The sequence below is a fragment of the Lyngbya sp. CCAP 1446/10 genome, assembly GCF_026130175.1.
Lineage (GTDB): Bacteria > Cyanobacteriota > Cyanobacteriia > Cyanobacteriales > Microcoleaceae > Microcoleus.
This window is the reverse complement of record NZ_JAIGNI010000155.1, coordinates 1-98,209: the sequence shown is the minus strand read 5'-3', so window position 1 is coordinate 98,209 and position 98,209 is coordinate 1. Positions and strand designations below refer to the sequence as shown.

General features: G+C 46.1%; 86 protein-coding genes and 2 pseudogenes. 51 read left to right on the top strand and 37 right to left on the bottom strand.

Annotated elements, in window-relative coordinates; all coding sequences use genetic code 11:
• From K4039_RS28530 to K4039_RS28520, 3 genes and pseudogenes are all read right to left on the bottom strand, one after another.
• Nucleotides 1-291: pseudogene (locus K4039_RS28530) on the bottom strand (ISAzo13 family transposase); the annotation flags it as partial.
• 84 nt (nt 292-375) lie between these two features.
• Nucleotides 376-1,255 (bottom strand): annotated as a pseudogene (locus K4039_RS28525) (IS4 family transposase); the annotation flags it as partial.
• 17 nt (nt 1,256-1,272) lie between these two features.
• The gene (locus tag K4039_RS28520; protein WP_265239878.1) at nt 1,273-1,467 is read right to left on the bottom strand and encodes a transposase; all 195 of its coding nucleotides are present in this window, start codon (nt 1,465-1,467) and stop codon (nt 1,273-1,275) included.
• Nucleotides 1,468-1,835: 368 nt separating this feature from the next.
• Between K4039_RS28520 and K4039_RS28515 the strand changes: the two genes are divergently transcribed.
• From K4039_RS28515 to K4039_RS28485, 7 genes are all read left to right on the top strand, one after another.
• A complete protein-coding gene (locus K4039_RS28515) occupies nt 1,836-2,141 on the top strand; it encodes a type II toxin-antitoxin system RelE/ParE family toxin (protein ID WP_265239877.1) in 306 nt (101 codons plus the stop codon).
• 176 nt (nt 2,142-2,317) lie between these two features.
• On the top strand, nt 2,318-2,623 hold the full coding sequence (locus K4039_RS28510; protein ID WP_265239876.1) for a DUF433 domain-containing protein: 306 nt from the start codon (nt 2,318-2,320) through the stop codon (nt 2,621-2,623).
• A 141-nt stretch (nt 2,624-2,764) separates the two neighbouring features.
• Nucleotides 2,765-2,980 (top strand): hypothetical protein, encoded by a 216-nt coding sequence (locus K4039_RS28505; protein WP_265239875.1) that lies wholly within the window; start codon nt 2,765-2,767, stop codon nt 2,978-2,980.
• Between the two features lie 137 nt (nt 2,981-3,117).
• On the top strand, nt 3,118-3,933 hold the full coding sequence (locus K4039_RS28500; RefSeq protein ID WP_265239874.1) for a PD-(D/E)XK nuclease family protein: 816 nt from the start codon (nt 3,118-3,120) through the stop codon (nt 3,931-3,933).
• A gap of 123 nt (nt 3,934-4,056) precedes the next feature.
• Complete coding sequence (locus tag K4039_RS28495) at nt 4,057-6,624, top strand: DHH family phosphoesterase (RefSeq protein WP_265239873.1); 2,568 nt, start codon at nt 4,057-4,059, stop codon at nt 6,622-6,624.
• A 393-nt stretch (nt 6,625-7,017) separates the two neighbouring features.
• Complete coding sequence (locus K4039_RS28490) at nt 7,018-9,273, top strand: serine/threonine phosphatase (protein ID WP_265239872.1); 2,256 nt, start codon at nt 7,018-7,020, stop codon at nt 9,271-9,273.
• A 545-nt stretch (nt 9,274-9,818) separates the two neighbouring features.
• Complete coding sequence (locus K4039_RS28485; protein ID WP_265239871.1) at nt 9,819-11,060, top strand: FHA domain-containing serine/threonine-protein kinase; 1,242 nt, start codon at nt 9,819-9,821, stop codon at nt 11,058-11,060.
• Nucleotides 11,061-11,220: 160 nt separating this feature from the next.
• Here the strand turns inward: K4039_RS28485 and K4039_RS28480 are convergent, their stop codons facing one another.
• Entirely contained in the window at nt 11,221-11,439 is a 219-nt protein-coding gene (locus K4039_RS28480; protein WP_006631282.1) for a DUF4327 family protein, read from the bottom strand.
• A 221-nt stretch (nt 11,440-11,660) separates the two neighbouring features.
• On the opposite strand from K4039_RS28480, the gene K4039_RS28475 reads away from it, so the two are divergent.
• Nucleotides 11,661-11,849: a hypothetical protein gene (locus K4039_RS28475; RefSeq protein WP_265239869.1), complete on the top strand. Its 189-nt coding sequence runs from the start codon at nt 11,661-11,663 to the stop codon at nt 11,847-11,849.
• Nucleotides 11,850-12,467: 618 nt separating this feature from the next.
• A complete protein-coding gene (locus tag K4039_RS28470) occupies nt 12,468-13,448 on the top strand; it encodes an aspartate carbamoyltransferase catalytic subunit (protein ID WP_265239868.1) in 981 nt (326 codons plus the stop codon).
• A 140-nt stretch (nt 13,449-13,588) separates the two neighbouring features.
• On the opposite strand, the gene K4039_RS28465 is transcribed toward K4039_RS28470, so the two are convergent.
• Nucleotides 13,589-13,954 carry an SH3 domain-containing protein gene (locus tag K4039_RS28465; protein ID WP_265239867.1) on the bottom strand — a complete coding sequence of 122 codons (366 nt, stop codon included), beginning with the start codon at nt 13,952-13,954 and terminating at the stop codon, nt 13,589-13,591.
• 996 nt (nt 13,955-14,950) lie between these two features.
• Between K4039_RS28465 and K4039_RS28460 the strand changes: the two genes are divergently transcribed.
• The 6 genes from K4039_RS28460 (at nt 14,951) to K4039_RS29860 (ending at nt 19,451) form a co-directional block, all read left to right on the top strand.
• Nucleotides 14,951-15,442, top strand: a complete 492-nt coding sequence (locus K4039_RS28460) for a molybdenum cofactor biosynthesis protein MoaE (protein ID WP_265239883.1) — start codon at nt 14,951-14,953, stop codon at nt 15,440-15,442.
• A 91-nt stretch (nt 15,443-15,533) separates the two neighbouring features.
• Entirely contained in the window at nt 15,534-16,193 is a 660-nt protein-coding gene (locus K4039_RS28455) for a sigma-70 family RNA polymerase sigma factor (RefSeq protein ID WP_265239882.1), read from the top strand.
• A gap of 145 nt (nt 16,194-16,338) precedes the next feature.
• Nucleotides 16,339-16,944, top strand: coding sequence for an anti-sigma factor (locus K4039_RS28450; RefSeq protein WP_265239866.1), 606 nt, complete (start codon nt 16,339-16,341; stop codon nt 16,942-16,944).
• Between the two features lie 1,079 nt (nt 16,945-18,023).
• Complete coding sequence (locus K4039_RS28445; RefSeq protein WP_265239865.1) at nt 18,024-18,596, top strand: ATP-binding protein; 573 nt, start codon at nt 18,024-18,026, stop codon at nt 18,594-18,596.
• Between the two features lie 139 nt (nt 18,597-18,735).
• Nucleotides 18,736-19,095, top strand: a complete 360-nt coding sequence (locus tag K4039_RS29865) for a response regulator (RefSeq protein WP_321161673.1) — start codon at nt 18,736-18,738, stop codon at nt 19,093-19,095.
• Nucleotides 19,096-19,217: 122 nt separating this feature from the next.
• Entirely contained in the window at nt 19,218-19,451 is a 234-nt protein-coding gene (locus K4039_RS29860) for a helix-turn-helix domain-containing protein (protein ID WP_321161672.1), read from the top strand.
• Between the two features lie 22 nt (nt 19,452-19,473).
• Here the strand turns inward: K4039_RS29860 and K4039_RS28435 are convergent, their stop codons facing one another.
• The gene (locus tag K4039_RS28435; protein WP_265239864.1) at nt 19,474-19,878 is read right to left on the bottom strand and encodes a gamma-glutamylcyclotransferase; all 405 of its coding nucleotides are present in this window, start codon (nt 19,876-19,878) and stop codon (nt 19,474-19,476) included.
• A 120-nt stretch (nt 19,879-19,998) separates the two neighbouring features.
• Between K4039_RS28435 and K4039_RS28430 the strand changes: the two genes are divergently transcribed.
• Nucleotides 19,999-20,598: a glyoxalase-like domain protein gene (locus K4039_RS28430; protein ID WP_265239863.1), complete on the top strand. Its 600-nt coding sequence runs from the start codon at nt 19,999-20,001 to the stop codon at nt 20,596-20,598.
• A 185-nt stretch (nt 20,599-20,783) separates the two neighbouring features.
• On the opposite strand, the gene K4039_RS28425 is transcribed toward K4039_RS28430, so the two are convergent.
• From K4039_RS28425 to K4039_RS28415, 3 genes are all read right to left on the bottom strand, one after another.
• Nucleotides 20,784-22,055, bottom strand: a complete 1,272-nt coding sequence (locus tag K4039_RS28425) for a bifunctional sterol desaturase/short chain dehydrogenase (RefSeq protein WP_265239862.1) — start codon at nt 22,053-22,055, stop codon at nt 20,784-20,786.
• 192 nt (nt 22,056-22,247) lie between these two features.
• Nucleotides 22,248-22,871 (bottom strand): restriction endonuclease subunit R, encoded by a 624-nt coding sequence (locus tag K4039_RS28420; RefSeq protein WP_265239861.1) that lies wholly within the window; start codon nt 22,869-22,871, stop codon nt 22,248-22,250.
• Between the two features lie 127 nt (nt 22,872-22,998).
• Entirely contained in the window at nt 22,999-23,895 is an 897-nt protein-coding gene (locus K4039_RS28415; protein ID WP_265239860.1) for a polysaccharide deacetylase family protein, read from the bottom strand.
• Nucleotides 23,896-23,997: 102 nt separating this feature from the next.
• Between K4039_RS28415 and K4039_RS28410 the strand changes: the two genes are divergently transcribed.
• A complete protein-coding gene (locus K4039_RS28410) occupies nt 23,998-24,720 on the top strand; it encodes a Uma2 family endonuclease (protein WP_265239859.1) in 723 nt (240 codons plus the stop codon).
• 108 nt (nt 24,721-24,828) lie between these two features.
• Here the strand turns inward: K4039_RS28410 and K4039_RS28405 are convergent, their stop codons facing one another.
• From K4039_RS28405 to K4039_RS28380, 6 genes are all read right to left on the bottom strand, one after another.
• Nucleotides 24,829-26,478 (bottom strand): family 10 glycosylhydrolase, encoded by a 1,650-nt coding sequence (locus K4039_RS28405; RefSeq protein ID WP_375339848.1) that lies wholly within the window; start codon nt 26,476-26,478, stop codon nt 24,829-24,831.
• Nucleotides 26,479-26,920: 442 nt separating this feature from the next.
• The gene (gene psb27 / locus K4039_RS28400) at nt 26,921-27,319 is read right to left on the bottom strand and encodes a photosystem II protein Psb27 (RefSeq protein ID WP_265239857.1); all 399 of its coding nucleotides are present in this window, start codon (nt 27,317-27,319) and stop codon (nt 26,921-26,923) included.
• A 140-nt stretch (nt 27,320-27,459) separates the two neighbouring features.
• Nucleotides 27,460-28,713: a DNA replication/repair protein RecF gene (locus K4039_RS28395; RefSeq protein WP_265239856.1), complete on the bottom strand. Its 1,254-nt coding sequence runs from the start codon at nt 28,711-28,713 to the stop codon at nt 27,460-27,462.
• Nucleotides 28,714-28,960: 247 nt separating this feature from the next.
• Nucleotides 28,961-31,783, bottom strand: a complete 2,823-nt coding sequence (locus tag K4039_RS28390) for a cation-translocating P-type ATPase (RefSeq protein ID WP_265239854.1) — start codon at nt 31,781-31,783, stop codon at nt 28,961-28,963.
• A 201-nt stretch (nt 31,784-31,984) separates the two neighbouring features.
• Entirely contained in the window at nt 31,985-32,125 is a 141-nt protein-coding gene (locus K4039_RS28385; RefSeq protein ID WP_265239853.1) for a hypothetical protein, read from the bottom strand.
• A 64-nt stretch (nt 32,126-32,189) separates the two neighbouring features.
• Nucleotides 32,190-32,483: a hypothetical protein gene (locus K4039_RS28380; protein WP_265239851.1), complete on the bottom strand. Its 294-nt coding sequence runs from the start codon at nt 32,481-32,483 to the stop codon at nt 32,190-32,192.
• A 223-nt stretch (nt 32,484-32,706) separates the two neighbouring features.
• Here K4039_RS28380 and K4039_RS28375 point away from each other — a divergent pair, with 223 nt between their 5' ends.
• The 8 genes from K4039_RS28375 (at nt 32,707) to K4039_RS28340 (ending at nt 41,078) form a co-directional block, all read left to right on the top strand.
• Nucleotides 32,707-33,225 (top strand): phycocyanin subunit beta, encoded by a 519-nt coding sequence (locus K4039_RS28375; protein ID WP_265239850.1) that lies wholly within the window; start codon nt 32,707-32,709, stop codon nt 33,223-33,225.
• A 102-nt stretch (nt 33,226-33,327) separates the two neighbouring features.
• A complete protein-coding gene (gene cpcA / locus K4039_RS28370) occupies nt 33,328-33,816 on the top strand; it encodes a phycocyanin subunit alpha (RefSeq protein ID WP_265239849.1) in 489 nt (162 codons plus the stop codon).
• A gap of 148 nt (nt 33,817-33,964) precedes the next feature.
• Nucleotides 33,965-34,780 carry a phycobilisome linker polypeptide gene (locus K4039_RS28365; protein WP_265239848.1) on the top strand — a complete coding sequence of 272 codons (816 nt, stop codon included), beginning with the start codon at nt 33,965-33,967 and terminating at the stop codon, nt 34,778-34,780.
• Nucleotides 34,781-34,950: 170 nt separating this feature from the next.
• Nucleotides 34,951-35,820: a phycobilisome linker polypeptide gene (locus K4039_RS28360; protein ID WP_265239847.1), complete on the top strand. Its 870-nt coding sequence runs from the start codon at nt 34,951-34,953 to the stop codon at nt 35,818-35,820.
• Between the two features lie 219 nt (nt 35,821-36,039).
• Nucleotides 36,040-36,321, top strand: coding sequence for a phycobilisome linker polypeptide (locus tag K4039_RS28355; protein ID WP_265239846.1), 282 nt, complete (start codon nt 36,040-36,042; stop codon nt 36,319-36,321).
• A gap of 338 nt (nt 36,322-36,659) precedes the next feature.
• Nucleotides 36,660-37,493, top strand: coding sequence for a HEAT repeat domain-containing protein (locus K4039_RS28350; RefSeq protein ID WP_265239845.1), 834 nt, complete (start codon nt 36,660-36,662; stop codon nt 37,491-37,493).
• Between the two features lie 401 nt (nt 37,494-37,894).
• Nucleotides 37,895-40,132: a hypothetical protein gene (locus K4039_RS28345; protein WP_265239844.1), complete on the top strand. Its 2,238-nt coding sequence runs from the start codon at nt 37,895-37,897 to the stop codon at nt 40,130-40,132.
• Between the two features lie 319 nt (nt 40,133-40,451).
• Nucleotides 40,452-41,078 (top strand): HEAT repeat domain-containing protein, encoded by a 627-nt coding sequence (locus K4039_RS28340; RefSeq protein ID WP_265239881.1) that lies wholly within the window; start codon nt 40,452-40,454, stop codon nt 41,076-41,078.
• Here K4039_RS28340 and K4039_RS28335 read toward each other — a convergent pair.
• Nucleotides 41,067-41,360: a DUF2103 domain-containing protein gene (locus K4039_RS28335; protein ID WP_265239843.1), complete on the bottom strand. Its 294-nt coding sequence runs from the start codon at nt 41,358-41,360 to the stop codon at nt 41,067-41,069. The genes K4039_RS28340 and K4039_RS28335 overlap by 12 nt on opposite strands.
• Nucleotides 41,361-41,460: 100 nt before the next feature.
• Nucleotides 41,461-41,931 carry a response regulator gene (locus K4039_RS28330; RefSeq protein ID WP_265239842.1) on the bottom strand — a complete coding sequence of 157 codons (471 nt, stop codon included), beginning with the start codon at nt 41,929-41,931 and terminating at the stop codon, nt 41,461-41,463.
• A gap of 408 nt (nt 41,932-42,339) precedes the next feature.
• Between K4039_RS28330 and K4039_RS28325 the strand changes: the two genes are divergently transcribed.
• Both K4039_RS28325 and K4039_RS28320 read left to right on the top strand, forming a co-directional pair.
• The gene (locus K4039_RS28325; RefSeq protein WP_265239841.1) at nt 42,340-44,037 is read left to right on the top strand and encodes a SulP family inorganic anion transporter; all 1,698 of its coding nucleotides are present in this window, start codon (nt 42,340-42,342) and stop codon (nt 44,035-44,037) included.
• Nucleotides 44,038-44,228: 191 nt separating this feature from the next.
• Entirely contained in the window at nt 44,229-44,552 is a 324-nt protein-coding gene (locus tag K4039_RS28320) for an antibiotic biosynthesis monooxygenase (protein WP_265239840.1), read from the top strand.
• Between the two features lie 3 nt (nt 44,553-44,555).
• Here K4039_RS28320 and cas6 read toward each other — a convergent pair whose 3' ends face one another.
• Together cas6 and K4039_RS28310 are read right to left on the bottom strand one after the other, a co-directional pair.
• Nucleotides 44,556-45,437, bottom strand: coding sequence for a CRISPR-associated endoribonuclease Cas6 (gene cas6, locus K4039_RS28315; protein ID WP_265239839.1), 882 nt, complete (start codon nt 45,435-45,437; stop codon nt 44,556-44,558).
• Between the two features lie 137 nt (nt 45,438-45,574).
• Nucleotides 45,575-46,657: a class I fructose-bisphosphate aldolase gene (locus K4039_RS28310; protein WP_265239838.1), complete on the bottom strand. Its 1,083-nt coding sequence runs from the start codon at nt 46,655-46,657 to the stop codon at nt 45,575-45,577.
• A 224-nt stretch (nt 46,658-46,881) separates the two neighbouring features.
• On the opposite strand from K4039_RS28310, the gene K4039_RS28305 reads away from it, so the two are divergent.
• The 4 genes from K4039_RS28305 (at nt 46,882) to K4039_RS28290 (ending at nt 51,253) form a co-directional block, all read left to right on the top strand.
• Complete coding sequence (locus K4039_RS28305) at nt 46,882-49,500, top strand: M1 family metallopeptidase (protein ID WP_265239837.1); 2,619 nt, start codon at nt 46,882-46,884, stop codon at nt 49,498-49,500.
• Nucleotides 49,501-49,791: 291 nt separating this feature from the next.
• Nucleotides 49,792-50,208: an NUDIX hydrolase gene (locus K4039_RS28300; protein ID WP_265239836.1), complete on the top strand. Its 417-nt coding sequence runs from the start codon at nt 49,792-49,794 to the stop codon at nt 50,206-50,208.
• A gap of 140 nt (nt 50,209-50,348) precedes the next feature.
• Nucleotides 50,349-50,918 carry a hypothetical protein gene (locus K4039_RS28295; RefSeq protein ID WP_265239835.1) on the top strand — a complete coding sequence of 190 codons (570 nt, stop codon included), beginning with the start codon at nt 50,349-50,351 and terminating at the stop codon, nt 50,916-50,918.
• On the top strand, nt 50,906-51,253 hold the full coding sequence (locus K4039_RS28290; protein WP_265239834.1) for a hypothetical protein: 348 nt from the start codon (nt 50,906-50,908) through the stop codon (nt 51,251-51,253). Before K4039_RS28295 ends, K4039_RS28290 begins: the two co-directional genes overlap by 13 nt.
• Nucleotides 51,254-51,258: 5 nt before the next feature.
• Here the strand turns inward: K4039_RS28290 and K4039_RS28285 are convergent, their stop codons facing one another.
• From K4039_RS28285 to K4039_RS28270, 4 genes are all read right to left on the bottom strand, one after another.
• Entirely contained in the window at nt 51,259-51,741 is a 483-nt protein-coding gene (locus K4039_RS28285) for a hypothetical protein (protein WP_265239833.1), read from the bottom strand.
• Nucleotides 51,742-51,792: 51 nt separating this feature from the next.
• Nucleotides 51,793-52,845 (bottom strand): FAD-binding oxidoreductase, encoded by a 1,053-nt coding sequence (locus tag K4039_RS28280; protein ID WP_265239832.1) that lies wholly within the window; start codon nt 52,843-52,845, stop codon nt 51,793-51,795.
• 257 nt (nt 52,846-53,102) lie between these two features.
• Nucleotides 53,103-53,573 (bottom strand): photosystem II protein PsbQ, encoded by a 471-nt coding sequence (psbQ, locus tag K4039_RS28275; protein ID WP_375339847.1) that lies wholly within the window; start codon nt 53,571-53,573, stop codon nt 53,103-53,105.
• A 61-nt stretch (nt 53,574-53,634) separates the two neighbouring features.
• Nucleotides 53,635-54,486, bottom strand: a complete 852-nt coding sequence (locus K4039_RS28270) for an alpha/beta fold hydrolase (RefSeq protein WP_265239830.1) — start codon at nt 54,484-54,486, stop codon at nt 53,635-53,637.
• On the opposite strand from K4039_RS28270, the gene K4039_RS28265 reads away from it, so the two are divergent.
• Nucleotides 54,470-54,733, top strand: a complete 264-nt coding sequence (locus K4039_RS28265) for a hypothetical protein (RefSeq protein ID WP_265239829.1) — start codon at nt 54,470-54,472, stop codon at nt 54,731-54,733. The genes K4039_RS28270 and K4039_RS28265 overlap by 17 nt on opposite strands.
• 132 nt (nt 54,734-54,865) lie before the next feature.
• On the opposite strand, the gene petA is transcribed toward K4039_RS28265, so the two are convergent.
• Nucleotides 54,866-55,855 (bottom strand): cytochrome f, encoded by a 990-nt coding sequence (petA, locus tag K4039_RS28260; protein WP_265239828.1) that lies wholly within the window; start codon nt 55,853-55,855, stop codon nt 54,866-54,868.
• Between the two features lie 215 nt (nt 55,856-56,070).
• The gene (gene petC, locus K4039_RS28255; protein ID WP_265239827.1) at nt 56,071-56,613 is read right to left on the bottom strand and encodes a cytochrome b6-f complex iron-sulfur subunit; all 543 of its coding nucleotides are present in this window, start codon (nt 56,611-56,613) and stop codon (nt 56,071-56,073) included.
• Between the two features lie 206 nt (nt 56,614-56,819).
• Between petC and K4039_RS28250 the strand changes: the two genes are divergently transcribed.
• Nucleotides 56,820-57,137, top strand: coding sequence for a DUF3067 family protein (locus K4039_RS28250; RefSeq protein WP_265239826.1), 318 nt, complete (start codon nt 56,820-56,822; stop codon nt 57,135-57,137).
• 408 nt (nt 57,138-57,545) lie between these two features.
• On the top strand, nt 57,546-57,854 hold the full coding sequence (locus K4039_RS28245; protein WP_106149684.1) for a carbon dioxide-concentrating mechanism protein CcmK: 309 nt from the start codon (nt 57,546-57,548) through the stop codon (nt 57,852-57,854).
• A gap of 113 nt (nt 57,855-57,967) precedes the next feature.
• Here K4039_RS28245 and tatC read toward each other — a convergent pair whose 3' ends face one another.
• The 3 genes from tatC to K4039_RS28230 all read right to left on the bottom strand — a co-directional run bounded on the left by tatC (nt 57,968) and on the right by K4039_RS28230 (nt 62,813).
• Complete coding sequence (gene tatC, locus K4039_RS28240) at nt 57,968-58,711, bottom strand: twin-arginine translocase subunit TatC (protein ID WP_265239880.1); 744 nt, start codon at nt 58,709-58,711, stop codon at nt 57,968-57,970.
• A 789-nt stretch (nt 58,712-59,500) separates the two neighbouring features.
• On the bottom strand, nt 59,501-60,448 hold the full coding sequence (locus tag K4039_RS28235) for an NAD(P)-dependent alcohol dehydrogenase (RefSeq protein WP_265239825.1): 948 nt from the start codon (nt 60,446-60,448) through the stop codon (nt 59,501-59,503).
• A gap of 178 nt (nt 60,449-60,626) precedes the next feature.
• Nucleotides 60,627-62,813 carry an EAL domain-containing protein gene (locus tag K4039_RS28230; protein WP_265239824.1) on the bottom strand — a complete coding sequence of 729 codons (2,187 nt, stop codon included), beginning with the start codon at nt 62,811-62,813 and terminating at the stop codon, nt 60,627-60,629.
• Between the two features lie 233 nt (nt 62,814-63,046).
• Between K4039_RS28230 and K4039_RS28225 the strand changes: the two genes are divergently transcribed.
• From K4039_RS28225 to K4039_RS28180, 10 genes are all read left to right on the top strand, one after another.
• Nucleotides 63,047-63,202 carry a hypothetical protein gene (locus K4039_RS28225; protein WP_265239823.1) on the top strand — a complete coding sequence of 52 codons (156 nt, stop codon included), beginning with the start codon at nt 63,047-63,049 and terminating at the stop codon, nt 63,200-63,202.
• Nucleotides 63,203-63,236: 34 nt separating this feature from the next.
• Nucleotides 63,237-66,263, top strand: coding sequence for a PAS domain S-box protein (locus K4039_RS28220; protein WP_265239822.1), 3,027 nt, complete (start codon nt 63,237-63,239; stop codon nt 66,261-66,263).
• Nucleotides 66,264-66,529: 266 nt separating this feature from the next.
• Nucleotides 66,530-67,288 carry an SDR family NAD(P)-dependent oxidoreductase gene (locus K4039_RS28215; protein WP_265239821.1) on the top strand — a complete coding sequence of 253 codons (759 nt, stop codon included), beginning with the start codon at nt 66,530-66,532 and terminating at the stop codon, nt 67,286-67,288.
• A 181-nt stretch (nt 67,289-67,469) separates the two neighbouring features.
• Complete coding sequence (locus K4039_RS28210) at nt 67,470-68,567, top strand: DJ-1/PfpI/YhbO family deglycase/protease (RefSeq protein ID WP_265239820.1); 1,098 nt, start codon at nt 67,470-67,472, stop codon at nt 68,565-68,567.
• A 170-nt stretch (nt 68,568-68,737) separates the two neighbouring features.
• Nucleotides 68,738-70,138 carry an N-acetylmuramoyl-L-alanine amidase gene (locus K4039_RS28205; protein WP_265239819.1) on the top strand — a complete coding sequence of 467 codons (1,401 nt, stop codon included), beginning with the start codon at nt 68,738-68,740 and terminating at the stop codon, nt 70,136-70,138.
• Nucleotides 70,139-70,474: 336 nt separating this feature from the next.
• Nucleotides 70,475-72,415, top strand: a complete 1,941-nt coding sequence (locus tag K4039_RS28200; RefSeq protein ID WP_321161671.1) for a family 10 glycosylhydrolase — start codon at nt 70,475-70,477, stop codon at nt 72,413-72,415.
• A 29-nt stretch (nt 72,416-72,444) separates the two neighbouring features.
• Nucleotides 72,445-72,591: a hypothetical protein gene (locus K4039_RS28195; RefSeq protein ID WP_265239817.1), complete on the top strand. Its 147-nt coding sequence runs from the start codon at nt 72,445-72,447 to the stop codon at nt 72,589-72,591.
• A 45-nt stretch (nt 72,592-72,636) separates the two neighbouring features.
• A complete protein-coding gene (locus K4039_RS28190) occupies nt 72,637-73,749 on the top strand; it encodes an IS630 family transposase (RefSeq protein WP_265239816.1) in 1,113 nt (370 codons plus the stop codon).
• Nucleotides 73,750-73,841: 92 nt separating this feature from the next.
• Nucleotides 73,842-74,264: a hypothetical protein gene (locus tag K4039_RS28185; protein ID WP_265239815.1), complete on the top strand. Its 423-nt coding sequence runs from the start codon at nt 73,842-73,844 to the stop codon at nt 74,262-74,264.
• Between the two features lie 280 nt (nt 74,265-74,544).
• Nucleotides 74,545-75,249 carry a rhomboid family intramembrane serine protease gene (locus tag K4039_RS28180; protein ID WP_265239814.1) on the top strand — a complete coding sequence of 235 codons (705 nt, stop codon included), beginning with the start codon at nt 74,545-74,547 and terminating at the stop codon, nt 75,247-75,249.
• A gap of 205 nt (nt 75,250-75,454) precedes the next feature.
• On the opposite strand, the gene K4039_RS28175 is transcribed toward K4039_RS28180, so the two are convergent.
• The 3 genes from K4039_RS28175 to K4039_RS28165 all read right to left on the bottom strand — a co-directional run bounded on the left by K4039_RS28175 (nt 75,455) and on the right by K4039_RS28165 (nt 84,375).
• Complete coding sequence (locus tag K4039_RS28175; RefSeq protein ID WP_265239813.1) at nt 75,455-78,517, bottom strand: Ig-like domain-containing protein; 3,063 nt, start codon at nt 78,515-78,517, stop codon at nt 75,455-75,457.
• Between the two features lie 34 nt (nt 78,518-78,551).
• Nucleotides 78,552-81,821, bottom strand: a complete 3,270-nt coding sequence (locus tag K4039_RS28170) for an Ig-like domain-containing protein (RefSeq protein WP_265239811.1) — start codon at nt 81,819-81,821, stop codon at nt 78,552-78,554.
• A 340-nt stretch (nt 81,822-82,161) separates the two neighbouring features.
• Nucleotides 82,162-84,375, bottom strand: coding sequence for a recombinase family protein (locus tag K4039_RS28165; protein ID WP_265239810.1), 2,214 nt, complete (start codon nt 84,373-84,375; stop codon nt 82,162-82,164).
• A 52-nt stretch (nt 84,376-84,427) separates the two neighbouring features.
• On the opposite strand from K4039_RS28165, the gene K4039_RS28160 reads away from it, so the two are divergent.
• A complete protein-coding gene (locus K4039_RS28160) occupies nt 84,428-85,783 on the top strand; it encodes a proton extrusion protein PcxA (RefSeq protein ID WP_265239809.1) in 1,356 nt (451 codons plus the stop codon).
• A gap of 278 nt (nt 85,784-86,061) precedes the next feature.
• Here K4039_RS28160 and rodA read toward each other — a convergent pair whose 3' ends face one another.
• The 3 genes from rodA to K4039_RS28145 all read right to left on the bottom strand — a co-directional run bounded on the left by rodA (nt 86,062) and on the right by K4039_RS28145 (nt 88,589).
• The gene (gene rodA / locus K4039_RS28155) at nt 86,062-87,321 is read right to left on the bottom strand and encodes a rod shape-determining protein RodA (RefSeq protein ID WP_265239808.1); all 1,260 of its coding nucleotides are present in this window, start codon (nt 87,319-87,321) and stop codon (nt 86,062-86,064) included.
• Nucleotides 87,322-87,921: 600 nt separating this feature from the next.
• The gene (locus tag K4039_RS28150; protein WP_265239807.1) at nt 87,922-88,269 is read right to left on the bottom strand and encodes a VOC family protein; all 348 of its coding nucleotides are present in this window, start codon (nt 88,267-88,269) and stop codon (nt 87,922-87,924) included.
• A 191-nt stretch (nt 88,270-88,460) separates the two neighbouring features.
• Nucleotides 88,461-88,589, bottom strand: a complete 129-nt coding sequence (locus K4039_RS28145; RefSeq protein ID WP_265239806.1) for a hypothetical protein — start codon at nt 88,587-88,589, stop codon at nt 88,461-88,463.
• 258 nt (nt 88,590-88,847) lie between these two features.
• Between K4039_RS28145 and K4039_RS28140 the strand changes: the two genes are divergently transcribed.
• Entirely contained in the window at nt 88,848-89,555 is a 708-nt protein-coding gene (locus tag K4039_RS28140) for a polysaccharide deacetylase family protein (protein WP_265239805.1), read from the top strand.
• 312 nt (nt 89,556-89,867) lie between these two features.
• Here K4039_RS28140 and K4039_RS28135 read toward each other — a convergent pair whose 3' ends face one another.
• Nucleotides 89,868-91,073 carry a lipid-A-disaccharide synthase-related protein gene (locus K4039_RS28135; protein WP_265239804.1) on the bottom strand — a complete coding sequence of 402 codons (1,206 nt, stop codon included), beginning with the start codon at nt 91,071-91,073 and terminating at the stop codon, nt 89,868-89,870.
• A 110-nt stretch (nt 91,074-91,183) separates the two neighbouring features.
• On the opposite strand from K4039_RS28135, the gene K4039_RS28130 reads away from it, so the two are divergent.
• The 5 genes from K4039_RS28130 (at nt 91,184) to K4039_RS28110 (ending at nt 95,969) form a co-directional block, all read left to right on the top strand.
• The gene (locus K4039_RS28130; RefSeq protein ID WP_265239803.1) at nt 91,184-92,347 is read left to right on the top strand and encodes a GuaB3 family IMP dehydrogenase-related protein; all 1,164 of its coding nucleotides are present in this window, start codon (nt 91,184-91,186) and stop codon (nt 92,345-92,347) included.
• A gap of 593 nt (nt 92,348-92,940) precedes the next feature.
• A complete protein-coding gene (trxA, locus tag K4039_RS28125) occupies nt 92,941-93,264 on the top strand; it encodes a thioredoxin (protein ID WP_265239802.1) in 324 nt (107 codons plus the stop codon).
• Nucleotides 93,265-93,454: 190 nt separating this feature from the next.
• Nucleotides 93,455-94,516 (top strand): LOG family protein, encoded by a 1,062-nt coding sequence (locus K4039_RS28120; protein WP_265239879.1) that lies wholly within the window; start codon nt 93,455-93,457, stop codon nt 94,514-94,516.
• A 198-nt stretch (nt 94,517-94,714) separates the two neighbouring features.
• Nucleotides 94,715-95,104 (top strand): sulfite exporter TauE/SafE family protein, encoded by a 390-nt coding sequence (locus K4039_RS28115; RefSeq protein WP_265239801.1) that lies wholly within the window; start codon nt 94,715-94,717, stop codon nt 95,102-95,104.
• A gap of 22 nt (nt 95,105-95,126) precedes the next feature.
• Nucleotides 95,127-95,969, top strand: coding sequence for an IS5 family transposase (locus K4039_RS28110; protein WP_265239800.1), 843 nt, complete (start codon nt 95,127-95,129; stop codon nt 95,967-95,969).
• Nucleotides 95,970-95,985: 16 nt separating this feature from the next.
• Here K4039_RS28110 and K4039_RS28105 read toward each other — a convergent pair whose 3' ends face one another.
• Both K4039_RS28105 and K4039_RS28100 read right to left on the bottom strand, forming a co-directional pair.
• On the bottom strand, nt 95,986-97,197 hold the full coding sequence (locus tag K4039_RS28105) for a phage N-6-adenine-methyltransferase (protein ID WP_265239798.1): 1,212 nt from the start codon (nt 97,195-97,197) through the stop codon (nt 95,986-95,988).
• Nucleotides 97,169-97,972 (bottom strand): DNA cytosine methyltransferase, encoded by an 804-nt coding sequence (locus K4039_RS28100; RefSeq protein ID WP_265239797.1) that lies wholly within the window; start codon nt 97,970-97,972, stop codon nt 97,169-97,171. The genes K4039_RS28105 and K4039_RS28100 overlap by 29 nt, the downstream gene beginning before the upstream one ends.
• Nucleotides 97,973-98,209 lie beyond the last annotated feature (237 nt).

Here is a 98,209-nt window from a genome sequence, read left to right as displayed (position 1 = left end):
ACTTTCTGGGTCTGCTAACAATTTAAGATCATTCAATAAGTTGGGTAATTGTGTTTCAACCCGTTTACGCCCACTACGATGGAAACCATCAATAATTGGCTGACCACTTTTCAACTCTTGCATTCCTTTACGGATGGTGCGCCTATTCCATCCCAATTCCCGTTCTGCCAAGGTCTGTCCACCTATTCCCAAACCTTTGACTACGAATGCCATGAATTGTCGTCTGTCTGTCCCCTTGAGTTTTTTCGCTGTTGTGATGTAAAGAGATTTTAGGTACTCAGTCAGTTTCATGATAGATTTTAGAGAAATTAAGATAGGCTACACACTGAAATTATCTTTCGGTTATTATAGGATCATTTATTCTGTGGGACTCTCTAACAAGGGCTTCATACCCTCAGCAGCAAGTCTGTAGCGCTCACACTTACAGCCAGACTTAAAGATTTTATGATAATCTTCCACCCGCCAACGATAAGTATACCAACGCAGAATCTTGAGGGCAGTTTCGATATCTTCTACGACTTCGGTAGTTAGAAGCATCCATTCTAAAGGTGTTTCGCCTTCTGGGCAATTAATTTCAGTTGCATAAACAGCATAAACTTGTAATGAATCACGATTATCAAAGCGATAGGGAACTCGTAGCTGAACTTGAGAGAAGCGCACTGCCAATGAAGCTATCCTTCCCTGACGTTTACCAGTTTCTGGTACTTTGATTTCCTGCTCAAATCTGCTCGGTTGCGATTCCAATTTTTTCCACAGACGTTCGCTATTCTGGTCTAGACTACGGTCATGAGCTGCACGTACTAATACTCCTGTATGTTTCAGTTGACGTGAAGAGTCGAACACTTCAGTAATATCTCCTTCTCGGTCGAAAACATGAATTACTCGGGTGCTATTACTGACTTCATGCTCGACTTCGGTCATCGCTTCTACCCATCGATAAGACTCTTTTTCTTCAAATGGGCGTTGACGAGCAGCTTTTCGCGCTAAAAGCTGTCGTTGTTTTTTGGCTGCTGCGGTTTCATCCTTCGGTGGCTTTTCTTTGTGCTCAAGGGTTCCATAGCTTTTGCCATAACAGTCCCATTACTTGTCCTTGTTCGGGAGTGAGCGCCAAGGCACTATGTAAAATTAATCCGTTGCCACCGTTGCCTGTGGGCCCATATCCTTCCCTTTTGGCTTTGATGCTGCCATAATCGAGAAAGGTGGTATCTCCTACGGATAATACGACTTCATATTCTTCCACGGCTTCACAGGTCATTTGACAGTGAGGTTTAATTATTCTGTCAAATTTTGTTTTGCTGTTGGCAAAAACTCATAAGCTCTTTTTAGCTCGTTTGCATTTGAGAATATTTCTGACAATCCTTTCCCAAACCCTTGGCTTAGGGCTTGGCCGATTGCATAGGCTCTATTGTTTAATCTCTCATCTCCTAATTCACAAGTTGCAAAATTTTTCTCCCACCAGTTCAACATTTTTGCCTGCCTTTACTTGATTTTAACCAGATTATATCACCATCTACCCCTTTTGCCTAGAATGACCTCCTACTCTACCTTTCAGAGATGCCGTGAAAAGTAAGATTGCATGAGGGGTTTTTTATTTGTACCGATCTGAAGTGGGCGCTCGACGTAACCTCGCTGTTTCAGCTCTTTGTGTAAAATTAATAGTCTAAATATTTAGACTATTAAGTGTAATTCTCTTTCCCTTTCCCACATACTAATAACTGGACAGAGGTTGCTAGATAAAAAAACCTCTATGGGGGTTATGTCTACTGCAAAGTATACAAATACCTACTTGAACGGATTTTGGACGTTAAACAACTGTGTAGTCACAAGGAAAGCTAATGAACAGTTATACATTTTCAGATGAATCTGTCCGAGACTTGAATGAGATTTGCGATTATATTAGTCGAAATAATCCTAGGACAGCCAGCAAGCTTTTTGATGTAATTCGTCAAAAATGTAAACTTGTCGCCGAATTTCCCAATATGGGCAAACCCTATGAGAGGTTAGCCTCGAACTTACGCGGATTTAGGGTTAGGGATTATTTAATTTTTTACTACCCCAGAGTGGACGGGATTGATATTGCTCACGTGCTGCGGGGCGATCGAGACTTGGAATTATTGTTTTCAGAGTTAGGGGAAGATTAATTAAGGTTGGATCGATGTGAAAGTGCGATCGCACTTGGGAAAGATAAGTGCGATCGCCCTTAATCATTCTCAAATTTTTACGCAATTATCGATCGAATAGAACCGTCAGGGGCATAAACAGTTACACATTTTTAGAAGAAATCTATATAATCAAGTTAACCGACTTAAAAAAATGTATGACAACAACAACTGTAGTAGACATTGGGACTTTAATTATCCGCGATCGCAACCTTCGAGGCGGGCGTCCCATTATTGCTGAAACTGGTACTTCTGTCCACCGCATCGCCGTTTTGTACAAGCAGGGTAATAGTGCGGAAGAAATTGCTAGACTGACGACTCACTTATCGATCGCACAAGTTTATGCAGCTTTAACGTATTATCATGCTAATCGAGAAGAGATTGATACAGATTTAGCTGAGGAACAAGCAGCTTACGAACAGTTAGCAGAGTTACACTACCAAAACCTCAAGATTAATCCATGAGCATTATTCTACTACTGCTAGACGAAGATGCGATGAATTCCGCTCTGATTGATGCTCTACGCCTGCCGGGTGTTGATGTTATTTCTGTTGCATAAATAGGAATGCTATCTCGCAGCGATGAAGAAATTTTGCATTGGGCCAATGAAAATCATCGAGCAACCTACTAGCTTTAATACTAGGAATTTTTATCGATTGCATACTGCTTTTACAACACAAGCCGAAGAACATATGGGCATAATCTTGGGACAGCAGAATTATTCAGTTGGTGAACAATTGCGTCGCTTGCTAAAAATTATAGCTACTAAATCCGCAGAGGAAATGTACAATCAAGTCGAATTTTTAAGTGCTTGGGGTTAAGGATCAGCGATCAGAATCTCATCCTAAAACTGGCTCCCTAATGTATCTGCATCATCTACCTCCATCTATGGTTAAAAAAATATTAATTTTGCCACAATAGCTATCAACTATATCACACTTAAAATCCCTAAATAAAAATGCTCCGACTATCCCAAACCCAACTCAAAATCCTCGAAGAATGCCCCCGCAAATTCCAGCATAGCTACCTAGAACTACTGGCCACCACCGCCTCCCCAGAGCACAAAGAAAAACTCACATGGGGCAGCCACTTTCACCTATTGATGCAGCAGCGAGAACTCGGACTCCCCATTGAATATATCACCCAACAAGACCCAGAATTAGGACGTTGTGTAGCAGCCTTGATCAACACCGCCCCCGAACTTTTCGCGAATTCCGAAAATAGCGATCGCATTTTCCGCCAAGCCGAACACCCGCGCATCCTAATTTTTCAAGACTACCTATTCACCGTGATCTATGACTTGCTAATAGCAGAACCAAACACAGCCCAAATTATAGACTGGAAAACCTATCCGCGCCCTCAAAAATCAAAATGGATCGCCGAAAGTTGGCAAACCCGCCTCTATTTATATGTTCTAGTAGAAACCAGCGACTATTCCCCCGAACAAGTTTCTATGACATACTGGTTCGTACAATTACAAGGAGAAGAACCGCCGCAAAAACTTACATTTTCTTACAACCAAACAGAACACGATCGCACAAAACAAGATTTAAGCCAAATATTGCAGCATCTAACCGACTGGCGACAGCCTTATTCCGAAGGCGGCGAATTCTTCCCCCAAGTACAAATTAGTTCCAATCTCTGCGATTCCTGTCAATTCGCCACTCGCTGTAACCGCACCCAAGACAGCAAAGCTTCCTCATCAAATCTTCCTGCAGAAACTCCCGTAAATTGGCTGCCAAATCTTGCTATAATCGAGGAAATATCTATTTAACTAAAAATTTTACTATCCAAACTCTTTGGATCGTCGCTGGGTGGGGGCGGGTTTATAGATATTGTCGATTTGAATTAAAGATTGTTGGTGAACCCGCCCCTACAGGAATTTATGAAATAACCTATGACAGAATTACTTCAAAACTGGCAAAATCAACCCTTACCCCAACCCCCAGATTGGCTAATCCAAGCTGTCAGAAATCACGTGCCAGAACTTCCGGGAAACTATGCGGCTGCACTTCTCTGGTATAGAGGAATTCAAAACCCCGAAGAAATACCAGGTTTCTTAAATCCCAAACTTTACCAGCCAGCAAGTCCCTTTGAATTTGGACTAGAAATAAATTTGGCGATGGAACGAATTCAGCAAGCAATAAACAATGCCGAAAAAATCGCTATTTGGGGAGACTTTGATGCTGATGGCATTACCTCAACCTCTGTTTTGTGGGATGGATTGGGAGAGTTTTTTGTTCAAAATGAGCAATTAATTTATTACATTCCTAACCGATTAACTGAATCTCACGGACTTAATATCTCAGGAATAGATGCGTTAGCAAAATCTGGAATTAGCTTAATTATTACTTGTGATACAGGCAGTACAAACATCGCCGAAATCGAATATGCCACTAGCTTAAACATCGATACAATTATCACTGACCACCATACATTACCAGACGATCGCCCGCCAGCGACAGCAATCATCAATCCCCGCTACTTTGATCCCAACCACCAACTGTTTAACTTGTCGGGCGTTGCGGTAGCTTACAAATTAATCGAAGCACTATATCACACATTGCCGGATATTCCGCAGCGCCCGCTTACGGATTTATTGGAGTTAGTGGCGATCGGCTTAATTGCCGATTTAGTCCAACTTACAGGAGACTGTCGCTACTTAGCACAACTCGGCATCGAACAACTGCAAAAACAAATTGCAAATCCCACTCGTCCGGGAGTTGCTAAATTACTCGAACTATGCAAACGAGCGGGCGATCGCCCAACCGACATTTCCTTCGGCCTCGGCCCCCGAATCAACGCCGTCAGCCGCATCCAAGGCGACGCCAGCTTCTGCGTAGAACTCCTCACCAGCCGCGACAAAAAACGCTGCGAAGAACTAGCAAATTTAACCGAAATTGCCAACACCAGACGCAAATCTTTGCAAAAAGATGTGGCTAAAGATGCAGCCCAAAAATTAGCTAAACTCGACATCTCAACCACCAGCGTGATTGTCCTCAGTGACCCACAATGGCCCGTAGGAGTATTAGGATTAGTTGCGGGACAAATCGCCCAAGAATACGGCCGCCCGGTAATTTTATTCTGCACAGAAGGTAGCGAAGAAATCAAAGAAATTCTTCCTGACACTCAGCTTATCGATTCTTTCAACCCCGATTCGCAAAAACTTTCCCAATCTAAAATTCCAAATCCCAAATCTAAAATCGCCCGCGGTTCTGCCCGTTCAGCAAATCAAATCGACCTTTATAAATTAGTCAAAGATCAAGCACATTTATTGGATAGATTCGGCGGTCATCCCTTCGCCGCCGGATTGAGTCTCCCTGTTGAAAATATTCCTTTATTTACCGATGCTGTAAATCAGCAACTGCGACAACAATACAGCATAGATAGTTTAACAGCCGCCCCTGTTCAAGCCGACTTAAAAATTACTGTCGCCGAATTAGGCAAACAGTTATTTCAAGAGTTAAAATTGCTCGAACCCTGTGGAATGGGCAACCCCGCACCTAAATTGCTGATTGAAAACTGCTGGTTTAAGAATATCTACAATAGGAATATTAAAGATTCACAAGGAAAAGAAGTAAAGTATATCAAAACTTCTTTTGAAATTTGGGATGAATCTAGCGATCAAGGATTTTCAGGCATTTGGTGGGGACACTATCGAGACGAAGTTCCCGAAGGGCGGTGCGATGCCACTGTTGAACTCGATTTTAATACTTATACATCGGACTATGAAGTGCGGTTGATATCAGTGCATTCCCGCACGGAAGAGGGCAAAATTAATTCCCCAACTAAAATAGATTGGATCTTAGACTGGCGTAATAGAAATAATGATCAAGAGTTGTTAGCGGTTAGCACAAACTTGGAATCTCAAATTTCAGCGGACAATCTAGCTGACAATTCAGGAATGCTCGATCGCGAAAACTCAATTATCCTTAAAGAATGCCCCGCAAGCTGGGACGAATTGCGCGTCTGGTTTCGGCAAGCACAGCAGAAGCAACAAAAACTGGCGATCGCCTATACATTACCGCCATTCGTAGCCCCGCAGCAAATCTGCCAACAGCTAATCGGCATCGCCAAATACCTCAGCCGCACCAACAAACCCGTCACCAGACAGCAACTCCGCCAAAAACTCGCCATCAGCGACACTTCCCTGCAACTAGGGTTTACCACATTAAAACATCTCGGTTTCAAAGTCAATTATCGCGATCGAGCTTTCCACATCACCAGACAACCCGAAACCAGAGAAATCGGAGATCACATCTCCAAAACCTTATTTTCTAGCCCCTCAACCCAATTCTCAGAGCAAAATTCCCCCATCGCCGCCCGTTATGCAGCGCAATTCCTAGCAGCAGTCTCTGAAGAACAATTCCGCAGGAAATATTTTTGTGAAGTACCCATTTCTACCATTGTGTCGATCGCGCGAGAGACCATTTTTCAAGAAGATTATACAGAAAATCCCTTTTAATTGATATCTGCCACAATGATGAAAAACAGGCAAGATGCCTGTTCCACTCATCAAATAACTTTTTTGTCAGGCGAACACGCGAAATCTTAGATGGAGAAGGCTTTCAAACTTTACTGGATTTAAATTGTATATTTCAATCCTCTATTCTCATTCTCCCATTCTCCATTCTCCCCCTCTCCCTCTCTCCCTCGCAGGGCTAATTCCTGACAGGGACGCAACATCTCAGTTGTAAGAAATATCTTAGTTCTCAATTCATCGATAAAATAAGGTATATGGCAATGGGAGTTATCCGTTGCGAGTCACGCCCAAAACTCATAACCTATAACTCACAGCCCAAAACCCAAAACTGCCGAACCCTCAAACTCGATCGCACATCTCCAATATAAAACCCCTATGCTCCTCTGTCCCCGCTGCCAATTTGAAAATCCCGACCCAAACAAGTTTTGTCAACAATGCGGAAATTCCCTAATTTACAAACCTTGCCACGAATGCGGTACCGAAGTCGCTGTTAGCGCCGCATTATGTCAGAATTGTGGCGTCGCAACAGGTCAAGTGTGGCGGGCAGTAATCTACGGTCGATCGAACTTTCCAGTAGTCCAGCTAGACCAGTCAACCATACCATCAGCCGAGATTACACAAAAAACCGACAATTTTTCAGCAACCGCATCGGCCCAAAACCCTCCCAAACCAATCAAAGACGCCATTAAAACAGAAATCACCGCCGATTCTCAACAGGCCGATGCCGCCGAATGCAGCAGCCCAGAAATTGACATTGTGGTTGGCGTAGGGGCGATCGCACCAGAATCATTTCAAACAGACCAAAAAATCTCTACTACAGCGCCAGAGCGCGAAATAACCCCATCTGACAACAATTTCACAACCGCACCACAGCCTGAAGCAAGGCAGGAACCAACAGACAGCCCCGACGACGCATCTCCCCAATCCCCAGAAATCCCCGTCTCCAATGCCGAATATTTAATTTCTTCCCAGCCAGCAGGAGCTTATTTAGACAGCCAGCAGCGCTACCAACTCCTAGAAACCCTGCCCGCAAGAAAACCCTCAGACACAGTAGCAGTAACAGTATTGGACTGTCAGCCGCTGCAAATGTCACCCCTCAAAGCAATGCTAGCAGCCAAAGGAGCCAGCGTCGCCCAACGAACTTCTCCCTACAGAGCAATCACAGACGGAGAAGATTCGACCAATTCCGCCTTAGCAGAGCTTTGTCAAGGCATAGCTGAACCTTATCTAGCACTCCGGTGGCAATTTTCTCACAACCTGCCAGTCATTCACGATAGCTGGTCAGACAACGAACAGGCAGTGCTGCTGCTAGAAGATTGTTCGCAATGGCCACTGCTGGTAGAACGCTGGAGTCAACCCGAAACTTCCACCCAGCAAATCTTATACTGGCTGCACGAAATGACAGAACTCTGGGCAGCCCTAGAACCCTGGCGCTGCCGGCAAAGCTTGTTGGAACTGACAAATTTGCGAGTCAACCCCGACTCTTCCTTTTCCTTGGCCTCTTTACGACTGGAACGTCTGTATCCAGAACCCGACGGCTCAAACCTGCAACTGGTAGATTTGGGGCAACTGTGGCAGGTGATATTTAACCATTCCGATCGCACTCAGTTTGGCGCATTGCTCGAACTATTGCAACAAATGTATAGAGGCGAGATTAGCACAATAGAAGAATTGCGATCGCGCCTAGAAACCGTTCCCCTCGAACTTCAACCCGCACCTCCACCAACCTTAACCCCCACCCGTTTCCAAAATCACATCCCCGACAACTCGCCCCCCGAAGTTGTTGGCGAAGTCTTAACCCAGCCCATGCCAGTCCAGATTTACTGTTTAGAAGATGCCGGCCTCACCGATGTCGGCCGCACCCGCGACCACAACGAAGACTTCTTCAGCATCTGGACTCAGATTAACAAACTCGAAACCTCCTTCGGTCGAATCTTTCAAACCAAAGGGCTTTACATTCTTTGCGACGGCATGGGCGGACACGACAGCGGAGAAGTAGCCAGCCAACTAGCCGCTGAAACCCTCAGAGACTTCTTTCAAACCAGTTGGCAAAATCAACTCCCCCAGGCCGACACCATCCGCGAAGGAGTCCTACTAGCCAACAAAGCCATCTTTGAAATCAATCAAAAGGACGGCCGTTCCGGCAGCGCCCGCATGGGTACAACCCTAGTCGTAGTCTTAGTTCAAGACACCAAATTCGCCGTGGCCCACGTCGGCGACAGCCGCCTCTACCGACTCCGCAAGGGACAGACACTAGAAAAAATCACCTCAGACCACGAAGTAGGGCAACGCGAAATTAAGCGCGGGGTTGACGCGGAAACTGCTTATTCTCGTCCCGACGCCTATCAACTAACTCAAGCCCTCGGCCCGCGAGACGGTAATTTTCTCAAGCCTGACGTGCAGTTTTTAGACTTGTGCGAAGATACTTTATTGATTTTGGCATCCGACGGTCTGACAGATAATGATTTGTTGGAAACTCACTGGCGGAACACTCTCGAACCTCTGTTCAATCCCCAAGCTAATCTCGACCAGGGAGTTGCTGAGTTGATTGAACTGGCTAACAAACGCAACGGTCACGACAATATCACGGCAATTATCATTCGGGCGCAGGTAGGCCCATTTCGATTTTAAATTTTGGCTGCTGTCAACGGTTCCAAAGCAGCGCCCTGGCCGGCTAGGTTAAAACTGTAATTGTTGGGGGTTCGGGAACAGCAACGGCCTTTTCCGGGCAAGGCTTGACTTTCTGTCCTGTTACCGAGAAAAATGGGTTTAAAGCCTCCTCCTTTGAGGGGGAAATAAAACAAAATTATTCATTGTTTCAATTTTCTTCCTTTTAGCCAGAGGTAACAGTTAACTGTCAACCCTTCGACATATCCATCATCAAAAACTTGTGGCGCTGGCGGTAACAAGCAACCAATGCCAAAAAAACGAGTTTGTGATTGTGAGTCTGACCATCTCTCGATGGGGACTTAAACGCAGCAATGATTCGAGCTCTAATTCCCGTTATCGGTGAGTTTGGCTCGTCAAGGATACGCCGTCCTGAATTCCCGCCTGTAAACTAGAAGCAACCGACTCCCTAGAAAGAAGCAGGAAATAAGTTTCAAATCTGTCCTTGATATCAGTCTTGTCCACGTTATATAAATCTTACCGAGCAGAATTAATCCTATGAATCGAAAATGCTGCTGACTCTTTTAGATCCAGAAAAACAGACCCCCCTGCAACAGTGGAGTTTCGAGAGCGAGTCCATTGTCCGCATCGGCCGCTCTCCTGAAAATCACGTTGTGCTCTTCAATGCTCTTGTGTCGCGGGATCACGTGGAATTGCAAAGACTTAAAAGCGGCACCGACAGTCAGTGGTATTTAGTCAATTCGGGGACAAATGGCACTTTTGTTAACGGTATTCTCATGTCTCAGGGTTGGATAGCCGACGGTGCCCTGATCCAGTTGGCGCGGGGCGGCCCAACTCTGCATTTCCAAGCTGTCACGATTGAACTCGGCGGCAAAATTGAAGCGATCCCTACCTTCAGCCCCGCGATGCCACGGTGTACCCACGCGGGAAATCCGCCGGGGAATTTATTCTGCATCCACTGTGGTGAACCGATTAAAGTCGATCGCACAATCCGCCACTACCAAGTGCTGCGAACTTTGGGCCAAGGCGGTATGGGAACAACGACTTTAGCCTGGGATCGAGAGAAAGCCAAAGCTCAACAACCCGGAAGTTCCCCCGCAGCTTCTTTGGTAGTCCTTAAGGAAATGAATGCTGACATGGCTCAAATAGTCAAAGCTCAAGAACTGTTTGAACGTGAAGCTAAGACCCTCAAAGCGCTGCACCATCCGGGTATTCCTCAGTTTTTTGACTTTTTTGTCGAAGGGGGGAAAAAATATTTGGTAATGGAAATGCTTCACGGCGAGGATTTAGAAAAACGCATCTACAACCGCGGCCCTGTTGCTCCCAAACAGGCGATCGAGTGGATGATCCAAACCTGTGAAATTTTGGACTACATTCACTCTCAAAAACCCCCGATCGTCCACCGGGATATTAAACCTGCTAATTTGCTAGTGAGGCACCGCGACAATGGCATTACAGTGCTGGATTTTGGCGCCGTTAAAGAAATCGGTACTCCTCCGGGCACTCGCATCGGCGTGGAAGGCTACACCGCACCAGAACAAGACCGGGGACAGCCTCTCCCTCAGTCGGATTTATATGCGATCGGGCCTACTTTGATTTTTTTGCTGACGGCGGAAAGCCCTCAAAAGTTTTACGGAAAAATCCCTAGAGGTTACGGGTTTAAGCTCGAAAATATTCCGACGATCGCCCCGAAGTTGCGGGAGGTCATTTTGCGAACCACAGCAGCTAAGCCTGGCGATCGTTTTCAAACTGCTCAACAATTAGCTAGAGCTTTAGCAGCTTGCCTCTAAAAGAAGTCATTAGTCATTGGTCATTAGTCATTAGTTAGGAGTCCTGCCGTCAACCGAACGACCGGCTTTCGGGCAAGCTGTTATCTGTCAACCGAACGACGGAGCTCACGGCAAGCTGTCAACCGTCAACTGTCAACCGTCAACTGTCAACTGTCAACTGTTATTCCTCGTCCCAAGCTTCTACAGCTATCAACTCGCTAACGGGGTCTTGCATAGAAAAATCAAACTCTAGGAGTTGCTGTTTCCAGTAAGGCCATTCGTCCCCATAAAGCAGAGCGATTTTCCAAATACTGTCTGTCGGCTTGATAATGTCAGACGTGACGAGAGAATGCACCTGACGCTGGAACTTAACCATCGGCTGTATAACCTGCTGGCTCATAATACCTCTTAAATTGTTTAAATCTTGTGTAATTACCACTTCCCAGCGCACACTTTTTACCGCAGTTTCGCCAAGAACCGTCTAGCCAAGATACGTGTAGATTTTTGTCGGGAAGCTACATATTCAACTTGTATCTTAACACAGTTCGTTTTGAAAAGGGCCTATAAGCAAGACTGAAGAGTCAAGATTGACTTCAAAGAATTAATCATCAGAAAAATGTCGTGCTATATGCTGTCGATCGGCAGTGGGAGGTTTGCCGCTTCGATTATTTCCACATCATAGCAGATGCAACGGCTGCGATCGGCTTATTTTTGACAAGGCTGAGTTGGCGACAAACTGCAATTACTGGTCTTTCGCTACAGCCTAATTTCCGCTTTCGGGCGAGTAAACCCCACCTGTTGCCACTTTGACGCTAGCTGGTCTGTGAGAGTGGCGTTTGAGCTAGATAAACTCATTATAGCTGCTCTACAAAACTTGGTTAAACTTGATCTTTGTTTCACCATTCAACTAGAACTAATTCCCGAAGGTCTGCTTCCTGTCTCAACCAGCAGGAGTCGGCTCCTACTTGTCCACAGGCGTAGATTCGAGTGGAGCAACACCCTATGCGTTGCCCGCTTATAACTATTGCTTTTGAAGCTTTTAGCTATTGTTCAACCATTATTTTCAACCAATTTAACGAATCGTGGTATTCCGTTCGACCTTTTTGCAGGCTGGTCAGTTTTGAATTGACTGCGGTTTACTTTTTGAAAATATTTTAAGCCTTGGTTCTCGGCATTATGTTTAAGCTAGCAGATAATTACCAACCTGTCAATACCCTCGTTATCGATAGCTATGAGTAATTTTAGTCAAGTATTGGGCGATGTAGTCAAACTCTAGTGACTGCAAAGGTGGTCAAAAATTGTTGGATACTGTTGATCGGAATCCCCGCGACTGTCGATCGAACATTCTAGCTGGCCCACGCAGGCGCGCGCAAATTCCAAACCCATCGTCCTGATGCACTAAATCTCAAATCTCAAATCTAAAATTGTATGACTTGGACAAGGCGACACATTCTCACTCTAGCTGATTTTACCTCCGACGAATACGACACGGTGCTGCAAACTGCCGCCAGTTTTCGGGAAGTGCTCGGCCGCCGCACCAAGAAAGTGCCGGCTTTGCAGGGTCAAGTAGTCGCGAATTTGTTTTTTGAACCTTCTACCCGGACTCGCAACAGTTTTGAGTTGGCGGCGAAGCGACTGTCGGCCGATACCCTGAATTTTACACCGGGAAGTTCTTCTCTGACCAAGGGGGAGACTATTCTGGATACCGCTAAGACTTATCTGGCGATGGGAACGGATTTGATGGTAATCCGGCACGAACAAGCTGGAGTTCCCAGTACAATTGCTTCGGAAATGGATAGATTGGGTTCGAGAGTCAGCGTTCTGAATGCTGGAGACGGTCAGCACGAACACCCGTCGCAAGGTTTGCTAGACTTATTTACTATTTGTTCTTTGTTAGATGCCGAACGTCCACGCCTAGAACTTTTAGCGGGCAAAAAAATTGCTGTGGTGGGGGATATTTTGCATTCGCGGGTGGCGAGGTCGAATATTTGGAGTCTCACGGCTTCCGGGGCTGAGGTTCATTTGGCCGGGCCGCCGACTTTGCTGCCGCTGTTGTTTGCTGAGTGTGGCGATGGTAGGGAAGGTAAGTTATTTTTGCACTGGCAGCTTGAACCTGCTTTGGCTGATGCTGATTTTGTGATGACTTTGCGGCTACAAAAGGAACGGATGAGCCAGCATTTGCTGCCGAGTTTACGAGAGTATCATGCTTTGTATGGGGTGACGCGCGATCGGCTGAAACTCTGCAAACCGGATGTGAAGGTTTTGCACCCAGGCCCGGTCAACCGCGGCGTGGAAATTAGCTCAGATTTGATGGACGATCCCCAATTTAGCTTGATTTCTCAGCAAGTTACCAGCGGCGTGGCGGTGCGGATGGCTTTACTGTATCTGATCGGCGGCGGTAAAGTTTAGCTTGTGGGCTGTTAGTGATTAATTTCGGAGCTTTGATGATTCTCAGGAGCGATCGCCTCTTTAAAATATAATCGTTACCCGGGCCGAGCGGGTAACGATTAAAATTCTTTCTAGAAAATGTAAATTACTCTAGTTAAGAATTAGTTGATCCAGGCAGTAGAAACCCAGCCGCCGCCTTTTAGTTGGGCCCAGCCGCGTCTGTAACGACCTGTCAATCCTACGTTATCTCCATTGTATAACTTGCCGATGACACGAGCGCAGCCATTGGGGCGGTGGCGGATATTCAGACGGCCGCCATTGGTGGCAACTTCGCCGTAGCTGTTATGGCCGTGATGACCGCCGCCGCAGCGCTTGTAGTGGCAACTTGCCTGCGCTTCGCCACTGACACTCAGAACAGACAGGGCTACTGCCAGACCTGCAACGCCTATTACGGCAGATTTAGGAATTTTAAATTCCAGTTGGAGCTCGGACTCGGGAGATTCATAAGCAACAAAAGAGTGGCTCAATGCTAGTGCTTCCATAGTTTCCTCGTGATTATGATTAACGTTTTTTGGTGCAGACTCAGTTGATACTCCCCATGCCTAAAGGCGAAGGGATTCTTGAGGAATCCGAATCTGGATTTTCAAAGGCGCTATCAAATCGCCCCTACCCACTCAGTTTAGATTTCTCCAAACATTGTGTATACGTTGTTGTTTTTTTGACGCTTTCAGACCATCGCTAGCCAACAGATATGGTACGCTCTACAACCTGCCATTATTTGCCTTTTAACTATTCCGAATCTTCTTGCGTCGGATATGTCAGTTGCCGGAATTTTTCCGTACTAGGATGTTTCAACACGTAGATGGTTTCTCCTACTTGCTTTGGTGACTTTAACACAACTATTTCGATTATTGTGTAAAGAAATATTCAAGGCGTTGAAACCGCAGCCTACTTTTCCCCGTGTCGGTAGCCCCGGGTTTGCGTCTTGTTCTTTGGTCAGAACAGGCACAAGAGGTTGTTACCGTTTTCCTTTTGCCGAGTATCGGCCAATTCGGCTGAACTCTGCACAGATACATGATGTCATCTAAGTAGCTTTCTGGATCAAAAAATAAATAAAGTTTACATTCTCTGCTGAAAATTTGGATTACACCGATCGCGATCAGGGTAGAATTCAACTTAACGGTTTCATTCAAAAGGGAGCGCAGTCATTGCTTGGGGTTTGAGATTGCTTGCAGCGAGTTGGGCATGATACTACTGATTTTGGTGTGCTTACTGATTGAGTTGCTACAGCCCGATCGACTATTCGATCGCACAAGTCTCCTACTTAGTCATCTTCCAGCACTGTCTTAATTTTGTTCATGGGAGACATATCTTACCTGATCGCAGTGTTACAACGGTTCGGGGCAATCGACATCTCGCTAAAGATTGACTTTGATGTATCCCTGATCAGGATGCAAGATCGATCGCTCGCGACTTGATTTGTGTCAAGATCGATCGAGTACGACCGCACCATTTCTTTCGCAATGAACTATAGCGCTGCACTTTCGATCGGCACAATTCCTGAACGCAATACTCAAGACAGTTTTGCCATTACCTTAGCCCCTTTGTCTGTGGAGGAAATCTACACTTTGGCAGATGACGCGGCCAACGGAGCCGTGGTAATGATGAGCGGTACTGTCCGCAACCAAACTGACGGTCAAGCTGTAGTTTCCCTAGAATATCAAGCCTACGAACCGATGGCCGTGCGAGTATTCCAGCAAATCGCTACAGAAATCCGCCGCCAGTGGGTCGATATCAATCGGGTCGTGATTCACCACCGCGTCGGACACTTGCAGGTGGGGGAAATTAGCGTAGTGGTGGCTGTGGGCTGTCCCCACCGGGGCGAAGCCTTTGCAGCTTGCCAGTACGCAATAGATACGCTCAAACACAATGTACCGATTTGGAAAAAGGAACATTGGGCCGACGGTTCAAGCAGTTGGGTTAGTATTGGAGCGTGCGAAGTTGTTGGGCATTAGTCAGAAGCCGATCGCAGTTTCCGAGTCCAGGAACCAATCGCGATCGGGCTGCGTCAAACACAATGGAATGTTCGATGAGCCAATTCCACCCATGAGCGAATTTATTTCCCTGTCCTGGTCTGCGGTTGTGGCGACCGTTCAAAGAGTGCAATTGCCAGCCGAAAAACTCTCTAATTATGACTTGGTGTTGCGGTGTCAGGAAGGAAATAGACCTGAAAGCGCTGCTTTTTCAGAACTGTTAAAGCGGTATCAGTCGCACGTAGACAGGGTTCTATATCACTTGGCCCCTGACTGGCAAGACCGAGCAGACTTGGCTCAGGAAGTCTGGATTCGAGTCTATCGGAATATTAACCGCTTGCAAGAGCCTGTTAAATTTCGGGGCTGGTTGAGCCGCATCGCGACTAATTTGTTTTACGATGAGTTGCGGAAGCGCAAGCGAGTTCGCACTCCGTTGTCGCTGGACGTACCCCGTGCTCTGGAAGATGGGGAGATTGATTGGGAAATTGCGGCCGACAGTCCGGGGCCTGATGAAGATTTGACGACTAGGGAATTTTACGACGAGTTGCGATCGGCGATCGCCGATTTGCCGGAAGTTTTCCGCACGACTATTGTTTTGAGAGAAATTGAAGGTTTAGCCTATGAGGAAATAGCGGAAATAACCGGAGTTTCTCTGGGAACGGTCAAGTCGAGAATTGCTAGAGCTCGTCAAAGATTGCAGTTGCAATTGCAAAAATATCTCGACGGTCATTAGCAAGAGTGATTTCCGAGGTGTGGTCGCGGAAGATTTGATGAAATTTGCTGTGACATCAAAAATTCTATTTTACAATATAAATAAGCAGTAAATCATCCTAATAACGAGCGCGTGCTTCCCCCAATTTGAGCAAGTGGTGTGAAATATGAATGATAAATTTGAATCGGATAAAAATCAGAATCAGCAAGGTATCGGGGATTCACTTGCCCAAAGTCAAGCTAACAACAATTATCCCCAGGGGAATGTGACTACTATGATGCGCGATCGCTTTGAATTGCTGAGTGCCTACATCGACGGCGAAGTTACGGCGGCGGAACGTCGGCAAGTTGAGGAATGGCTGACAAATGACCCCACTACGAAGCGTTTGTACTCGCGACTGATGATGATGCAGCAGGGCTTTCAGTCAATGCCGGTGTCTGCTGCGGAACAATCTGCACAGGAGTTGGCGGCGAAGGTTTTGCAGCGGGTGGAACGCAAGACGAAACGGACTTGGGTTTTGGGTGGAGGTGCGATCGCAGCTTTGTTGATTGCGGCGGTGTCTGGTGTCGCTGGCGGCCGCCAATTGTTTGCTCCTCAGTTTGCTGCATCGCCTGTTCCTGCTGAATCTGATGGTTTGATTGTGGCTTTGAATGAGCCTGTGATGGAGATTGTTAATCCCAATGATTTGATGCTTGGGGTGAATGCACCGGTGATGGATATTCCGAAAGTTGGTGTAGCAAGCCCTCACAAGTCATTGCCAAAGGCGCAGTAGCATTTATTTCTGTTTTGAGCAGTAACCGAAAATCAGAATACCGGGCTGTTATAGAACCCATTTGAGATCTATTCCAGACTGATTACCAGAACTAGGTTTCAGCAGAATTCTAGATTTAGGCTAGAATGGTTCCCCTGTAAGGATTTTACAAAAGATGTCAAATGGGTTCTATAAGAGCCCATCCCACAAAAAGTTTTTTCTCTGGTGGGATGGGTTCTTATAGCCCGTCCGAAAATTTGATTAAAAAGACTTTTGCAAAAACTCTAATTTGACATACTCCCCGCCGTAGAACGGACGGGGATTTGGTTCATCGCAACTTGCGACCATTGTCGTCTTACTGTCGCTCCCCGTCCGTTTAAAGTCTCCCCATGCCCTTCAGGGCGACTACAATCAAAGAATTTGATTGTTGAAGTTATTAGAACACAAGTTTTGGGAAAGCCGTCGTAGAACGACGGGGCTTTAAACCCAATTTTTTGGTAATAAAATCAGTATTTCCTCCTTACCAGGAAGAGCCTGGTAACGCAGATCTGGAGGAAGAGCCTCTTTTCCCCTCGGCACTTCTGGGAGAGGAATTTGGATCAGAGGTGTTTAAGTTATTAAATTTTCATTCCTTAATTCTTGCTAGTCCCTCCTCAGAGGCTTTGAGGCTGGTCATTATATAATTTACTTATTTATTTGTCAATGTCAGTTTTCGATCAGTTTAGCGATCGCAAACTAAGTTTGTCAAAACGTGAGCAACCAAGACAAAATGATAAGGACAACAACGGGATCATCTCTCTGGAGTGTAAAAAGCTTTTTCACAGAGGGCAAGTGTCCCGCACAGCACAGGCTATAGCTCCGAGGGCTATCTCATTGTTTGTAGGAGCCTTGTGGCAAGAGTGGTTGCCCTGGATAGGAGAGGGTCGGCACGGGGCACGATCTTACAAAATCATGATTTTCCTGAGAATGAAATAGCCCTGCTATAGATCCCAGATGGGTTTTATATCTCTAGCGAGATCTGGCGATCGCACGGAGTGTGAAATAATGCCACTCCCTTTTTAGGTAAAAAAGTACACATTAAAATGACAAAGGATAGCACAATGAAAAATAACTTTGATGAAATCCCATCAGGCGGAATAGGTATAAAAGTCATTGGCAAAATTGCCGATGAGCTAAGCTATACCCGCACTTTTGACAGCCGAAACTGTCTGTTAATTGTGAAAAAATATCAGCCCAAACCCAGCACGGAAACTTATTTTTTTAAGCAGCAAATAGATGTTTTAAAAAGCTTGAATTTTCTGCAAAAGCAACGAGATAGCCAATCAGATCAGCCACTTAAAAAAATCAGCTTAAAAGTAAATTCTGATATCAAGGCTGTGGCTCAAGTCTTAGAGTGGGTCGATGCAGTTTTTGAGAATCTACCTATTCCCGAAACAGTTTTTTGCGAATTTAAGCTCGTCAGCATCGAAGGGTTCACAAATGCTGTTCGCCATGCTCATAAAGATCTGCCATTGGCAACTCCAATTGATCTGGAAATAACAATTTTTCCATCACACCTAGAAATAAAAATTTGGGATTATGGTAAACCCTTTGATTTGAAATCTAAGTTGCAAGAAGACTTGGCAGAAACAAGTCCATTTGCTTGGGACGAGCTGGAATTTACGCTTCACTAAAACATGGCTTTACCACGGGTGGTAACAAACCGATTTTTTCAAGAGAATCCTTCGCTATAATTGCCGATTGTTTGAAAAATCCGGTTTCTTTGGTCTATATGTAAGGTCTGAATTGACACTAGGAAAAAATAGTTTTGCCATGACTACTAATACTGCTGCTAAAAATCTAGTTGTGGATGACCCACCACCGATCCGCAATCTAGTTCATCGCTTTTTAAACCAGAGATATCAAGTAGATTCGGCAGCAGATGGCGACACAGCTTTAGCCGTATTTGAGGAATTCAAGCCGATGGTAGTAATTCTCGATTGGAATTTGCCTGATACTACTGGCTATCACCTTTGTCGGGAAATGCAGCGCCGTACTAATGTTTTTGTGATTATGCTCAGCCGCCGTACAGATGAAGCTGATAGACTTAAATTTCTGTCCGCAGGTGCTGATGATTATATCTGCAAACCATTTGGTCTGGCGCAATTGGCATTCGGATCGAAGTTGTGTTGAGACGCATAAGGTGTGTGACTCCATCACGGATTGTATTCGCTCGATTTGCGATCGATCCAGCGAGTCGGGAAGTAACATTGAACGACAAAATTATCAAGTTAACAGCGTTGTAATTTAATATTTTGTATTTTTTTGCAAATCATTCTGGTCAATCTTGGAGTCGCCAACAGCTAATCGAAAAAATCTGGGGTTGGAACTGCAACGACACAGGAGAAGAGAAAATTGTTAGCGTACATATCGGTCAGATTCGCAAGAAAATGATTGAAGTTGATGCTACAGGATCGCAGTTTATTAAAACTATTCGGGGTTTCGGTTACAGGTTCGATTCGCCCTCGCGCACGACAATGGCACTTTAGTAAGCTCATGGGCATTAACGACTTATTTTGTGAAAAACCGATTTTCCCACGTCCCATCGGGCAGCCAGATGCCTCCGAGAGAACGAACGCGATCGGGTAACATAAAGTATGTCCAAGCCGTGCCTAAGGGTTTGAGTTGTCGATCGCAAATTTCCACTTCTTCCCGCTGATATTCGTTTTGTGCAGGTTCCCGCAGCGGATCGTAGTCTTCCAGTCGGTCTAAATCGTCCAAAATAGCGGAATTTGCAAAACAGAGGAGAAAACCGCAGACGATGCCCTCTCCGGCCACCATCGCAGGATAGCCGATCGGCAGTGCAAAAAGTTGGCCACGGGCGATCGCAGGCAAAGCATCCACAACCTTTCCCTCGCAGTAGCGCCGGTAGTTGCACTCCCTCGGTTTGAGAGTGCCGTAGACAAAGACTTTCATCGAGTAGGGCCTAACCGCTAGTTTTTGCTAACATAGATGGCTAAGCTAATAGTTTAAGTCTCGCGGGCGATCGCGACCGCAATCTTGATAAATTTCGTTGTTTACCCTTCCTTATAATTCATGACTCTAGCAGTTAGTTTTATGGCTTTTGGACTTCGGCCTTTGTACTTGAGCTCTTTTTTGCCCGACTTGCCCCTGGACGGCTTGTTTTCGACTCAAGGAATTATGGTGATGCTGCTGGCCGCCTATGCGGGGGCGATGTGGATGTTTCTCACCAGTGCTCCGAAGGTACACACGGTGATGGTATCGGATCTCGCACAGGCGAGGGAGTTCTACGAAGGTATGCTAAGCCTTCCCGTAGCAGAAGTACCGCTGCACTACTATTACAATTACGAGCAAACCTTGGGGACAACTGGTATCGACCCCCTGTATTTGTCGCCGAATGTGGGCAGGGGAACGAGCTCTCAAACGATGGGGAGTCCTGAGGGTTTGTGGTATCAGTTGATGAAAAATACCCAACTGCACATTATTAGTGGTGCGAGTGTCGGGGAAAAAAATCGCGAACGTCATGTTTGTTTCGATCGCGATTGTTTGGATCAGCTATTGATGAGGGTACAAACTCGCGGTATTAGTTATAAAATTCGCCGAGAAAAGCCGCTTAATTTTTTGGTCAAGGATTATGACGGCCGCGTGATTGAAATGGCTGAGGTTAGTAATTAGTTTGATTCGGCGGTTGAGACTCAGTTGAGACTCGGCGGTTGAAACCGCGACTATACAAACGATGTCCGCCTCCGCGGACTGAATAAAAAAACGTAATTTTAACCGTCTGTATTCAACCCGCGGAGGCGGGTTTTGTCTGTGTCGCCGCGGTTTCCAACCGCCCGGTATTCTGGATTTCTAGTTTCTCAATTAATCTTGGCTTCAACGCTGGATTTTTCCGAGGCTACTTTAACCTCTGAAATCGCCTTGCGACTAAAGATTTGGAAATACAAAGAAACAAAGAATTCTTTAACTGGAAAAACGATCAAAGTTAAAGGATTAATTGTCACAATGATATTGCGGACATCCGCTTTAGCTTGTTTGACAATTTGCTGCGCTACCCAATCTGGCGACATAATGCCGATCGGGTTTAAATTACTTTTGAACGGCCCTAAAATCAGTTTGCGAACGATACAGGGCGCATCCAGCCGTCGCAGGGTGACTAAATCTCCCAGAGCACGTTTGCTGAGTTCGTACAGGGGACTGACAGCGGGAATCACTTCTGCTTCGGAAGTATTGATCCAGACTTCTTTACAAGCGATGTTTTCGTTAGTTCGGACTGTTAAGAAAAAGAGTTCCATCAGTCGCCACGCCGAAAAAGTGTTAATTTCGTATGAATTTGCGATCGCCTCTCCGGTTCTTTCTCCCTGTACGTTGATCCCGTGATTGATGACGAGAATATCGATTTTTTCTAACAATTGAGCTAAATCTGCCTCTTGGCCAGCGTGCCAAATTACAGTTTTTACAGGCAAAATCTCGCCGCCTACATTCAAAGTAATTTTCTCATTTCCAGAGGAGAGGGCGATAACTTTTGCACCAGCTTTGTGCAGGTGTTTGAGAAGCAAACGCCCTAAAGTTCCCGATGCACCGGTGACGGCTACAGTTTTGCCTTTAAGAGAAAGTGCTGTTCCCATAAGTTTATCTATTAAGGTGAAAGTACCGCAATAGTAAGCATTTTGATTGTCAAAGTGATGCCGCCAATGATAAGGTTTATTAACGAACCAGTTGCCGGGGATAGTCTGGAATTCTCCCGGTTGGTGGGTGATGTCGGTTAATTCGTCTGCACCTTTAATGCCACACGCGCGGGCGATCGCGCTCAACAAAAAGCCTAAAGTATAAATACAACCGGCTGCTGCGCCCCAGTGATATGCCGGCAGCCAAAAATACGCTAAAACCCACAGCAACAAGCCTAAAACCAACATCGCCGCAGCTTCTGGCACATCGTGACGCCAGTGTGCTTGCTTGTAAATTGTCTCGCTGACAGCGGTCAAATTCGGGCGGAAAACGCGGTGATGCCAATTGTGCAGCTTTTGCAAAGGCGGCACATAATGAGACGCGACGTGATAAAAGTCTCGGATGATTTCTGCCCAGCAGACAGAAGCTATTCCCACAGCGCCGACTATCCAGTAATTTACCATACTCACAGAAGTTACAAATTTAAGATATTATATCATGTTATGTCATAAAAAAGGTTTGTAGTGAGGACTTTAGTCCTCTGATTGATGCGGACTAAAGTCCTCACTACAAACCTTCTTGATTGTGGTGGTTTTCTTGGAATATGATATGAAATATTGTCATTTTTTAATAATAAATGAAAATGATTTTTCTTGCTAGTCGGGTAATTGACTCAGCCGTTTTAAAATCTGCAAAACGCGGTACAACTCATTGCCAGGATTGGAAATAACAAATTCAGCAGAGCGGGCATACTGGGGAGTTTCCCCTCTGACTAACTTGACAAAACTAAAGTTAGCACCTGTGGAAATCATGCCAAAAGTAGGAGTTTCGGGATCGGGATCTGCGAGCATATATGTCAGGAGTTGGGCAAGTGCTTCGTCAGTTGAAAACGAAAGTTGTTTGGATTCAATTACTGTCACCCACAAGTTTGCTTTCATAATTAGGATATCTATCCTGCCTTCGATGATTCTGCCTTCGTCTTCTTCTTGAATCGCGATCGATTTTTCGGCTTTGACTTGAAAAGGAGACTCATACAGACCGGCAATAAACAAAATGGGGCTGATGATTGTTAGCTTGACTGCATTTTCCAATACAGGCGGGGTGTCTACCAAGTTGAAGTATATGTCTTGAACGCGATCGAGCAATTCTTTCTCGAAATCAGTTACTTCCGGCAAGTTTTCTTGCCATTCTGGGAAGAAATCAGCTTGACGAACTCGCTGCAATCCGAAGTTATCGATTAAATAGCGGAGGTTGATGTCTCTTGCTTGTAGTTTTTGCATTATGATTATTAATAAGGGCTTTTATGGCTATTAATAAGTTTAGCATAATTTTGATTTTTAACCGCAGATGAACGCAGATGAAATGCAGATGAAATGCAGATAAAGGAGATTTGGCTGAGATGTCTGTTTATGGGAATTTTTGTTCGCCATTTTGCTGTTTTTGGGCTGCTTGCATTTGCAGCAATTGCGGCACGGTGACAAAACGGTATCCCTGCTGTTTGAGTTTGGGAATAATTGCCGACACGGCCTCGATTGTTTGCTGGCGATCGCCCCCGCCGTCGTGCAACAATACGATCGCCCCCGATGTCGCTTGAGACAGCACACTGCGGGTTATAGCAGCCGCCGGAGGTTGCAAATAGTCTTTAGGGTCGATCGACCACATGACAACTACATAATTTTTCTTTTTGGCATAATCTGCAAAACCGTTACTTAAACGGCCGCCTGGAGGACGAAATAACAAACTTTTTGCCCCACTCGATCGATAAATGTGCACCCCAGTATTATCTATTTCATCCGATGCTGTTTTCTCAGTAACATTATGATAAAAGTGATGCCATGTATGATTGCCGATCGCATTTCCCGCTTTTACTACTCGCTTCGCAATTTCAGGATTTTCTCGCAAATTTGCACCCAAACAAAAAAATGTAGCTACCACATTATGTTTCTGCAAAACTGCTAATATTTTCAAAGTTTCCGCAGTTGGCCCATCGTCAAATGTCAGCGCGATAACTTTTGAGTTGCTGATACTTGCTTTATAAACAATCTGGCTGCGAAATTGCGTCGGCGGTGCGAATATTAAAGGTTTATCGGCGGGTTTCGGAGTCGGAGTGGTGGCGGGAGAAGGCTGTATTTGGGGTTTTGGCGGTTTCAGGAGGTTGGGCGGGAAATTGTCTAAAGGGGGGATTTGGGCGAGGGAATTGGAATTACCAGTTTGTCGATTTTCTGAAAATAGCAAAATTAGGGCGATCATTACGATCAATATAATACTTTGAATCGCTAATTTTTTAGTAAATTTGGTATTCATTAACTGTAATATTTTCTGTTAACGATATAACGATAGCTTACAACTTTGCCCGAAAATTAGATAAAATCCAAGATAGCAACGCATAACAACAGGAGAAAAGCCATGATTGCTCCGGCAAATCTCAGCCGCATCACGATTCCCCCTCTGGAAAATGGCGATTTGCTCAGCCGTGCAGAATTCGAGCGGCGCTATACAGCCATGCCCGCACTCAAAAAAGCAGAATTGATTGAAGGAATTGTTTATATGGCTTCACCCTTACGCTTTGAACCCCACGCCGAGCCCCATGCTCGTCTCATTACTTGTCTTGGCTTCTATGTTGCTTTTACCGCGCATACTCGGATCGGCGATAATCCTACCGTGCGTCTCGATTTAGATAACGAGCCTCAACCCGATGCTGTACTGCTAATTGATTCCCGACATGGGGGTCAAACTTTTCTTAGCGATGATGGCTATATTGAAGGTGCACCCGAATTTGTTGCCGAAATTTCTGCAAGTACCGCGACGATCGATCTGCGGGACAAAAAACGAGTTTACCGCCGCAATGGAGTCAAAGAATATCTCGTTTGGCAAGTCATGAATCGCCGGATCGATTGGTTTTCCTTGCAGGAAGAAGAATATATATCTCTGCTCCCCGATGCTGAAGGAATTATCCGCAGCCGAGTTTTTCCGGGGTTGTGGCTGGCAGTCTCAGCACTTATAGAGGGTGATATGCCAAGTGCGTTAGCGAAGCCCTCGAAGAGGATCGCCACTCTTCAAGCCGGATTAAACAGTGACGCACATCAAGAATTTGTCCAACAGTTAGCCAGCTTTCCAAATCCCGCTTAAATATCCCCTCAATCTCTTAGTCTGCGGAGGCAGACTTCGTTTGTATAGTCGCGGTTTCAACCGCCGAGCGAGCAATCGGGTAATCAACTCAGATTTGATATCATCCCCCTAAAAGCGACAAGTCTGCCGTGCCCTTTCATCCTCCGGTTCTTGCCAACCCCAAGAAAAATGACTCACCGCATTAATTTGCGGCGTTGCCGAACGAATTGCCTGCATTTGAATCTCCAAAGACGGCCGATTTTTCACCGATTTTCCCCAATCTCCGGCAATGGCAGGAATAATTTTTGCTCCCGGAGGCGCTAAACTCACTACCCGCTCCACCTGTGGCACAATACAGCTTACATCCCCGCAATTTCCGTAAGACATCGCGTGGAATTCTACAGCAGCCGGAAAGCTGTCCCAGGGCTGCAATCTCGAATCATATCCCCCTTGATTTATCTTTTTATTTGCATCAGGAAAAAATACCGCTCCTACAGGAATTCCCAAGCTTTGAGCTGGCCGAGTTGCTACCCCAAAAAAATCTAAAATTCCTTGAACTGCGTGAGCAACGCTCAGTTGCCAGAGGTCTTTTTGCAGAATGCCGGTGTCGGGAAGCGGCGGTTTTGGTGTCGGTTTTGGTGCAGGAGTTGCAGCGTTTGGCGATTTTGTGGCGGGAGTTTGTGAAGCTACTTTTGATGCGGCATTCTGTGTTCGAGAAGCGGGAGTTGCTACTGGAACGGATTGCGGAATTCGCCCCTGCCAAAGAGGTTCTCGCTCATTCGGATACTGTTTGACTACTGCTTGAACGTCATTAGTATTGATAAATCCTTTAGTCAAATATCGCTGAATTAAATCTCGCCCTTGCTGATTGTTAGCCCGCTGTAAAAGCATTTGCTGCGATGCTGGGCCGTAAATCCACAAGTCTTGAACTTTGGTAGCAACTGAAGCCGGCCCGAAGCCCCGTAGATAGCGAATGTAGTCGAATAACATTCCTTGTGGCTTGCGCTTGACTATTTGATTTACTAATAAAGTATAGTCTTGCTTCGCTTGCGGACTGTAGGGGTCGATAAAGGCTTGATTGCCCGGAACTTCTCCGAAGTCATCGTTAATTGTTGCGTCTTTAATTATTGTTAAACTTGTCTGGTTTTTGCCGTTTAATGCGAGGTTTTGCTGTCTGTCGGGACGCTGAGAATAGGTATAGCCAAAGTTCATGGTAAACAACCAGGTGTATACTTTTAAACCTCGCTGTTTGCCTTTGGCGATCGCCTTTTCCAACAAATCATATTTCTCGTAGCCACGATTTCTGACAACAGAAGGCCAAACAGTCGGATTATCTGCTGCTGGGAGTAGCACTTGGCCATCGTAAAACACTTCGACGTAGACTTGATTGTAGCCTTTATTGACAATTTTGTCTAATACGCGATCGATTTCTCCGGGCCTGACATCGCAGGGATACAAACGCAGCCAAACTGCTTGGGTTTGGGGCCAAGTTTTTTGGCGGCATTCTGCTATTTCCCGCGCGTGTTTGTTCAAAACGGCAAAATATGCCTGCTGGGATTCTGATTTTCCTGACAGCGCGGCGCGGCGCAAGTCTTCTTTTTGATTTACGTCTTCTTTGGATAATTGGCAATAGGCTGATGTTTCGGCAAAGGCTGCTTGATTTTCGATAAAGGGCCACACAAGCTGGCTGATTAAGCTACTTGTTAAAACAGCAGTTACCGCACTTAAACAGCGTCGCTGGGGTTGAAAGTTCGCGATGCGAGTTGGTGCAATTTTCATGGGATAATTAAATTTGGGTTTTCTAGTTTCAATTGGCTGGCGATCGCTGAATTGGCGATCGCCCAGACGCACATCTACAAATTTTCTACTTTTTTTCGGTTGACCTAGTTATGGCACAAGTCGATCGCACAATGCAAATTATGTCTGGCGGCAATTTAGATTCTGTGCGATAAAATAACGATAAGACTCGGCGGTTGAAACCGCTGCTATACAAACGATGTCCGCCTTCGCCGACTAAACAGTAAAAAAGTAAAAAAGCCTAATGTCGTATCATATCCAGTTCAATTTTTCAGTATTTTCTCACTAAATGCAGTAAAAAAAGCGCCTGGGTAAAGTGGGCGCTAAAAGCAGTTGATATTTCCAGTAAAAATTGCTAACACTCAAATGTTAAGGATGCAAAGATAAATTTTTATAATTTATCTTTTATCCCTAAATGTTGAGATTAAGATCCTCTGGTGAGAGCAGATTCTACCTGCTGAAATTCAATTTCAAGACGCTTTTTCAACTTTTCAGGAACGGGACGATTGGGATAGGAACTATAATGTCCTGCTAAAGAGTTTAAGGCCGTCCGCATTGTCGTGAAAGATGTCAGCTTGGTAAGAGCGGGATCGCGGCGGTATGCTGCGAAAAAATCATTGATACTGGTGCGAGCAGCGGCTTGAGCGGCTGCTTTTTCCGGCGCGCCATCTGGCAAAGTGAGCGCTGTTCTCAAGCTGTTGACTAATGCTAATGTGTCTGTGCTATAGTCTCCACTCAGAGTAGCGGGAACATTCGTACAGCCCGCTACGCCGATGACAACAACTAATACGAGGGCTAACAGACGGGAAATGTAATGCTTCATAAGGCTTAGAAAAATGGAAGTGAAAGCGACAATCAAAATTAACCTTTATCCTATCTCGAATTCAGCTAATAATGTCAAATTTTTATTATTTCTGCATCAATACCATGAAACAGAAACTTTGTCAATCTAAAATTTAAAATCTAAACTTGATTGATTTGTCCTGAAGCGACGGAGAGAATTTGGGTTTGCCGCAGCCACTGACTGTCAAAAGCCCCTAGGTGAGTGGTAGTAATTAGAGTTTGAAATCGCTCTTGAATTGTTTCTAAAAGTTGATTTTGGCGGCTTAGATCGAGTTCTGCAAGTACGTCGTCGAGCAATAGTAAAGGTGCTTCGCCGACGACTTCTTCAATAAGCTGCAATTCGGCTAATTTTAATGCTAATACGAGAGTTCGCTGTTGGCCTTGGGAGGCGTATTGACGCGCTGGCGTGTTGTTAATTGTAAATGTAATGTCGTCGCGGTGCGGGCCTACTAAGGTGGTTCCTTGAAAATGTTCTGCGATCGCCCTTTGTTGAATTTTATCTAAAAATGCTTGCCGTACTCCTTCAAGATTGTCTTTACCGATCAATTCCGAACTGACTTCTATATTAGCATCGTATTTGACATCTAAAACTTCTGTAGAACCGCTAATTGAACCGTGCCAATTGCGAGCTAGCGGCATTAAACGCTCCAAAATTCGATCGCGCCTGCGGATCACGCGAGCCCCCGCTGTCGCCAACTGCGCATCCCACAAGGCTAATTCTGAACTGGGAATCGGGGATTGGGGATTGGGCATTGGGCATTGGGCATTGGGCATTGGGAATTCTGCGATATTTTGGTCTTCGGGAGTTTCAGATCCGATAAATCGCATTTTGTCAAAGCTTTGGGAAAATTCGGCTTTCTTGACTTCTCTAGAACGTTTTAACAGAGCGTTTCGCTGGCGCAAAATTTGGTTGTATTGCTGCAAAATGTGAGCGTAAATCGGTTCTAATTGGATGACTAGCCGATCGATCCAATTGCGCCTTCCTTCGGGCCCGCCACGCACTAAGTCCAAATCCAAACAGGAAAATTGTACTACATTGATGACGCTCAAAAAGTCTAAATGGCGGCGCAGGGGTTCGCCGTTGAGTTTCAGGCTGCGGCGCGCTCCCGATCGCAAAGTTAAAGATAGGTCGATCGCTCCGGTTTGACGTTCGAGTGTAGCATCAATTTGGGCGATCGGCTTTGATTCCAGTATTAAATCGCGATCGCGCGATACTCTGTGGCTTTTTAATGTCGAAAGCAACTCTACTGCTTCTAACAAGTTAGATTTTCCTTGAGCGTTATTTCCTACTAAAATGGTTTTGGGAGCGTCAAACGCTACTTTTTGATCGTAGTAGTTCCGAAACTGCCGTAGGTGCAGTGTTTTCAAATACATAATATTGCGAAGAAGGAAGAAGGAAGAGGGAAGAAGAAAGAGGGAAGAAGGGTGCGAATTGCGTACCTTATCGGTTTGTAAATGATAATTGGTAATCAGATGTTTGATCGTTCGGACTTTAGTCTTCTGAAAAATGCGGACTAAAGTCCGAACGATCGCACCAACAAACCTTTTGTAATTAGGACTTTAGTCCTCTGAGGAATGCGGACTAAAGTCCTCACTACAAACCAAATATCGGCTGAGAACACTATTTGCGAGCTTTGTACAAGCGCACGAACAGTTTTTCCATTTCGATCCAGACAAACATCAGGGCGCTGAAACCGAAGCAAACCAGTAACTCAAAGGGCGACAAATAGTGAGTGCCGAAAAATGCTCTCAACGGCGGAACGTAAATCAGCATTAATTGCAAAGCAGTAGTCACAATCACGGCTCCCCAAACAAAAATATTAGTGCGGGGGTCTAACTCGATCGTTAGCTGGGTGTTAGAGCGAATGGCGATCGCATGACCCATTTGCGCTAAACACAGTGTTGTAAACACCATTGTTTTCCAAGCCTCTGGATTCCCGTGTCCCGGAGCGTGAGTATATCCGTAAGCCCAGGACATCATCGTGATCGTCAAAATTGCAAAAATAATCCCGATCCGAATGATGTAAGAACCCAAACCCCGCGCAAAAATACTTTCTCGCGGACTGAAAGGAGGCTTTTTCATCACGTTTGGTTCCCCCGGTTCCACGGCCAAGGCCAAAGCGGGAACGCCGTCAGTTACTAAGTTCATCCACAAAATTTGTAGCGGCGTTAGCGGCACTCCTCCCAAACCAATTAAAGGTGCGGCCGCAATTGTCAAAACTTCGCCGATGTTGCTACCCAAAATGTACTTAATAAAGCGCCTAATGTTGGTATAAACTACTCGCCCTTCTTCGGCGGCGGCGACAATTGTTGCGAAGTTGTCGTCTAGCAGCACCATATCGCTAGCTTCTTTGCTGACATCGGTGCCGGTAATTCCCATTGCGATGCCGATATCGGCTTGTTTCAGGGCGGGCGCGTCGTTAACTCCGTCGCCTGTCATCGCGACAAATTTGCCCCAACTTTGCAAAGCTTGGACAATTCGCAATTTGTGTTCCGGGGACACGCGGGCGTAAACGCTAACGTGCTCGACTTGTTGTTTGAGTTCTTCTTGGCTGAGTTTTTCTAATTCTTGACCGGTGAGAACTCGATCGCCCTCTTTAGCAATACCTAAATTGTGGGCGATCGCTTTTGCCGTCAACTGGTGGTCTCCTGTAATCATCACTACCCGAATCCCTGCATCGCGGCACTTCACCACGGCTTCCCGCACTTCCGGGCGCGGCGCGTCCAGCATACTGACGAGTCCTAGCCAAATCATGTCTTGTTCGCTGGTTTCCTCAGAACCTTCGGAGGGCAGGTTTTCCCAGATTTTGTACCCAAATCCGAGGACTCGCAAACCTGCGCTTGCCATGTTGTTGTTTTCGACGAGGATGCGATCGCGCATTTCCTGGTTTAAAGGTTGTATTCGATCGCCAACTATAATGCTTTGGCAGCGCTCCAAAGTCAACTCTGGAGAACCTTTGGTAAACATCAAATATTTCTGCTGCTGTCCGTTTTCGCAGGGAAATCCCGAATGTGGAGATCGGCCGGGGACTTCGCAAATCACGCTCATCCGCTTGCGTTCGGAAGAAAAAGGAAATTCCGCCGTGCGTTGCAGCAATTGACACTGTTTTTCCTTATAAATGCCTGCTTTTCCCGCTAAAGACAGCAGAGCTCCCTCTGTGGGGTCGCCCAAAATCTTCCATTCTTGCTGTTCGTGCTGCAATACTGCGTCGTTGCAAACCGCACAGGCAATTAATAAAGATTCGAGTTCTGGATATTCTTCTAAATTATTAATTGGGGCGGAGGTATGGCGATCGGTGAAATCTCCGATCGGGGCATAGCCGTCCCCTCCGATGGCGACAGTGCAGTCGCCCGTAGACACTAGCTGAACTACCATTTTATTTTGGGTCAGAGTGCCTGTTTTGTCGGAACAAATTGTTGTCACCGAACCCAACGTTTCTACGGCTGGCAGTTTGCGAATCAGGGCGTTGCGCTTCACCATCCGCCTAGTTCCGAGTGCCAAAGTGACTGTCACGACTGCTGCGAGTCCTTCGGGAACCACAGCAACTGCCATGCTGAGAGAAACTTCTAACAAATCTTCAAATCTGCTGGTATCTAACCCGATGCCGCCGTTGTTGAAGGTAATCATGCCGCCGATGACGACAACTACGACTAAGCCGAGGGCACCGGAGACTAGAACGTTTCCCAACTGGCTCATCCGCTGTTGCAGGGGAGTCGGTTCGGTTTCTACTGACTGAAGCATGGCGGCAATTTTGCCAATTTCAGTTTGCATTCCGGTGTTGGTGACGATCGCCTTGGCGCGTCCCTGAACCACTTCTGTGGCCTGAAAAATTAGGTTTAGCCGATCGCCCAAGGAAGCATCTTCGGGAAGTTCTAGATGAGCTTGCTTTGTAGCTGCGATCGCTTCTCCCGTCAAAGCAGATTCTCTGACTTGTAGGTTGTTCGATTCGATCAAGCGTCCGTCTGCTGCGATTTTTACCCCAGCCTCCAACAGCATCACGTCTCCGGGTACGAGTTCTTTGGCTGCTATTTCTGAAGTTTTGCCGTCTCGCAGGACTCTGACTAGGGGCGAAGCGAGGTTTTTGAGGGCTGCGAGGGCTTTTTCGGCACTTTGTTCTTGGAAATAGCCGAGAATGCCGTTGAGTATGACGATCGCAAAAATGGCGATCGCATCTTTGGGAAAAGTATTCGACTTGATGTCTAAGAATCCAGAAATCACGGCGACAAACATCAGCATTATCAACATGATGTTGGTGAACTGATCGACAAATATCGACCAAGCACTGCGGCCTCCTGTTTCTTCTAGTTCGTTGGGGCCGTATTGCTGCAAGCGTTCTGACACCTGTTGGCTGCTCAAGCCAGTATCTTTGTTGCTGTTTAGCTGCTGGAGGGTTTTGTCAATTCCTACGGTGTGCCAAGAAGAGGGAGAATTTAAAGAAGACATAAATTACGATCGAGCATGGGGCATAAAGGTGGTTGCGGCCGGACAGTTACAGCCGATCGATACTGCATAGGTATTGGTTCGAGATAAGAAGCAGGAAGCTAGACACTTCTCTATCTCTGGTCTATCTCTGGCTCTCTCGATCTGTTGGTAGATTTACCGCTGATATCACTCATCCACCTTAACTAAAAATTAGCAATTCTTTCAGCTTTTACCCAAGCGCCAACCGCTGAGTTTTGTCGTTAAATGCCGATCTGGACGGCAAAAGCTGTGGCTGTGGCGATCGACAATGGCAATCTCTGGGATTTTAACCACCCAATTCTGAGTGCATCTTGGATTGGGCATTTTTTTGGCTTTTTTCCCTATTCCCCGCCTTATTTTCGCAAAACTTTAATTTTCTTAACTTGTCTTAATAATAGGCTTTTTTGGGGCAAAGCGCACAATGGCGATCGGGATGCGGGACAATTTTGTGCTGCTCCACGGTAAAAACCAGGGGGATTAAACCAAACTCAGGGTTTCGGGCGACAACCCCGCATCTATCGTAGGGAGTAGATTGACCCGCGATCGCTTGCCCCCCATTTACCTTTTCAGAGAGATAAGCTCCTGTAATAATTTGTAATAAACAAACGCGGGCGAGCATTGTATAAAGGTTATCAGAGGGTTGAAACGACAGGCGAAAGTTAACAAAAACACTGATTAACAAGGTTTGTCGCATCTCATAAAAGGTGTAAAATTTTCTAAGGTTTCTTAAACGTCCGTTGCAATGTCACAATAGTGCAGGTAGCGGAAAGGGAGAAATCGATCGGAGCAGCAGATTAGCTGGCATCAAATTTCAACCCTTACAGGCACTCGTAGCCTGAACAAATTTAACTTAACGGTTTTATACCGCAACCAAACTCAATTAACTCAAGTAGGAGAGTTCTTTCATGTTTGACGCATTTACAAAAGTGGTTTCCCAATCTGACGCTCGCGGCGAATTCCTCGCCCAGGGCCAACTAGATGCTCTCAGCAGCATGGTTTCAGACGCTAACAAGCGGATTGACGCAGTAAACCGCATCACCGGTAACGCATCCAGCATCGTAGCCAATGCAGCTCGCACCCTGTTCGCCGAACAGCCTCAACTGATCGCTCCTGGTGGCAATGCGTACACCAACCGCCGCATGGCAGCTTGCTTGCGCGATATGGAAATCATCTTGCGCTACGTGACCTATGCAACTTTTGCAGGCGACGCCAGCGTTTTGGATGACCGCTGTTTGAACGGTCTGCGTGAAACCTACCAAGCTCTGGGAGTTCCAGGTGGTTCGGTTGCAGCCGGCGTGCAAAAAATGAAGGAAGCAGCGATCGCACTTGCTAACGACCCCAACGGCATTACCCGTGGTGATTGCAGCTCGCTGATGTCCGAAATCGGCAGCTACTTCGACCGCGCAGCTAATGCAGTCGGCTAAAAATAGCCAAGCGAACATTTCTTGTAAAGAAGCGAGCATCGCATTTTTGCAAACAATCATTTTTGTACAAAAACAACACAACATTAGGGAGAAACCAGAACAATGAAAACCCCTTTGACTGAAGCAGTAACAGCAGCCGATTCTCAAGGCCGTTTCCTGAGCAGCACTGAACTGCAAGTCGCATTCGGACGTTTCCGCCAAGCAGCAGCAGGTTTGGAAGCAGCCAAGGCTTTGACCGCCAAGTCTCAGCAGTTGATTGACGGTGCAGCTCAAGCTGTGTACAACAAATTTCCGTACACCCAACAAATGCAAGGCCCGAACTACGCTTCTACCCCAACCGGTAAAGCCAAGTGCTCTCGCGACATCGGCTACTACCTCCGCATGGTCACCTACTGCTTAGTTGCAGGCGGTACAGGCCCAATGGACGAGTACCTGATTGCAGGTGTTGACGAAATCAACCGGACATTTGAATTGTCTCCTAGCTGGTACGTTGAAGCTCTCAAGTACATCAAAGGCAACCACGGTCTGAGTGGCGATGCTGCAACTGAAGCGAATTCCTACCTCGACTACGCAATCAACGCTCTGAGCTAGATTTGCGTGATGCCCGGAAATGTAAGCTGCTGCTAGCTTGAGTGTTAGCGGTTGTATACAATTCCGGGCATCTGCGATCTTAGCCGAGTTTTCCAAATACTTTTTTAAGCAGTTGTTAGTTTTTAAAGCAAAAAAGGGAGAAGCAAAGATGGCGGGATTAGGTGCAGCAGAACGGTTGGGAATAAAAGCATTTGAAGAAGCCGGACAAGTAGAACTGCGCCCCCACTGGACGCAAGACGATGCGAAAGCAGTAATTCGCGCTGCTTACAGCCAAGTTTTCGGCAACGAGTATTTAATGTCGAGCGAACGACTCACCAGTGCCGAATCTTTACTGGTGCAAGGACAGATTTCAGTTAAAGATTTTGTGCGAGCAATTGCACATTCCGAAACTTATCGGAAAAAGTTTTTTTACCCCAACTCGCAAACGCGGTTAATCGAGCTTAATTACAAACATTTGTTAGGCCGCGCTCCTTACGACGAGTCGGAAATTGCCTTCCACGTTGATTTGTACAATGCAGAAGGTTACGAAGCTGAAATCAATTCTTACATTGACTCAGTAGAGTATCAAGAGAATTTTGGCGAGAGTGTAGTGCCTTACTATCGGGGTTTCGCGACTCAAAGAGGTCAAAAAACCGTCGGTTTTAACCGGATGTTTCAATTGTACCGGGGTTATGCCAACAGCGATCGCGCCCAAAACCAAAAGCAAGGGCGACTAACCTGGGAAGTTGCCAGAAATACGGCTTCGCCCATCTCCACCCCCTCCACCGGAAAAGCCCTTGGTGGCACTTCCGGCGGCACTCGCGACCAACTCTACCGAGTCACCGCAATGCAAGGTTCGGCTAAGTTTTCGCCCCAAGTACGACGCACTACTACCGAATATCTCGTGCCTTACGAGCAACTTTCGAGCCGCTTGCAGCAAATCAACAAACGTGGCGGCAAAGTGGTAAGTATTACCACAGCTTAAAGTTTGTAAAGACGTTTTTTTTGAAGCGTCTTTAACAAATTAGGACTAATTAATGTGTATGAGTAAGGTGCGCACTGTGCACTCTACTTTCAGACGTATTTGCCTTAGTCCTAAAAATTTCCAGTGCAACCAAGCTTTAAATTTTTGTTATTAATTTAGGAGAAAATTTGGTGGCGATTACGACAGCAGCATCCAGACTGGGAACATCCGCATTGAGCGATGCGCCGAAGGTAGAATTACGTCCGAACTACACCAAAGACGACGTTGAAACTGTGATTCGTGCAGTTTACCGTCAGGTGCTGGGCAACGACTATTTGATGAAATCCGAGCGCCTGATAAGTGCTGAATCTCTCCTGCGAGACGGCAGTTTAACGGTGCGAGAATTTGTGCGTGCAGTGGCAAAATCGGAACTGTACAAAACCAAGTTTTTCTACAGCAGCTTCCAAACTCGGGCGATCGAACTAAACTACAAACACTTGCTCGGTCGGGCTATTTACGACGAATCTGAAGTAGTTCATCACTTAGATTTGTACCAAAACGAAGGATACGATGCTGATATTGATTCCTACATCGATTCAGTAGAATATCAAGAAAGCTTTGGAGATAATATCGTACCTTACTACCGGGCTTTTGAATTTCAGCGGGGACAAAGATCCGTTGGCTTTACCCGGATGTTCCGCTTGTATCGGGGCTACGCAAATAGCGATACATCTCAAATAGAAGGCAATAACTCTCGCTTAGCAGCCGAAGTTGGCACCAACACGGCTACGGCTGTAGTCGGCCCCTCCGGTGGTAACGAAGGTTGGGCATATCGCCCTTCGGCACAAAACGTAACTCCCAGCAGCGGTTTCGGCGGCGCGGCAGCTTACGGCAAGGAAGGACGACTGTTGCGCGTGGAAGTTTCGGGGATTCGCACAGGTGGCTATCCTAGCGTGCGTCGCAGCAGCAAGGCTTTCATCGTACCTGTTGAGGATTGGCTGCCGCAAATGCAGAAAATTCATCGTTTGGGCGGAAAAATCGCCAGCATTACTCAAATTTAGTTGTTAGTCATCAGTCATTAGCAATTAGTCATTAGTCATAGGTCATTAGTCATTAGTAAAATTGCTAGAGATTAATGGCCCTTGGCTAATTACGCTTTCCGTAAGGTGCGTAGTGCGCACCCTACATAATTAGGTTCGGTGTAAATACTGAACTAAAGACTAATTACTACTGACTAAGGACTACTGACTACTAACCAATTACCAATTACCAAGAAGCTTATGTTTGGTCAGATTGTAGCTGGAAAAAGTGGCAATACAGCTTCCGCCGGTCGCTGTTTTCGTTATGAAGTGGCGGGCTTGCGCAAAAGCGATGATACAGAAAATATCGATTATTCGATTCGATCGAGCGGGAGTACATTTATCACCGTACCGTACAATCGGATGAATCAAGAAATGCAGCGGATTACTCGCATGGGCGGTACAATTGTCAGCATTCAGCCGTTAAGTGCGATCGCAGAATCGTCTCATGAATCATCCCATGAATCATCGGGTGATAACTAATAGTTGAAAGTTTCCCCAACCCGCGCAGGCGGGTTTTGTCTGTGTAGAAGCGATTTCAATCGCCGAGTTTCCCCAACCCGCGCAGGCGGGTTTTGTCTGTGTAGAAACGATTTCAATCGCCGAGTTTCTGTGTAGAAGCGATTTCAATCGCCGAGTTTCCCCAACCCGCGCAGGCGGGTTTTGTCTGTGTAGAAACGATTTCAATCGCCGAGTTCCTTTTAGGACTTTTAGGACGGGCTAGAGCCCATCCCACAACTTTTAGGACTAGAAGCCCATCCCATAACTTTTAGGACGGGCTAGAAGCCCATCCCACAACTTTTAACTAATAACTAATAACTATGAATTATGACGAATCCGACTCACCGCCGGCGGGTGTAGCTGAGGGCGAGTCTTTAACAATTGAACAGGCGATCGCAAATTTGCACTCCCCAGACTACAGTCTCCGGTATTACGCTGCTTGGTGGGTGGGCCGATTTCGAGTCAAAGAACCGGCGGCGATCGCAGCTTTGATTGCAGCATTACAAGAAGAATCAGAACAAACAAAAATAGGCGATTATTCCCTATTACGAAATGCGGCGCGGGCGCTGGGTAAATTGGGCGACAAACAAGCCTTACCGGCGCTGACTCACTGTTTGGAATGCGCGGATTATTACGTGCGGGAAGCGGCGGCTCAAGCTCTAGAAATGCTGGGCGATCGCGATTCTATTCCACCGCTGATGAAACTCTTAGATGGGGGCGTAGCTGTGGCGCTACGAGTGGCTGGCAAATCGCACCTTGTGCAGCCTTACGACTCGGTAATTGAAGCTTTGGGTACGCTGCAAGCGACAGAGGCTATACCGCTAATTGCACCTTTTTTAGAGCATTCTGTGGAGCGGGTGCAGTACGCTGCAGCGCGGGCGATGTATCAGTTGACTGGCGATCGCATTTACGGCGATCGATTGATAAGGGCTTTGAATGGGGATAATTTGCAGTTGCGGCGATCGGCTTTGATGGACTTGGGGGCGATCGGCTATTTGCCGTCTGCGCCAGCTATTGCTGAAACTTTAGCAGAAAATAGCATGAAATTGATCGCCCTGAAAGGAGTTTTGGAGCATCATCTAAATCAACAAGAATCTCTATCTTTGTCCGATGAAGCTATCCAAGTTATGAATTTAATGGATAGTTTACTTTGACAAAAATTAGTTCGCAACTGCCATAGGATTGCTTTAGCGATTCTCAATTGTCTGCCATATATTCCAATACGGTTCACTTAACACTATTTATGCCCCGGAGATCCCCCTAAATCCCCCTTAAGAAGGGGGACTTTGAGAGGTTTCTTGTCCCCCCCTTTTTAAGGGGGGTTAGGGGGGATCTTTCTTAAGTAAACCGTATTGCGGTATATTCAGGACACAGCACATTAAGAAAACAGCAGTGCTGTGTCCCTACCGCATATCTGTATTTCAGCCAATTGAGAACTATTTTATCGGTTTTAGCCTGGTGAATCGGCGACGGATGGTTTGATGGAATGAGGGATGAGGCTTTAAGTATTAATTTTCATGAGTTTTGAGTAAAAATATTGAGGGTAGTAGCTGTTATGAAGCATCAAGATTTTTGTGAAGAATTTGCATTTCTCCTAGTTAAGTATAAAGCAACTCATAAAGCAAAGCAATATGGGGGAGTCCCTCTTTCTAGTATATGTTGTACGTTGAGAGGACTTCTGAATATGCGTACTGAAGGAGTGAACCTGACTTCAGAGGAACATCTTTTTCTAAAAGAATGGGGATGGATAATGGATCTTTCTCCCTCCAATCCTCTGTATGAAATTCTTAAGCAAGTTGACTCAGGTAAGAAACTGAGTAAAGAAGAAACGAGGGCTTTGAAAAAAGAGCAACAAAAAGCAAAAATAATTTTGGAAAGAGAGGAACAAGAAGCAAAAATAATTTTGGAAAGAGAGGAACAAGAAGCAAAAATAATTTTGGAAAGAGAGGAACAAGGAAAAATAATTTTGGAAAGAGAGGAACAAGGAAAAATAAAAAAAGAGATACACTTGGCTGAACTAGCGACAAAATACCGAATTAGTCGCTCGTATTCATCTATCTCTCATCGTCTGTATGACCTCCTTTGCAAAATGGACAGAGGAGATGGACTGAGTTGGTCAGAGCAGGAATGGATGAAATTCTATCGGTTTTATGAACCGATAGATATCTATCGGCAAATGGAGGAGTTTACTCAACTGAAATTCAGTTACAAAGCTACTACTTGTGAGGATTCATTCCCCTCTAGCAATCTCTATAAAATTCTGAAGAGACTTGACAATAACCAGCCAATTAGCCCTAAAAATTGTCAATGGTTGAAAGAAGAAAACCTGTTAGAAACACTTGCTATTGTCGAGAAACGAGATACCTTACAACAAACAGTATTTGCTCAGCTAAAGAATAAGTATCAAGCCACGGCTCACCAGGATTTATCTGCCTCTAGTCCACTCTATAAAATCCTGAAAAACCTGGATGCAGATATACAGTTGAGCGAGTCAGAATTTAACTGGCTAGAAGAGCATCAACTTAGCGAAACGCTTAGCATTGTTTTGGAGATAGAACAGAAACGACACTTTGCCGAACTGAAGGTTAAGTATAAAGCTATTACTTATGAGGATTCATCCCTCTCTAGTCATCTGTATAAAGTTCTCAAAAAAATTGATTTAGAAAGTCAGCTAGGTGAGCCCGATATTAACTTTCTTAAAAAGCGTAAACTGACCGAGACAATTACTCTGGCGCTTGACAAATATGCTGCTAGTCTCAAGTCTAAGATTCAATCGGGAGAGCCGTTGAGTGAGGCTGATTTTGATTGGGTGAAACAAAATAAACGTCAGGATGTAATTACTCTGGCGCTTGACAAATATGCTGCTAGTCTCAAGTCTAAGATTCAATCGGGAGAGCCGTTGAGTGAGGCTGATTTTGATTGGGTGAAACAAAATAAACGTCAGGATGTAATTACTTTTGCCATTGAAAACTATGTTGCTAGTCTCAAGTCCAAAATTCGATCGGGAGAGTCGTTGAGTGAGGCTGATTTTGATTGGGTGAAACAAAATAAACGTCAGGATGTAATTACTTTTACCCAAGAGAAGGACTTTGCGGCTCTCAAGGTCAAGTATCGGATTATAGATCGTAATTTTCCCTTCGATCCGTTTTACGCAATTATGGTAAAATTGGAGAGAGAAGAGCGTCTAGATCCTGTGTTAGTTGTTCAGTTAATACAACAGAAACTTTTAGCTAGTCATGGAATGATTGCTATGGCCTACCACAGGCTTGAAGCGCGTTTTTACGAGCAGGAATATGAGCGCACTGGAGATAAATGGAACTTGCCCAACGCCAGCAGTCATTGGCGCAAGGCCGGTGAACCGAGAAGTGCATTGAAGGTGACAGAAAATCTGGACTTCGACCAAATTAAAGAAAATAAGCTCAAGTCAGCTTTGTTAACAACTAGGGGCGGTGCTTTCCGAGATATTCCTAAACTAAGTGATGCTGAAAAGTGCGCGCTAAAAGCTATTGAGTACCAGCCTCAGAGTCATCATCCTTACACTTTGATGGGAGCTATTTGTTATGAGCGGGGTCAATATTCACAGGGCGATGATTGGTTTAACAAGGCAATTAAACGCGGTGCTGAATCAGAAGATATAGATTCCGAACTGAAGCGGGTTGTCAAAAATGCTAAGGATGAGAAGCGTCGGGAAGTTGTGGAATATCTGCTGACAAAAAATCCGCAGCGCTATGCTTGGGCTAAGGCTTATAGGAAGCGCCAAGGCGGTGAGGATGCACGGCGCAAGAATTCCTAGCGCAGGTATGGAGTCGAGTTTTTTTGCGGATTCGACTCTTTAACCAAGATTGTCCTATTTCACGTATGGTAAGCTTCAATACGGTTCATTTCAGACAGTCCGATCGCCAAAACGATGTGAAAAACAGACACTGCGATTGCTTCGCTCAGACGCTCGCAATGACAAAAAAACATTAACCCAAGCGTATTGGGGTAAGCTTTCCCAGTTAATCGCCGCGCCTCACCGACGCTGCAAAAAGTTCGTTAGCGAAGCCCTCGAAGAGGATCGCGCGATCGACCCAACCTACAATGACAATGATCACGGTACAGCTTACAAATCAATGGCATTAGAACTAATTCGCGCAGTCGAACAAGCAGATTCTTCCGAAGGCTTGTTAAACGCAGTCAAAGCACTGGCGGCGACTCCTTCCAAAGAAGCAATTCCTACCTTAATTACAGTCCTCGGCTACAACAACCCAGGCGCTGCTGTGGCCGCCGTTGACGGACTGATTCAACTCGGAGAACCCGCCGTGCTGCCGCTGCTAGAACAGCTTGACGGCTACAATTACGGGGCGAGAGCTTGGGCTGTTCGGGCTTTGGCGGGAATTGGCGACCCCAGAGGTTTAGAGATTTTGCTGGATGCTGCGGCGAATGACTTTGCTTTGAGCGTGCGGCGGGCGGCGGCTAGGGGTTTGGGGACGATTTGCTGGGAACTTATGCCCGCAGAACAAATTGCAGATGCTCAAATTCGCGCAGTAAAAACCCTGCTGCAAGCGTCCCAAGACCCGGAATGGGTGGTTCGCTACGCAGCAGCGGGGGCTTTGCAAGCTTTGGCGGTTGCTGCGACTGTTCAACCGGATTGGTTAACCGAAGTTTTGGCCCAACTTGAGGAAATAGCCCAAAGCGATGAAACTTTAGCAGTTAGAGCTCGCGCAGTGCTTGCTAAGGAAAAATTGTCACCTGGCTAGGGTTTGGGCGATCATCTCTTCCAATTCCCCTTGACTGAGAGTGGTTAATATAAAGACTTCTTGTACGGTTTTGCCCTGTCTGGCAATGATTTTAAATCCCCCGCGGATGGGTACTGACACTCTTAATGTCATGCGGGGGATGTGTCCTTTAACTTTGTTAATGACGCCTGGGGTAACGGTGTGAATGCCCATTTTGAGGGTGAGGCGTTCTAAAATTGGTATCAAACCCGGAAGGTGGGTGGAGTGATTCCAAACTAGGCGGCCTTTGGGTTGTGGGTTCATTACTTTTTAACCAAATTCAACATACCCAGTCTAAGCCACCCTCTGGCCGAACCAATTTGAAATTCCCTCAAGTTATGTATCAATAACCTTGCTGTACGTGTCATTGAGAGCAAAGCGACGCAATCTCAAACCGAGGTTTTTGATTCCGGGCGCGCAAGCTGAGATTTTCTTTACCAGAATTGTCCTGTACTTTTTGATGTTTTGGGTTGGTAAATGTCGGTTTTTCTAGTTGAGTTGCGATCGCCCGGAACATTTCTTTGGCGCTGCAAGGTTTCTGGAGGTAGCCATCGGCTTTGAGTTGCTGGGCTTTTTCCATTTCCGAACCTGTCATAAAAATAAACGGAATGCTGGCGGTTGCCTGGTACGATCGCAAAATCGCAAAAACTTCCAAACCGTTGAGTTCCGGCATCATCACATCCGACAAGATTAAATCGGGAATTTGGGCGGTCGCTAACTGGATACCGACTTGTCCGTTTTCCGCGCCTATAGCTTCAAAACCGTGCAATTGCAGGAGTTCTATAACGGTTGCTCGGATAAAGTTATTATCTTCAATTACTAATATTTTTGGCATTTATTTTAGTTGCTTCTCTACTTTATTTGTCTTTATACCTGATAATTTTGGCAGGTAAACTTTGTAAACTCAATAGGGTTATTGCAAAGAACCGCTGTTTTCGGGCCGCTTTTTATGGAAAGTGCGATCGCAGACACCGACAAGAATAGTATTAATCGACAGTCAGTGTTGATCACAAACCTCAACAATCTGACGCTTTTTAGTACAGTGTCGCATCTCATAAAAGAGTAGTTATATACACCAATCAAAATCTGCCAATCATGGCTTCGGTTCATACACTTTATCTGTCTAGAGCTTGCTGTACGATCGCCTAAGCGTTAAGCTATCTGCAAGACTTTGAAGATACATAGATCTTCCAATGGCATTTAGGCCCAGTTACTTCAAAGCTGAGTACAAAATTAATTGAATATGCGGACACTACTTTTAAATACTCTCGATAACGTTCAAAGTTTCCGCTTGGGTTACTTGTTCCGTAACTGGCGTGGCGATTTGACAGGTGGACTAACAGCGGCAGTCGTAGCACTGCCCTTGGCGCTGGCTTTTGCAGTGGCGAGTGGAGTGGAACCGCAAGCCGGACTCTACACCGCAATTGTGGCGGGGATTGTAGCGGCAATCTTTGGTGGTTCACCCGTTCAGATTACCGGCCCTACTGGGGCAATGGCAGTCGTTCTAGTGGGAATTGTCGCCAAGTACGGCCTCGAAAAGGTTTGGATTGCTGGGGTAATGGCCGGGATTATCCAGGTGGCCTTGGGGATTGCCAAACTCGGACGGCTGGTGAAGTTTATTCCCTATCCGGTGACGGCGGGCTTTACTAATGGCATCGCCGTCATTATTTTTTGCGGTCAACTTAATAATTTCTTTGGCTTGCAATTGACACGCAGCGAACATTTTTTACCGGGATTGTGGGAAAGTGTGACCCATATACAGGGTGTAAATTCGGCGTCGGTGGGGTTGGCAATGGTTGTAATTACCACACAACTGCTTTGGCCTCGGATTAATACTACGATACCGGGTTCTATGGTGGGGTTAGTCCTAGCGACTGCTATAGCGTCGTTTTTTCACCTCCACGTCCCCACCATCGGCTCGATACCCCAATCGTTACCGGTGCCGCAAGGTATTCCCCACTGGACTGATTTTGGTCTGCTGCGAGAGTTAATTAATCCTGCCTTGGCACTGGCTGCATTGGGGAGTATTGAGTCGTTGCTGTCGGCGGTGGTGGCTGATGGTATGACTGTCAGCGAGAAACACAATAGTGACAGGGAACTCATCGGTCAAGGGTTGGCGAATATCATAGTGCCGTTTTTTGGGGGAATTCCGGCGACGGGGGCGATCGCTCGTACTGCTGTCAATGTCCGTGCTGGTGGCCAAACTCGACTTTCTGGCGTGATTCACGGCCTTGCTTTAGCGATTATTGTCTTGACTTTAGCTCCCCTCGCGGCACAAATTCCCCTAGCGGCCTTGGCTGGCATTCTGATGGTGGTTAGCCTGCGGATGATTGAGTGGGAAGCGATCGGCTTGCTGATGCGTGCCACATACTCCGACTTTGGTGTGATGATTCTTACCTGGCTAGTCACCATCTGCTTTGACTTAGTTCTAGCCGTAGAAGTCGGATTAATTTCAGCGGGTGCTTTGTTCATCAAGCGGATGAGCGAGTTGAGCCTGGCCAAAATTCCCGAAACCGAAGTTTTTCCTCCCGGTGTTCCCCTGGAGTTAAGCAAACAAATTGCTGTTTATCGGGTAGATGGGCCTGTATTTTTTGGTGCCGCCGAACGGTTTGTAACCTTCCTGCGGGATGAACCAGAAGTGAAGTTTCTGATTTTGCGGCTGCGGTTTGTACCGAATATGGACACCACTGGGTTAGTCGCCCTCGAAGACATCTACCAGGATCTGAAACGCCACGATTGCCGCTTAATTCTCACGGGTTTGCAGCCGGAAGTTCAACAACTCCTAGAGCGATCGGGAATCTTGGAAAAAATTGGGTTGTCAAATTGTTTTGAAACGACGACGGAAGCAATTTTTTCCATCACTCCTGCGATCGAAAAATTCGCTCAACCTGTAGCTATAACGTCTGAACAAAAAGAGTTGGTGGCCCCAAAAGAAGATTGATCAAGTTTATTTAATAGAGATTCCAGCCGCCTGACTCAAAAAGTTTCTATTTGAGTCGGGCGGCTACTTACAATAATGCCTCATAAATCCGCCGCTTGGGTTAAGCGAGACTAAAAACTGTGCAGTTCACAAAATTACGGCGATCGGGTAAAATATAACTTGGTGTATAGCGATTTCTTCAGGAACAGGATATGTCAGAATTTTTAGACTTTCTCAGACATCAGTTTGCCTACGTTGCTATTGGCGAATTTAAACCAGGAAAATTCAAAGAAGCAGAAGAACTTTTTGAAAAAGCCGTTGCAACTTATGCCACAGGTTTTAAGGGCGCATACCTGCTGCAATTGCCCAATACAGACAAAGGTATTGCCATCATTTTTTGGGAAAGCGTAGAAGAGATGGCCGCCAATCAAAGCGAAGCTTATCAAGAAATATTGAAGCATATGACACCTTTGTTCGCAAAAATTCCCGACACAGATGTTTATGAAATCGTCAGTGAAATTAAGCCGAAAAGTTAATGATTAACAATTCTGCAACCTGCGCGTCATTCCCATTCCCATCGGTGTCTTTCGCCCGACTCCGCTGTAAAGGGCAAAATCTGCTAAAGCATTAATTTGCTTGATAGCAACCGGATCAAGATCTCCCATAATTCGGTAAGTAATATCGCCGACGCAGCCAATAAATTTACTGCGGGAATCCGTACTAACTTCTGTGCGGATATCGAAGAAACTAGGGAAAATAGCTTCTATAAAAGTAGGTTCGATCGCCCTATTGCTGTACTTGTTCCAACGATTTGCCAAACTGCCAAAAATACTCTCTCTAGTTGGCATCGCACTATCGTAAACGCCTTGCCGAAAATTAGTAGGAGTGAAAAAACTAAACGCAATTTGGCGCTCAGTGTCGGAAGCGCGATCGAACAATTCGGCGTAACTGCAAAAATTCACCCAAGGCTGGTTTGATTGCGGTTCGCTCAAAATATTGGTAATGTACAAATCTGTAGGGCCCAGATGCCAAGGGCGGTCAAAATTCAGTTGTTGCCAAAGTTCAGTTAGGCGATCGAACAAACCGTCATCCAGCAGAGAAATTCGCCACCAAATCGCTGTATTTTCACGAATTGCTTGCTTTTGTTCCCACTGTATTGCCGGAAAAATTGGGCGCGTCGCCGCAGGCAAAACTCTCTTTTGTGTCAGCGCAGTGCTGCTTTTTGCCACCTCTTTTCTGCTTACTTGGAAAAAGCTTAAAGTGAAAGCTTTTTCATTCGATTGGTCATGCAGGTACGCGCTCAAATCGCTGTCTACAGCACTCACAAGGTTGAGAAATAAGGCATGAAGATGCCGTCCCGTTAAAAATTGGGATGGGATTGGTGCAACGGGTAGCAGGTTTAAAACGAGGGTGTGGGGCATTTTTAAATTATATATTTTGTCTGTATATCTGTTAGGTTACTATTAATATTACAGTTAATTTGCAGTCAGGTAAGGTGCGCAATGCGCACCCTACGGATTTGTGCGCATTGCGCACCCTACGTTTAGGTTGTGAATTTTTAGGCGATCGCAATTTCGGACGACAAATAAACGTCTTGAATGGCGTGGAACAATTTTACACCTTCTTCAAAGGGACGCTGAAAAGTTTTGCGGCCGGAAATTAAGCCGCAGCCGCCAGCGCGTTTGTTGATTACTGCGGTGCGAATGGCTTCGGCAAAATCGTTTTTTCCCGAAGCACCGCCGGAGTTGATTAAACCCATTCTTCCCGCATAACAGTTGAGCACTTGATAGCGTGTTAGATCGATCGGGTGATCCGTTGTCAATTCCGAATACACCAGGCTGTCGGTTTTGCCGTAACTCTCGCCGCTGGCTTGAGCGACTGCTGCGTAGCCGTTGTTGCATTCGGGCAATTTTTGCTTAATAATGTCAGCTTGAATTGTCACCCCCAAGTGATTTGCTTGACCTGTTAAATCCGCTGCTAAGTGATAATCTTTGTCTTGCTTGAAGATATCGTTGCGGAGATAGCACCACAGAATTGTTGCCATTCCGTATTCGTGAGCGTGGGCAAAAGCTTGACTAACTTCTTGGATTTGCCGCGTCGATTCCGGCGAACCAAAATAAATTGTGGCTCCGACTGCAACGGCTCCCAAATTCCAAGCTTGTTCGACTGATGCAAACATTATTTGGTCGTATTGATTGGGATAAGTCAGCAATTCGTTGTGATTGAGCTTGACAATGAAAGGGATTTTGTGCGCGTATTTGCGAGATACGCTTCCCAAAACTCCCAGGGTTGTCGCAACGGCGTTGCATCCTGCGGAGATTGCTAGTCTGATGATGTTTTCGCTGTCAAAATAGATGGGATTTGGTGCAAAAGAAGCGCCCGCCGAGTGCTCGATTCCTTGGTCTACTGGTAGGATCGATAAATAGCCAGTATTTGCCAAGCGTCCGCTAGAATAAAGTTGCTGGAGCGATCGCAAAACTTGAGGAGAGCGATCGGTTTGGGCGAAAATGCGATCGACCCAATCCGGGCCTGGCAGGTGCAACAAATCTTTAGAAACTTTTGCTTGATGGGTGAGCAAGTCTTCGGCTTCGTCGCCCAGCAAAGATGCGATCGCACTGGGAACTGATACTCTAGCTGTCATGCAGATTTCCCCCTGAATTTCAATTGCAGGCTGATGATTGCAGACATTAGCCTTGCTGATATTGTAGCAAACAATTCATATTTTCGATCCAGGCAATTATCAACCAAGTTTTTAATAAGATTAGAGACAACAGCAGCGGGACGCGCTACTCTAGAATAAGCTGGCAGTTCCGCAGCAGCGAAAACACCAGCGATCGCCGATCGACACACAACTCCGCCATCACAATGTCACACACTTACTTTGATTCTGAAAACAGCCACAAATCCTTCGAGATGCCCGGTGCCAGACCCCACTACAACCCCGATCGCCCCGGACAAGTAGAGCATATTTTCCTCGATTTAGTGCTAGATATTCCCAAACAAAGCTTTCGCGGTACTTGCAGCATCCGCATCAATCCAGTCCGCAGCGGTATTGACAAATTAACCTTAGATGCTGTTAACCTGGACATTAAATCAGTAAAAGTCGGCGAAACTAAGCAAGATTTCGACAGCGACGGCGAAGTGCTGCAAATTCAACTGCACGAACCAACAACAGCTTACGAACCAATTACAATCGCGATCGCATACTCGGTCGAAAAACCCCAGCGCGGCCTCTATTTTGTCGGCCCAGACAAACACTATCCAGACAAACCAACACAAGTTTGGACTCAAGGCGAAGACGAAGATTCTCGCTTCTGGTTTCCCTGCTTCGACTATCCCGGACAACTCGCTACTTCGGAAATTCGAGTGCAAGTTCCGAGACAACTATTTGCTATTTCTAACGGCGAATTAGTTAGCACAAAAAATGACGGCGACGATAAAATTTATCACTGGTCGCAAACTCAGGTGCACCCAACTTATTTAATGACCTTAGCCGTCGGAGATTTTGCCGAAATCAAAGACGAATGGAACGGCAAACCAGTTAATTATTACGTTGAAAAAGGCCGCGAAGCCGACGGTAAGCGCAGCATGGGCAAAACGCCCCAAATGATTGAATTTTTCTCTGAAGCATTTGGATATCCTTACCCTTTTCCTAAATATGCTCAAGTCTGCGTCGATGATTTCATCTTCGGCGGCATGGAAAATACTTCGACAACTTTGCTAACAGATAGATGCTTGTTAGACGAACGCGCCAGCCTCGACAATCGCGCTACAGAAAGCTTGGTAGCCCATGAATTGGCTCACCAATGGTTCGGTGATTTAGTAGTAATTAAACACTGGTCTCATGCTTGGATCAAGGAAGGTATGGCTTCCTATTGTGAGGTGCTGTGGACTAACAAAGAATACGGCAAAGAAGATGCGGCTTATTATATGTTAGGTGAAGCCCGCAATTATTTAGCTGAAGACAGTTCTCGCTACCGCCGCCCAATTGTCACTCACGTTTACCGCGAAGCGATCGAATTGTACGATCGCCATTTGTACGAAAAAGGCGCTTGCGTGTATCACATGATTCACGCCGAGTTAGGCGACGAACTATTTTACAAAGCAATTCACACTTTTGTGCGGGATAACGCTCACAAAACTGTAGAAACGATCGATTTGCTAAGGGCGATCGAAAAGGCTACTGGTCGCAATTTAATGTTTTTATTCGATCAGTACGTTTATCGCGGCGGTCATCCAGATTACAAAATTGCTTATTCCTGGGATGGCGACAACAAATTAGCCAAAGTGACTGTCACACAAACTCAGATAAAAGATAGCAAAAAGGACAACGGTAATAGCAAAGATGTCTTTGACCTAAAAATTCCCATCGGCTTCGGTTATAAGCCGGAAAAAGATGCAGACGAGCGAAGTGCTGCTAATATAAAAACTTTCACGGTTCGAGTGCACGAACGCGAGCAAAGTTTTTATTTTCCGCTAGAAGAGAAGCCCGCATTTATCAGTTTTGATGTGGGCAATAAATACTTAAAAACCGTTGTTTTAGAGTATGGAGTTGCCGAATTAAAAGCTCAGTTGCAGTTCGATCCTGACCCGGTTTCCCGGATTTACGCAGCCAAAGCTTTGGCGAAGAAGGGAGGACTGGAAGCTGTGAAAGCGCTGTCAGAAGTTCTCAAAAAAGATCGGTTTTGGGCTGTGCGGGCTGAAGTGGCTACTCAGTTAGTTGAAATTAAACTCGACCAAGCTTTTGATGGTTTAGCAAGTGGTTTGAAAGATAAAGATGCTAGGGTTCGCCGCGCTGTGGTGAATGCGCTGGGCCAAATCAAGACTCACGAAACTTATAAGGCGCTGAGGTCGATCGTCGAAAAAGGCGACGACAGCTATTATGTAGAAGCGGCCGCAGCTAGTGCTATGGGTTCGATCGCAGGGGCGAATCCCGACGAAAAACCGACGGACGAACAGGTACTCAAAGAGTTAAAATTGGTTTTGAAAGAGCGTCAGGGCTGGAATGAGGTTGTGCGATCGGGTGCTATTGCCGGTTTGGCACAAATGAAAACTTCTGAAGATGCGCTGAATCTAATTTTGAAATATACAGCTATCGGTACTCCGCAAGCTTTGCGCTTGGCTGCAATTCGCTCTTTGGGGACAATTTCAACAGGTCAAACTAAGCTTAATTTAGAACGGATTTTGCACCGATTGGCAGAATTATCTAAAGAGACGTTTTTCTTGACTCAAGTATCTGTAGTGGTGGCTTTAGGACAGATGGAAACTCGCAAAGCCATTCGGATTTTGCGTTCTTTAGCTGACCAAACTCCCGACGGCCGCGTCCGTATGATGGCTGATGAAGCTGTGCAAAGAGTGCAGAAAAATGCTGGTTCTGATGCAGCGGTGAAGCAGTTGCGGGAGGAGTTAGACCAGGTGAAGAAGGAGAATCAAGATTTGAGGAGTCGGATGGAAAATCTGGAGGCTAAGGCGAAGAAAGATTAGAGGGAAAACCGCATACCGGCGCAGATAGAGGCATATTTGGGCGATCGGCTTTTATCTGCTTGTCGGTAGAGGATGGCGCGCGGTTATTATTATAATAATATTATTGTTCCGTGGGAGTGCAGGGAAATTTCCTATTTTCGACAGACAGGAAAAGCCAAATATGTTTATTATCCACTTTATTGCTGTCTCAACTTGGGAAGTGTCTAAAATTAGGATGCTTTTTTTATTTTTTAGTTGTAAACCCTTCATGAGGTTACAGCAGCTTTTGCAGCCAGAAATATTGCAGAAATCATGAGTATAAAAATCGCTTTACTGGTTGATCAATCGGGGGTAATTCCCTATCGCATTCAAGACGGAGAAATTGAAGTAATGCTGATTACTTCTTCGGCTAGCAAGCGCTGGGTGATTCCCAAAGGATTAATTGAACCTGACATGACTCCCCAAGATTCGGCCGCCAAGGAAGCTTGGGAAGAAGCAGGCTTGTTGGGTAAAGTGTTCCCGGATTTGCTGGGTACTTACGAGTATCAAAAGTCCGGCTACACTTGTCAGGTAGAAGTATTTTTAATGCAAGTGCAAGCAGTTCTAGAAATTTGGCCGGAAGCTAGCAAGAGAAAGCGGCAGTGGGTAAGTATTCCTAAAGCAATTAAGCGGGTTAATGAACCGGAACTCAAACTCATTTTGGGGGATTTGCCGCATCGGTTCTGGTGAAGAGTCATGGGTAAGGGCAGGTTTACCAATACTTTGGTTTTCAACCATAAATTCGGGTGAACTCGCTAAAAGAACAACATGACTGAAGACTATATGCTGTAAAATTCTGGAGATGCGATCGCCCGGAGCCATCTCCTCAGATGACCAACCTTAACCCGATTAAAATTCTCTCCCTGAATGACCTGCGCGATAACAAGCCAGAACGTCCAGGCTGGTCACTCACCTTCGGAGCCATCTGTGCAGATGCAGCCGCCGTTTGCCTCGACCATGCAGGACACTCTATCCCTGTGACGCTGAAAATCGAGGGGATTCAACCCTGTGAAATCCAAATTCAATGGGATGCGATCGATGATACTATCCGTCGGTTCAACGCCGATCGGGAAGTGGCCACTGAATATGGAGCCTACGGTATCGCGGCGCTCATCATGCCTCACCTCACTGGACTCACCATCATCGAACGTTCTGTCAAAGGTAAAGGCTTAGGTTTTGACTTTTGGCTTGGTTCGCTCGAAGATCCAGGCACGCTATTTCAGCGCAAAGCCCGCTTAGAAGTATCTGGGATTCGTAAAGGTTCTGACAGCATTATTCAAGCCAGAGTTAACATAAAATTAGAACAAATCCGCCCTTCAGATAACGTAGCTCCTGGCTATGTATCTGTAATTGAGTTCGGTACTCCCAAAGCACGGATCGTCAAAAAATGCAGACCGTAGAAGCCCTTCACCACGAAGCAATGGAACTGGTCGATCGAGCCGTTCTCGCCCGTCAGTGCGGTGATATCGACCAAGTGACTGCACTCACCAGAGCCGCCTTTGCGAAAGAACGGGCGGCAGCGGATTTAGTAGCAAACGAATGGGATTTTGAGCCTACTCGTTCTATACTGCATCGGAGCGCCGCCGTACTTGCCATTGAGTGTGCCCAACTCCGGGAAGCAGAACGGCTGATTGGACGCGCCCTCGCAGGCAACCCTCCCACAGACATTGCTGATGAACTGCGTGACCTGCTTATAGAAGAAATTTACTCGCAGCGCCCAGCGATTGGAGCTTAATTTATTTAGGCGTTAGCTGAGAGGAAAGGAATGCTTTCGGCTAAGTTATCCTTAACTTCAATGCCCTGTTTTCTAGCCCAAAACTGGCTTAAAAAGTGAATTTGCCGCAAGCCGACAATTAAATTTAAACCTGGTACAAACATCCACCAAACAGTTAGTGGTTCTTTGATTCCTTCTTGGCTGTACAATTCGTTAACTGTGTTGTAAAGTTTGAACTGCACGATGTAAATCCAAGCAATCCCCACGAAGGAAAACCAACCAAACCATCCGGGAACGTCGGGATCGAATATCCGCAAACCTTGGGGGACGGCTACTCCTAAAACAAAGGGCAATAAACAAAGTGTCCCCGACCAACCCTTGCCGTTATAGCGACGCAATTCTTCTTGAATAATCCATTTGTACCAGCCGTAATATAGTAGCAAGCTGACTCCCGACAGCAAAATTACTCGCCACAAGGAGCGGGGTTTACCTAAAGGTTTGTCGGACATTTTTAGATGTAAGATATGAATGGCTTTATTTATTGTATTAACATTTGTTAATTATTGCAAAATCATCTCTCGGATCGATCGCGCGGTTGCAGGGGCCAGCAGCACACCGTTGCGGTAGTGGCCGCTAGCGACGAGAACGTGGCTGTTACCCAGAAGCGTCTCGATAATTGGGGCGGGCCGCCCTTCCGGGCGAGGGCGCAATCCTGACCATTGCTTGATGATTTCAGCTTCGGCTAAGGCGGGACAAAGTGCGATCGCCCTTGCCATCACTTCATCCAACATATCAGTATTCGCCTGAACTTCCCCGCCATTTTCCGAAAACTCCACCGTCGCTCCCACCCAATATTCCTGATTGGCTAAAGGTACAATGTGAACGTCATCGCAGGTAATTACTGGCGCAAAATCGGGGTTTCCTAGAAGATTTTTTGACCGCAAATGCAGCGCTTGTCCCAACACCGGGCGAATGTCCACCAATTGATTTAACGATGCAGTAACAGCCCCAGAACCCAAACCAGCCGACACAATTAGGCGATCGAACTCGCCACTAGCAGCAATCGCCCACCCTTCAACTTCCACCCCAAACTCAAAAATCACCCCATTTTGTGCAGCAGCATCCACCAAAGCCAAAGTTAGCGCGATCGGATCGACTTGTCGGTCTTGAGGCGAATAAATTGCAGCAATAATCTGATCATTTAAATAAAGATGAGGGCAAAACTCGCGCACTCGTTCCACATCCCAAAGTTCCAATTTCCAACCTTGAGATTCGCGAGTTGCGATCAACTTTTCCCACTTACTTAAATCCTCTCCCTCCGAACACAGCATCAAAATTCCCTGTTTATTAAACGGAATTTTCCGCCCCGTAACTGCTTCCAATTCAGGAATCAAAGTTTCGTAGCGCTGAAGGCTGGTTTCCCGCAATTTCCAACTTCTGCCCTTAGTTTTGTGACTGATAACTCCCATCAACACGCCGAGGGCTGCACCTGTAGAACCCTGTGCCGGCTGCTGTTTGTCGAACACTGTGACTTTTAGTTCGGGGGATTTACTTAGTTCAAAGGCGATCGAAGCCCCGACAATACCGCAACCAATAATTGCAACGCGAATCATTCAATTTTAGATTTTAGATTTTAGATTTTATAGAAGAAGAAGACCGGGCGGTTGAAACCGCGTCTCTACAAACAAAACCCGCCGACGCGGGTTTAAGAACGGGCAGTAAAAATTAAGTTTTACGTTGTTTTCTTCAGTCCGCGGAGGCGGACTTCGTTTTTGTAGGCGCGGTTTCAACCGCCGTCTTATCTTCAGTTGGCGTCCGGCGGACATCGTTTGTATAGACGTAGTTTCAACCGCCCTCTTATCTAAAGTGATTAGGCTTTAGGAATTAGCTGCAAGAAACTATCGAAATGATTCACAGCTTTTTGATAACTAGCCGTGATTTTGGCATAGTCAGCCACTTTAGCAGCGTTGTCAATCTCCACCAAATCAGCAAACAAACTCTTGGTCAAATCAACAGCTTCTTGTTGAGCTTTGGGTAACAAAGTGCCTGACACGGTTTTCATGGTGCCGCGCAAGTCGCCTAGAGGCCCGTGAATGTAAGTTTTGGCATCAATCCAATTTCTGTTTTGAATTAGGGTTCCTAGGTTGTCCATGCGCGATCGGAATTCTGTCAGTGTAGGAGCATAGCGCTGAATTTGCTGGATCTGGGCTGCTGTGTAAGTCGTGGGAACTTTTGCTTCGACACTACTGCAACTAACCAGAAATGCCATCATAAACGCCATCATCAAGGCAAAAAATGAACGGGGACGAGTCATATCGATTTTTGATTTTTGATTTTTGATTTCTCGTTGCGGGCGGGTACGGGTACACCGCCCCTACGCACCGAGAGTTAGGTACAAAATATTATTTTACCTCCTGACGGCGCAGAAAAGTTATCATAGCATCGCCAACTTTTTCTGACCAATGTTCTTGAGGATAATGCGAGACTTCTTCTAGGGTGACTAACTCGGCATTTTTCATGGAACTGACTAATTTTTTAGCTGGTTCAACACTCAGCCAAGGATCGGTTAAACCCCACACAAATAAGGTTGGTTGTGTCCATCCTTGTAAGCCGGATTCAATTTCTGCCATTGATTTTGGCAATTGAATGTTACGGACTGTATTCATTAGCGATCGCCCCGCATCCGAACTCTTCAAAAACGGGCGGCGGTAAACATCTAAATCTTTGTCTAATACTCTGATGCGACTGCCGCCTTCGAGGGTTCTGTCCACCAAAAGTGGGTCTTGGGTGATCATATCGCCAATAAAAGGCAGCCCCAACTGCTGCATTTTCCAAGGCAATTTGATATCTGCTGAAATTGGTGTATTTATGACCACTAAACGATCTATTTTATCGGGATTTCGTAAAGCGTATTGAATGCCGACAGATGCTAAAAATCCTTGGACAACTAGGGAAAATTTGTCTAATTTTAGTGTTTCAATAAAGCCACTGAGGGCATCAACAAAGGCATCGGGAGTGTAAGCAAAGTCGCGTTTGTCTGGTTTTGTCGATCGCCCGTAGCCCACCCAATCCGGCGCGATCGATCGAAATCCCTGGGCTGCCAAATCCGGCATCAGAGCAGTCCAGGTAAAGCTTTGGGAAGGCAAACCATGCAGCAGCAACACTGGTGGTTTATCACTTTCGTTAACCGGATTTGTTTCCCGATAAAACCATTCCAGCGCGCCTACTTGAATTGTTTTGTCATCAATTGGCATTATTTTACTTGTTATAGTAGATGTTGAAGGAAGAAGGAAGAGGGAAGAAGGAAGAAGGAAGAGGGAAGAAGGAAGAAGGAAGAGGGAAGAAGGAAGAGGGAAGAAGGAAGAGGGAAGAAGGAAGAGGGAAGAAGGAAGAAGGAAGAGGGAAGAAGGAAGAAGGAAGAAGGAAGAGGGAAGAAGGAAGAAGGAAGAGGGAAGAAGGAAAAGAGAAGAGGGAAAAGAGAAGAGAGAAGAAAAAATTTAGTAGAGAAGAAGGCTTTAGTTATTATCGCGCGTTTGTGATATTTATCTAAAGAATAAGGCGGGGAATACCCGCCTTACTTACCTAATAGTTGGGTACGCATATATCGGCTTACCCAACTCATGAAAGTCCTGCTTAGAAATTCATTTCAGCAGCTTGAACTTTTTCGACCTGTTTCTTCTTAAGAACCAGCATAATTTGAGCCAGCATGGTTATAGCCACGAAAGCCATCAATCCTTTAACTCGACCTGCACTTTGTAGCACAATTTCTACATCTTTTTGACCGAAACCGCCCACATTAGGATTGTTCGTCAAAAGTTCGCCGGCAGCAACTGTTTGTCCTTCAGTAACAATCAGTTCTGGGCCTGCGGGAATTGTATCAACAACCGCTGCACCTTCTGCTGGTTGAATTGTCACTTCATAACCGCCATCTTCCGGTTGAGCAATCTTAGAAATGCTGCCAGCTACCGAAGCATTATAAACAGCATTGTTGCTCTTAGCGCCTGTAGGATAAAGCTGACCGCGACCACGGTTGCCGCCGACATAAATTAGATATTTGCCGTAGTGAACTGACTTGTCAGTTTCAGGATTTGGCGACAAAACTGGGAATACCAATTCTTTGTATTGTTCACCAGGCAGCGGGCCCACTAAAACAATATTTTGTTGGGTTTCGCTGTAAGGTTGGAAGTAAAGATCGCCGACTTTTTCCTTCATTTCTTCGGGAATTCTGTCAGCGGGAGCAATCTTAAAACCTTCGGGTAACATCACAACGGCGCCTACATTCAAGCCGCCTTTGCTACCGTCGCCGGTAATTTGCTGCACGCTTTGATCGTAGGGAACTTTGACAATAGCTTCAAAAACTGTGTCAGGTAAAACAGATTGTGGAACTTCAATTTCAGTCGGTTTTGCACCGAGGTGGCAGTTGGCGCAAACAATGCGGCCTGTGGCTTCGCGGGGAGTAGCGGGTGCTGTTTCCTGGGCCCAGAAAGGGTAAGCAAATGCTGCTTGGGGAAGTGCGATATCGCTGGTGAGGAAAAATGCGGCGGTGACGATCGCAATTAAGGCAGTTTTGGCGATCGTCTCGGCACTGCGGCGAAATATCGCAGATAAATTAGTTTGTGGCATTAGAGTATTCAATCTCAAAGGTCAGACAATTTAGTGATTGATCAGAAGTGCGAGCTTTTAAGCTCGCGAACAGGAGTCATTAGTAATTGGTCATTAGTCATTTGTCGTTAGCTGATGTTATTAATCCGCAGTCTTAATTCCATAGTTATTAGTTGTTAAATACTGACTAATAACTAATAAGTTTTTACTGCTAACTAATGACTAATGACTCACAACTAAGACCACCAAGGTGCTTCGCCGCTGCGGAAATCTGTTTCTGTCCAAGTGGTAAAAGCAATCTTGTCATCTGCGACAGTGGCGTGGGCCAGGGCCAGAGACAAAGGTGCGGGGCCACGTACCACTTTGCCCTCACTGTTGTATTGAGAACCGTGGCAAGGACAGATAAACTTGTTTTCGCTAGCATTCCAAGGCACGACGCAACCCAAGTGAGTGCAGACTGCATTGATGCCGTAGTCGGCGAGAGATAAGTCTTCTTTCACCACAAGATAGGTGGGGTCGCCTTTGAGGCCTTGGGCTAAGGTGCGATCGCCCGCGGGGTGCGAAGTCAAATATTCGCTAACGATGATGTCGTTGCCCAAAGCATCTTTAGCAGTGACACCGCCACCGGCTGCCCCACTCGACGGAGGAACAAAATACTGGACAACGGGATAGAGTGCGCCCAGTGCCACACCTGTGACTGTACCGAACGTCAGCAAATTCATAAATTGGCGACGCCCCATATCGGGAACATCGGGATTTCCAGCAGAAGATTGAGCCATGACCTGCCTTTACGGTTTTAAGTTACGTTTGTTTGTTAGGGAATTTGTACGTGCAGATAACTGGCGTAGTCGCAGCCCATCTGCTCGCACCAACTTTAGGCAGCGAAAATTCCTTTTAAGAATGAGCCTTCCAGCCTTTATTAGAGTATTATTACATTTTTTGAACTTTGTCTTTTATTGTTTAAGAGATTCACTCAGGAGCAACCATGACGGGCAAGGATTTACACCAGCTACTCCTAGAAAAATGGGGAAAATCTTACGATATCAGATTGCGGCGGACGCGGGGCAAGATTTTTGTGCAGGTGATGTGGAAATATCTCGAACAGGTGTCTTTTCCGATGACGGAGGCTGATTATTTTGATCATTTGGACGCGGTGGCCAATTACCTCAACGGCTGGGGCAGCACGGAACAGGTGAGAGAATACATTGTCACTACTCGCGATCGCCCGCGTTTGGGCAAAGCTGTCAGCGTTCCCCTGGATTTGGGCGAAAGAGCCTCAGAGTGGTTGCTTGACGAGTTTTAAGTCAGGAGTCAGGAGTCAGTAGTCAGTAGTCAGGAGTCAGGAGTCAGTAGTCAGGAGTGGTCGATCGCCCCAGCGCGGCTTGTAAAGTTTTGTGTCTGGGCGGGGCTGGATTTTTTAAGTTGAAAGTCCCAAAAATCGTGAGGCGAACTTGTCAGCCGACTTGCTGGCGCTGACAAACTAAGCTGTCGCGCAGCTAGTTTTCGCAGTTTTTTTGATGAAAACTCTTGTATGGCGGGCTTTCCGATGCGAAGAATGCTGTGAAATATAAATGTCGCAACAGCTTATGGGGTTCTTGTAATTTTGGGCGATCGAATTTCTAGCTTACCAAAATCAACCGAACCAATTTCTGTCAACAATTTCACCTACAATGAGTCTCAGATATCTTGTGAAATTTAGGAGAATGTTGTAATGGGTGTTGCAGTTGGAATGGTTGAAGTCTTAGGATTTCCCGCTGCCGTAGAAGTTGCAGACTCAATGGTGAAAGCAGCCCGAGTTACTTTAGTTCGCTATGAAAAGATAACCCGTGCCTACTGGACAATTATAGTTAGAGGAGATATCTCTGAAGTGCAAGCAGCCGTTGCTGCTGGAATTGAATCAGTTAAAAAGGTCGATGGCGGAAAGTTGCTATCGTATCACATAATTGCTCGTCCCCACGAGAATCTAGATTACATTTTGCCGATCGGCTACACACCTGAAGTCGAACAGTTCCGAATGTAGACAAAGTTTTGGTAAAACTTTGGTGTGGAGTTTTAACTTTTAGTAAATTATAGAGGCGCGGGCGATCGCACCTCTATATTTTTTGGCAGCGAGGCGATCGATCTTTCTAATTCTCACCGCCCCAAAAGCTTCACCAAACCAACGCCACCAAAGTAAAGAGCGAGCACCGCACCCCCTAAAAGACTTTGCGTTAAAGGGTCAGTAGAAGGCGTTAAAACCGCACCCAAAACAGCCGCTCCCAAGACTACATAACGCCAGCCCGATAGCATTTGCTTAGAAGAAACTATGCCCAAAACACCGAGCAATACTTGAACGATTGGGATTTGAAAAGCTAAGCCTGTGCTGAACATTAACAACAGCACAAATTTAAAGTATTTGTCGATCGACCATAATTGCTCTACAACATCCGCCCCGTAGGTAACAAAGAAGTTCAGCGCCGCCGGAATCAGAGCGATGTAAGCAAATACCAGCCCGCCCAAAAAGAGGAAACTCGAACCAAAAAACACTGGGCCCAGCAACCCGCGTTCTTTGCGAGTCAAACCTGGTAGCACAAATAGCGCTATTTGGTAAAAAATAAACGGACTTGCAATTAGCAAACCGCAGTATCCCGCTACTTCAATCGAAACAAAGAAATACTCGCCCGGAGCTAGTTGCAAAAACTTGACTGGCCCGGCGGGTACTTCTAACAATTGTACGATCGGTTTAACTGTTAAAAAGCAACCAACTACACCGATGGCTACGGCAATTAGTGAGTAGAAAAGTCGTTGCCGCAATTCTTCTAAATGGTCGAATAAAGACATTTCAACTTCGTCGGGAAGTTCGTCTAGAAATTCGTTTTCGAGGTTGCGGGAACCCATGAAACTGTCTGCGATTGATGCAATGCTATTTTCCGGGATAACTTTTTCGTCTTCTAAGTTATCGTCGGCGATTGGTGCAATGCTATTTTCCGGGCTAACTTTTTCGTCTTCTAAGTTTTCGTCTTCTAAGTTGCTGACATCTACAGAATCATCGGCGATTGGTGCAATGCTATTTTCCGGGCTAACTTCTTCACCTTCTAAGTTGCTGACATCTACAGAATCATCGGCGATTGGTCTAATGCTATTTTCCGGGCTAACTTCTTCACCTTCTAAGTTGCTGACATCTACAGAATCATCGGCGATTGGTGTAATGCTATTTTCCGGGCTAACTTGTTCATCTTCTAAGTTGCTGACATCTACAGAATCATCGGCGATTGGTGCAATGCTATTTTCCGGGCTAACTTCTTCACCTTCTAAGTTGCTGACATCTACAGAATCATCGGCGATTGGTGCAATGCTATTTTCCGGGCTAACTTCTTCACCTTCTAAGTTGCTGACACCTACAGAATCATCGGCGATTGGTGCAATGCTATTTTCCGGGATAACTTCTTCGAGGTTGTTGTCGGAATCTTGTTCGGATGTCTCCAAGTCTGAGGGCACAGTCATAGGTATTTTGGATTTTATTTAAGTTTTACGTTTATTAGTCTTGGATGCAGGTAGAATCAAAAATCGGTTTCTGGGTTAATCCCGATCGCCCTTTTAACTTTAACGCCAACCGCGCATTTTTTGCTGAACTCTTGCCACGTAATACATATAATGCCTCAGTCGTGTCGGTCAAACATAGTTTTTTTAACTGTCAATGGCGATCGCAATTTTGCCAACAGCGCGGCCGGTTTCGCTATAAACATGGGCGGCGGCTACCTCTGATAAGCTGTAAGTGCGATCGACAATCGGCTCAATTTGCTCAGATTCGATTAATTCCCGCAAAAATCCCAAGTCATCCGGGTTGGGATTGGCTAGAATGAATTTAGCTTTTTTACCCGATAAAAACCAGCTCGTCAACATCGGTGCGAGGTTGTCTAAACTCGGTAAAGTCGAGATATAAACTCCCTCCGATTGCAGCACTTTTTCACATTCAGCAAATGTTTTTGTCCCCACAGCATCCAAGATTATATCATATTTTTGTGGCTGTTGAGTAAAGTCAATCTCTGCATAATCCAAAACAAAATCTGCTCCCAAACCCTTGACAAAATCTCTATTTTTGGCGCTGCAAACTCCCGTCACTTCCGCGTTCATTGCTTTCGCCACTTGCACCGCAAACATCCCGACTCCGCCGGAAGCGCCGTTAATCAATACTTTTTTCCCCGCTTGAATTTCACCCAAATCTCTCAACGCTTGCAAAGCAGTTAAACCTGCGATCGGCACTGCTGCTGCTTCTTCATGGGTGATGTTTTTAGGCTTAAAGGCGGCACTCGATTCTGCCACGACAGCGCATTCGGCGCAAGCACCGCCAGCGATCGGATTTAAGAATGTATAAACTTCGTCTCCGGGTTGAAATTTAGTAACTTCCGAGCCGACTTCCACGACAACTCCCGATATATCTGAACCAACAATTCGAGGAAAGTTAAATCCTGTAAGTAGTTGCAGGTGTCCTTGCCGGATTTTCCAGTCTACGGGATTGACGCTGCTAGCGCGAACTCTGACTAGCAATTCGTTGGATTTGGCGATCGGCTTGGACAATTCTCGGTATTGCAATTCCTCGGCGGAACCGTAGCGATCGTATGCAACTGCTTTCATGGCAAATTTTCCGGTTTATTTCCAATAGAACACTCAATCCTTTACAATTACAGCACATTCGATCTAAATGTGACACAGTAAATTGAGGAAGCCTTGTAGCAGCGGGCGATCGACTCTTGGAGGCCGACCGACTGGACGCAGGCGTGAGGCAATGGGTTCGCTGGCTGAGTGCGATCGACTAGCGATTAAAGTTAATAGGGACGGGGCGGGCGATTCCATAACCCTGAGCATAATCTACTCCAATCTCCCGCAATTTCTCTAAGATAGTCTCGTTTTCGACAAACTCAGCTATAGTTTCCAGATTCATCGCATGGGCAATATCATTAAAGCCTTCAACGAGCGCTTGAGAAATCAAATTATGGCTAATATTCTTGACAAAAGTACCATCAATTTTTAGATAATCAACTGGTAAATTGATCAGATACGCAAAGGAACTCAACCCGCTGCCAAAATCATCTAAAGCAAAGCGACAACCAATTTTTTTGAGTTCGCTCATGAAATTTCTGGCTTGCTCAAAGTTCGCGATCGCTGCGGTTTCCGTGATTTCAAAACAAATACTCTGAGGAGGAACTTGGTAGCGAGGAAATTGTTCTATCAAAAATCTCATAAATTGATTGTTACTAATGCTAGCGCCTGAAATATTAATCGTATATAAGCCATTAGTAAGAACTTGTTGCCCAGATAAATTATGATAATTTGAGAAAAAAGTTTCGATTACCCAACAATCGATCTCAGTTATCAATCCATAACGCTCGGCGGCGGGAATAAACTCATTGGGAGCGACTATTTCTCCATTTTTGTCTAGCATTCTTAGCAAAATTTCATAATGCTCTACTGATTGGTTAGAAGTAATAGAGACAATCTTTTGGTAATAGAGACAAAAACGATTCGTTTCCAACGCTCGACTGATTTGGGAAACCGCCAGTCTCTCACCACGTTGTCTAATTAGTTCGCTATCATCTAGGCTATAAACATGAACACAGTTGCGGCCTCTGGCTTTGGCCGCATAACAAGCTGCATCAGCCGCTCCCAGAACCTCCATCAAATCTTGGCTGGTTTGGTCAATGGCAACAACTCCAATGCTGACTCCGATAATAAAGGTTTTGCCATTCCAAATAAACCGAAACTGATGCACTAGGTCTTTGAGTTGTTCCGCAATCTTAGCTGCTTGAGAGAGGGGACATTGAGTAAGCAAAAGACCAAATTCATCACCTCCCAAGCGAGCCAGCGCGTCATTAGCGCGAACTCCCTTTTGTAAAAGTGTAGTGATTTGGCGCAGTAGCTCATCGCCAGCAATATGACCTGCGGTATCGTTAACGACTTTGAACTGGTCTAAATCTAAATAACAGAGAGCGTGCTGCTGATTGCTATCTTGAACAGAGGCGATCGCCTCAATTAGTTGCTGCTCAAATCCTCGACGGTTGATTAAACCCGTCAGAGCATCGTGAGTGGCTTCCCAAGAGATTTGACTAGCAAGATTGCGCGATTCGGTAACATCATGAAAGACGATGACTGCCCCGATAATTTGACCTTCGCGGTCTCGAATCGGTGCTGCTGAGTCCTCAACGGCATACTCCGTCCCATCGCGGGCAACGAGAATGGTATGGTTAGCTAAGCCCACAATTCGATTCTCCAACAGAGCCTTGCTAATCGGATTCTCTACTGGCTTTCGCGTTACTTCATTGACAATTACAAAGACTGTAGACAGGGGGAGTCCCTTAGCCTCATGAGCCTTCCAGCCTGTCAGTTGCTCAGCGATAGGATTGAAATATCGCACATTACCTTGAGCATCAGTAGTAATAACTGCATCGCCAATCGATTGGAGCGTCACTTGAGCTAGTTCTTTTTCGGCAAAGAGGGACTCTTCGAGACGTTCGCGTTCTTCAATTTCTCTCAAGAGAAGTAAATTCTGCTTTTGGAGGCTTTGTTGCAACCGTCGGATGGTTAGGTGAGTTTCGACACGAGCTAATACTTCTTCGACTTGAAACGGCTTAGCAATATAATCTACCCCACCAACAGCAAACCCCTGAACCTTATTGAAAGTTTCATTGAGAACACTCAAAAAAATTATCGGAATGCCTGCGGTTTTATCGTCAGATTTTAATTGTTTACAAACTTCATAGCCATCCAAATCAGGCAATTTAATGTCGAGTAAAATTAGTTCCGTCCATCGCGATTGGGCGGCTCGGATAGCCATTGCGCCTGTTGTGGCACTGCGAACTTTATAACCATGTGCGTTCAAAGTACGACTGAGAAGACGCAGGTTCTCAGGCAGATCGTCAACAATTAAAATATTGCCTCGGTAGTTGGTACCTGGATCGCTAACCCTATCCCTAGTTCTATCGACAATCCTACTGATTTCCATACTTTCTTGCCAGAGGATTATAAGCCTATGAATAAGAGTATACTTGAATTATTAGGCGATCATCAACTCACTTTACGCATAAAGAATTCGTGCATCGCAGATATCTAGGGCTGGCACGGTGCACAGTCACTACAAAATCTGACTTGTTCAGGTAGGGACACTCCCCCCGTAGTTGCCCTTCTTCGCTTCGCGTAACATCAGAAGAACAGTGTTTTAACCCAAGCAGCCGATTTATGAACAAGCACATTTCTCAAAGGGCAAATCTACTCGTCATTGCGATCGGATGTCTCGTGCTGCTGGGTTGGCAATTTGACATTTCCCTACTCAAAAGTGGTTTTCCCGGTAGGAATTCGACGATCAAGCGGGCAATGGCAGAACTAAATCGCTAAGCACTTCAGCACTCATGAATTATTCAGGTTAGGTATGATTACACAAATTTTTGAAAGTGGAGGATTCATTCCTCATGGTCACTGCTATCTCTGGCAAACAAACTTAGTAGGATTACATATTTTATCCGATGGTTTAATCGCTTTAGCTTACTACTCCATCCCAATCATGCTAATCTACTTTGTGCGACAGCGCCAAGATACTCCATTTCTGAAAGTAGTTTTTCTGTTTAGCGCCTTCATAATTGCCTGTGGTACAACTCATATCATGGAAATTTGGACGCTTTGGTATCCTACTTATTGGCTTTCGGGAGGAATTAAAGCTATTACTGCTCTGATTTCTATATATACTGCATCTGAGCTACTGTTTTTAATTCCATCTGCCTTAGCTTTACCTACTCCAGCTCAACTTATTGTGGCCAATCAAGCCTTAGAGAATGAGATCGACGAGCGCAAGCGGGCTGAAAAGGAACGCCAACAAATTGAGGTGGCTTTACGAAACAGTGAAGAGCAGTTTCGCAAGGCGTTTGAAAATGCGTCAATTGGAATGGCGCTCGTTTCACTTGATGGGCAATGGGTTAAAGTCAATCCTGCCTTATGTCAGATTCTTGGCTACTCCTCAGAAGAGTTGTTAGCGTTAACTTTCCAAGACATTACCCATCCCGACGATTTAGACCTGGATCTTAGTTATGTACATCAGCTATTAGCAGGAACAATTTCAAATTACCAAATAGAAAAACGGTATTTCCATAAACAAGGAAATATAGTTTGGAGTCTTCTTGATGTGTCGCTAGTACAAGATGGACAGGGAAATCCACTGCATTTTATTTCTCAGATCCAAGAAATTACCGCTCGAAAAGAATCTCAAAAGACGCTAGAGCTTCAGAGTGTTATTATGCATAACATGGCAGGTGGAGTGTGTTTAGTCAAAGCATCAGATCTGACGATCGTCTACACCAATCCCAAGTTTGATGAGATGTTTGGCTATGCAGAGGGTGAACTCGCCGGTCAATCTGTTGGTATAATAAATTACCTCGATGCAGAGATTACACCCAACAAAAGCCTTGAAGATGTTGTCACTCAAATTGAGCAGCAAGGAGAAGCAAAATATGAAGTCTACAATAAGAAAAAAGATGGAAGACTTTTTTGGTGCAGGGTTCATGCGTCTAGGTTTGAGCATCCTGAATATGGAACCGTATTGGTTGCAGTTCAGGAGGATGTGACAGAGCTCAAACAAGCTGAGCAAGCCTTGCAAGCTACCACAAATCGCCTCAACTTTCTCCTGAACTACAGCCCCGTCGTTATTTTTAGCTGTAAACCTGATGGCGATTATCGAGCAACGTTCATCAGCGAAAATGTCAAAGATGTATTGGGCTATGAAAGCATTGCGTTTTTAGCAGATTCTAAATTTTGGGTGGATAACTTACACCCAGATGATGGAGAACGAGTGCTTAATGGCTTAGCCAATCCATTCGTCAATGATTTTTATTTCCATGAATACCGTATGCGTCACTCAGATGGGGTTTATCGCTGGATGCTCAATCACCTCAGACTAATTCGAGATCCTGCAGGTAGACCAGTGGAAATGTTGGGATATTTAATTGACATTAGCGATCGCAAACAAGCCGAGTTGGAACTTCAGCAAGCTAAAGAAGCAGCAGAAACAGCCAACCGAGCCAAAAGTATGTTCCTGTCCAATATGAGCCACGAACTCCGTACTCCTCTCAATGCTATTTTGGGATTTACGCAATTGATGAGTTACGATCCTGTTCTGACTCCCGAACTCCAACAAGATCTGGCGATCGTCAATCGTAGCGGCGAACATTTATTGGAATTGATTAACGACATTTTAGATTTATCCAAAATTGAGAGCGGACAGATGACACTCTATCTTTCTGACTTTGAGCTAAAAAATTGGCTGAATTCTATTGAAGAAATGTTCCAAATTAAAGCCCAATCGAAACGATTGAAACTAATTGTCGAGCGAGAACCCAATCTTCCCCAATTTGTACATAGCGATGAGAAAAAACTGTATCAAGTCTTAGTCAATCTGCTCGGTAATGCGATTAAGTTTACTAATCAAGGAAGCGTTACCTTACGAGTGAGATCAGAACAAATCGACCAAACGTCCTGTCGCCTATGTTTTGAAATTGAGGATACTGGAGTGGGAATTGATCCAACAGAAGTTGACAGCTTATTTAAGGCGTTCGTGCAAGCTGAAGCTGGGAATAAATTGAATCAAGGTACTGGTCTAGGTCTAGCTATCAGCCAAAGATTTGTCCAACTCATGGGTAGTCAGATTCGGGTTCAAAGCACATTGAATCAGGGCAGCATTTTTTACTTTGAAGTTGGGGTAAAGTTACCTCAAGCAGTCTGCGTTGCCTCAGAATTGCCTAAACAAAGAGTGATTGGTATAGCTCCAGGACAACCAACTTACCGCATCCTTGTGGTTGAAGATGTAGAGGAAAATCGCCGCTTATTGGTCAAACTCCTTACCTCAGTAGGTTTTGAGGTGCGCCAAGCAACACAGGGAGTTGAAGCACTCGGAATGTGGGAAAGTTGGTTCCCAAACCTGATTTGGATGGATCTACGAATGCCGATCGTGGATGGCTACACAGCTACTAAACGCATTAGAGAACACCCTCATGGAAAAGAGACTGTCATTATTGCTTTAACTGCCAGTGCTTTTGAAGAAGAGCGAGAGAAAGCTCTTATGGCTGGTTGTGACGACTTTATGAGCAAGCCATTTCAGGAAGGGCTCGTCTTTGACAAACTCGCTCAACACTTGGGAGTAGAGTACATCTACACAGTTGTAGGAAAAGATTCCCAAAAACTATTTGTTGATTATTTATCTCCAGAAGATTTAGCCGTGATGTCCTCTGAGTGGTTAGAACAAATGTATCAAGCTGCCTACGAGGTTGATTTTGAAGTCATGAACGAGCTAATCAAACAAATTCCCGCATCTAAACCAACCCTTTCCAGTGCGCTAATTGATTGTGTCAATAACTTTCAGTATGACCAAGTTATGGAGTTAATTCGACCTCTGCTCCCGAATCCCGTTTAGTTATCGAGTTTAAGGACAAAGAAGCTATAGTGCTTTCAGCAGTGGGTATATTTCCAATAGAAATCAACAGGGGAAAGGATTTGGGAGTTTTTGGAGATGTCTATTGCAGATATCCATCAGCATGAGGAAATTACATACACACACATTAGATGGAATGTGCTGTATCATATAGCAATTCTCTTTCGTTTGTGAACGGGATTTATTTTTTTTATTAACCGCAGAGGGCGCAGAGGGCGCAGAGAAAGAGAAAAGATAGAGATGGAAAAATGATTGATTTAACTGGAAAGGTAATTTTAGTAACGGGCGGCTCGAAAGGCATTGGTGCAGCGACGGTTCGGACTCTGGTTAATGCTGGGGCCGAGGTGATTTTGCATTACTGTCGCAGTCAGCAAGCGGCGGAATCGGTAGCAGCAAGTGTCGCGGGCGATAAATGTTATTTATTAGCTGCTGATTTGATGTTACCAAAGGCGGCTTATAGTTTGTGGCAAGATGCTTTAAAATGGCGCGGTCATATTGATATTATAGTTAACAATGCTGGGATTATGCAGTCAGCGGAGATAGAGGACGATTTTGATGTTTGGTCGTCAGCTTGGCAGCAAACTCTACAAGTTAATTTAGTTGCTGTTGCAGACTTGTGCCGCGAAGCAATTCTGCATTTTAAGACTCGCAAAGGTGGTACAATTATTAATATAGCAAGTCGCGCTGCTTTTCGTGGCGATGACCCGAATTACCTGCACTACGCCGCCTCAAAAGGTGCGATTGTTGCTTTAACTCGCAGCATTGCTAGAGGATTTGCGGCTGAGAATATTTTGGCTTTTACTGTTGCACCGGGATTTGTCAGTACGGAAATGGCAGATAAGTTTATTCGGGAGTTTGGCGAAGCACAGATTGTGCGCGATATCCCGATCGGCAAAATCGCCCCTCCTCAAGATGTCGCCAACGTTATCGCCTTTCTAGCATCAGGTTTGGCAACCCACGCTACCGGAACAACGATCGACATTAACGGAGCATCTTACGTGCATTGATGCTATCCGTGATACTGCACAAAACATCTAATTGTAGGGTGCGCAATGCGCACCTTACGACTACCTCCAAAGACTCATGAACACACATTTTGCCACCAACCAATTTATAACCTTAGCCAGACGCGAAAACAGCAACAAATAAATTAAATTATATAAAATACTACCTTAAGGAAAACTGATTATGACAGCAGATAACGTAACCAAAAGCAAACGAGTTGCTATCCTGATCGAAAATGGAGTTGAAGATTCGGAATTTCTAGTTCCTTACAACGCCTTAAAACAAGCAGGATTTGATGTAGTTGTCCTCGGTTCGCGGACAAACGAAAAATATGCCGGTAAAAATGGTAAAGTTGCCCAGCAAGCTGACGGAACTACCGCCGAATCATTAGCAGAAGAATTCGATGCAGTGATAATTCCCGGCGGCATGGCTCCCGATACAATGCGGACAAATCCGAATACAGTGCGGTTTGTCAAAGAAGCGATTGAACAAGGAAAAATAGTCGCTGCTGTGTGTCACGGCCCGCAACTTTTGATTGAAGCTGACGCGCTCAAAGGCAAAAAAGCGACGGGTTTCTTGGCAATTAAAACAGACATGATAAATGCCGGAGCTAACTACATTAACGAACCTTTAGTAGTTGACGGCAACTTGATTACTTCCCGCCAACCCGGAGATTTAGCAATATTTACTACAGCAATTATGGCGCGCCTCGGTTACGGTGGCAAAGCAGTTGGTTTACCCGAAGAAACGGACATCAGTGCAGAATGGTGGAAACTAGCTAATGGTTGGGGAGGCTCCACACAAAGCGACATTGTTAAAGGTTTGAATACCGCCCTCGCAGGGGAACGCTATGCTTGCGAAGCCTTTCAACATTATGCGGAAAAAACCGGAGATAGCGATTTGCGATCGCTCCTGACGGAAATGATCCAAAATAAACAGAAACACATCCTCGCTCTCGAAAACCGCCTCAACGATTTCGGCGAAAAACCCTCAATTCCCGCCCAAATTGCTGACAAATACGCTAAATTAAAATCCTCCATGCAAGGAACAGATGAAACTTTCTTGCTGCGCAGCACTCTCGGCGATTTGCAAACAGGTGTTGTCGATATCAACCACCTGCGGGCGAAGTTCACAGATCCGGTATCAACTGCCATTTTTACAGAGATAGAAGCGGATTTGTCCAAGTGCGAGCAAGCCGTTGCTAAACTCTTCCGTGCCCGTGCAGTATCTCAAGAAATTAAAGCGCCAAAACCTTCAACTAGCCCCGCTGTCAAGATGTAATCTGCACGCGGATTAACCAGTTTGTAGTTGTGTCTAGGGGTTAAAACCCTCACCCTGAACACAACTACAAATTTGTTGTGCAATGATAAAATACACGCCTTTGCGGTAAAATTAAACCCAAGACTAAAAAGCTGACACTGAAGTAACTGTAAGGTGGAGAGTTTTATTAAATGGGTTCTATTTTTGTTTCAGCGGGACACGGCGGGTTTGAAGGCAGCTTGCGGGATCTGGGGGCGATCGCACTTGGCACCACCGAAGCCCAGGAAATGATCCTAACTCGCGACTTATTAGTAGCGGAATTAAAGCAGCGAGGTCTAGCAACTTTCTCCGTACCCGATACTCTGAGTTTGCTAGAAACTATCGCTTGGATAAACAATCGCAGCCTCGCGGGAGATGTAGCGGTAGAAATTCACGGCGACTCTTTTTCTAGTCCCCAAGTTCGCGGCGCCACCGCGTTTTATATTGGCAGCAACCCCACGCGAAAAGCAGATGCGGATTTAATTTTAAACGGCTATTTACGCAGGTGCCGAGAAATACCAAGCCGCGGCGCAAAAGCAGATACTGAAGCTGGTGTTGGTAGCCTCGGATTTTGTCGGCGCATCAACATTCCTTCGCTACTTATTGAACTCGGTTTTTTGACCAGTCCCGATGACTTGCGAATTATTCAAACTCGTCGCCGCGATGTCGCCCTCGGACTCGCTGACGGACTCGAAGCTTGGTTAAAAAATACGAATTTGAAACCCTTGCCAACACCAACTCCCGCACCGACTCCCGCACCGACTCCCGCACCGACTCCCGCACCAAAACCTGTAGTTTATCCCTTAATTAATATCCAAATCAACGGTGGGCCGCACGAAGATAAAGGCATTTTGGTGAACGGAAATGCTTTTGTCCCTTCCGAAGTTCTAGACATTCTCAACATCAAACCAGAGGCAGTCGATCGCCGGGTCACGTACAATGGAGTAGTCTTCGTGCGGGCGATCGACTTGCGCGATCGGGATATCTCCGTAGCATGGGATCAGTCTACAACATCAGTAGTGCTGCGATCGCGCCGCGATATCCTCTCAGGCGTAGGAAAAATCATGGATCGCGGTCTAACTACCGCCCAACAAATGACAACATTTCTCACCAAAAATAACAGCAAAGCCCTAGCAGACTTTCCGAATTTACCTCAAATTTACGTGCAAGAAGCAGCCGCCGAAGGAGTCAGCCACGACGTAGCTTTTTGCCAAATGTGTTTAGAAACAAACTATCTCAAATTTGGCATTGCAGTCAAAGCAGAACAATTTAACTTTGCCGACATGGGAGTCATCAGCCCCACAAATTCCGGCCTCTCATTTCCCGACGCCCGGACAGGAATTAGAGCGCAAATTCAGCACCTAAAAGCTTACGGCAGCATCGAACCTATCGACCAACCTTTAGTTAAAGAAAACGTGCGTTTTCGCTTTGTCAAGCGCGGTGTCGCCCCCACCGTCAATGAACTTGCAGGTCGCTGGAATTCTGACCCCTTATACGGACAAAAAATTATCAATATCATCCGGCTTTTGTACGAAAATGCAGGTTTGTTATAAATTTATCTGCATTTAAATCAAAGACTATCTTAGGGTGCATCAGAGCTTAATGTAGCTATCGCAGACTCAAAAAAATTACCTGCTCCGCACCCTACGATTAGTTAGCTGTTCTGCATTTTTATTTAACTACTTGGGCTGGTTATTATTCCCACTCATAATATTTTTTTGATTTGCCGTTACAAGCAATAGCTTGGCAACGATAAAACACAAGCTTTCTTCCTTCTTCCTTCTTCCTTCTTCCTTCTTCTTATCACTATGGTTTCCAGCAACATCCAATTTTCAGACACTCAAAATCATTGGGCAAAAATATTCATTGACGGCCTAGTAGAACGGGCCGTGATCAGCGGTTTTCCCGATCGCACTTTTCGCCCCAACAGCAACCTCACCCGCGCCGAATTTGCCGCCATTGTCAGCAAAGCTTTTCCCGTACCCGACAAACGGCCCTACATTCCCTTTATCGACGTTCCCGCCACTCACTGGGCCGCCGCCGCCATTCAAACAGCATATAAAAGAGGGTTTATCTCCGGCTATCCCGACAACCTGTTTAAGCCCGAAAACAGGATTACCAGAGCCGAGGCATTAGTTGCCTTAGTTAGCGGCATATTTGGGTCAAACGCTCAACCAACAACCAATCTGGTTCTCTCAAACATCTACCAAGACAGTACAGAAATTCCCAATTATGCCAAAAAGGCGATCGTCATAGCCACCCAATCCGAAATAGTCGTCAACTCCCCCAATTTAAACCTATTAAATCCCGCCGGAAATGCAACCAGAGGCGATGTCGCAGCCTGGGTTTATCAAGCATTAGTACATCTCAAAAAAGCGCCAGCAATATACAATCAATATATTATAGTTCTTAGCAAAGTTCCCAGACCCCAAGTTTACGTCAACCACCAGCGAGAATTTCGCGGAGTTTGGATCACATCAGTGTGGAACATTGACTGGCCCTTGAGCAACAAACTCTCAACAGAACAGCAAAAAGCCGAACTGCTAAAAATTCTTGACAGGCTGCAAGAAATGAATTTCAATGCAATTATTCTCCAAATTAGAGCAGCAGGCGATGCCCTTTACGCCTCACAATTAGAACCTTGGAGTGCGTGGCTAACAGGAACTCAAGGAAAGCCACCAGAACCTTATTATGACCCTTTAACATTTGCCATTGCAGAAAGCCACAAACGCAACATCGAAGTTCACGCTTGGTTAAATCCCTACCGCGCCAAAGTTTCTTATACCCAAACCCCTCCCAACGTCAGCCCGCACATCTCTGTTACCAATCCCGAATGCGTTTATCCGTGGGGAGACGACTTGTGGATGGATCCAGGAATTGATTTAGTTGTAGACAAGACTTACAACGTCATTTTAGACGTAGTAAAACGATACGATATAGACGGCGTTCACTTTGACGATTATTTCTATCCTTATCCGATTGCCGGCAAAGAATTTCCCGACAGCAAGATTTACAATAGTTACGTCTCCAGAGGCGGAAAAATGAATTTAGGAGATTGGCGTCGGGAAAATGTTAACAAGCTAGTTAAAAGACTAGGAGAAGGAATTCGAGCAGCCAAACCAAACGTTAAATTCGGCATCAGTCCCTTCGGCATATATCGCCCTGGCCAGCCGCCGCAAAGTCGCGGTTTAGATGCCTACGAAACACTTTACGCCGATGCCAAAAAATGGTTAGTATCAGGTTGGGTAGATTATCTAAATCCGCAACTTTACTGGCGCATCGACCAAACAGCTCAAAGCTATCCAGTTTTGCTGAAATGGTGGCTAGAAAACAACCCACAAAACCGACATATTTACGTGGGAAATAACTTAGGAAAACTTGACGGTCAGAAGTGGAATGTAGAGGAAATCAACAATCAAATTGAGATTACGCGCAACTCCAAACAAAACTTAGCTTTAGGCAATGTTTTCTTCAGCATGAAAGCATTTAGCGACAATCGTCAAAAAATATACGATAATTTCAAATCCAATACATATACGCAACCCGCACTCGTTCCCGTAATGCCTTGGCAAAATGGAACGCGGCCAGCCCCTCCCGCATCAGTCGTAGTCCAAAAAATTGGCAACAGCAATATTTTGCAGTGGAAAAATCCCGCCGATAAAAACATTCGTTCCTGGACGCTTTATCAAAAGAATGGCGATAGCTGGAAGCTCATCAAAATCCTCAATGCAGACACAGTAGAAGTCGCGGTAGGAACTGGGATTTACGCTTTGTGTGCGGTGAGTATCATGGCTGTAGAAAGTGTAGGAGTTTTCATAGAAATAGGCTAATAAAATATAAATGTAAGGTAAACAAGAATATGCAAAACCTGAGACTTCCCGAACAAAGACGAAAAATTTACATTGAAATTGCCCTACGCAGATGCCGTCCTGGTAGTGGCAGTACCTTAGAGTTTCTCAGCAAAAGAACTTGGAACCGTCCGGTGACTAAGCTGTTCAGCATCTAAAACGCATATTGTATAGTATACTATGATGATATTTATAAAAAGTCAATGCCTACTAAAAACTTCCTCAGTTCCGAGACAAAGGAAACTCTTCAACAAGCATTAAAAGAGCATGAACATCCAGACATTCGGCAAAGAGCCTTAATTTTTTTGTTACTAAATAACGGAAATACACAAGCTCAAACTGCTGAATTAATTGGATGTTCTCTAAGAAAAGTCGCTTACTGGAGCATTCATGGCGACCCTGCTAATTTAGATAGTTTTAAAGATGAGAGAATGAAGGGTAACTACCGGAAAGCTACAGAAGAATACATTAATTTACTTTTAAAGACCATTGAACTAGAGCCTGAGCAATGTGGCTATGAATTCGGGAGATGGACGACAGCCAGACTGGCAATATATCTAGGAGAAAAGACAGGAATCGAGTTGAGTAGTACCCAAGTAAGGAGGATTTTAAAATCAAAAAAGTATGTCTACCTCTGGGCTAAATATAGCTTAGAGGATAAGCAAGATACCGTAGAGAGGAGTTTATTTAAAGATAAATTAGCTGAGTACCTAAGAATAGCAAAAGAATCTCCAGCTCTTCTACAGGTATGGTTTTGGGATGAGAGTGGATTTAGTTTGAGAGTAATTAGAAGAAAAAATTGGTGTAGAAAAGGGAGTCGAAGCAAGAAAAGAGGAGACCGAAGAAAGGGTCGTATTAATGTCATGGGTGGAGTGAGGTATTCAGACAAGAAAAGATGGGTAGATTTTATTCCATCTGGAAATTCTGCTAATTTTTATGCAGTGCTGAAAAATTTTTATGGAGATTTAAGAGCCGAGTGGATATTGCAAGGAAATTTAGCGGAAGATTTTCAAGATAAAGGCTGTAAGTTTGTCATTATTTTGGACAATGCTAGTTTTCATAAAAAAGCAGAAATTTTGCAGAAAATAGCAGCAGAGATGCCTAATCTAATCATAGAGTTTTTGCCCAAGTATAGCCCGGACTACAACTTAGTTGAGTTGGTATGGCATTCGGCTAAGGAATATGTTGCTAATAGATTATTTGACTCCGTTGAAAAACTAGAGTCACTGTTAAATCAATTGTTAAATGAAGGAGAACTAATTATGAAATGGAACCGAAAAGTAAAAAACAAAGGTAACTTAGTTAATGCAGTTTAGATGTTTGACAGCTTAACATTAAAGCTATTATCAAACAAACTCCATTCGTAGTAGTAGGAGGAATTGCAACCAGACTTTATATGCCAGAACGCATGACTGATAAACTTGAGATTTTAGTATTGACTGATGATGCTGAAAATTTATATCAAGAATTAGTGGCTACTGGAAGCATAAAAGTTGGAGAACTCAGCATAGGTGGTAGTAGTTGGCAACTACCAGATGGTAGTATTCTGGATGTTCTTGAATCACAACAACCTTGGGTTAGAGAAGCGATCGCAAATCCCAACATTGCCCCCGATAATTTACCAATTATCGGATTACATTATTTGATATTAATGAAATTACAAGCCAGTCGTGGTATAGATATTGGCGACTTGACACGGATGTTAGGAGGGGCTGATGAAACTGCCTTAGAATTAGTAAGAAAAACAGTAAAAACTTACGTTCCTGATGCGGTAGAAGACTTAGAAAGTTTAATTGTACTAGGAAAATTAGAAAGGGGAGAATTACGTTAATTGTTTAGACTTTACATTGCACTCATTCCCAAAAATCTTAAAACTATCTGCGTTTATCTGCGCTTATCTGCTTTTCATCTGCGGTTGACATATCAATCAAAGATTCCTGCAATAAGTCTAAACACTTTCTCTTCGCCAAGATGAATCCAACCGCAGCCAAACCCCTTTTCCTTCTAACTACTGTCAACTGTCAACTGACTTCTTCCTCTAGACAGGAGACACATTGGGTATAAATGCGCTATCCTATTCCCCATATTTTGATGTTGAGGAAAAAAAAGCCGTGGTTCCCTTACGCGATGAAAATCCCACCAGTATCACTCCCTACGTTACCTTCGGGCTGATTGCTGCCAACGTATTAGTATTTTTGTACGAACTCACTTTAGCCGATCGCCAATTAACGCAATTTTTCTACTCATGGGCGGTAGTTCCTTGCCAGTTAAGCAATATGTGCCGGGTATCTCTGCCAGTTTCGCCATTTCCCGAATGGACGACGCTAATTAGCTCGCAATTCCTGCACGCAGGCTTTCTGCACATTGCCGGAAATATGTTATTTTTGTGGATTTTTGGCAACAACGTAGAAGACCGTTTAGGGCACGTTAAATTTATAATATTTTACCTTACCTGCGGCGTTTTAGCATCACTAACTCAGTGGTATTTTTCCTCAGCATCGGCTATTCCTTCCTTGGGTGCTAGCGGCGCGATCGCAGGCGTGATGGGAGCATACATTCTCAGATATCCCCAAGCCAAAGTTTTGACATTGCTGCCCTTGGGAATCTTTATTACTACCGTCAGAATCCCCGCTTTCTTCTTTCTAGCATTTTGGTTTGCACAGCAAGCATTGAGCGGCCTGGCTTCGTTAAATGCGCCGGCAAGTGTCGGCATGGAATCCGGGGGAGTTGCTTACTGGGCCCACGCCGGTGGCTTTGTTTTCGGTGCTATTCTCGGCCCTTTATTGGGGCTTTTTTCTGAGGATAATCAAATTTAGATATAGTTGAAACCGCGTCTATACAAACGAGGACGTACGGTTGAAACCGCGTCTACACAAACAAAGTCCGCCGACGCGGACTGAAGAAAATAACGTAATTTCAACTGTTATGGTCTTCAACCCGCTATACAAGCGGGTTTTGTTTGTCTAGGTGCGGTTTCAACCGCCCCGTCTTCTGCGTTTTTCTGTGGTTTCCTATCTATTCCTAGATAAACGTGAAGTCAAATCCCGAAAGAGATGTCACCCCAGTTACACCATTTAACTTCGCCAAAATGCGAGAATCGTTGCCGGCGAGGTTATTGCCATTGCCATCATAAATGATGTATGTATTGCCACCGGAATCGTAGGCAAACAAGAAGGCACTTCCTCCCAGAATATTTGCAGAAACAGTTGTCTGCACATTCAGTAGAACTTGGGTGCCACTACTCAGATTCGGGAATCCGGGGGCAAAATTAAACTGATCGGCGATCGGCACACCGAGACCAGTAAAATCAGTAATCACATCGTATCCGCCAGCGGCGATCGCAGCATCGATCGCCGCCGAAGAAGCCGCATCAAACACCGGCCCACCCTCAGCAGGGCTGGTATAGCGGAATTGATTGCTGCCTCCGCCACCCGTCATGGTATCTGCACCGAAGCCACCTACGAGCACGTCGTTATCCAAACCGCCGTTGATCGTATCGTTGCCACCTTGGCCATCAACAGTATCTGCCCCTGCAAAACCGTTCAAATTATCTGGCAAAGAGCCACCAACCAAACTGTTAGGCCCGCTATCAGCCGGCAAGATGGAAACGGCGATCGTACCTACGCCCGGAAGTGTCCCGAATCCGTCGCTGACGCTGTAGGTGAAAGTAGTTGTACCCGCTACGTTGCCGGGGATGAACTGCACCTGAGTGCCCAGATTCACAGCTATGCCCAGTTTCGGCGTACCGACATTGATAATGCTGAGCGGCCCTTTTTGTGGGCTGGAGTCGTTGGCGAGCACATCGATGAAAGTGGGCAGCAAATTATTCGTACTCGTAAATACGATGCCGTCATCGCCAAGTACCGGCGGCAGCGTCGTCGGAAGGGTTGAGGACGCATCGAAAGAGTTGATGTTAATCGCCACTGAGGCTGCCGCCGTGCCACCTTGGTCGTCCGCTACGCTGTAGCTGAACGAACCGGCTTGCCCGATTACATCTGTTTTAGGTTGGAACTTCAAACCTAGCAATTCCAGAACTGTCAATTTTTGGTTCAGGGCGATCGGAGTTGTACCGACAACTACTTGACCAAAAGTCGGATTGGGAATTCCGATGACTCCGATCGATAGGGGCTGGCCCTCTGGATCTGTGGGCTGCGAAATGCTGAGAGACAGAGGCGAATTCTGCAAAGCAGTCAGCGTCTTGCCAGTTTCTAGGATCGGGAGTTCGTTAGGAGTCGGAGTGGTAAAACTCGGTGGCACTGGCCCCCCGCCGAAAGGTGGAGGAGTTGGAGTTGTCGCCGTTGGAGTCGGGACGATAGAAGGACTGGGACTCGGCAATGTCCCCGTAGTCGGAGTCGGACTCGTAATCAGTGTCGGCAATGTCCCCGGCGACGGAGTTGGACTCGGACTTGTCCCCGGTGATGGTGATGGAGTCGGACTCGGACTTGTCCCCGGAGTCGGAGTCGTCGCCGGAGTCGGAGTCGTCGCCGGAGTTGGAGTCGTCGCCGGAGTTGGAGTCGTCGCCGGAGTCGGAGTCGTCGCCGGAGTCGGAGTCGTCGCCGGAGTCGGACTAGGAGTTGGAGAAGCAGTTGTCCCCGTCGGTACCGGTGTGGTAACAGGTTTTGTCCCCGTTGCGGGTGTCGGAGAAGCACTTGTCCCCGTCGGTGTCGGAGAAGCACTTGTCCCCGTTGGTGTCGGAGAAGCACTTGTCCCCGTCGGTGTCGGAGAAGGATTTGTCCCCGTCGGTGTCGGAGAAGGATTTGTCCCCGTTGTTGGAGAAGGACTTGTCCCCTGAATTGTGAAGGGATTGTCTTCTACGCGCGGTATTTGAGCCGTAGTGAACCTCGATTCATCGAGCGAGTTCGATCGCACATCAACCAACACCGCCAAAAATTCGCCAGTTTGCTTGTCCTGAATAATCGTGTTGCTAGAATTCGATCCTTGACCCTGGAAGATGTTTAACTGTGTAAAGTTCAGACCTCCAGCTAGACCGATCGCATCTCCTGCCTTAAAATCTCTGATTAAATCAGCATCACCGATCTCGCGGCCGCCAGTAGTCAGAAACCCGTTACTAGAAACCGACGTACCAACCCTACCGAGAACAAAGATATCCGAACCATCGCCTCCTGTCAGAGTATCAGACCCGCGATCGCCCGAAAGAATATCATCCCCAGCATCTCCAGACAGAGAATCATTGTCATCTCCCCCAAATAGCAGGTCATCACCCTCGCCACCGTCACCAGTATCGTTACCAACACCGCCGCTGATGACATCCCCGCCGTCGCCGCCCAAAAGAATATCATTGCCCGCAGCGCCGATCAGGCAGTCATTACCCGTGTCGCCAGAAACAGTATCATTGCCCTTGTCGCCAAAAATCAGGTCGTCCTCGCCACCTCCACGCAGACAGTCATTCCCTTTACCGCCGTACAGCGTATCGTTGCCTTCAGCACCCAAAACAACATCGTTGCCCTGATCGCCAAAAGCTATATCGTCCCCCAGTTCGCCAGAAACTAAATCATCGCCTTTGCCGCCGCGCGCCGTGTCATTGCCACGGCCACCCTCGACAATATCTTTATCAGCGCCACCATTGAGATAATCGTTACCGTCTTCGCCCCTGATGATATCGTCCCCGTCCCGACCCAGAATCGTGTCGTCCCCGTCGCGCCCGGAAATAGTGTCATTGAACAAGCTGCCGATTAAATAGTTATTCCCGTCATTGGCGACAACTACGCCATCGACAAACAGCGGCTGTGGGGGAGGCGTGGGTACAGTCGGAACTGGTCTAACCACGGGTACGATCGTAATCCCTGGGCCCGTCCCCGTCATCGTCGGAGAAGTCCCCGTCATCGTTGGAGAAGTCCCCGTCATTGTCGGAGAAGTCCCCGTCATTGTCGGAGAAGTCCCCGTCATCGTCGGAGAAGTCCCCGTCATTGTCGGAGAAGTCCCCGTCATCGTCGGAGAAGTCCCCGTCATCGTCGGAGAAGTCCCCGTCATCGTCGGAGAAGTCCCCGTCATCGTCGGAGAAGTCCCCGGCGACGGCGTAGGAGTGGTCTCCGGTATAATAATTCTTGGTACTGCACTGGGCATTTTTCGGACTCCTTGCGACGCTACTCAAAAACGACTAGATAAACTTAAAGTCAGAGGCAGTAATGACGGTGCTCAGAGCTCCCGGCACTGTAGGAATAGAATTCAACACTGCCAAATCGAAAGCTGGGAGACTGTCGTCTGCCACATTCGGGTCAAAGCCGAGAACATACTGGTTAAAAGTATTGTTCAGATACACGAAGAAAGCTCCTGTTTTGCTCGAACCGTTTTGATTCTTCAACACTGCATTGACTGCTTGAGCGTTGTCAAATTTAGATTCAAACAAAATCACTTCTTGCTTGCTGATGTTGTCGCCACCGCTGCCGATATTCCTGACGATAAAACTGGTGAAATCGTTAGTAGTTCCCGAGTTGGTTAAACCTCCAAAATTTGATGACCTGAACAAGAATCTGTCGGTGCCGGTACCATTGGCGTTAAAGTCAGCAATGATATCCACACCTTCACTCGGAGTTTCGTAGTAGAAGAAATCATTACCAGCATCGCCTGTCAGCAAGTCAGAACCGTTCCCGCCGCCCAAAATGTCATTGCCCGCACCGCCGGAAAGCGAGTCATTGTCATCGCCACCCAATACCAAGTCGTTGCCGAAGGCGCCGCTGAGACAGTCGCTGCCGGCGCCGCCGTCTACAGTATCGTCTCCCGCTTCGCCGAACAGAGAGTCGCTGCCACCCTCACCTAATATGTAGTCGTTGCCGGTACCTCCGAGTGCTGTGTCGCTGCCTTCTCCCCCTAAAATCGTGTCTTCGCTGTCGCCGCCGGAGATGAAATCGTTATTGATACCGCCGTCGAGCAAGTCTCTGCCGATGCTGCCGTCGAGGATGTCGTCGCCTGCACCGCCCTCGATCGAGTCGTCGCCAATTCCACCCAATAAGGTATCGCTGCCAATACCTCCAAGTATCGAGTCGTCGCCCGCTTCTCCCAAGATCGAGTCATTGCCTGCACCGCCGTCAATGGTGTCGTTGTTGTCACCGCCCAAGATGGTGTCGTTGTCATTGCCGCCGAACATCAAATCGTTGCCCAGTCCGCCGATTAGCAAATCTATGCCGTCTTCGCCGTCGATCGTATCGTTGCCCAGTCCGCCGTCGAGGTTGTCGTTGCCGATCGAACCCAGCAGCGAGTCGTTACCTGCTTCACCGAATAGGAAGTCGTCGCCACCCCTGCCGTCGAGGATGTCGTCCCCCGCACCGCCTGAGATGGTATCGTTGCCGGCCCCGCCAATGATGTAGTCGCTGAGGTTGCTGCCTGCAAAGGTGCTTGCCGGGAGTGCGGTGCGATCGACAATATTATCTACCACCGTAATACTGAAGGATGCCGGCCCGATCTTGGAAGACCCATCGGAGGCTGTAAACGTAAAACTATCGCTGCCACCAGCAGCCAGCAAGTTGTATTTGACAATATTGTTGTTGATATCGTCTTGGGTAAATTTGTCGCCGACAGTGAGAAAAGTGGCGCCCCTTTGCACAAAACCTCTAGTAGCATCGGGAGCTTTGGTAATCGTGTAAACAATTTCCAAAGGCGAGTTGTCAGGATCTGTCACCAACAAATCGGCAGCGGTTATTGTCTGGGTAGGAGCAGCTTTGGCAACCACCACACCCTCGTTAATTACTAGCTGGGGCGGGTTGCTGACGTTGATAGTTACTAGGCCTTGAGCAGTGCCGCCGTTGCCGTCTGAGATGGAGTAGCTGAAGCTGTCAGCACCCGAAAAGCCTGGATTCGGGGTGTATTTGAATAAGCCACCGCCCAATGGAGTCAAGCTCCCCTTGGCTACTGGAGTAAAAGTCGTGACAGTCAGAGGGTTCTTGTCCCCATCGGTGTCGTTGAACAGAACGTTGAGACTTAGTTCTTGACCCGAAACCGTGGTGAAGTTGTCGTTAACTGCTATTGGAAGCTGATTGGGAGTGGCGATTGGAATCGGACTCGGACTAGGCGTCGGACTTCCTGTCGGAGTCGGACTTCCTGTCGGAGTCGGACTTGCCGTCGGCGTCGGGAACATCGGCTTCGGACTCGGTGTTGGAGTGTCTGTGGGAGTCGGAGTGTCTGTAGGAGTCGGTGTGGGAGTCGGACTTAGTGTCGGTGTCGGTGTGGGAGTCGGAGTCGGCGTCGGGCTCGGACTCGGCGTGGGCAGGGGCAGCGGGGTAGCGCTGCCAGGAACTGTGGGGGCAATTACAAAGGAGTTGCGTCCCAGGGTTCTGCTGTCAACTCCGGGCAATACTGCTAAAAAGTCGCCGCTGACTCCGTTGCGAATAATTGTGCTGCCGGCTTTGTTGTCGGTGCTTTGGAAGATTACCAAATCTTCAAACTTGAGGTCGCCGCTGAGTCCGATCGAATCTTCGCCTTGGCGAAAGTCTGTAAAAATGTCAGCATCGGCGATATCCGGGCCGCCTGTGGTCACAAATGCCGGGTTAGTGCCGTTGCTGCTGCCGCTGGGGGAACTGAAGCCACCGATGACAAAGACATCTCTGCCTTCGCCTCCGGCCACAATGTCTTTGCCTTCGTCGCCCCACAGCACGTCGTTGCCAGCACCGCCGTCGATGATGTCATCTCCAGCACCTCCAAACACAATGTCGTCACCGTCGCCAGCAAAAATTGTGTCCGCGCCGGCATCTCCGTAGAGCCAGTCGCCTCCTTCGTTGCCAAATAGCAAGTCTTCGCCGTCGCCACCGAAGAGCGAGTCGTTACCTTGGTCGCCCCACACGATGTCGTCGCCTTTGTCGCCCAAAAAGCTATCGTCGCCCGACCCGCCGCGCAAGCTGTCCCCGCCTTTGCCGCCGTAGGCCGTGTCTTTGCCTTCGCCTCCGATTACCGTGTCGTTGCCGTCATTGCCATACAGGAGGTCGGGGTTATTTCCCCCATCGAGGGAGTCGTTGCCTTTACCTCCGTACATGGTATCGAGTCCTGAACCGCCGTCGAGTACGTCGTTGCCGGGCCCGCCGAACAGCACGTCGTCATCCTCGTTGCCAAATACTAAATCGTCGCCGTCTAAGCCTAGGACGGTATCGTTGCCTTGCAGCCCGGAAATCACGTCGGGGCCGGGACTGCCTCCTAAGGAGTCGTTGGCTTCTGTGCCCCGGATCACGCCTCCGATCATTGAGGGTGTGGTACCGCCTCCGCCCAAGGTGTCGTCTATGCCACCAAATGTGTCGTCCCCGGAGGGAGGGGGAGTCGGTGCCGGTGTCGGTGTCGGCGTTGGTGTTGGTGTCGGTGTCGGCGTTGGCTCTGGAGTTGGCGTTGGTGCTGGTTCTGGAGTTGGAGTTGGCTCAATTATGATACGTGGTACTGCACTGGGCATTATTTTGGCTCCTTTAAACGACGGTTCCGATTAACTTTAAGAACTGATTAATCTCAGTTTTTTGCCTCAAATCTGACTTATTATTGATTAATAATCTCGCTCATTTCTAGCATAATAAATCAAAATTGCCAGGGCTATAGATTTTTTTGAACTCAGGAATTTTTTGTGCTAAAAATAGTAATGTTTGCAAGTTTTGATGTGGGTTTTGGGTAAACTATAATATCGCCGGATTTGGCTGGAACCTAAAAGTCTGAATTGAAGTCAGCCTCAATGAGCTATCCAAGGGTTGAAAAAATGAAAATCTTTGCATTCATAATTTTCTTGCCTCCTGCCAAATTCCTTAGCCTGACTGCTGACAAGAAACAGAGCTGTTAATTAGAGGCAGAAGTGGCCCTGTTTGCTCTTGTCCGTTGACGGCTAGTTCGCTGTGACAAAGGTAAAGCATGGAACAGCGACTTAACAAATCTACCAGAATTCGCCGCAGTCGCTGTTGGTCGGCGACGGTTTCGTCTTCGGTTTCCCAGGGACGCCCCAGTTGCGATCGCACAAATAAGGGAGCACCAAACAATGTCGCCGCACCGCCACTCAGCCACAGCGGCGAGCCGGCATCCAGCCAAAAGTGCCATTTGTGGGCGCGGCGGCTGCTGCGGTACTGGAAGATGTTGGCGAGGGTGACGGCTTGGGCTTCTGGGCCTTCTGAACGGACTGGAAACGGGTTGGCGGTGACGGTTCCTTGGCGCAACAACTGGATGAACCGGGCGATCGTTTCTGAGTCGCCCCCGTTTGTTGGTTCTAAACGCTGCATTCGCCCGTGTATTTCCCAGTAGTGGGCGGCGGTTTCCATTAACTCTCGCAGGGCTGCTAGCCGATCGAACGGCAGGTATCTGTCGTTGACCAGAAATTTCTGGATCGCTCGATCGAGTAGGGCAATTGGACTAGGCAACAGCCGCTCCTGTTGTTGCGATCGCTGTTGTTCAATCCACTCGACAATTTGCTCGTAGGCCCCAGCGGCTCGATGTCCCAGTCTGTCCCACCGAGGAAAGGCTGTAATTGCCAGCAATTGAGGTCGATCGAGATCTGGACAAAAACAGTGATCCGCAATTAAACCTGCTCTCACCGGGTCGATCGATTTGAGATTTGGGATTTGGGATTTTAAATTAAACGTGGGGTTGGAATCTTCCGTATCAGGCAATTCTCGGTGTTTCTGGCTGCCTAAAATTACTAGCATTTCGGCTACTGCGTCTCGATCGACTAAACGGCCTAGTCCAGGATAAACTAACGCTAGCAGAGTCAGCAAAGCTCGAATCTCTGGCGTAGTCGATAGGGGACGCTGATCGTTGAGCGATTCGGCGGCGATACCATCTCGCGCCAGAATTTCGGTTAAAGTGTAACGGGCGATCGCATCCATCCCAGGGGCAACTACGGCGATTTCCTGCGCTTCCACGGCTTTTGACTTCACCGCATCCACAATAATTTCGGCGGTTTCTCGTAGTAATTGAGCGCGGGAAGTTGTTTCGAGCGATCGAACTGATCCGGGCAAACTCAAGCCTAAAGGATAAAAACCATCAGAATTCACTGCCAAATTTACCGCCAAATCTCCAATCTCTGAGGCTAAACCGGCTTTTGCGTTCAAAGTTTCCACCACCAAACAGCGGCTTTCCAGTTGGGCGAGGTATTCCGTGTCAGCGCCCAAACCTAAACGCACTCCTCCATCCCGATTGTAGGAAAAAGCCCCCACTGCACCAGAATCGAGCATTCGATCAAACAAATGGCGACTGATAGCCGGATAATCGTCAACATCATCTGCGATCACAGCTTGATATCGAGAGGCTAATTGCTGCTGGTAAGTGGCATTTGGCAACAAATCCCGCCAGTAGAGTTCGCAAATAATTCCGTAAGTCAGCAGCCCGCGCATCAAGCACCATTCCCGCCACCTTTCGAGCAAATCTCCCATGCTAGTCCATAGGCTATTCGAGCCACCATCCCCTGCAAATCCCTGTTCGAGAATGCTCTTAATCTCTTCTCTCGGCGTACCGCTGACAGCAGCAAGTTGTAATAAGTCTAGAGTTCGACGCACCATTCGGTTTGGACTTACCCCTGTTTGTTGCAAAATCCCTTCGTCTAATTCGCGACGCCAGAGTCTGGCGGCAAGTTCCAATTCTGTTTCAGGTTGGAGACGCAGCGGAAATTGAGCCCTCAAATTCAGTGACTGAACTAGCAGCGGCCAAAATAGCAATACTTCCTGCTCAAAAAAGCCGAAGGGTGTTGTGGAGTGAAAGGCATATTTTCCTTGGGTGGCTACGGCGATGCGATCGGCCAATTCCAGTCGGTTGTCCCCGTTAGCTGCTAAGACTAAAATTGCTGGGGCTGTTTGTCCCGCCCGCCGCCGCCCGGAACGCCATTGGTCTGAAACTGTTGCGGGCAAAGGCTTGACGGTTTTGCTCCACAGGCAGAACTGCTCGACTAAGCGAGCGGTTTTGCCACTGCGGGCGGCTCCGACAATCCAAATTGAATTTTCTGCCGGTGTTCCCAATTCATGTAAATTTGTTACCATACCGTGAATACTTTAATGACTAATGTCTGCTGCCAACTAACGAGCTTTAGCTATGAATACTTCTTTGTGGAACAGGTTTGTAAAATATCTGTACAGCGCCAACCAATGGTATCGAGAAACGCCTGAAAGGGCTCTAGAACAGGCTTATGATGCTGCGCTAGCAATTAAGGCGATCGAAGATGAGCATTTTGGTGGCCAAGGCATCTCCGAGCGATCGGGCGATTACGGACAAAGCACCCTGTCTTACTTTAAATCCGAACTGCAAAAATACCTCAAGGTCATCGAAACTAGGATGGTTGAGTTTAATGCTAGCCGTTCTTTTTTGGAATTGCCCGATCGCGTGGGAGCAAAACCGCAGGCGGGACACAGCGCGGATTATCACCCGCACAGATTAGGTTTAGACATTAAAGATCGATCGTCCCTGGTATTGGAGAAGCTAGAGTTTATTGATGGAATCATCGACAAATATATTAATAATAGTAGATCGACTGCGATCGTTCCGGTTGTCAGTTCGGTAAATATGCAGGTTAAATCTACAAGCAGTTCTCAACCTCGCACAAATAAGGGTTCAGCTAATTCTGATCAAACTACTGGCGAGGTTGACACTAGCTTTGAAGAGGTAAATTTATTACCCCGATCACTTTTGGGAACTTTGAATCGAATTACTAAAGAATTAGACCCGGAAGCAGAAAAAGACGTAGTTAAAAACTTCCGAAATTCCAAAGTAAAAACAGTCATTTCTCTGAGATTTATTTTACTTTTGATTTTAGTTCCGCTGTTAACAAATCAAATCACCAAAAACTTTGTAGTCGGCCCCGTAGTTGACCATTTCAGAGTCAAGCAAAATGCTCCATTATTCATAAATATCGATCTGGAAGAAGAAGCATTAGAAAAACTAGAGCAATTTGAGCAACACCTCAAATTTAAAACGTTGATTGGCATGGCACCGTCACTTTCTCCAGAAGAAACGGAAAAGAAGATTGCTGAGAAAGCAATTGAGCTTGCGGAGGAATATCGGACTGAAAGTGGTGGGGCTATTAAAAATATCTTTGCCGATTTGATTTCCTTCATGGCTTTTGCCGCCATTATCATCACCAACAAGAGAGAGATTGAGATTTTAAAGTCTTTTATGGACGACGTGGTTTACGGACTTAGCGACAGTGCTAAGGCTTTCATAATTATTTTGTTTACCGATGTGTTTGTCGGATTCCACTCACCGCACGGTTGGGAAATAATTCTCGAAGGTTTATCGAGGCATTTGGGACTACCAGAAAATAGGCAGTTTATATTTCTGTTCATCGCGACGTTTCCAGTTATCTTGGATACAGTATTTAAGTATTGGATATTTCGCTATTTAAACCGGAGTTCGCCTTCTGCGGTTGCAACTTACAAGAATATGAACGAGTAATCTGCTCATATAGCAGTTGACAGTTGACAGCTTGTCCTGAGCCAGTCGAAGGGTTGCATAACGGGAATCAAACCATTGATGCTTGACGGATATCGGCTCTATTCATGAAGTTATTTATGTCCTGACCGATGTGGCGGTTGTTAGATCTAATTCTGTCAAATAACGGTTATTAAGTTGGTAGTGACGACGAAAATAAAAAAATATGAGGACGAAAGTCCTCACTACAAACCTATTAGGGTTATTTGACAGAATTAGATATGGCTCGAATTGCCAATTAGCTAATTCCAACGCTTCTTGCGCTGTCGCTGGTTGGCTACTGACTCCACCAGTCCCAGTGCGAGAAAGTTACTCAGCAGCGACGCATTTCCGTAACTCAGGAAAGGTAGCGGAATTCCTGTCACTGGGGCTAAGCCGATGTTCATCCCAATATTGACGAATACTTGAAAAATTAACATTGACAGTACGCCGATCGCCAGCAATGAACCAAAATTGTCGTTTGCGGTTTGTGCGATCATCACCAAGCGGAAACAAATTATCCAAAACACCACCAGCACCGAAATGCAGCCAATAAAGCCCAATTCTTCGCCGATCGCTGAAAAGATAAAGTCCGTATGCTGTTCGGGAATAAAGTTAAGCTGAGTTTGGGTTCCGTGATTCAATCCCCGGCCGTGGAGTTCTCCGGCCCCGATCGCAATCCGAGATTGAATCAAGTGATATCCGCTGCCTAAAGGGTCTTTCTCAGGGTTTAAAAAGCCCGTCAGGCGCATTTTTTGATAATCCTTCAACACGCCCCAAAAAAGGTGTCCGACGTGTCCCGACACCACATTCACCAGCACAGCAGCGAAAGTCCCCAACCAGGGCCAAGGTAGGCTTCGCCAAGCGATAATCCCCGCAACAACTACCCAAGCGATCCAAATCGGTGTAGACAAGTTGTTCAGGAGAACCGAGATTAGAGGAGAGAACAGCAATATCAGCCAGCCGGGATTGACATTACCCCAGTAAAACATCCCCATTGTGATCGCGCCAAACACTAGCGAAGTACCTAAATTTGGTTCGGCAAAGATCAATCCCCAGGGTACGGCCATAATCGCCAGCATCCTCAACATATCCCGCACCGTGGGGACAGTCTTGTCGTGGAGGAGAGCTGCTAAGGTGATAATCATCCCTACTTTGGCAAATTCTGATGGTTGCAGATAGAAGCCACCAATATTGATCCATCGCTGGGCGCCGAGCCCTGTAGTACCGATAAACCGCACTGCAATCAGCGACAAATTAATTAATATGTAAATCGGCCATTTCCACTGGAGCAGTATTTCGTAGCGACAGCGGGAAATGATGATGGCGAATAACAAACCGACTCCGCCAGTTACCCAGTGCCGCCACCAGTCGATCAGCCCTTGGTTGATTTCGACGCTGCGAATCATGATTCCGCCGAAGATGGTGAGGCCGATGCAAGCGGCAAACAGCCAAGGGTCTGCTTCTTCCCAGGGTTTGAAGATAGATGTCCAGCGGTTTTTGACTTGTATTCTTTGGAACATGAGGATTTTAGATTTTTGATTTTAGATTTTAGATTATCGAGCCGATTTTCGGAAGTTGTGGATATATTTCGGATTCTGAGCCTGCACCTTACTGTGGAAGAGTTGGTGTCAGTATGTCATTTTATTCTGCCATTGGTACGGAGGTTCCGGGCCGTCTGCCACGGGATCGCAGTGCGTGCAGGTATCATTAGCTTACGCACTCCTGCACCAAGAAACCGGGTTTTTCAGTCTGATTTAGGGTTGACATCTGGTGTATTGGGGGCGAAAAGCCGCTTCCTGTCCGCAATTTATACCATTTTGACAAAAGATTGCTAAATAATAGTTGTGTTTGTTTATCAAACCATTGTGATCGGGTGCGTCGCTGTTAAATTGTCGATAGGTAGCTAGGGCTGGTTAGTGGCGACACACCCTACAACTACTGCTGCATTAATGAGTACACACATTGGCTGGATTGAATATTTTTAAAATACCTCGCACGATCGACAAAATTTGATACTCCTGGACGTACAGGTAGTCAAAAATCCTTAGTTAAGGTCACAAATTCTGCTCAAAAACCCAGTTTTTCTGACTTTAATGCGTCCAGGACTCGATTAATCAACCTCAAGCGGGTTCGTAAAGGTATTCAAAACCGTTACCGTCGGGGTCTCTGCCGTAAAAAGACGCTGTACCGTCGCGGTGTTCGTGAATTTGGGTGACGGAAACACCTTCGGATTTAAGCTGTTGGTAGGCGGATTCCATTTCCGTGCGATCGTCAAATACGAACCCAAAATGCGGCCCTGCTTGGTCATAACTCGGACTCAACAGCGCCAATCCGTCCTCTCCTGCTTTCAAATAAGCCCAGTCTGGATCTTTCCAGACTAACTCCATACCCAAATTTCGGTAGAATTCAGCAGATTTTTCTATGTCTTGCACGCAGACGGCTACGTGTCCCAATCGTTTTAGTTTCATGTCTAAATTTTTTATGGTTGTACTTGAGTTTATTGTATCTTTTTTTTGATTTTTTTCTCGATTAATTAGGTATTTTTTCGGGATTTTTTGTGCGAGCTAACTGTACCTTTTCTACTTACTTGCTGTTTATTGGGCTGAATAGTTGAATGGTGCGATCGAAATTTTCTTGGGTTGGGTTCGGTGTTACCAAGTTATTGTTCTGTCTGGGCTAGTTGATAGCAAGCTTCGGCTCGATCTAATTTGTCGTTGGCTCGATCGAGTATTTCTAGTGCTGCATGGTGCTGTACGGCTCGGTCTAATTCTCTCCGTTCTCGGTACACTTCTGGCTGTAGATGTGAGTGCTTTGGCTTTGATGCTCCGGGCTACCTCTGCTTGATGCCAGTTTCTCCCAAAAATGCTCCAGACTACCCCTGCTCCAAACCCATACAGAATAAGTCATTTTTCAATTTTTTAATCTCAAATCTCAAACTTATACGCTCGCGAAGCCGAAGTATCTCAAATAATTTCATGCCATCCCTCGCAATTTGTGGTAATCTTTCTGCAATCCACTTTAATGCTCGATCGAGCCTTGTCCAGCTATGCGAATAGGTAAAAATTTACAAAAGTTTCTGCTGTTCACAATAGCATTAGTCTTTGCAGCATCGCTGCTGATTAAAGTTACTAAATTTAACAATTATTTCGGTTTCAACCGCGCCGATACGGACATAAAAGTTATTGCCCTTACCTACGATGACGGCCCTTTTCCTCCCTATACAAATCAGCTTTTAGATATTTTCGATCGCTATCAAATTAAAGCAACTTTTTTTGAAGTCGGTCGCAATATTGAGAAACATCCAGAAATCGTGCCAATGATTGTGGCGAGGGGAAATGAGTTGGGAAATCATTCCTACTCTCACAAAGATATGATGTTTAAACCACAGCAGCATTTGCTTTCTGAGATTGAAAAAACTGACAAACTTTTGCAGGAAAATGGGGTGAAGCAGGACAGTATTAATTTTCGGCCACCTTGGGGACGGAGATTTATAGGTTTGTCTTATATGGTTTCCCAAATGCACAAAAAATTGATTATGTGGGATGTGGATTCCCAAGATTATGAGAAAACACACTCGGTACAGGATATCGCAAATCAGGTGATTAACAATGTGCGATCGGGTTCGATTGTGGTGATGCACGACGGTGGGGGCGATCGCTCGAAAACTGTTGCAGCAACGGAGATCATTGTCAAGACTTTGCAGTCAAAAGGTTACGAATTTAAAACTGTTTCTGAGTTGTTGAAAAATCAATAAAGTTCTGAGGACTCACATCCTGTTCAGTAAAATACGCTCTATAGTTTGTAGTGAGGAATGCGAGTCCGCTCTTGTTTTTGTAGCTGATACTATAGATATCTTGCAAAAGTCCTTTTAATCAAATTTTGGAACTGGCTCTCCGGCCCGTTTTTACCTATTTTTGCAATAAATTTTATGTTCCACTAATAACCGCTAAAAAAGGTTCGTAGTGAGGAATGCGAGTCCGCTGAAAAAGAAGGACTTCAGTCCTCACTACGAACCTTTTTTTATGACTAAAGTTCTGACTGTGAACCTTTTTTATAAACGGTTTTTTTAGAGATAGTTTGCCACGTAATTAGCAATTTTATGGCTGCCTCCTGCTGGGCCCATTCTTTCTAAACCATTTTTGACGCAATTTGCTAAATATTTATCATCTTGCAAAGTGCGATCGACGGCTTTAGCAGCTTCTTTGAGAATATCAGGATTTGCTGGTTCTGTGCCAATCACCTGCACGGAATCGCCTAACAGCCGATTTTGAGCCTCCGCAAACCGATAGGTAAATGACGGGCCGTTACCGGGTATTGTAATTACAGGTTTTCCTAAGCCTACAGCTTGTTCGATCGCACTTCCTGTCATCCCAATTACTAAATTAGACTGCTGCAAAATGTCGGCGAAAGCATCAGAGTAGCAAATTACTTCAACTGTTGCTGCTTTTTCGCTACCCTGCTGTTTGATTTCTTGATAAATTAACTTGCCTTCTCGGTGCAACCATCCCGATTTTGCCGCAATATCATCTAATTCCAGCATCAAACTCGGAACTAAAGCAGCCCGAAACTGCACTGGTAAAGTAGAGTTGGCAGCAATTTCTTTGACCAGTTTTAGCAGCAAAATGAGGTTGTCGTTGGCTTCCGGGAGGCGTGAACCGGGTAGAAGCGCGATCGTCCGAACTCCAGCCTTTAACTCTAAATTTTTGCCCGTAGCATTGAGGTTGTCCATGACAGGATTGCCGACAAATATGGCTTTCTCGAAACCCTGTTGGTTTAAGTCCGCAGCAGTCAAAGCGTCTCTAGTGAAAATAGCTAGACATTGCTCGGAGGAAAGCAAATAATTCAATAGGAAACCTAAATCGGCTAGCCCTTCGTAATAAGTAGAATGAGCTGACATAAAAATTATATAGGGCCGGCCTGTGGCATGGGCGAACCCCGCCGCGATAATATCCCCAGTTGTTACCACCAAATCGCAGTGCTGCGAATGCGTCAAAGCAGCCCGCAATTGCTGGAAAGTTAAACGAACTAGGCCCGCCCTCACATCTTTGAGGAAAAACAGGGGATTCATGTAAAAAACTCCCCCAGATGGCATGGGACTGGTGGGCCCGATAATTGGTATGGTCGATCGACTGTAAGCAGCGCCGTCACCTACAATCGGCATAGCTGAAACATCAATATCTGGCGCCGATGCTCTCAAAGCATGGACAATTTGACAGTTAATCGCGTCTTCTCCGTGGCCGTTGCTGAGGAAAAGTATCTCTTTGGATTTCATAAAATCAGAATTAGTGCCGAACTTTTTTTAACACACTCGCGCGATCGCTACCCTCAAGCAGGCTACGATTTTGTTAATCTAATTGAAATACATTGTGGAAGTGAAACAGCGTGAATATTGAAATTGGGCGGGGCAAAAGCGCCCGCAGAGCTTACGGCATAGATGAAATCGCGCTCGTACCGGGACTGCGTACCCTAGATCCGAGTTTGGCAGATACCAAGTGGCAGATTGGTGGGATCGATCGAGAAATTCCGATCATCGCCAGCGCTATGGATGGAGTCGTCGATGTGCGGATGGCCATTTTGCTGTCGGAATTGGGAGCAATGGGCGTGCTCAACTTAGAAGGAGTTCAAACCCGCTATGCCGACCCCAAACCCATTTTAGAGCGCATCGCTTCTGTTGGGAACCACGAATTTGTGTCCCTGATGCAGCAACTCTATGCCGAACCGATCAAGCCAGAATTAATCGAGCTGAGAATTAAAGAAATTAAAGCCGGAGGAGGGATTGCCGCTGTCAGCGGTACACCAGCCGGCGCGAGTAAATACGGATTAACAGTTGCTAAATCGGGAGCCGATATATTTTTTGTACAAGCAACTGTAGTCTCGACAGCTTTTCTTTCCCCTGAATCCATCACGTCTTTAGACTTGACCCAATTCTGTCGAGAGATGCCAATACCAGTAATTTTGGGCAACTGCGTCACCTACGAAGTCGCCATGAATTTAATGAAAACTGGCGCCGCAGGCATTCTCGTGGGCATCGGGCCAGGGGCTGCTTGCACGTCTAGGGGCGTATTGGGTGTCGGCGTTCCCCAAGCGACAGCGGTAGCAGACTGCGCCGCCGCGCGGGACGACTATTATCGCGAAACTGGCAAATATGTGTCGGTGATTGCTGACGGCGGTTTAATTACCGGCGGCGATATCTGCAAGTGTATTGCCTGCGGTGCCGATGGAGTGATGATTGGTTCACCGTTTGCTAGGGCTGCTGAAGCTCCAGGCCGGGGCTTCCACTGGGGGATGGCGACTCCGAGCCCGGTTTTGCCACGAGGCACTCGGATTCGTGTGGGGACTACTGGTACTGTGGAGCAAATTTTGCGGGGGCCGGCTCTTCTAGATGACGGCACGCACAACTTGCTTGGAGCTCTCAAAACTAGCATGGGCACTCTGGGCGCTAAGGATATTAAGGAGATGCAGCAAGTGGAAGTGGTGATTGCTCCTTCTCTGTTGACTGAGGGTAAAGTCTATCAAAAAGCTCAGCAGTTAGGCATGGGCAAGTAGATTTACCGATCGAATACCAGGATACCTTGACAAAATTTGTGCGATCGTCTCGAAATTTACAGAATTTTGTGGAATTATCGAGAAGGAGATGTCAGAATAGAAGAAGCGGAGACACAAGTTTCCGTTCACTCCTCACACCACACTCCGCCCGGACTACTGTTCGGGCGGTTCCTTTTTTACCGGAAATTTTAGCTCTTGCTTACTAGGTACAGGGCTGAGGCTGTTTGATCCGGAGAGTGGCAGAGGGGAGAATTTTTATGCTGCCGAATGCCTTCTTCCCTGTTTTTACCCGAAAAAGTTGGTTTAAAGCCGGAACCCCTAAAGGCGAGAAATTAAAATCAGACTATTCATTACTCCAATCCTCGGACTTCTTTTGTCAAGTGCTGTCAACCCAACGACTGCGCGATCGAACAAGCTGTCAACTGTCAACTGAACCGCTGAAGCCGTTATAGCCATCTTTCCTCTTCCATCTTCCCTCTTCCTTCTTCCTTCGGAACCCTTCAGAAGCCTGCTCTGAAAATCGTTGACGCAAATGGTTACACTTTTTGCTAAACTTGTTAACCAAGAAATAGTATTTACAAGGATGGCTAGGGATGTCAGCAGCCGCGCAAGTAACCGACTCTACCTTTAAGCAGGAAGTGCTCGATAGCGAAGTTCCAGTTCTAGTGGATTTTTGGGCTCCCTGGTGTGGGCCCTGTCGGATGGTGGCGCCCGTCGTAGAGGAAATCGCCCAGCAATATGAAGGGCAGGTGAAGGTAGTAAAAGTTAATACCGACGAAAATCCTAACGTCGCCAGCCAATACGGTATCCGCAGCATTCCGACGCTGATGATATTTAAGGGAGGTCAGCGGGTTGATATGGTGGTTGGAGCAGTTCCGAAAACTACTCTGGCCAACACTCTGGAAAAGTACATTTAACTGAACTGCGAGCAGTTTCGCGCTGTTTTTTTTGGCAGCGAAAGCTAACTTCCTTCAAAACTGGGGCAAAGCTACTAGAAAAGTTATTAGCTGCTAGCAGCGCAATTTGCTGGTGGCTATTGGCTGATAAATGTGGCTTGCCCCCTTAATTTTGATGATCCGACAAATTGTTACCGTTACGGAAAAATTCATGCTTCCTTCTGGTCAAGGTTTTGAGTCCCTCCAAGCTGATGCGATCGACTTAATCGATCGCCTGCCAATGTTAAAGCACTCTGAGTGGATCGAACGATCGCTCTCGACTGTAGTGCAAATGGCAGGAGAGGAACTCGATCGCCTTGACTGGAAAATTATCTCGTCGTCTCTGCGAGATATGGAAAAGGCTTTTCAGATGTTTTATCCTTACCGCCACGTTCGCAAAATTGTAATTTTTGGTTCGGCGAGAGTGTCGCCGACATCAGCGGAATATTTGATGGCCCGAGACTTTGGGCGGGCGATTACCCAGCAGGGATTTATGGTGATTACTGGCGGCGGGGGCGGAATCATGCAAGCGGGGAACGAGGGGGCGACTGCTGAACGTTCTTTTGGGCTGAACATTCAGTTACCTTTCGAGCAGGGTTCTAATCCTTTCATTGCGGGCGATCGCAAATTGCTCAATTTTAAATATTTTTTCACTCGCAAGTTATTTTTTCTCCGGGAAAGCGATGCTTTGGCTCTGTTTCCGGGCGGTTTCGGCACTCTGGATGAGGCTTTTGAGTGTCTGACTTTGATTCAAACTGGCAAGTTCGGGCCTGCTCCTGTGGTATTGATCGATCGACCGGGAGGCGATTATTGGCACGATTGGAATACTTTTGTGCAAAAACAATTGCGGGGCAGGGGTTTGATTTCTGCTGACGATCGCAGTCTATACACGATTACAGACGATGTAAATGTCGCTTGTGAGGCGATCGCGAGTTTTTACCTGGTTTATCACTCCTGTCGCTACGTGGATGGAAAACTGGTACTTCGATTGAAGTCTCAACTTTCTGATGAGAATGTCGATCGGCTAAATGCTGATTTTAGCGATATTGTTGTCACCGGAAAAATCGCAAAAAGTCCAGCTTTGCCTCCAGAAATAGGAGATCCAACTTTCGAGCTGCCGCGCCTGACTTTACATTTCAACCAACGGAATTTTGGGCGGCTTTATCAGCTAATTGCTGCTATTAATCAGATGGGTTCAGCTTCGCCAACGGCGGCGCATCCAGAACAAAAGTAGCCAGTTGTCAGTTGTCAGTTGTCAGTTGATAGTTGATAGTTGATATGGGTGAGATTGGAAAGAAGTTTGACAACCTGTCTTTTGACAAAAGCGATCGACTGAGATAAATATTTGTATAAAGTCAAGAAAAAAGCGGGCAATAGCCAAAGCAAATATTGTTAATATCTCGATCGCCTTATTTGGGGAAAAACCAGCAAAATGCTAGACCTGCTGCTAATTAGCACTTTGGGATTTCTCGGCAGTTTCGGGCACTGCGCCGGGATGTGCGGCCCGCTGACAGTGGCGTTTTCTCTCTCCAATTCCCGCAACGAAAAATTAGCGACTTTCCGCTTTCATTTGCTGCTGAATTTAGGGAGAATTGCTGCTTACGCTGTGGTTGGTGCCGCCATTGGCGGACTGGGTTCGGTGTTAATTGCTGGCGGACAAATGGCTGGTACGGGTAGCGAATTGCGGCGGGCGATCGCACTTCTGACAGGTACAATGCTGATTTGGTTCGGAGTAGTCCAAATCAAACCGGGTTTGCTGCCGCGATTGCCGCTGCTACACCCAATAGACCTCCTGCGAAAGTCTGATATAATTGTCAAATAAATAGAAGTTCAACGCATCAAAAATGAGTTACGAAAAAGTGAGGAAGTTAGAGCCTACAGAGTTCAAACGTTTGTGTGGTGTCACTCTAGGAACCTTTGAGCAAATGGTAAAATTAGTGACAGCCGAGAAAGTCCTAGCAAAAAAGAGCGGCCGACCTAGTAAACTAAGTATTGAAGATCAAGTATTAATGACCTTAGAATACTGGCGAGAGTATCGCACTCATTTTCATATAGGGGTAACCTGGGGATTGGATGAAACAAATGTACTGAGAAATATCAGGAAGGTTGAAAATATATTAATTAAGTCAGGATTATTTAATGTGGGGGGCAAGAAAAAGCTCAAAGAGCTAGATTCATCAGAATTAGTAGTGGTGGACGTGACAGAACATGAAATAGAAAGACCCCAAAAAAAACAGAAAAGATACTATAGTGGTAAACAAAAGTGTCACACTTTGAAATCACAAGTCTTGATAAATCAAAAAACGAAAGAGATTATCTGTATAGCAGTCAGGAAAGGAAAAGTACACGACTTTAGAATCTGGAAAGAAAGTCAGATAGACCTAACAAAAGAGACAGAGATATTGGCGGACAAGGGATATCAGGGGATTGAAAAGATTCATACTAACAGCCGAACACCCATCAAAAAGACCCAGAAAAAGTCTTTAACTAAAGAGCAAAAACAATTTAATAAAAAATTAGCAAAAGAAAGAATTGTGGTCGAGCATGTTCACAGAAAATTAAAGATATTCAGGCTCCTCTCGTCGAGATATAGAAATCGAAGAAAGAGATTTGGCTTAAGGATTAATTTAATTGCAGGAATTTACAATTATGACCTGTATTTATCATTACAACAGGCGAGCATTTGATATTTTCGCAGGAGGTCTAATGAGATAGCGTAACTTCAGGGATAAAGATTGTGCCGCGTTCTTGGAACACCTCTTGAAACTTGGCAGGTTCGGCTCCCCAATACACCAAAACGTGGGATTGTCGGGCTGGTAGTTTGGGTTGATAATCGGTATCCAGAAATTTGATTCTGCCCTTCCAAAAGCAGATGGCTTGGGTGCTTAACAAAGGTGAGAGCCATAAGGTATCGGTAGCAGCGGGGACTAGAGCGATCGCCTCTGTGACTCTGCCACTATCGAATTCTGCTTGTAGTTTGGCTATCCACTTACCAGGGCAACTGTAGGGTGGATTCATGAATACTTTGCCCGCCCATTCGCGCGTTAACCCATTGTTGGCTTCTGTGTAATGAGCCTTGGCAGGTACGTGCTTGTGGTTGTCAGCACAGGGGTCTAAGTCGATCCATCCTAAAGTTTGAAGCACCAACTCCACAATCTCGGGCGGCGTGTACCAGCAATCCGTATTTTTCTTGGCACTTTTCCCCTTTGATTCTGCGGTTGCGTCTTGGGTAAGTGCGAACTCTTCTAATTGATGAGGCTCAGAGATTGGGTATACACCAGGGGTAGTTTGATACTTAGCAGATGGAGCTTGGTGTATACTCTCGATTGGTAAAGGGATTGAGGGATTATTGTTAGCTTCATTGTCAGAGTGTGAGTGTACACCAGCAAGAGTTAATAGGGTTTGGTGTATACTCTCAATTGGTGAAGGAATTGGATAGTTGCTATCAACCGTACTTTGATAATCAGCGCACATACCGGGGACAGCAGCAGGCTCTAAGTCAAGCACTGATAAGCTGGCGATGAACTCAAAGCGAATCACCCATACTTCGAGATAGCTGTTGCCTTTGAAGTATTGCTGAATGAATTCTTGGACTGACGAACACATTCCCCCTTCTGCTGCTAAATCTCCATCGGGCATCGCAGAGAGTTGTTCTTTGTAAGGAGCGCAGAGCAACCGACACCAGCCGATTTGTTTGCCTCCGTAGCGAACATCTTTATCCAAAGCTTTGACCAGTTTATTTTGGTTGAAAGCGTTGATAAATTTCTTGGCGTGAGTGTCTTTCCAAGTGCGGCGCGTTACGGTTTTGTTGGGAAGATACTGCAAGGTTTTGCCAAAGCTAATAGCCAATCCCGATAATGCAGGTACGGGGCGATCGCTAGTTGAGCTAATCGATAATACGGAAGCATCGGGCAAGTTGTTGTACTCGTTTGAGAGCGATGTAAGCTTGTCCGGGCATAACGGTTTTAGCGAATTTGTATCGGGCTTTGATTCGACCTTTGGTTCTACTTTTGGCTCCAAAGTCGTCAAGAGTGATGGGTTGGCGAGGCATTCCGTCCAATGAATCGGGAATCCGAAGAGCAATTCCATCCCCCTGGCTGATAAATAATGGGATGGGGAAATTATGCCGAGCTTCCTGAGCGATTGTTCGCACTTGGTCAGCCCCGCAGGTTTGGAATTGGTGCTCGTATCGCTGCTGTGCAAAGTCCTGAAGGAAAGCAACGATGAATACTCGGTTTCTTTGGTGCTGAGCTCCGACTTCCTTTGCCGATACGAGGAGCGGGTTTTCGCAACAATATCCTGCCATTGTGAGAGAGGCAAATACTTCTCTACCTCCTCGGACGAGCAAACCTTCTGGATTCTCGACAATAACAAAAGTGGGTCTGCATTCAAGGATAATTCTGAGCATTTCCCACCACAAACTCGATTCTGGGTGAGCCAATCCTGCTCTGTTGCCAGCATTGCTTGTTCCGGTACATGGGAACCCTCCCCAGATGCAGTCATATTGTCCTCTTGTAGTGTGGAAAGTTCGGATGTCGTCGTGGATTGGGATGTGGGGATAGTGTTGTGCGAGTACATATTGAGACTCCCGGTCTATTTCTACAAACTGTTCGACTTTGAAACAATTTAGGGCGGTTGCAGCTAACTCAAAACCACCGATGCCGCTGAATAATGAAAGCGATCGCATCATTGTTCTTACTCCATTGATACTAAGCAACCAACGATCAATCTCGAATCAAGGAAACCATCGATACAGAAAAATTAGCTCGATTCAAGCTCATCTAAATTCTTCGCTATTACTCAATACGGTTTACTTAAGGCTTGGGAGGATTTAAAATTACAAAAACAGGAGGATTCATTTTTATGCCAGTACCTCTGTGTTTAACTTTTTTAGATTTAAATTTTGAAACGGGTTTTTTGATAACTC

Excerpts from the sequence above, each read along its gene's own strand:
- K4039_RS28520 (WP_265239878.1), bottom strand. The coding sequence starts at position 1,467 with ATGTTGAACTGGTGGGAGAAAAATTTTGCAACTTGTGAATTAGGAGAT.
- K4039_RS28515 (WP_265239877.1), top strand. The coding sequence starts at position 1,836 with ATGAACAGTTATACATTTTCAGATGAATCTGTCCGAGACTTGAATGAG.
- K4039_RS28510 (WP_265239876.1), top strand. The coding sequence starts at position 2,318 with ATGACAACAACAACTGTAGTAGACATTGGGACTTTAATTATCCGCGAT.
- K4039_RS28505 (WP_265239875.1), top strand. The coding sequence starts at position 2,765 with ATGAAAATCATCGAGCAACCTACTAGCTTTAATACTAGGAATTTTTAT.
- K4039_RS28500 (WP_265239874.1), top strand. The coding sequence starts at position 3,118 with ATGCTCCGACTATCCCAAACCCAACTCAAAATCCTCGAAGAATGCCCC.
- K4039_RS28495 (WP_265239873.1), top strand. The coding sequence starts at position 4,057 with ATGACAGAATTACTTCAAAACTGGCAAAATCAACCCTTACCCCAACCC.
- K4039_RS28490 (WP_265239872.1), top strand. The coding sequence starts at position 7,018 with ATGCTCCTCTGTCCCCGCTGCCAATTTGAAAATCCCGACCCAAACAAG.
- K4039_RS28485 (WP_265239871.1), top strand. The coding sequence starts at position 9,819 with ATGCTGCTGACTCTTTTAGATCCAGAAAAACAGACCCCCCTGCAACAG.
- K4039_RS28480 (WP_006631282.1), bottom strand. The coding sequence starts at position 11,439 with ATGAGCCAGCAGGTTATACAGCCGATGGTTAAGTTCCAGCGTCAGGTG.
- K4039_RS28470 (WP_265239868.1), top strand. The coding sequence starts at position 12,468 with ATGACTTGGACAAGGCGACACATTCTCACTCTAGCTGATTTTACCTCC.
- K4039_RS28460 (WP_265239883.1), top strand. The coding sequence starts at position 14,951 with ATGAACTATAGCGCTGCACTTTCGATCGGCACAATTCCTGAACGCAAT.
- K4039_RS28455 (WP_265239882.1), top strand. The coding sequence starts at position 15,534 with ATGAGCGAATTTATTTCCCTGTCCTGGTCTGCGGTTGTGGCGACCGTT.
- K4039_RS28450 (WP_265239866.1), top strand. The coding sequence starts at position 16,339 with ATGAATGATAAATTTGAATCGGATAAAAATCAGAATCAGCAAGGTATC.
- K4039_RS28445 (WP_265239865.1), top strand. The coding sequence starts at position 18,024 with ATGAAAAATAACTTTGATGAAATCCCATCAGGCGGAATAGGTATAAAA.
- K4039_RS29865 (WP_321161673.1), top strand. The coding sequence starts at position 18,736 with ATGACTACTAATACTGCTGCTAAAAATCTAGTTGTGGATGACCCACCA.
- K4039_RS28435 (WP_265239864.1), bottom strand. The coding sequence starts at position 19,878 with ATGAAAGTCTTTGTCTACGGCACTCTCAAACCGAGGGAGTGCAACTAC.
- K4039_RS28430 (WP_265239863.1), top strand. The coding sequence starts at position 19,999 with ATGACTCTAGCAGTTAGTTTTATGGCTTTTGGACTTCGGCCTTTGTAC.
- K4039_RS28425 (WP_265239862.1), bottom strand. The coding sequence starts at position 22,055 with ATGGTAAATTACTGGATAGTCGGCGCTGTGGGAATAGCTTCTGTCTGC.
- K4039_RS28420 (WP_265239861.1), bottom strand. The coding sequence starts at position 22,871 with ATGCAAAAACTACAAGCAAGAGACATCAACCTCCGCTATTTAATCGAT.
- K4039_RS28415 (WP_265239860.1), bottom strand. The coding sequence starts at position 23,895 with ATGAATACCAAATTTACTAAAAAATTAGCGATTCAAAGTATTATATTG.
- K4039_RS28410 (WP_265239859.1), top strand. The coding sequence starts at position 23,998 with ATGATTGCTCCGGCAAATCTCAGCCGCATCACGATTCCCCCTCTGGAA.
- K4039_RS28405 (WP_375339848.1), bottom strand. The coding sequence starts at position 26,478 with ATGAAAATTGCACCAACTCGCATCGCGAACTTTCAACCCCAGCGACGC.
- psb27 (WP_265239857.1), bottom strand. The coding sequence starts at position 27,319 with ATGAAGCATTACATTTCCCGTCTGTTAGCCCTCGTATTAGTTGTTGTC.
- K4039_RS28395 (WP_265239856.1), bottom strand. The coding sequence starts at position 28,713 with ATGTATTTGAAAACACTGCACCTACGGCAGTTTCGGAACTACTACGAT.
- K4039_RS28390 (WP_265239854.1), bottom strand. The coding sequence starts at position 31,783 with ATGTCTTCTTTAAATTCTCCCTCTTCTTGGCACACCGTAGGAATTGAC.
- K4039_RS28385 (WP_265239853.1), bottom strand. The coding sequence starts at position 32,125 with ATGCCCAATCCAAGATGCACTCAGAATTGGGTGGTTAAAATCCCAGAG.
- K4039_RS28375 (WP_265239850.1), top strand. The coding sequence starts at position 32,707 with ATGTTTGACGCATTTACAAAAGTGGTTTCCCAATCTGACGCTCGCGGC.
- cpcA (WP_265239849.1), top strand. The coding sequence starts at position 33,328 with ATGAAAACCCCTTTGACTGAAGCAGTAACAGCAGCCGATTCTCAAGGC.
- K4039_RS28365 (WP_265239848.1), top strand. The coding sequence starts at position 33,965 with ATGGCGGGATTAGGTGCAGCAGAACGGTTGGGAATAAAAGCATTTGAA.
- K4039_RS28355 (WP_265239846.1), top strand. The coding sequence starts at position 36,040 with ATGTTTGGTCAGATTGTAGCTGGAAAAAGTGGCAATACAGCTTCCGCC.
- K4039_RS28350 (WP_265239845.1), top strand. The coding sequence starts at position 36,660 with ATGAATTATGACGAATCCGACTCACCGCCGGCGGGTGTAGCTGAGGGC.
- K4039_RS28345 (WP_265239844.1), top strand. The coding sequence starts at position 37,895 with ATGAAGCATCAAGATTTTTGTGAAGAATTTGCATTTCTCCTAGTTAAG.
- K4039_RS28340 (WP_265239881.1), top strand. The coding sequence starts at position 40,452 with ATGGCATTAGAACTAATTCGCGCAGTCGAACAAGCAGATTCTTCCGAA.
- K4039_RS28335 (WP_265239843.1), bottom strand. The coding sequence starts at position 41,360 with ATGAACCCACAACCCAAAGGCCGCCTAGTTTGGAATCACTCCACCCAC.
- K4039_RS28330 (WP_265239842.1), bottom strand. The coding sequence starts at position 41,931 with ATGCCAAAAATATTAGTAATTGAAGATAATAACTTTATCCGAGCAACC.
- K4039_RS28325 (WP_265239841.1), top strand. The coding sequence starts at position 42,340 with ATGCGGACACTACTTTTAAATACTCTCGATAACGTTCAAAGTTTCCGC.
- K4039_RS28320 (WP_265239840.1), top strand. The coding sequence starts at position 44,229 with ATGTCAGAATTTTTAGACTTTCTCAGACATCAGTTTGCCTACGTTGCT.
- cas6 (WP_265239839.1), bottom strand. The coding sequence starts at position 45,437 with ATGCCCCACACCCTCGTTTTAAACCTGCTACCCGTTGCACCAATCCCA.
- K4039_RS28310 (WP_265239838.1), bottom strand. The coding sequence starts at position 46,657 with ATGACAGCTAGAGTATCAGTTCCCAGTGCGATCGCATCTTTGCTGGGC.
- K4039_RS28305 (WP_265239837.1), top strand. The coding sequence starts at position 46,882 with ATGTCACACACTTACTTTGATTCTGAAAACAGCCACAAATCCTTCGAG.
- K4039_RS28300 (WP_265239836.1), top strand. The coding sequence starts at position 49,792 with ATGAGTATAAAAATCGCTTTACTGGTTGATCAATCGGGGGTAATTCCC.
- K4039_RS28295 (WP_265239835.1), top strand. The coding sequence starts at position 50,349 with ATGACCAACCTTAACCCGATTAAAATTCTCTCCCTGAATGACCTGCGC.
- K4039_RS28290 (WP_265239834.1), top strand. The coding sequence starts at position 50,906 with ATGCAGACCGTAGAAGCCCTTCACCACGAAGCAATGGAACTGGTCGAT.
- K4039_RS28285 (WP_265239833.1), bottom strand. The coding sequence starts at position 51,741 with ATGTCCGACAAACCTTTAGGTAAACCCCGCTCCTTGTGGCGAGTAATT.
- K4039_RS28280 (WP_265239832.1), bottom strand. The coding sequence starts at position 52,845 with ATGATTCGCGTTGCAATTATTGGTTGCGGTATTGTCGGGGCTTCGATC.
- K4039_RS28270 (WP_265239830.1), bottom strand. The coding sequence starts at position 54,486 with ATGCCAATTGATGACAAAACAATTCAAGTAGGCGCGCTGGAATGGTTT.
- petA (WP_265239828.1), bottom strand. The coding sequence starts at position 55,855 with ATGCCACAAACTAATTTATCTGCGATATTTCGCCGCAGTGCCGAGACG.
- petC (WP_265239827.1), bottom strand. The coding sequence starts at position 56,613 with ATGGCTCAATCTTCTGCTGGAAATCCCGATGTTCCCGATATGGGGCGT.
- K4039_RS28250 (WP_265239826.1), top strand. The coding sequence starts at position 56,820 with ATGACGGGCAAGGATTTACACCAGCTACTCCTAGAAAAATGGGGAAAA.
- K4039_RS28245 (WP_106149684.1), top strand. The coding sequence starts at position 57,546 with ATGGGTGTTGCAGTTGGAATGGTTGAAGTCTTAGGATTTCCCGCTGCC.
- tatC (WP_265239880.1), bottom strand. The coding sequence starts at position 58,711 with ATGGGTTCCCGCAACCTCGAAAACGAATTTCTAGACGAACTTCCCGAC.
- K4039_RS28235 (WP_265239825.1), bottom strand. The coding sequence starts at position 60,448 with ATGAAAGCAGTTGCATACGATCGCTACGGTTCCGCCGAGGAATTGCAA.
- K4039_RS28230 (WP_265239824.1), bottom strand. The coding sequence starts at position 62,813 with ATGGAAATCAGTAGGATTGTCGATAGAACTAGGGATAGGGTTAGCGAT.
- K4039_RS28225 (WP_265239823.1), top strand. The coding sequence starts at position 63,047 with ATGAACAAGCACATTTCTCAAAGGGCAAATCTACTCGTCATTGCGATC.
- K4039_RS28220 (WP_265239822.1), top strand. The coding sequence starts at position 63,237 with ATGATTACACAAATTTTTGAAAGTGGAGGATTCATTCCTCATGGTCAC.
- K4039_RS28215 (WP_265239821.1), top strand. The coding sequence starts at position 66,530 with ATGATTGATTTAACTGGAAAGGTAATTTTAGTAACGGGCGGCTCGAAA.
- K4039_RS28210 (WP_265239820.1), top strand. The coding sequence starts at position 67,470 with ATGACAGCAGATAACGTAACCAAAAGCAAACGAGTTGCTATCCTGATC.
- K4039_RS28205 (WP_265239819.1), top strand. The coding sequence starts at position 68,738 with ATGGGTTCTATTTTTGTTTCAGCGGGACACGGCGGGTTTGAAGGCAGC.
- K4039_RS28195 (WP_265239817.1), top strand. The coding sequence starts at position 72,445 with ATGCAAAACCTGAGACTTCCCGAACAAAGACGAAAAATTTACATTGAA.
- K4039_RS28190 (WP_265239816.1), top strand. The coding sequence starts at position 72,637 with ATGCCTACTAAAAACTTCCTCAGTTCCGAGACAAAGGAAACTCTTCAA.
- K4039_RS28185 (WP_265239815.1), top strand. The coding sequence starts at position 73,842 with ATGACTGATAAACTTGAGATTTTAGTATTGACTGATGATGCTGAAAAT.
- K4039_RS28175 (WP_265239813.1), bottom strand. The coding sequence starts at position 78,517 with ATGCCCAGTGCAGTACCAAGAATTATTATACCGGAGACCACTCCTACG.
- K4039_RS28170 (WP_265239811.1), bottom strand. The coding sequence starts at position 81,821 with ATGCCCAGTGCAGTACCACGTATCATAATTGAGCCAACTCCAACTCCA.
- K4039_RS28165 (WP_265239810.1), bottom strand. The coding sequence starts at position 84,375 with ATGGTAACAAATTTACATGAATTGGGAACACCGGCAGAAAATTCAATT.
- K4039_RS28160 (WP_265239809.1), top strand. The coding sequence starts at position 84,428 with ATGAATACTTCTTTGTGGAACAGGTTTGTAAAATATCTGTACAGCGCC.
- rodA (WP_265239808.1), bottom strand. The coding sequence starts at position 87,321 with ATGTTCCAAAGAATACAAGTCAAAAACCGCTGGACATCTATCTTCAAA.
- K4039_RS28150 (WP_265239807.1), bottom strand. The coding sequence starts at position 88,269 with ATGAAACTAAAACGATTGGGACACGTAGCCGTCTGCGTGCAAGACATA.
- K4039_RS28140 (WP_265239805.1), top strand. The coding sequence starts at position 88,848 with ATGCGAATAGGTAAAAATTTACAAAAGTTTCTGCTGTTCACAATAGCA.
- K4039_RS28135 (WP_265239804.1), bottom strand. The coding sequence starts at position 91,073 with ATGAAATCCAAAGAGATACTTTTCCTCAGCAACGGCCACGGAGAAGAC.
- trxA (WP_265239802.1), top strand. The coding sequence starts at position 92,941 with ATGTCAGCAGCCGCGCAAGTAACCGACTCTACCTTTAAGCAGGAAGTG.
- K4039_RS28120 (WP_265239879.1), top strand. The coding sequence starts at position 93,455 with ATGCTTCCTTCTGGTCAAGGTTTTGAGTCCCTCCAAGCTGATGCGATC.
- K4039_RS28115 (WP_265239801.1), top strand. The coding sequence starts at position 94,715 with ATGCTAGACCTGCTGCTAATTAGCACTTTGGGATTTCTCGGCAGTTTC.
- K4039_RS28110 (WP_265239800.1), top strand. The coding sequence starts at position 95,127 with ATGAGTTACGAAAAAGTGAGGAAGTTAGAGCCTACAGAGTTCAAACGT.
- K4039_RS28100 (WP_265239797.1), bottom strand. The coding sequence starts at position 97,972 with ATGATGCGATCGCTTTCATTATTCAGCGGCATCGGTGGTTTTGAGTTA.